Raw genomic sequence first — 102,203 nt, 5'->3', positions numbered from 1 at the left:
CGATGGAGCGCCTGTTCCGCAGTCTGAAGTCGGAGTGGGTCCCGTCAACGGGTTACCTGACGGCGCAGGAGGCCCAACGGGACATCAGTCATTACTTGATGCACCGCTACAACTGGATCAGGCCGCATCAATTCAACGACGGGTTACCACCTGCGGTGGCCGAAGAAAAACTCAACCCACTGTCCGGGATGGGTTGACCACTACACCGACAGGAGAAGGTCTACGGCATTCGCCGAGTCAGGAGCTGGCGCGAAGCCGCCACCCGCTACCTGATGGAGTACAAGGATATGCCGTCGATCGGCCTGGCCGCCATCTACTTCGAGCAGTTGGATCCCTACATCGGCGACCTACCGCTCACGCACGTCGATGACGAGTCGCTTACCCCGTACATCAAGGACAAGCTGAAGCCGAGCAGGACATCGACCGGCAAGGTGAAGCCTGGTGTAACCCCAAGGACGGTGAACATCGCCCTGGAGAAGGTCATCCGCATTCTCAACCAATGCGCCCGGAAATGGCGTGACGAAGAGAAACGGCCCTGGCTGGACACGGTACCGATGATCAGCAAGCTGGACGAGAAGCGATCGAGGCGAACGCCCTACCCGCTTTCGTGGGAAGAGCAATCGCTGCTGTTCTCGGAACTGCCGGACCACCTGCGCCGGATGGCGCTCTACAAGGGCAACTGCGGCTCCCGCGAGCAGTAGGTGGTCAAGCTGAGGTGGGACTGGGAGATCCCGGTTCCGGAGCTCGACACCAGCGTGTTCCTGATTCCTTCGGATTTTGGAGGCAGGGACAAAGGCTCGGGTGTGAAGAACGGAGAGGAACGGCTGGTCGTGCTAAACACCGTGGCCAAATCGGTCATCGAGGGGCAGCGCGGCCTGGATCCAGTCTGGGTATTCCCGTATGGGATGCCCGACAGGAACGGCAAGGCGACACCGGTTCATCGGATGAACGATAGCGCCTGGAAGAAGGCACGGCTCAGGGCGGCGAATAAGTACCAAGAACGCGCCCTGCGTCCGGCACCGAAGGGATTCGCCTCAATCCGCATCCACGACCTGAAGCACACCTTCGGGAGAAGGCTGCGGGCAGCTGGCGTCACCGAGGAAGACCGGCGGGCCTTACTGGGCGGCCACAAGAACGGCAGCATCACCAGTCACTACTCAGTTGCAGAGACGGGAAAACTGATCGATGAGGCCAACAAGATATCGGCGACGGACTCGCGAGGGCCGGCGCTGACAACACTGCGGAGAAGGCAGGATGAAAAGTCCCGCAAAAGACCCTGAAACGAAAAAGGCCAGCTCATCTCTGAACTAGCCTAAGTCGTGGAGTTATTTGGTCGGGACGGAGTGATTCGAACACTCGACCCCTTGCACCCCATGCAAGTGCGCTACCAGGCTGCGCTACGCCCCGACTGTACTTCCAAGCTCAGTGGCTGTGCTTCCGAAGTGAGCCGCACTATATACTAAGCTTCTGATAAGTGGAAGTTTTTTTTGCTTCCGTCACTTCTTCAGGACCAGTAGGACTTCTTCCAGCTCGGCGATCATCTGGCGGATGAGCTGCTTGTACTGGGTGACGTCGTCCTTGGCCTCGTCGCCGGAGAGGCGCTGGCGCGCCCCGCCGATGGTGAAGCCCTGGTCGTAGAGGAGCGCGCGGATCTGGCGGATCATCAGCACGTCCTGGCGCTGATAATAGCGGCGGTTTCCGCGGCGCTTCACCGGGTTGAGCTGCGGGAACTCCTGCTCCCAGTAGCGCAGCACGTGGGGCTTGACCGCGCACAAGTCGCTGACTTCGCCGATGGTGAAGTAGCGCTTGCCGGGAATCGGTGGCAGCTCGTCGTTATGACTTGGTTCCAGCATATGCCTCAACCCTGGCCTTCAGTTTCTGCCCTGGACGAAAGGTGACAACGCGGCGGGCCGTGATCGGGATTTCTTCGCCGGTCTTCGGGTTGCGTCCGGGGCGCTGGCGCTTGTCGCGCAGGTCGAAGTTGCCGAAACCGGACAGCTTGACCTGCTCGTTGTGCTCCAGCGCCTGGCGGATCTCTTCGAAGAACAACTCCACCAACTCCTTGGCTTCCCGTTTGTTCAGGCCCAGCTCTTCGTACAGACGTTCCGCAATTTCAGCTTTCGTCAGAGCCCCCATACGCTATTTCCTTAACGTGGCATTGAACCTTTCTTCCAACGACGTGACGATGTTCTGCGTCGTGCTATTGACTTCATCGTCATTAAGAGTGCGCGATGGATGCTGCCAGGTCAAGCCGACGGCAAGGCTTTTTCTATGCGGATCAATGCCTTTACCGTGATACACATCAAACAGCCTGAGGTCCGTCAGCCATTCGCCGGCCGCCGCACGGATTTGTGTCAGGATGTCTTGTGCCGGCACGTCCTGGTCCACCAGCAGCGCCAGGTCGCGGCGCACTTCGGGGAAGCGCGACAGCTCGCGGAACTTCGGCAGGTGACCGTCGACCACTTCGGCCAACAGCAGCTCGAAGAGGAACACCGGCTGCTCGAGGTCGAGTTTCTTCGCCAGTTCCGGATGCAGCGCGCCCAGGTAGCCGACCAGCCGCCCTTCCCGCTCGATGCGCGCGGTCTGCCCCGGGTGCAGCGCCGGGTGCTCACCGGGCACGAAGCTGAAGTCGCCGAGGGCGCCGGCACTGGCCAGCACTGCCTCGACATCGGCCTTGGCGTCGAAGAAGTCCACGCCGTCACGGCCGTTGGCCCAGCCTTCCGGCAGGCGCTTGCCGCAGATGGCGCCGGCGAGCATGGCTTCCTGCTTCAAGCCTTCCAGTTGACCGACGAAGCGCAGGCCGCTTTCGAACAGGCGGACCCGCGACTGCTGGCGGTTGAGGTTGTGCTGCAGCGCCTTGACCAGGCCCGGCCAGAGGCTGGAACGCATCGCCGCCATGTCGGCGGAGATCGGGTTGGCCAGGGTCAGCGGCTGGGTGCCCGGATCGAACAGTTCGAACAGGGCCGGATCGATGAAGCTGAAGGTGATCGCTTCCTGGTAGCCGCGGGCGACCAGCAGGCGCCGCAGCAGCGGCAGCGCGGCGCGCGCTTCCGGCTTGTTGTTCGGCGCCAGGCGCGCCTGCGGGTAGCGCACCGGCAGGCGATTGTATCCGTAGAGACGGGCCAGTTCCTCGATCAGGTCGACTTCCAGGGAAATGTCGAAGCGATGGCTCGGTACGCCGACCGACCACTGCCCTTCCCCGTCGGCTACCACCGTTAGTTCCAGGGCTTGCAGCAGGCGCACGATCTCGGCGGCGTCCAGCGGCATGCCGAGCATCTGGGTCACGCGCTCGGCGCGCAGGGTGATCGGCGCGACCTTCGGCAGGTGCGCTTCGCTGACCTGCTCGACGATCGGCCCCGGTTCACCGCCGACGATGTCGAGGATCAGGCGCGTCGCGCGCTCCATGGCCTTGCGCGCCAACTGGCTGTCGACGCCGCGCTCGAAGCGATGCGAGGAGTCGGTGTGCAGGCCATAGGAGCGGGCCTTGCCGGCCAGGGCGATGGTGTCGAAGAACGCGGCTTCGAGGAACAGGTCGCGGGTGCTGTCGCTGACGCCGCTGTGCTCGCCGCCCATCACCCCGGCGATGGCCAGGGCGCGCTGGTGGTCGGCGATCACCAGGGTGTCGGCGCGCAGGGTGATTTCCTGGCCGTCGAGCAGGACCAGCGTCTCGCCGTCCTCGGCCATGCGCACGCGCACGCCGCCGTTGATCTCGGCAAGGTCGAAGGCATGCATCGGCTGGCCCAGTTCGATCATCACGTAGTTGGTGACGTCGACCACCGGGTCGATGCTGCGGATGTCGGAACGGCGCAGGCGCTCGACCATCCACAACGGGGTCGGCCGGCTCAGGTCGACGTTGCGGAGCACCCGGCCGAGATAGCGCGGGCAGGCGGCCGGCGCGGCGAGTTCGACCGGACGGGTCTCGTCGTGCTGCGCGGCGACCGCATCCACCGCCACCGGCGCCAGCGGGACGTCGTAGATGGCGCTGACTTCACGGGCCAGGCCGGCGAGCGACAGGCAGTCGCCGCGGTTCGGGGTCAGGCCGACCTCGATGGTGTAGTCGTCCAGCTCCAGGTAGGTGCGGACGTCCTGGCCGACCGGCGCGTCGGCCGGCAGCTCGAGCAGACCGGCGTTCTCTTCGCTGATCTGCAATTCCTTGGCCGAGCAGAGCATGCCGAAGGACTCGACGCCACGCAGCTTGGCTTTCTTGATCTTGAAGTCGCCCGGCAGTTCGGCGCCGATCATGGCGAAGGGAATCTTCAGGCCCGCGCGCACGTTGGGCGCACCGCAGACGACCTGGAAGGTCTCGCTGCCGTTGCTGACCTGGCAGACGCGCAGCTTGTCGGCGTCCGGATGCTGTTCGGTCGAGAGCACCTCACCGACCACCACGCCGCTGAAGGCGCCGGCGACCGGCAGGTCGGCGTCGACCTCGAGGCCGACCATGGACAGGCGAGCGACCAGCTCGTCATGGGAAACCTGCGGATTTGCCCAGCTCCGCAGCCACTTTTCACTGAATTTCATCCTGTTCTCCTAAGGAATCCGGTTGCGTTCTGGCCTAGCGGAATTGTCCGAGGAAGCGCAGATCGTTATCGAAGAACAGACGCAGGTCGTTCACCCCGTAGCGCAGCATGGCCAGGCGCTCGGCGCCCATGCCGAAGGCGAAGCCCTGGAATTTCTCGGGATCGATGTTGGACATGCGCAGCACGTTCGGGTGCACCATGCCGCAACCCATGACTTCCAGCCAGCCGGTCTGCTTGCACACGCGGCAGCCGTTGCCGCTGCAGATCACGCACTGGATGTCCACTTCGGCCGAGGGCTCGGTGAAGGGGAAGAAGGACGGACGGAAGCGCACTTCGAGCTGCTTCTCGAAGAAGGCGCGGAGGAATTCCTCGATGGTGCCCTTGAGGTCGGCGAAGCTGACGCCCTCGTCCACCAGCAGGCCTTCCACCTGGTGGAACATCGGCGAGTGGGTCAGGTCGGAGTCGCAGCGGTAGACGCGCCCCGGGCAGACAATGCGGATCGGCGGCTGCTGGGACTCCATGGTCCGCACCTGCACCGGTGAGGTGTGGGTACGCAGCAGCATGTTCGCATTGAAATAGAAAGTATCGTGCATGGCACGCGCCGGGTGGTGGCCCGGAATATTGAGCGCTTCGAAGTTGTGGTAGTCGTCTTCGACTTCCGGGCCTTCGGCGACTTCGTAGCCGATGCGGCTGAAGCACTGCTCGATGCGCTCCAGCGTGCGGGTGACCGGATGCAGGCCGCCGCTCAGTTGGCCACGACCGGGCAGGGTGACATCGATGCGCTCCGCGGCCAGCCGGGCGGCCAGCGCGGCCCCTTCCAGCTCGGTCTTACGCGCGTTCAGCGCATCCTGGACCTTTTCCTTGGCCACGTTGATCAGCGCGCCGACCTTCGGCCGCTCTTCGGCCGGCAGGTCGCCCAGGGTCTTCATCACCTGGGTCAGTTCGCCTTTCTTGCCGAGGTAGTGAACCCGGATCTGCTCCAGGGCATTGACGTCTTCGGTGTGTCGCACAGCCTCCAATGCTTGAGAGACCAGCGCATCCAGGTTTTCCATGTATGGACTCCAGATACAAAATAGGGGAAGAGCGGTAAGGCTCTTCCCCTATCGGTGACGTTACGTCCGGACCGAGGTCCGGTGATTGTCGTAGGGCTTAAGCCAAGCTTGCCTTCGCTTTCTCGACAATCGCGGTAAACGCCGCTTTTTCGTTCACTGCCAGATCGGCCAGGACCTTACGGTCGATCTCGATGGCCGCCTTTTTCAGGCCGGCGATCAGGCGGCTGTAGGACAGACCGTTCTGACGAGCACCAGCGTTGATACGGGCGATCCACAGTGCGCGGAACTGACGCTTGCGCTGACGACGGTCACGGTAGGCGTATTGGCCAGCCTTGATCACCGCCTGCTTGGCAACGCGGAACACGCGCGAGCGTGCACCGTAGTAGCCCTTGGCGAGCTTCAGAATTTTCTTGTGACGACGACGGGCGATAACGCCACGCTTAACACGAGCCATGAATTAATCCTCTACCTTAATAATCAGCGCAGACGCAGGGAGCGTTCTACGCGCGCAACGTCAGACTTGTTCAGCATCGAGGTGCCGCGCAGTTGACGCTTACGCTTGGTGGTCATCTTGGTCAGGATGTGGCTCTTGAAGGCGTGCTTGTGCTTGAGGCCACCAGCAGTCTTCTTGAAGCGCTTGGCCGCGCCACTTTTGGTCTTCATCTTTGGCATGTTCGGATACTCCGCATTGAGTGATTACGCATAACCGCAAGGCCTGCCAGTGCCCTGGTGGTTACTTTTTCTTCTTGGGAGCGATGACCATCATCAGCTGGCGTCCTTCCAGCTTAGGATGCTGCTCGACGGTGCCGTACTCCACGAGGTCGGCTTCGACCCGCTTCAACAGCTCCATCCCCAGCTCCTGGTGAGCCATCTCACGGCCGCGGAATCGCAGGGATACCTTGGCCTTGTCCCCTTCACTAAGGAAACGTACCAGGTTGCGTAGTTTTACCTGGTAATCCCCTTCTTCCGTCCCTGGACGAAACTTGATTTCTTTGACCTGCGCCTGCTTCTGGTTCTTCTTGGCGACCGCAGCCTGCTTCTTCTTCTCGAACAGGTGCTTGCCGTAGTCCATGATGCGGCAGACAGGAGGCACCGCGTCGGCCGAAATCTCAACCAGGTCCAGCTTCGCCTCTTCGGCTAGGCGGATCGCCTCATCGATCGAAACAACACCAACCTGCTGGCCATCAGCTCCAATCAACCGTACCTCACGAGCCGAGATGTTCTCGTTGATCGGGGGTTTCGGTTGAGCTCGCTTATCCTGTCTCATTTCACGCTTAATAATGATTACTCCGAGTCTTGGCGACCACGCCGGGAAACCGCCTGTGCCAACAGCTCAGCGAACTGGGTGACGGGCATGGAGCCCAGGTCTTCCCCTTCGCGCGTACGCACCGCGACGGCCTTCGATTCAACTTCCCGATCTCCAATAACCAAGAGATAGGGAACCTTGAGCAAAGTATGCTCGCGGATTTTAAAGCCGATCTTCTCGTTTCTCAAGTCGGACTTGGCACGGAATCCGCTTTCCCCGAGGATCCGCACCACCTCGGCGGCGAAATCGGCCTGCTTGTCGGTGATGTTCATCACCACTGCCTGGGTCGGCGCCAGCCAGGCCGGGAAGGCTCCGGCGTAGTGCTCGATGAGCATGCCGATGAAGCGCTCGAAGGACCCGAGGATCGCGCGGTGCAGCATCACCGGGCGCTTGCGGTTGTTGTCCTCGGCGATGTAGCTGGCGTCCAGGCGCTCCGGCAGGTTCGGGTCGTACTGCAGGGTGCCGCACTGCCAGTTACGGCCGAGGCAGTCCTTCAGGGTGAACTCGATCTTCGGCCCGTAGAACGCGCCCTCGCCCGGCTGGTATTCCCAGGCCAGGCCGGATTCGTTCAGCGCATCGGCCAGCGCGCCTTCGGCGCGATCCCACAGCTCGTCGGAACCGACGCGCTTGGCCGGACGGGTCGACAGCTTCATGGCGATGTCGGTGAAACCGAAGTCGCGGTAGACCTGCAGGGTCAGCTTGATGAAATCGGCCGCTTCCTTCTTCACCTGCTCTTCGGTGCAGAAGATATGCGCGTCGTCCTGGGTGAAGCCGCGTACGCGCATGATCCCGTGCAGCGCGCCGGACGGCTCGTTGCGGTGGCAGGCGCCGAACTCGGCGAGGCGCAGCGGCAGGTCGCGGTAGGACTTCAGGCCCTGGTTGAAGATCTGCACGTGGCACGGGCAGTTCATCGGCTTGACCGCGTAGTCGCGGCTTTCCGAGGAGGTGGTGAACATGTTCTCGGCGTAGTTCGACCAGTGGCCCGAACGCTCCCAGAGGATGCGGTCGACCACCTGCGGGGTACGCACTTCGACGTAGCCATGGTCGCGCTGGACCTTGCGCATGTACTGCTCGAGCACCTGGTAGACGCTCCAGCCGTTCGGGTGCCAGAACACCATGCCCGGCGCCTCTTCCTGCAGGTGGAACAGGTCGAGCTGCTTGCCGATGCGGCGATGGTCGCGCTTCTCGGCCTCTTCGATGCGCTGGATGTAGGCCGCCAGTTGCTTCTTGTCGGCCCAGGCGGTGCCGTAGATACGTTGCAGTTGCTCGTTCTTCGAGTCGCCGCGCCAGTAGGCGCCGGAAATCTTGGTCAGTTGGAACGCCTTGAGGAAGCGGGTGTTCGGCACGTGCGGGCCGCGGCACATGTCCACGTACTCCTCATGGAAGTACAGGCCCATGGCCTTCTCGTCCGGCATGTCGTCGATCAGGCGCAGCTTGTAGTCTTCGCCACGGGACTTGAACAGCTCGATGACCTCGGCGCGCGGGGTCATCTTCTTGATCACGTCGTAGTCCTTGTCGATCAGCTCGCGCATGCGTTGCTGGATCGCCGCCATGTCCTCGGGGGTGAAGGGGCGCTCGAAGAAGATGTCGTAGTAGAAGCCTTCCTCGATCACCGGGCCGATGACCATCTTCGCGGTCGGATAGAGCTGCTTGACCGCATGGCCGACCAGGTGGGCGCAGGAGTGGCGGATGATCTCCAGTCCTTCCTCGTCCTTGGGCGTGATGATCTGCAGGGTCGCGTCGCGATCGATGGTGTCGCAGGCGTCGACCAGGCGGCCGTCGACCTTGCCGGCGAGGGTCGCCTTGGCCAGGCCCGCGCCGATGGATTGGGCCACCTCGGCCACGGAGACCGGGTGATCGAAGGAACGTTGACTGCCGTCGGGAAGAGTAATGATGGGCATGGCGCCTCCTCTCCTAGTGGTGACCCCTACCAAAGGCCACGTGGGTTGGGATGTGCCAGTAAGCGTCGCCCGCCGGGCCGGCCTGCCTCACAGTGGCAGGCGCCTTGCGGCACCCCTGCGCCGAAGCGCGCGGACGGAGATCACTGGGAATGGATACTGACGAAAAACGCCGGAGCTGATCCGGCGCGAAGCGCCCATGGTAAAGCATCCGCGGCGAGCTGACGAGCGGTCAGTTCGCCCGACCTCGCTTCAGGACGTTTCCACGTCCGGCGCAACGCCATCGACGCGCGCCAGGAACTCCAGTACCGACCGGTTGAAAGCCGCCGGACGGGTGGCATTGAGGCCATGGGACGCGCCCTGGATGCGTTGCAGCTCGGCGCGCGGCAGGGCCGCCGCCAGCGCCTCGGCGGTGGCCGGGAATGGCAGCGGGCTGCGTTCGCCATTGAGGATCAGGCTCGGCAGGTCGATCGAGCGCAGTTCCGACAGCGCCAGCGCCGGCGGCTGGTCGGCCACCTGCCCGACCAGGGTCATGGCGTTGTCCAGGGTCATTCGGCGGAACGTCGCCGACGAGCGTTTCCATACCCCGGCGCCGCTCACCGTATCGACGAACAGTTCCAGTCCCCGTTCCGCCTCGCCGCCACGGATCAATTCGAGCGCCTGGCGCCGGAACTGGTTGCGTTCCAATGGCTCCTCGGGCGCAGGCAGGCCGGCGTGAGCGTAGACCTCGGCGGCATAGTCACCGCCGGGATCGGCCAGGCTCAGCGAACGCAGGGCGTCCGGAGCGGCCAGCGCCAGGCGCAACGCCAGGTTGCCGCCACGGGAATGGCCGAGCAGGTGTACCGGCTCGCCGAGCCGCTCGACCAGCGCCAGCAGGTCGGCGACGTGGCGGGCGCTGGTGAAGTCCGCACCCTGCCCGTCCCAGCGCTCGGGGTAGTAGTGACGCAGGCTCGGCACGATCAGCCGGTGGCGCTCGCCGAGGCTGCGCAACTGCCATTGCCAGTAGCGGTAGTCGCAGAGCGAACCGTGGACCAGTAGCACCGGCGTGCCCTCGCCCAGGTCCTGATAGACCAGTTGATACCCATCCACCTCGAACGAGGCGAGTTCGCCACTCATGCACGCAACCCTTTCGGTTTCTTTTTCGACTCAGCGCGACGAACGGTGATCGGGCCCGCAGCCCGATGCACGGCATCGCCTGGAAAAGATGGATGTTAGCGGCCTGAGGTCACGCCCCGTAATGACAAATAGGTCTAGGGCCGTCTCGCCCGCTGGGCTAGGCTGGAAGTTCCCCTGCGGAGGTGACGCCGATGAATACGCCGATCTTCTACGAGCTATTCCGCAACCACCCGCTGCATGCCCCGTCCGCCCGGACCCTGGCGAGCATGCTGGCCCTCGGCCTGGCACTGGCCGGGGTATGGGCCCTGCTGCTGGGCTGGGGCATCGGCCTGGGCATCGACAACTTCGCCATGTACTTCGGCTGGACCGCCCTGCTCATGACCATCCTCCTGGTCGCGCTGTTCCTCGGCGCCACGCTGTTGCGCATGGAGGCCATCTGGCTGGCTTTCCTGCTCGCCCTGCCCCTGCTGACCAGCCTCACCGGCTGCCTGGCTCTGGTCGGCGCCGGCCCCGAGTGACCGCGTTTCAGACCATGGTCGAAGACCGATTGCAGTAATTCCCCTTCCCGCAGGGTCTATCCTTGGGTAAGAGGAGGACGAACCATGACTCCCGAATCCTTCGTCACATTGCTGATCGTCGCCTGGCTGGGCCTCGCCGGCGTCACCCTGTGGGCCTTCCTGCGCGTGCCGCGTCGGCGCGCGCGCCTGCAACGCAAGGCACGGCAAGCCGAAAACCGGCATCCCGCGCGACCGCCACAGCCTCTTCCACAACGCAGCTGAAGCCGCCACGCCGACCGGTCACGGCAGGAAGGCGTGCTGGGAAACCCCCAGCAACAGATAGGCCGCCAGCACGGTGAACGCGAGAAAACCCACGACGTAACGCAGCATCCCGACTCCTGTCAGTCATTTCATCCCTGATGCTGACCCGAACGACCTTGCATCGTTCTGCGCCAGCCTGCCGAAGCGCCGAACGGGCAGGCCAGCCCTGGCCTTCCCTTCCGACACGAGCGGGGCCGGTCGATCCTCGCCCAGCCCCTCGAAGCTTCACTCTAGCACTCTCGCCCGCCCTGCCGGAGGCCTCCGCCAGGATTCCGGACGAACCGTTCAGCCCGCCATGTAGCTCGGCAGGCCGCGCTCCTGCAAACGACGCAGGGTACCGACCACATCCACCGGCAGGCTCCCTGCCTCCAGGGCCAGGTCGCGGCGCACGGCGTTGATGAACCAGTACATGCGCTTCTCGTCGGCCAACTGGGCGGCGGACACCACGCGACGGGTCACGATCTCTTCGCCGTTGCGCAGGGTCAGCAGGGCGCCGCCGTCCGGACGCATCTGGGTGGATACGGCAAAGGTGGCCTGGAAGGCATCGAACAGCATCTTGATGGACTTTTCCATGATCGTTTATCCCCTCTTGCATGAAAACCGACCGCGAACTTCAGCGCAGCCGCAACACGGGGAAAGGTGGCAGCTTTCATGCCAGCCACATGGAAAATTAAAACCATTTAAAATCAATAGCTTGTGAAAATACTCAGCGAAGCGGTCCGTGCAAACTGCAAGATCATGCGAAATGCACCATGCGATTTGCCAGCAGGCTCAGTCGGAAAACAGCGGCCGGCCCCGCGCATCGAAGCCGCGCACCCGGTACAGCGCCGCTTCCGCCAGCGACAGCGCGGCCGCCGGACTCTCGCACGGCGGCTGGCCCGGCAGCACCAGCCATTCGGTGCGTCCGTCGTCGATGCTGGTTATCTCGATCTCGGCCAGATAGCCGCTGTCCTCGCGCAACCAGGTGGCGCGCAGTTCGAACTCGCCAAAACGCCTGCCGGACACCCGCCAGCCTCCCTTCGGAAAAGTCGTCGCAGTGTAACCAGGCCGGGCGTCGATCAGCCAGCCAGGTCGGCCAGCGCCTCGCGCTCCTCTTCGCGCAGGGTCAGGACCCGGCAACCCCGCTCGGTGACCAGCACGGTGTGCTCGTACTGGGCCGACAGGCGGCGGTCGCGGGTGGTCACGGTCCAGCCGTCCTTGTGCAGCTTCACCGCGTGGCCGCCCTGGTTGATCATCGGTTCGATGGTGAAGGTCATCCCGGCCTTCAGCCGCGCACCCGCGCCAGCGCGACCGAAGTGCAGGACCTGCGGCGCCTCGTGCATCTTGCGGCCGATGCCATGCCCGCAGTATTCGCGGACCACCGAATAACCGTTGGCTTCGGCGTGACTCTGGATGGCATGCCCGATATCGCCGAGGGTGGCGTCCGGGCGCACCACGCGGATCGCCCGGTACAGGCATTCGCGGGTGACGTCGAGCAGCTTCTGCGCCTGGCGGTCGATGGCGCCGACCCGGTACATCTTGCTGCTGTCGCCGAAATAGCCGTCCTTGATCACCGTGACGTCGACGTTGACGATATCGCCGTCGCGGAGGATCTGCTGCGCCGACGGCCAGCCATGACAGACCACCTCGTTGACCGAGGTGTTCACCGTGAACGGATAGCCGTACTGCCCCTTGCTGCCGGGAATCGCCGCGAGGGTGTCGACGATGTAGCGCTCGCAGAAGCGGTCGATCTCTGCCGTGCTGATGCCTGGCCGCACCACCTCGTCGAGGGCTTCGAGGACTTTCGCGGTGAGCGCGCCGGCCACGCTCATGCGCTGGATTTCCTCCGCGCTCTTGATCATCCCGAGATCCTCGCCGCGTCCTGCTCGCGGCGGTCGCTTTCGCGCGCTTCGTCCATCAATTGACGTAGCACCTGCGCATAGGTCAGGCCGGGATTGGCTTCGATCAGCATGCCGATGCGCATCCAGTGCTCGGCCTGGGCATTGATCGAGCGCGACATGGCCTTGCAGGCGATGCGCGCCTCTTCGTGCAATTGCTCGGAAATCTTCACCAGGCCCACACTACACCTCGACTACAAAACATATACGTAACGTATACTAACCATCTCATGGACGCGGCGCAAACGGGAAGGTCCGCCCCTCGCCTGGCCATGGACTGGCCACGATTGGCATCTCCTGCAAAATCAGTAACATGCGGATTTTTTTGGAAGTTGCCGCATGCTTTCCCGTTTGTTTGTAGGCCTTTTCGCCCTCCTCCTCGCCAGCGCCGGCCAGGCCAACGCCCCGCGCACGTTCTCCGAAGCGAAGAAAATCGGCTGGAAGCTCTACGCCCGGCAATCCGTGGAGTTCTACTGCGGCTGTCGCTACTCGGGAAATCGTGTCGACCTCGCCAGTTGCGGCTACAAGCCGAGGAAGAACGCCAACCGCGCGCGGCGCATCGAGTGGGAACACATCGTTCCGGCCTGGGTGATCGGTCACCAGCGACGCTGCTGGCAGAACGGCGGGCGGAGCAACTGCGCGAGGCACGACAGCACCTACCAGCGCGCCGAGGCCGACCTGCACAACCTGGTGCCGAGCATCGGCGAGGTCAACGGCGACCGCAGCAACTTCGGCTTCGGCTGGCTGCCGCAGAAACCCCAGCAATACGGCGCCTGCCCGATGGTGGTGGACTTCAAGGCGCGCAAGGCGATGCCACGCCCGCAGATTCGCGGGATGATCGCCCGCACCTACTTCTACATGAGCGACCGCTACGGTCTGCGCCTGTCGAAGCAGGATCGCCAGCTCTACAACGCCTGGCACAAGCAGTACCCGCCACAGACCTGGGAGCGCCAGCGCAACCACATGGTCGGCTGCGTGATGGGCTGGGGCAATCCCTATGTCGGCCCGGTGGACCTGGCAACCTGCAGCAACCTATCCTCGCGTCGACGCTGACCTCCGCCGGAGTAGCCCATGATCTTCCGCACCCTCGCCCTGTTGCCGCTCTGCGCCGCCCTGGCGTTCGCCGCCGACGCCGGGGAGCGCCGCTTCGACTGCACGGTGGTGGCGATACACGACGACGCCAGCCTGGGCTGCCGCCTGCCCGGCGCGAACAAGGCACTGCGCATCCAGCTCAACGCCGTCGAGCTACCGGCCGCCGAGCCCTGGCGTCGGCGCGCCCGGGAGGCCCTGGAAGACATGCTGCTCGGCAAATCGGCGACCATCCGCGAGCAAGGCCGCGACGCGCGCTTCCGCATCCTCGGCGCGGCCTGGGTCACCCCGGCCGACTGCCCCACCTGCGGACATACCCTGGATGCCGGGCTGGCCCTGCTGACCATTGGCCTGGCCAGTTGGCGCGACGCGCCGGACAGCGGCCAGACGGCCGAGGCGCGCGGCCAGTACCGGTTCGCCGAGGAAGAAGCGCGGGCGCGCAAGGCTGGCCAGTGGGGACCGCGCGACGCCGCTCCTAGAGATGGATCTCCGCGAACTTGATGCCCAGCCCGCGCAGCTCCTTGACCGCGTCGTCGAGCCGTCGGAACGACATCACCTCGTCGCTCTCGTCGACCAGGAAATAGCTGCGCCCGCCGTCCTTCTTGAAGAACACGATCCATTCCCTGGCCAGGGTGGGATTGGCGATGATGTGGGTCGCCGAGATCTTCCCTGCCGCCTGCCTGTCCCGAACCTTCTCGCGCTTCATTGCCTTCCCGTCAGCTGTGTGGAAAGGCGGAATTATCGCATCATCGGTTCCCGCGACGAAAAAACTCAGCGTGCCGCCATCGCCATTTCCATGCCCGGCACGGCCAGTTCCCGGCGGATGCTGCGGATCAGCCATTCGGTCTCCGGCGGCGCGCTGAGCTGCGGCGAGGGTATGGTGCGAGCCACGTAGCGGCCGTCGGCGGCCTGCAACTGCAACAACAGCGCGCCGTCGTGGCGGCTCTTGCTGGACAACTGGAACTCGGGAAAGGCAGCGGCGATTTTCTTCAGGTCGACAGACATGGTGCGCTCCATTTCTGAGAAGTTGGACGGAGGCCCGCCGCGCGGCGGGCAGGCGCAGTCTGGCTAACGGATGCGACCGAATGATGACGCCGGCGACGAACCAATTCGCCCGCCGTGGCGTCCCAGAAAGGACGCGACGAATTTCACCCAACGGAAAATGCCTGGCGGCAAGCGGCCATCGGTGGTCGATCGTCATCGGCACGCACACAGCAAGGAGATGGAATGTTCCGTACGGCTTATCGGGAAATAGGCCTGTTCGGCCTGGTCAAGCGCACCGTGAACGAGTTCCTTGAGGACGACATGCCGACCTACGCCTCGGCCCTCGCCTACCAGATGCTGTTCTCGCTGTTTCCGTTCCTGCTGGTGCTGATCACCCTCGTAGGCTACCTGCACCTGCCGGAGTTCTTCGCCTGGCTGCGCGAGCAGGCGGCGTTGCTGCTGCCGCCCGAGGCGATGGATCAGGTCAACCCGGTGATCGACCAGTTGCAGCAGCAGAAAGGCGGCCTGCTGTCGATCGGTATCGCGGTGGCGCTGTGGACCTCCTCGGCGGGCATCCGCTCGATGATGATCGCGCTCAACGCCGCCTACGACGTGAAGGAGAGCCGCCCGGTATGGAAGCGCTTCTCCCTGTCGATCCTCTACACCCTCGGCATCGCCCTGTTGTTGCTGGTGGCGGCCGGCCTGATGGTCACCGGGCCGCAGGTGATCGCCTGGATCGCCGGCCTGGTCGGTCTGGAACAGTACCTGGTGACGCTCTGGACCTGGCTGCGCTGGCCTCTTGCGGTGTTCCTGCTGATGCTCGCGGTGGCGCTGTTCTACTACCTGGTGCCGGATGTCGAGCAGCGTTTCCGCTTCATCACTCCAGGCTCGGTGCTCTCGGTGATCGCCTGGATCGCCGCGTCCCTCGCCTATGGCTTCTACGTGAAGAACTTCGCCAACTACAACGCCATGTACGGCAGCATCGGGGCGATCATCATCCTCCTGCTGTACTTCTACCTGTCGGCGGCAGTGGTGCTGTTCGGCGCCGAGCTGAACGCGGTGATCGAACACCATTCGGAAGACGGCAAGGACCCTGGCGAGCGCGAACTTCCGGACAACGACGACCCCGAACTCAAGGCTTGAGCAGGGCGTCGGCCTCGCTGACGCTGGCCTTGCCGGTGGCGCGCCGGTACAGACACAGCTCGCGGCCCTGGCGGCCCTGCATGTGCGGCTGCGGATAGCGGCCCTGCAGGAGCAGCGCCGAATAGCCCACCTCATCGTCGAAGGGCAGTACCTGCCCCACCGCGCGCACCTGGCGCAAGCCGCTGGCTTTCAGGCAGGCGGCACGCACCATGGCGTCGTGCGCCTGCCACGCCTCGGCCGTGGAAGCCCAGGCCGGCGCCGAACCGAGCAGCAGGCAGACCAGCGATCCCGCAACCACCCTCGACATTGCGCACCTCGCATCGCCGGAAACAGGCAAAAGAGAAGCCCCCGGGACCACAGCGGCAACTAAAGGCCCCGGGGGCGATGAGGCGGCAGTTACACCTCGCAGCAATGGACATTGCCCCGCGAAAAATAGTTCTACGCTCGCCGACGAAGCGCTCAGCCGGCCCAGCCCAGCACCAGCGCAGCCAGGGCCAGGTAGCGGAGCGTCTTGGCCAGGCCGACGATCAGCAGGAAACTCCAGCAGGGCTCACGCATGATGCCGGCCACCAGCGTCAGCGGATCGCCGATGACCGGCACCCAACTGAGCAGCAGGGTCCAGCGGCCGTAGCGGCGATAGTGTCGCTGCGCCCTGAGCAACTGCACCTCGCCCACGGGAAACCAGCGGCGACCGCGGAAATGCTCGAGGTAGCGACCCAGCCACCAGTTGACCCAGGAACCCAGCACATTGCCGACGATGGCCAGCGCCAGCAGCCACGCGACCGACTGGCCGCCGCGCAGCAGCAAGGCGGCCAGCACGGTTTCCGACTGCAACGGCAGCAGGGTCGCCGAACCGAACGCCGAGAGGAACAGCCCGGCGTACGCGGCCCAGTCAGTCAACACCCGAACGCTCCCAGCGCCATTCGCATCCCCACTCCAATCCGGAAAAAACTGACCTGGGACAGCCGTCCCGAGGCCGGCGAAGCATACCCTGGCAGGCAAGGGCATTTCCCCGGTTATCCGAAAAGGAGGCAGGCCATGTTCATTCCCGGCCATCTGCATCTCGCCTCGGCCAGCGAAGTCGACCGCCAGGCATTCGATATCCACCTGCGCTACCGGGTCCTGGAGGCCGAGGCCCGCCCGGTGGCCGTACACTTCGACATGGAGGGCCGGATCGACGGCCAGCCTTTCAGCGAAAGCTTCGAACTGCCGCGCGACGCCGCCGTGCATTTCGCCAGCCGTGCCAGTCGCCTGGCCCGGCGCCACGGCCTGCGCTTGCGGCAGGGACCGATCGTGCGCCAGCGCCGCGAGTACGACGCTATGTTCGACGACCTGCGCCGACGCCTGAAACTCAAGAGCGGCGAAGCGATCGACCTCGACCGCTACCTGCGCGGCGAGGCCGGGGCATCCTGAAACGGCTCTCCCGCATGCTACGGAAGCCCCCGACGCAGGCCATGCCGTGCAACTTTCAGCGAAGCGGGCGACTCCATACCTAGGTAACCATCCTCGTCAAGGAGACCGACATGACTCTGAAAACCCGCTCCGCTCGCGCCAAGCAGGCTATCCAGGACCAGGCCATGGCCGAACTGCAGGACCTGATCGCCGAGGTGGACCAGTTGATGAGCGGCACCGGCAGCCTGGCCGGCAAGGAGGGCGCGAACCTGCGTGAACAGATCAATTCCGTGCTGCATCGTGGTCGCGACGCCATCGAGCGCACCCGCCGCGGCGTGGTGCAACGCAGCCAGGCGGCCGCCGAAGCGACCGAGGAATACGTCGAGGACCATCCCTGGCAGACCATCGCCGTATCGGCCGGCGCCGGCTTCCTCCTCGGCCTGCTGGTGGGCCGCCGCTAGGGCGTTTCCGCAGGCAACAGAAAGCCCGCGCTCGGCGGGCTTTTCGGCAAGGCAAGGGCCTTGGCTCAGGCGGAGATCGCCGCCTCCAGCGGCCAACTCAGTTCCCAGGTTCCCTTCAAGGCTTCCGCCTCGTCACGGCTGGTGAAGGGGCCGGCCCACATGGCGCCGTCCACCATCAGGATCCAACAGGCCAGCAATCCCTTGCTGCGCAGCGATTCGGGAACGGACGTCCCCACCAGCACGGCGACTTCGATTCTGGACATAGGCTGACTCCGGTTATCATTAGCTTGCTAATAATAAGCGCCCGCCCCTTCGCCATGAAGCACGCCGCGCACAACAGTCTTTTTCATCTGCGACAAAATTACCCACCCCCGGCTCCCACGGCGGCCCTGCCGTCCCGCCGGCTATAGTGGAAAAACAGCGAATCCAGGAGGAACCGTCATGGACACCAGCCCGCACACCTTTTCCAACCTGTTCCGCCAGTTGGGGCTCCCCGCTGGGCGGGACGACATCGTCGCCTTTCTCGCCCGGCACCACCTCGAGGAGGGCACGGCGCTGCCCGATGCGCCATTCTGGAACCCTGCCCAGGCCAGCTTCCTGCGCGAGGCCCTGGCCGAGGACTCCGACTGGGCCGAACAGGTCGATGAACTGGCCTTGCAACTGACCCGCTGAAAAAAACGCAAACTGATGCGCTGACGGCTCTATCGTGCGGAACTTGCTATGAGTTGGCGGGGAATTTCAAGTCACCGGCATCGATAGCCACTATCAGCCCAAAGCATTTTTCCCCAGCGGAGCGGCGTGAGATCGTAGCGGCGTCGGGAGAACCCCAAGTCCCCGACGCTCCTTTGAAGACCATCGCCCTCCCCCCGCAGATGGTCTTTTTTTTGCCCGCGATTCGGCCGTGCCCCGACCGGCTGGCCCAGGACATGGAACATTCCGTTACGTCCCCCACTGAACTTTTCACCCGTGCCTCGGTGTCTTACCCTGCTCGCGTTACCACGTAAGGAGAACCTCAAGGACATGAAAGCACTACTGATCGCCGCCGGCGTTGCCGCTCTTTCCAGCACCGCCATGGCCGCCAAACTGGATGAAAAGGTTCCCTACCCGAAGGCAGATGCCGGCTTCACCCGCCAGGTCATCCACCTGCCGAAACAGGACGCGGAAGACGCATTCAAGGTCGAGATCATCGCCGGCAAGACCCTCGAGGCCGACTGCAACCAGCAGCGCCTGGGCGGCGAGCTGGAAGAACACACCCTGGAAGGCTGGGGCTACTCCTACTACCGCCTGGACAAGGTCAGCGGGCCGATGAGCACGATGATGGCCTGCCCCGGCCAGAAGAAGGAGCAGCGCTTCATCCCGGTGGTCGGCGAAGGCTTCCTGCTGCGCTACAACAGCAAGCTGCCGATCGTGGTCTATGCGCCGAAGGACGTGGAGGTCCGCTATCGGATCTGGTCGGCGTCCGAAAAGGTCGAGAAAGCGGTCAGCGAATAAACGCCGCGCATGAAAAAGCCGCCCACGGGCGGCTTTTTTCGTTGCGCCGGCGTCAGCCCGGCACCAGGCCGATGTTCAGGCCGGAGTCCACGGTGATCCGGTAATGCGTGGTCTGCCCGTTCTGCACATGCACCACCTGCTTGGGCGCCTCGCCGCGGCAGATCCCATCGCCCTGCACGGATACCACCCGCAGCCCCGCCGGAAGACGGAAACGCGCGCTCTCGCCGGCCTGGATCTCGGCGGCCAGGCGGCTATCGATGATCAAGCGGGTATTGCAGACGCTGCCGAGGAACTCGCGGTCCCGGGAAACCACCAGGAAGGCGTCGCCGTCGTCACGGAACTGGTAGTTGTACAAACGCTCCTTCGGTACCTGGTCCGTCTCGTCGAGCGAGGGCGTCGATGTCGAACAACCCGCCAGCAAGACGGCCCCCAGTAGCATCCCCAAAATCCGCATAGTGACCCCAATCCGTTCATCGAAATGCCGCACCCCATCCTCGCCGGGGCAGACCTTCATGGCTTGCGGTCGTACTTCCTCCCTGAACCGGCACCACAGCGCACGTCCGTCTAAGGTAGGCGATTTGCCCCGGCCAAGGCGAGCGCGAATGGCGCTGAAGAAAAAAAATCCTCAGACGGAGGCCGCCTCGCCGGCCGGCAACGCGGAAGTCGGGAGGCCGAACAGGCGATCGAAGGCCCAGTTGAAGAGGAAGGTGTAGCACGGGATCAGGACGATCAGCGCCAGGTCCAGCCAGAACGCCTCCAGCAGGGAAATCCCCATCCACCAGGCGATCAGCGGGATCAGGTAGACCACCAGGGTCAGCTGGAAGCCGATGGCGTGCGCCACCCGCCGCGCAACGCTGCGTCCGCGCACGGCCTGGCGCCGCTCCCAGAACTCGAACAGGCAGTTGTAGATGAAGTTCCAGGTCACCGCGACGGTGGTGATCACCACCGCCAGGGGGCCGGTGGTAGTGGGCGTGGAACCGGCGAGCAGGGCCAGGCCCAGGGTCGAGATACTCATCCCGATCAATTCGTAGGCGGTCACGTAGACCAGTTTGCGCTTGATGCCTTGCACGTGGACCTCTCGGGCGTGATAGCGGAAAGGCGGGCAAGGTTGGATCAATTTTCTTGACAGAAAAAGTCAGCAGCTTTCAGATCTGCTGATAGGAGAATTGCCATGAACTTTTCCAGCGATACCATCGAGCTGTTCCTCGCCGTCCTCGACCGCGGCTCCTTTTCCGGCGCCGCCCGTGCCTTGGGTCGAGTGCCTTCGGCGGTGAGCATGGGCATCGCCAACCTGGAGGCGGAGCTGGGTTTCGCCCTTTTCGAGCGAACCCACCGCGAAGCCCGTCCTACGGCGCTGGCCAGGGCCCTGGCACCGCAAGCGCGGATGATCGCCGAGCAGCTCGCCCAGTTGCAGGTGCATGCGCTGGAACTCTCCCAGGGATTGGAAAGCCGCCTGTCGCTCGGCGTGGTTGCGGACATCGACAGCGGGCGATTGTTCGGTGCCCTCCGCACCCTTTCCGAGCGCTACCCGCTGCTCGATGTCGAGGTGCTCAGCGCGGCGCAGGACGATGCCCTCGCCCTGCTCCATGGCGGCCGCATCAGCCTGTGCTTCGGATTCGCCGGCATCAGCGTGAACCCGCAGGAGCGCTTCCAGTATGTCGGCGCGGAATCGCTGGTCGCGACCATCTCGCCGCGCCATCCCGCCCTGCAGAAGCCGGGGCATGCGCTGTACCTGGAAGAGCTGGTGAACGTGCGGCAGATCCTGGTCGCCAGTTGCGACCTGCCGTTGGCCGACACCCGTCCGCTGATTGCCGGCGCCTGCTGGCGCACCGACAGCCTGGGCACGGCGCTGGAAATGGTCGAGGCGGGGATCGGCTGGGGCAATTTCCCGTTGTCCCGGGTCGCGCCGCTGCTGGCAACGGGAAGGCTGGTACGCCTGGACTTCAGGAATACCAAGAACGAGCTGAAACTGCCTGTCCACGCTATCTGGCTGAAAAACCAGCCATTGCGCAAGGCCGCCCAGGAACTGGTTGGCATGCTGGCCACCCGTCCCGATTGAAGCGTTATGCAATGCACTTCACAGAAAAAACGAGACCCGTCACGCGAATCGCCGCACACGCCGGCTCCCCGGCCTCCAGTACTTGATCTCGATCAAGCGCAGCGCCGGCCATAGGCAGATGATCGTTCTGCGGCCATCCTCCGTTTGCGGCCGTAGAGCTCCGGACACTTCATGCTAGGGGGGCCGGAGCTCTTCCCTCTTCCTCGCGGCTCAGGAACAGGTCCTGGCCGCATCGATGAAGGCCCCGCGGGTGACCCAGGGCTGCTGGTCATGGATTCGCACCAGGCTGCCACCCCTCGCCGGCTGCACCTCCAGCCACTGACCGGCGTCCGCCAGGCGATAGCCGCGGCCTTCCTCCACCAGCGCCACGCCCGGCGCCTGGCGTTGCCACTTGGGCAAGACGCACATCGCGTAATCGTAGGGAGCCTTGCTGGTGCTGGCGGCCAGCGCCGGGGCGTTCGAAGCGGGAGGCGAGGCACAGGCGGACAGGGCCAGGGCGGCGAATACAGCGATAAGAATCTTCATGTCACGTCCCTCTTTGTCGATCCGTTCACGATTCGACGGTATCACCGCCCAAAGCGAGAACTGCAGCGACTTCGCGGCATGGTACTTATCGATAAGGTTGATATTGCAGGCGCATGACGAAGCGATCCGGCAACGCCCGATTCAGAGCCTATGGAAGGGGCTTTCCTTGCACTTTGGTTATTAGCAAATGACTCGAAGCTTTCTTGGATCGAACAATGTTCTGGTATTGTTGCGCCGCCAACGGGAGAAACAAGAAACCAGAACCGCCACGCACGGTAAATGGGACAAATGACTCCCGTGCACTTCGAACCTTGCGCTTCCTTCAATTTCAGCGCACATCAAGCCAACAACCAGGAACAATAAGATGTTGAAGAAAAGGATTTGCCTGCTGGCACTGGGCATCGCGACTGCAAGCCAGGCGATGGCCAATGACCAAGAAGCAGCAAAGGGGTTTGTAGAGGACAGCCACCTCGATCTGTTCTTCCGCAATGCATATATCAAACGCGACAAGAAGTACGGTACAGAGGACCAAGCAGAGTGGGGCCAGGCTGCAACCGCGACCTTCACTTCCGGCTTCACCCAAGGAACCATCGGGATAGGTGTGGACGTGTTCGGTATGTACGCTGTTCGCTTGGACGGCGGGAAGGGTCGTAGCGGCGCCGCCGGTATCGACTTCTTCAAGCAGGGCGACAGCGGCTCCGCGGCGGACGATCTGTCCAAGGGCGGCGCGGCGGTGAAGTTCCGCATCTCCAACACCGTGCTCAAGTACGGCGACCAGATGCCCAGCCTGCCGGTGCTCAGCTACGACAACTCGCGCCTGCTCCCGGAAAGCTACAGCGGCACCCTGATCACCTCCAAGGAGATCGAGGGCCTGGAGCTGAACGCCGGTCGCTTCACCGCGGAATCCCGCAAGAGCGCCGAAGGGCGCGACAGCGGCGGCCTGAAGAGCATCAACGTGTTCGGCGGCAAGTACGCCTTCACCGATCACTTCAACGCCTCGCTGTACGCTTCCGACGTCGAGGACGTACTGAAGAAGCAGTACATCAACCTGAACTACACCATCCCGCTGCAGGCCGACCAGTCGCTGAACTTCGACTTCAACGGCTATCGCACCAAGCTGGACAGCGACTTCGCCGACCAGAACTTCAACGGTAACCGCGACAACAAGATCTGGAGCCTGGCGGCGTCCTACACCATCGACGCCCACACCTTCATGATCGCCCACCAGCGCAACACCGGCGACACCGGCTACAACTACGGCTGGTACCAGAACGCCGGCGGCATCGGCGACGGCGGCACCACCATCTGGCTGGCCAACTCCTACTGGTCGGACTTCAACGCCGAGGACGAGCGTTCCTGGCAGGTTAGCTACGCCCTGGACTTCGCCAAGTACGGCGTGCCCGGCCTGACCTACCGCGTAGCCTACGTGCGCGGCGACAACATCAAGACCGCCGAGACCAGCAACGGCAAGGAGCGCGAGATCTTCAACCAGGTCCAGTACGTGGTGCAGAGCGGTCCGGCCAAGGACCTCACCCTGCGCCTGCGTAGCTCGTTTGCCCGCGTTTCTGCTGATGCCCGCGATAGCTACTTCAGTGGCGGCAACGAAATCCGTGCCTTCGTCGAGTACCCGTTCAGCGTGTTCTGATCGAACCCACGAGCGCGACGAGAACCCCGGGCCAGTCCCGGGGTTTTCTTTTTTGCGTTTCGTGCGCCAGTTCAACCTTATCGGGTAGAGCCGTACAGCTTCGGAAAGCCAGTGATAGCATTCGCTCTCGCTTGCCATTGCTTATCGATATCGACAATGCCGTTCCGGAAACACCTTCTGCTCCCCCTCCTCGGTCTTGCCCTGCTGCTCGGCGGATGCGGCCCTAGCGTCAGCTACTCCTACATTCCGCCGACCAGCGATGCCGGCCTGCACTGCGTGAGCCAGTGCAATGCCGAGAAGCGCCAGTGCAAGACCCTCGCCAAGCTGCAGCAGCGCCAGGACGAGGCGCTCTACCAGGCGCAGAGCACGGCCTACAACTACTGCATGCAGAACAGCGACAAGAAGAAGCGCAAGTCCTGCCCCTACCCGCAGCGCAACTTCGATTTCGGCGACGACTGCCAGGACGAGTACCGCAGTTGCTACCAGTCCTGCGGCGGCACCATCCGCCGCATCGTCCACCAGGACTGAGGCGCGACGTCCGGCAGGCATCCCGGACGTGCGGCAATACCGTCAGGCGAAGACGAAGTACTTGCGCACCGTCTCCACTACCTCCCAGGTACCACGCAGGCCCGGCTCGATGACGAACACGTCGCCCGCCCTCAGGTGCACCGGTTGCTCGCCTTTCGGGGTGATGATGCAGTAGCCGTCGAGGAAGTGGCAGAACTCCCAGCGTTCGTAGTTCACCTCCCACTTGCCCGGCGTGCAGATCCAGGTGCCCATCAGCTTGCTGCCGTCCGCCGAGGCGTATGCGTTGAGGTTGACGGTATGCGGATCGCCGTCGATCCGCTTCCACTTGGTGGCGTCCAGCACGGGTACGGGACAGGTATCGCGCAGTACGGTGATGAAATCTGACATGGTCGCTCCAGGAAGGCAGTGGATGAATGCCTCACCATAGGGCCACGCGCGGGGCGCCGGTTGTCTGGGTTCGACATCGGCCTAGCTGAAAGCGCTAGGCAGCCCGGGCGCTCAGCGACGCCTGCCATTCAGCGCTGCCAGCAGGTCGCAGACCATGATCAGCAGCAGCATGGGTACGGCGAACGGAAAGAACGCCAGCGCCGCGTATTCGTAGGCCTGGCCCGTCCACCACAGGCAAAGGCTGGCGACCGCCACGAGCAGGAAGCTGGCGGCGACGATGAACTTGCACAAGCGCGAGGCGAACCTGAGCGTATCGTCCACGACGAATCTCCTTCGGCGACTCCCCCGCAGTCTGCCGAAACCGCTCTGTCCCGGCGGTGACGCAAGAATGACGATTCGGACAGAATTGTTACGCCTGCCGCAAAACTTCATTCCACTTTGTTAGCTGGCTAATCAAATTCCCCCTTGATATCGTCTTTTTCGCCAGATCCCCAAGGCCTGGCAAATGTCCCTTGTACAGGCCATTACCAACCCTCCCCCCGCTTGGTAATGGCCTTTTTTTCCCTCCTGCCGTAGTCCATGGAGATCGCATGCCACGCATTGCCCTGGTCCTGGGTGTGCTGCTGGTCAGCGCCTGCGCACAGCCTGTCACGCCGGACTCGATAGTCGAGGAATCGTTTTCCCGCAGCGCCAGCGAACGCCAGCTGGAAGAGCTGAACCGCCAGGGCCTTCCCTACGAGCAGTACCGGATGCGCCGCCAGCGCATTCTCGGCCGCTGATCCCGGCGCCGCGCCTAGCGCTTCTTCGGCACCACCGCCCGCACCGCCTCGCAGACGACCAGCCCGACCATCAGCGGGATCAGCAGCGGCAGAATCGACATCGAGAGGTTTTCCGCTCCCGAGCTGAGGAGAAACGGAAACTGGCTGAGGAAGGCGACCATCGCCAGGCTGAGCAGGATCAGCAGGCCGTAGAGGCATGACGCCAATTTCAGAGCTTTTTCCATGACCGGGTAGAAAGTGAAGGATTCGGAAGAAAATCTACCCGCCCCGCTCCCCCGGTATGGCGAGAAGCAAGATTTTTTCAGATTCGGGTGCCCCGAAAAGACGCGAACCCGACCGACCGATCACCCCTCCATGCCCGTCGCGACAACCCGATCGGTCGGGTCCGGACTTGCAACATACCGCCGTGCCGATATCACGTCGCCTACCGGAACAAGGAGTTGTTCTTTTCGACGAACGTCCTCGCCTCCCGCTATCGCCCGCCCATCGCGACCCCGTATGCTCGCCGGACGATGCCTCATGCCAGCAACCCTCACCCACAAGGGAGCAACACGATGAGCAACCTGCCTGCGATCATCCTGGTCCACGGCTTCTGGGGCGGCGCCGCCCACTGGAGCAAGGTCATTCTCGAACTGAAACGCCTCGGCCACGACAACCTGCATGCCGTCGAACTACCGTTGACCTCGCTGGCGGACGATGCCGAGCGGACGCGCAAGATGATCGCGCAGCAACAGGGGCCGGTCCTGCTGGTCGGACACTCCTATGGCGGCGCGGTGATCACCGAGGCCGGCAACCAGCCGAATGTGGTCGGGCTGGTCTATATCGCCGCCTTCGCCCCCGACAGCGGCGAAAGTCCCGGTGGCATCACCCAGGAGCACTTGCCCCTGGCCGCAGCGAACCTGGCGCCGGACAGCGATGGCTATCTCTGGGTGAAGGCGGACAGGTTCCACGAAAGCTTCTGCCAGGATCTCGCTGCGGACGAAGGGCTGGTCATGGGCATCACCCAGAAGGCTCCGCTGGCCAGCACTTTTGGCGATGCCATCGGCAGCCCGGCCTGGAAGAGCAAGCCCTCCTGGTACCAGATTTCCAGCGCCGATCGCATGATTGCGCCGGAGAACCAGGAGCGGATGGCCGCGCGGATCGCACCGAGGAAGATCGTCACCCTCGATGCCAGCCACGCGTCACTGGCCTCGCGAGCGAAGGAAGTAGCGGCGCTGATCGACGAGGCCGCCGTGGCCACCGCCCACTAGCGCCGCGCAGGACGCGGCAGCAGGCCTGGCCTGCTGCCACGGCGGGCTCAGAGGCCGAGGGCGGACAGGTCGAGGCGGCCGTCGGCCATGGGCGGACACCAGAAGTAGCTGCCGCTGATCGGCCGGGTGAAACGGAACAGGCCATCGAGCACCCCGTCTTCCACGCCGATCATCCGTAGCCACTGGACCTCGAAGGCCTCGAACGAGCGGCCGAAGGCGGCGAACAACAGCCCCGCGCGGTGCTCGTCGGACCAGGGCGCGCCGCGCCGCAGGAGGAACGCGGCGGGCTCGAAGCTTTCCTGCTCGGTGCGCTTGACGTGGGCGTAGGCCGGCGCGTCTTCCAGTTCTTCATCGTCGGACTTGCGGCGGCCGATGATGTTGTCCATCTCCTCGCCGGGGATCGCCTGCATCCGGTCGAAGTCATGCAGCCACTGCTGGATAGCAACGAAACTGCCGCCATCCAGGCCCGCACCGCGCCCGGAGACCAGCGCGGCTTCGAGCGCCGCATCGCCCTTGGGATTCTCGGTGCCGTCCTTGTAGCCGGACAGGTCGCGGTCCTCGCCGTAGAGGAACGCATCCACCGCGCCGGTCCGCTGGAAGGCCGGCGCCAGCGACCGTTCCAGCGCGTGCGAGCGCAGCGTCACCTCGCCGCGATCCTCGCCGCGCAGCCAGCACCACAGCGCGGAGGGCGTGGACGGCAGGTCGATGCCGGGCGCGGCGAGCACCGGATAGTCCTTCATGCCCTCGACGGTCTTGCCGAGGCTGAGCATCAGCGAATGGCCGATACCCACCACCAGCTGGTAACCATCGGTGGCCGCGGCCAGGCTGGCCAAGGTCGCGGCCACCTGCTCGGGTTGGGAAATACTGAAAAACAGGTAGCGACCCACCACCGGAATCGGGGTGAGAATGCCTGGCTGAGCCGCGCTCATGTTGCCTCCATCTATCATCAGGCCGTGCGCCGCTCGTGGCGATGCACCTTCGATCTCGTTCTGGTTCGAGCAATGCTCGGTCTCGGAGCGCAGCGGCGGGCGACGCCAAGCGAAGCGGCTCCGAAATACCCGCGCATCCTAAACCGGTGCAACGCCAGAGACCACTCGAAGACGAGGGAAAAGCGCGAAGCCGGACCTGCGTCGCTCAGAACTCCATCGGCATGAGACCGACCACCAGGCCGGCGACGGCAAGGGCGAACACCAGCAGGGCCTTGGCGAGTTCGAGATGATGGGCGTTCATGGGCTTACCTGTCGGAGGGAAAGCCTGACGCTAGACGCCGAACATTGCAGTTGTGCAATCAGTCCCGGTCCGCTTGCGGCGAAACCGCTCCGCTCGCCGAAAGCAGGACCAGCGCATGCTCCAGCGCCGCATCCAGGACCTTGTCACGCGCCACCTCGCTCGCCTGGGCACGCGCGAGAAGCACCGCGCCGACCGACAGGCAGGTGAGCACCCAGGCCCGGTTCTCGTCGCCCATCAGTTCGGCCAGCCGCCGTTGCCGCTGTTCCAGGGCGCGTTCGAAGGTTTCCCGCACCTCGGGCCCTGCCCGGCCCACCTCGGCGGCCAGCGCCGGGATCGGGCAGCCCATGTCGGCATGCTGCGCATGACCGCGACTGAGGTAGAGACGGGTGGCGCCGGCCAGTTGCTCCAGGCTGTCCAGCGGAAAGGCATCGTGCTGGGCGCTCAGCTCGCGCTGCAGGATCGCTTCGAGCAACTCCGCCTTGCTGGAGAATTGCGAGTAGAACGCCCCGGTGGTAAGACCAGCCGCCTTCATCAAGGTGTCCAGGCCGGTGCTGGCGAAGCCCTGGCGCTTCACCAGCGGAGCGGCCTTGCTCAACAGCAGGGCGCGGGTGGCCTGTTTCTGTTCCGGTTTGTAGCGCATGCAGACTATCCGTTGGTTGGGGAGACGATGGCGCGACATTGGATAATGATCGTTATATAACAATCGTTATCCAATGAGGAAGCCGCAATGACTCTAGCACCGCGACACCTGCGCATAGAACAACGAGGACGCGTCCTGCAGGTCCTGCTCGACAATCCCCCGGCGAACTTCCTCACCACGGCGGTGATGCAGGAACTGGCCGACCTGCTGGACGACCTGGAGCAGCGCCAGGACATCGGTGCCGTCATCCTTTCCGGAGCGGCGGATGGGGTCTTCCTGACCCACTTCGACGTCGACGAGATCGAGCGCGCCGTCGCCCCCATCACCTTCTCCATGCCGGCCTGGCTGACACGCCTGCTGCTGGAAAGCGAAAGCCTCCTGCGCCACCTGCCTGGAGCGAGGAAGCTGCTGCGGCGCACCCTGCTGGCCGGCGTCGCCGACATGAACCTGTTCCATGAGGTCACCGCGCACATGCGCCGCATGGACAAGGTGTTCATCGCCGCGATCAACGGCCTGGCCCTGGGCGGCGGCTGCGAGCTGGCGCTGGCCTGCGACCTGCGCCTGATGGCCGAGGACGACCAGGTGGAACGCTTCCTCGGCCAACCGGAAGTACTCATCGGCCTGATACCGGGAGGCGGCGGCACCCAGATGCTGGCGCGCAGCCTGGGCGTAGCCAGGGCCCTGGAGCTGTGCCTGGAAGGGCAACTGCTGGAGCCGCGCCAGGCCCTTGCGCTGGGCCTGGTCAACGGGCTGGCGCCAGCGGAGGAGCTACTGGAAGCCGCCGACGCGCTGGCGCAACGCCTGTCCCGGCGCTCGCCGCAGGCGGTGCACCTGATCAAGCGTTCGATCTACCAGGCGGCTTCCCGCGACTGGACGGAGGGCATGGCCAGCGAAAAGGCCGGCTTCCTCTCCGCCGCCTCCCAGGGCAATACCCGCCGCGCCATGCGCGAATACATCGAACGGGTGCGCACCATCACCCGGGAAGAGCGTCCTTTCCGCCGTGCGGATTTCGACGACCTGACCGAAGGCAACGCCATCGACATGGCCTACAGGTGATCTGCATGACTGCCTCCTCTTCCCCGGTTTCCGCCACGCCCTGGCTGACCCTGAGCATTCGCCTGATGGCCGGCGGCTTCCTGCTGTTCTTCGGCCTGGCCCTGGCCACGCTGCTCCTGCGGCTCGACCAGTCGCTGCTCGACTCCGACGCCGGGCGCCTGCTGCTCCGCCTGGTTCGCTGGGGCGACCAGCAAGGCGGCGGACAGCACTATGAGCTGATGATCTCGACGATCTACCTGGTCTGGGGCGCATTCCTCTGGCGCGCCGCCAGCCAGCCCTTCCGCCACCGGCTGTTCATCGACTTCACCGTGGCGGCCAATGCCGCGCACTTCGGCCTGATGTTCCTGCAGGGACTGTTGATGCCTGGCGAACACATCCACCTGGCCGGCGATGTCCTGCTGGGCTGGGCCTCGCTGCTGCCGCTGATGCTGTTCTGGATACCGCAACGCAAGCGGGCAGCCCCTTCGCTCGCCGTCGAGCGGAGATGACGACGGTGCAACGGCCTCAAAGGGGCCTAGCAGTTCGAACAGGCTCCTCTTGATGCCGTTGCGGACTGGCCTATGCTCACGGTGTGTGCGAACCCCAAGGGTATTTCCCGACCAGCTCCCCCGCGGTCGGGATTTTTTTTGCCTGTCGCTCAGCGCACCGGATCGAAGGGCGAATAGCCCCGCCGGCGCAGGCTCGCCAGGGGCGCGAACAGCGGCTCCGGCAGATCGGCCCAATCGAACCAGGCCCAGCCGTCGCACTTGCCCGGCTCCATGAGGCGCGCCTCGGCATCCTCCGCGCAACCGGCCAGGATGAACGCGGTGAGGTAGTGGCGCCCCTCGAAGACGTCATTGCTGAACGGGCCGTGGCGCAGTTCGCTCAGCGCCAGGCCGGTCTCTTCCAGGGCTTCGCGCAGGGCGCAGTCCTCCACCGCCTCGCCGAACTCGAGATGGCCGCCGGGCGCCGACCAGCAGCCAGCGCCGTGGCTGCCCTTGCGGCGCCCCAGCAACACCTTGCCGTCCCGCAAGATCAGGACGCCCACGCCTACCTGCGGTGCCGGCATCGTCGCACTCCTGCTTCGGGATCAGAGATGGAGCGTACCGCTCATGTACAACGCCGCCTTGCCGGAGATGACCACCCGCTCGCCGCGCACGTCGCATTCCAGGCGCCCCTTGCGCGCCCCGCCCTGCTCGGCGCTCAGCCGGGTCTTGCCCAGGCGCTGCGCCCAGTACGGCGCCAGGGAGGTATGCGCGGAACCGGTCACCGGGTCTTCGTTGACGCCGACGTTGGGCCCGAACCAGCGCGAGACGAAATCGAAGCGCTGGCTGCGCGCGGTCACCGCCACCCCGCGGCACGGCAAGCCCTTCAGCCGGGCGAAGTCAGGCGCCAGGGCAGCGATCGTCTTTTCGTCGTCGACCACCACGAGGTAATCGTCGGTCTTCAGCACTTCCGCCTCGACAATGCCCAGCGCCTCCAGCAGTCCGTCCGGTGTCGCGCAAGGTTCCGGACGCTTGGCCGGGAAGTCCATCGCCAGCGAGTCGCCCTCGCGCCGCACGCTCAGCTCGCCGCTGCGAGTGGCGAAACGCAGTACCGGGGAAGCGTCGTCGAGCTTGTGGATCAGCACCCAGGCCGTCGCCAGGGTCGCGTGGCCGCACAGGTCCACCTCGACCTGCGGCGTGAACCAGCGCAATCGATAGTCGCCGTCGCGGCCGACGACAAAGGCGGTTTCCGAAAGATTGTTCTCTTCCGCGATGGCCTGCAGGCGCTCGTCGTCCAGCCAGGCATCGAGGGGGCAGACCGCCGCCGGATTGCCCTGGAAGGGACTGTCGGCGAATGCGTCGACCTGGAAGATCGTCAGTTCCATGTTCCGGACTCCTGTGTCGATGGGCTGCGCACCTTAGCAGCCGGACCGAGACCAGGACAATGCCGCGCCCCGCGCAGGCGCCTCGCTCAGATCTGACGGATATCCAGCAGCGCCCAGACCTGGTAACCCTGGCGCTTGGCTTCCTTCTCCGCTTCCAGTTGCGCGGTGACCTTGCTGATGGAGCGCGAGCGATGTTCGAAACGCAGCGGCAATCCCGCCCCGTCCTTGCGCACGCTCAGTTCGACGATGGTGTAGCGGACCGGCTGGCTAGCCTCGGTCCGGGCCTTTTTCGGTCGTGTTTCGGCAAGGCCCAGCGCCTTGCGCATCTGTTCTTCAGAGTAGATTTCCTGCACGCATTCACCCAGATTGAATAAAACCCGCAAATCCTATTGGTTCGCGACCCCACTTGCCAGGATAGTCGGCGAAGCGGGTCACACATCGACGCGAAAATCGCGCCTACCAGATCCGGCAGCTTCATCGAAACCGCCGCCGACATAAGCTGTGGGCGCTGTACATCCCTGGATCCTTTCCCGGCCTGCTCCACGCGGCCGGGATTTTTTTGCCCTCTTCACCCTTGCGCCGACTGCGGACGCCAGGCTGGCCTTCAGCCTGTCCGGCAGCTATACCGAAAGTCTCCACCGTGATCAGGATCCAGTATGCTCGCCTGCCCCCTCCCTCCCGACGAAGCCCTGCGCCAGCAGGCCCTGGACGACATGGCGCTGGTCGACACCCCCGCCGAACACTACCTGGACGCCCTGGTGGAACTGGCGCGGGAAACCTTCGGGGTGAAGACCGTGCTGATCAGTCTGATCGACCACGACCGCCAATGGTTCAAGGCCCGTATCGGCCTGGATGCCGAACAGACGCCGCGCGACCTGTCCTTCTGCGGCCACGCCATCCTGGCCAGCGAACCGCTGATGGTGACGGACGCCTCCAGGGATCCGCGTTTTCACGACAATCCGCTGGTCACCGGGCCGCCCTTCATCCGCTTCTACGCCGGCGAGCCCCTGCACGCCAGCAATGGCCAGACCATCGGCACACTCTGCCTGATCGACCCGAGCCCGCGGCTGCTGGATCTCCGGGAAGGACGCCAGCTCAATCGACTGTCGATCCTGGCCGAAGGATATCTCCAGCTACGCAGCCTCACCGAGCACACCCGCTTCCTGCGCCAGGAGATCGACCGGGAGCAGCGCAAGTCACTGCTCGACCCCCTCACCCAATTGTGGAACCGGGCCGGCTTCCACGCGCTGCACCAGCATGAACTGGAGTTGGCGCGGGCCAGCGACCAGCGCATCGGCATCATCTACAGCGATATCGACCATTTCAAACGTATCAACGACACCCTGGGGCACCGGGCCGGCGACAGCGTCCTCCGCGAGGCGGCTTCGCGACTGCGCGCGGCGCTGCGGCCGGAAGATCTCCTGGCGCGTTTCGGCGGCGAGGAGTTCGTGGCGATGGTCCGGGTCCGCGAGACCACGGAACTGACCATGATCGCCAATCGCATCCGCGAACTGATGGAAGCGACCCCGATCGACTGTGCCGGCACGTCCGTGCCGGTGACCATCAGTGCCGGCTGTACCCTGGCCGGCAGCGGCGAAGAACCGGAACGGGCACTCGCCCGGGCGGATGCCGCGCTGTACGACGCCAAGCGTGCCGGACGCAACCGGGTGGTCAGCGTCTGACCAGGGCTAGTCCTCCAGCCCTGCGCAATCGGCGCAGATAGAGAAACCCTCGCTATCGACTGGCACCTGGACCGCGTCGCAATATTCGCAGGAACGTCGCCTGCCGGTTCCGCAGGTATCGGGCTCGTCGAGCGCGCCGAACGTATCTTCGTCACGCTCGTCCTCGAGGTAATCGTTATCCAGCAGGTGATCGTGTTCGGGTTCGTGAATATCGTCTTCGTCGCTCATCTTCGACTGCCTGCCGGCTGCGTGAGGCGGTCTTATAAAGGCAGCGACAGCGCCCGTCAACGGCTCAACCCAGGTACAGACGCAGTTGCAGCCGGATTCGCTCCGGCTCGCCGTCGATCGGCGCAGGGCGACTGTCGAATCGCTGGGCGCCCTGGACCATGTAGAACGCTTAGGCATGCAAATCGGCTCCTCCCCCTGCCTCATTGCACTAGAATCGCCCGGCGCAGCACCTGCGCCCTCAAGCCTCTTTCGTAGAAAACACCATGAGCAAACTGCAACATATCAGCCTGTTCCTGTTCGTTCTTCTTTCCGCCGGCCTGGCGCTCGGCTACCGAGTCGACTGCCCGGACGGCAGCCATGTCGAGACCTACCTGCTTCGCGGCCTGGGCGCGCGCCTCCTCGGCAACGATCTCTGCGAGCAGGCAGCGCCCTGACGCCGGGCGTTCGCGGATCCGACGGCGCCCGCCTATCGAGCCGGCAAGCCTCCGCCAACGCCAAGCCTTGCCGAAGCGATGGGCCACCAGCGCTAACCGGCCAGTTGCAACCAGAGCGAAAACACGCCCAGCGCACACCAGAAGCCGGCGAACAGGAACGGCACGCGTCGCGAGAACAGCAAGGTTTTCTCGAAGCTGCCGCGGTTGACCTCGCGTTCGCTGAACAATGGCGAATCATCGTAGGCCAGGCCGATCTCCGGATCGCTGTGCAACAGGCAGGACTGCTTGAACTGCCAGTGGCAGATGATCTCCGAGGATGCCTGGATGCCCGGCCAGGCATGCAGGGAATTGACGATCCCGAGCAGTGCCAGGAGTGCCGGCACCACCAGGGTGAACAGCTCGCCCCAGGCCGGGTTCAGGTTGGCCATCGACGAAGCATAGGCGATGACCAGGAACGACTGCGCCGTCAGGTAGGCGTTGGTCCGACTGGATAGCTGGCCCGTCTCGTAGTGGATTTCCCGCCGGTAGAAGTCCAGCCGCTCCTTGGCTGAACAGAAGATCCGGACATCGGATTCTTGCGACAACGGCCCTCCGGGCATGATCAACCTGGACACAAGCACGACACCTCGAACGAGTGGATGGGCTTGTTTGGAAAGAACCGATCCACGCCGGTTCGGAATCTCCGACGACCGTTCCCCGCGCCGGTAACGATTTCCGCCACCGCCCCGCTGGCCATGGAACTCAACGGAGCCCTGGCCGCCGCACGCCTGCGCAAGGTAAAAAGGGCGATCCTCCCGGATCGCCCTCCTGCATCAGAACAACGCCCCCAGGTAAGCCGCCGCGCCGCCGCCGAACTGTGCACCGACGTTGACCCCGGCCATCAACAGGGCGCCACGGGACGATTGCAGTAATTGCCGCGACATGCTGGCGCCCAGCGCGGCGGTCAATGGCGAGGCGCTCGCCAGCGCCACCGCCGCCAGCAGCTTGGGATCGAGGCCGAAGAGAATCGCCGTGCCCGAACCGCCGGCGATGACTCCCGCGCCGAGTTCGACGTACATGCAGGGCCCGGTGAAGTCGCCGCGGGACAGGTCGCGCCCCACCAGGCCGTCCGCGACCAAGACGGTTCCGGTGCTCGGCAACGCCTCCAGCGCACCGGCCCCGCCAACGCTCTTGCCCTTGACATTGAGGTTGACCTTGCCGAAGCGCGGCAGGCGCATACCCAGTCCGATCCCGCCGCCCACCCCGCCATAGCGGAAGGACACGTTCTCACCCTCCGGCGAGAGCAACGTGATGGAGCCGCCGCTACCCGCCAGGAAGGCCACGGTCATGCCTCCGCCACTGGCCGTCACGTAGCGCCAGCGACTCTCGTTGAGGGGCAAGGGAATGGGAAGTTGCGACATGACTTCAATGTCCTTTTGAGGTCGGTTGGGAAGAACGCAGGCCCAGCAATCCCCTGAACCCGACAATACCGAAGAGTGCGCCGAAGCCGCAGAGGAAAGCGCCGGTTCCCCAGAGCGCGCCGGCATCGTCGACTATCGCGCTGGCCGCCGGCCGCCCAGCCTCGTAGAGGACGCGAACCGGCTCGCCCACCTGGTAGCCGAAGATGAAGCCGCCCTGGGGATAGGAAATCCGCTCGCCGGAAACGCTGGTGAAATCGATCTGCGGATGCGAACCGCCGGCATTCAAGGCGCTGACCGTCCCCTGGGCTTCCTGCGCAGTACGCAGGAAATGGTACCGCTCGACGGTCTTGAAACCGCCGGCGAGCAGGAGACCGAGTCCGAGCAGGGAAAAAAGGGAAGCGTGAAGAAGTCCGCCGATACGCGAACCGGAAGAGGTCGTCATGAGCCTTGTCGCCTGAATCATCCGTGAGGCGCTAGGGTCGGAAAAGACCGCCCCCGCTGTCAATAGCGGCTATGCGATGAAGCGCGAGCCCAGGCGAGCACGGGCCGAGCGGCCTTTTTCGGGGCGCAAACGAAAAAAGGCGACCCTTTCGGATCGCCTTTCTTGTCCCGCCAGCAGTGCGGGATTTGTTTGGTAGGCACGATTGGATTCGAACCAACGACCCCCACCATGTCAAGGTGGTGCTCTAACCAACTGAGCTACGTGCCTGCTGATGGCGCGCATTCTACAGACCCCAAAAACACCGTCAAGCTTTTTTTTCGCTAACTCTCTGAAAAAGTGGAATTTTTATTTTCATGGGGTCCGTTGAAAATTTTGCACGGAGGCTAGCCGGCCGATTTCGACTCGGGTAGCATCCGGGCATCCGTAAAAAATAAAAAACAGAGGTGCAAGATGCCGCACACCCCCTACCCCTCCTCCTATTACGCCGCGTCGGCCAATCCCGCGCCGCCCCGCCCGGAACTCCAGGGCGAGGTCGAAACCGACGTCTGCGTGATCGGTGCCGGCTATACCGGCCTCTCCACCGCCCTGTTCCTGCTGGAGAATGGTTTCAAGGTCTCCGTACTGGAAGCCGCCAAGGTCGGCTTCGGCGCTTCCGGGCGCAACGGCGGCCAGATCGTCAACAGCTACAGCCGCGACATCGACGTGATCGAGCGCACCGTCGGCAAGCGCGAAGCGCAGTTGCTCGGCGAGATGGCCTTCGAAGGCGGGCGCATCATCCGCGAGCGCGTGGCCCGCTACGGTATCCAATGCGACCTGAAGGACGGCGGGGTGTTCGCCGCCTTCACCGAGAAGCAGATGGATCACCTGCGCGCGCAGAAACAGTTGTGGGAACGCTACGGCCACAACCAGTTGGAGATCATGGACGCCAAGCGCATCCGCGAGGTGGTGGCGACCGACAACTATATAGGTGGCATGCTCGACATGAGCGGCGGCCACATCCATCCGCTGAACCTCGCCCTCGGCGAAGCGGCGGCGGTGGAGTCGCTCGGCGGCAGAATCTACGAGCAGAGCCCGGCGACCCGCATCGAGCGCGGCGCCAGCCCGGTGGTGCATACCCCGCAAGGCAAAGTGAAGGCGAAGTTCATCGTGGTCGCCGGTAACGCCTACCTCAACGGTCTGGTCCCGGAACTGGCGGCCAAGTCGATGCCCTGCGGCACCCAGGTGATCACCACCGAGCCGCTGAACGAGGAACTGGCCCACAGCCTGCTGCCGCAGGACTACTGCGTGGAAGACTGCAATTACCTGCTCGACTACTATCGCCTCTCCGGCGACAAGCGCCTGATCTACGGTGGCGGCGTGATCTATGGCGCTCGCGATCCGGCGGACATCGAGGCGATCATCCGGCCGAAGATGCTCAAGACCTTCCCGCAACTGAAGGACGTGAAGATCGACTTCGCCTGGACCGGCAACTTCCTGCTGACCCTCTCGCGCCTGCCCCAGGTCGGCCGCATCGGCGACAACATCTACTATTCCCAGGGTTGCAGCGGCCACGGCGTGACCTACACCCACGTCGCCGGCAAGGTCCTGGCCGAAGCCCTGCGCGGCCAGGCCGAACGCTTCGACGCTTTCGCCGGCCTGCCGCACTACCCCTTCCCCGGCGGCAAGCTGTTCCGCGTACCGTTCACCGCCATCGGCGCCTGGTACTACAGCCTGCGCGACAAGCTCGGGGTCTAGTCCGCGTCGGTAGAACGGCACCCCGGGGTGCCGTTTTTTCCATCCGCGCCTCAACCTTCGCTACGGATCTGCGCATGACTGATCAGGGCGAAGATCAGGCTACCGCCGACGATGTTGCCGCCCAGGGTAGGCAGGGCGAACTTCAGCAGGAACTCGGTCCAGCCGATTTCCCCGGCGAACGCCAGGTAGCCTACCTCCGCCGAACCCACCACGATGTGGGTGAAGCTGCCCAGCGCCATCAGGTAGGTGACCATCGCGATGATCCAGACCTTCGCGCCCTCCGCCGCCGGGATCAGCCAGACCATGGTGGCGATCATCCAGCCGGAAACGATGCCCTTGGCGAACATCTGCGCCAGGTCGTTGTGCATCACCTCGCGGCCGATCTCGAGGAACGCCGCGTCGGCCGCTTCATTGAAGATCGGCAGATGCAGCACCGCCCAGGCGAACAGCAGCGTACCGACGATATTGCCGAACAGCACCACGCTCCAGAGACGCAACAGTTGCCAGGCCTTTTCCAGGGTCGGCTCGGTCATCACCGGCAACACGGCGGTCAGGGTGTTTTCGGTGAACAGTTGCTGGCGGGCGAGGATCACTGCCAGGAAGCCCATGGGATAGCCGAAGCTGCTGACGATGATCGCCCATTCCTGCTCGGGCAGGGCCGCGCGGAACAGGCCCATGCCCATCAACGAGAGGCCGATGGTCAGTCCCGCCGCCACCGCCGACCACCAGAGCGCCGCCACCGTGCGCTGCAGCTCGTGTTCGCCCTGGACGCGAATCACCTCGTGCAGGACAGCGGCGCGCGGTGGCTGCTTGTCGTCGATCTCCCGCCGCTCGTTGGCGGTCAGCGCCGTGGCCGAACGTCCGTCGGCCGGTTTCTCTTTCCGCTCCTCGCCGCGCGCACGCGGCTTGCGCGCGCCCTCCGCTGCACGCCCCTGGCGCTTGCCCGCCGCGCCGCCCTTGGCCGGTTGTCGGGGGCCGGGAGTCGAAGTCTGCTTGTCGTTGGCCATGCTCTGCACCTGAGTGGGGTCCACCCAGGTATAGAGCCGTCTCGCTGGAACGGGGTTCCGACAACCTTCGGCTGGGCCGCCTCAGCGGGGCGGTGCGCCAACGGGACAGGCCGGCAGCTCGGCGCACCGAGCCGCGGGTGCGACGGCCTGCGGCAAGGCCGCAGCGAAACGGGCTTCCCCAGGCTGCAATGCCCGCGCGCAGGCCTGCGCCTGGCGCGCCGGCGCCGCGCAACCGCGTTCCGCCAGCAACTGGGACAGGTTGAACCAACCCGCGGCGAAATCCGCGCGACGCTCGACGCTGGTGAGCATGGCCTGTTCGGCAGCGGCGGAATCGCCTGCGGCGTAGCGACTGTTGCCCAGGGCGAACCAGGCGAAGGCGTCCTCAGGCCAGCGTCGCACGGCTTCTTCGTAGGCGCGCCGGGCAACCTTGGGGTGGCCGGTTTCCTCGCTGTCACTGGCGGCCTTGAGCCACGGGACCGCCGCTGCCGTGGCCGGCAGGCGGTCACCCGGCAGGGTCAGCACCGCCCAGCGTCCCGAACGCTTCCAGGTCGATTCGAAGCTGGTGAAGTCGGTGACCCAGCGCCGGGTGATGCCCGAGCGCAGCACCAGTTCGCGGCGCTCCCGATCGAAGCCGACCACCACCGCGAAGTGCCAGCGCGGCCACCAGGAGAAAGCCTGGTTCTGTAGCACCAGCACCGGGTTGCCCGCCGCGACCTCCTCGAGCACGCTCTCCAGTCCGCCTTGCAGCGGATAGACCAGCATGCCGTGGCGGCGCGCCGCGGCGACCATCTCCAACTGCAAGCTGCCCTCGCGACCGGGAATGAACACCTCGTCCTTCAATTGTCCCGGCGTCAACGCCAGGCCGCGCTGGCCGAGCATCGTGGCCAGCGCGGCGGGACCGCACTGGTAGGCTTCTTGAGGGAAGAACGGCACGTCGCGCAGCTCCACCCGTGCGGGCAGCGCCGCGCTTTCCGGCGGCAGCCTCGGCGGCTGCGCGCAGCCGCCGAGCAATGCGGCGAGCAGCAGCGCCCCTGCCAGCCGCCTCACCGATTGATGCATTTGATGAAGCTGAAGATGTCCGTGGCGCAAAGCATGTCGGTGATGATGAAGATCACCAGGAACAGCACGATGATGCCGATGATGCCGCCCGCCGGTGCCTGGTCCAGTTGCTGGTTGAACTGTGCCAGCTCAGCGTTGGTCAGGCTGTTGATGCGGCTCGCCACCTGGTCGCGGGGCACGCCCATGGCCTCCAGTTTCTTCTGTACGCCCTGGTCGTCGAGCATCTTCAGCAGTTGCTGGCGATCGAGGTTGTGCTGCTGTTGCTGCATGACCTCGGCGGTGCCGATCATCGCCGCCTGGGCGAGCGGAACCTCGGCGAAGGTGAGCAGGTGCAGCGCTGCCAGGACGGCAGCGACACGGCGAATGCTTGTTGTTGTTCTCATGGGAATGACCTCTGCGTGAAACCCGACTATCAGCCCTGGGAGGCGAAGCTTGGTTCCGCGTCGCCGACCTCCCCTGAGTATCGTCCCGATCGCCGTTTTCCGCCGCCTCGGCGCCGATGCCCGCCCCAGGCGGCACGACGACCCGCCGCGCCCAGCCGACGAAGCGGCATTCGTCTTTATGCAATTCGCATATACTCCGGCTCGCCGCGAGAAAACCGGAGCATGCGCGATCTCGGCGACATCGACGCATATCCCCGCCGCAGCCTCGTACACGGCGTCGAAACCGCGCGCCGCCCCGGACGACAGAGCCTCCGGCACGGCGAAAACTAAGGATTCCTGAGCTTCCATCTTGTCCAGATTTGCCCAACCTTGAGCGAGCGGGCCAACGGGACGGGAGTTGTATGGATGCTAGGTACCCGGCTAAAAGCCGCAAGAATCAGAGCGGGATACTCGCAGAAGCAGTTGGGCATGTTGGTGGGAATGGACGAGTTTTCCGCCAGCGCACGGATGAACCAATACGAACGCGAACGGCACTCCCCCAACATGCGGACTTCCGAACAGCTGGCCATGGTCCTCCAGGTCCCCATGGCCTACCTCTATTGCCCCGAGGACGAGCTGGCCGAGCTCATCCTCAAGGTGTCCAGCCTGACACCCGAGTTCAAGAAAGAGCTGACGCGTTTCATCGAACAGTTGCTCGCGGCCCAGGGATCCACCAGCCGCCAGCCTGTACGCACAAGGAGTGAACTGTGAACAAAAGCTTGGATTCAGACTCGATAACCACCGCCATAATGGCCCTGCGTCGCCTGCGCGACACGCACCCGGAGCAGTACCGGGAGCTGCTGCCGTTGTGCGCCTCGGGGCTGGTGGAGACCCTGGTCGGACAGAGCGACGGGGACGACCGCAGGAAGGCCGAGACGCAGAGCGAGACCATCGCCCGCTGGACCTGGCTGCAGTTGCTCGGCTGGGCCCAGAACAACAGCCTCAGCCAGCAGCAGATCGAAAGCCTCTACAGCATCGTCGAAGGCATCCGCAGTTGCCGGCCGCTGATGCAGGAGCGCGCCCGTCTCCTGCAACTGGCGCGAGGCTGAGGCCCCAGCGCGGCTAGAGGCCGTACCGGGTTGCCTGGAGATGAGCGAACATGCCAGCGTCGGCCGGGATGTCGACACCCCATAGCCAGCGCGAGGCGTCAGCGAAGCCAGTTGGACGAACCAGGGCTTTGAGGTGGCATCGGCGAACTTCTTGAACTGCCAGGCCGGTCCGCCCATATAGGTGGGGCTGCCGAAGACGATGGCATCGGCTTCGACGAGCCGAGCAACTTCGTCCAGTTCTTCAAGCGCGAGGTCGGCCAGGTGCGCCGAAGCCTTCCGCCGCGAACAGCGTGGCGGCCGAACGCCAGCCTTGCCGCAGCGCACAGAGCGCACGTGACCTGGCGCCCGCAGCGCTCCGGCCTGATTCGCAGTTTCGTCACGCCGGCGCGCGGCCTGGCGCAAATGTGAACGGTTGCCGCCACGCCGGGAGAGGCTTCTTCCTAGACTCCGCGCCACGTTCACTCAGAGGAGAAACAACGTGGCCAAGACATGGATCTACGCAGCCTCGGCCGCCGCCATCGGCGGTGCGCTGATCGGCGGCTGGCTGCTCGACCCGGCTCCGCCCGAGGCACCGCCGCAGGCCCGCCAGTCCCCCGCCGCCCAGGCAGTCTCTGCCCCGGCAGCGGCGCTCGCGGCGCCGACGGCGGACACTACCCACATGCTCGCCCCGGCCCCCGTCGCAGCGCCCGCGCCACGCGAGCGGGTGACGCTCTGGCAAGGCGAACTGCGCAGCCGCGAAGGCGCCCAGGGCATTCCCGAATACCTGGCGCAGATCGAACCCGCCCTGCTCGACACGCTGGCGCTCGGCCAGGTGCTGGAAATGAGCCTGCCGGGTCGCGAGCGGCCCTTGCAGGCACGCCTCGCCAGCACCCATAACAGCGCCGGCCTGCCGGTCTGGCGCGGCGGCCTGGTGGACGGCGACGAGGCGGAAAGCCTGACCGTGGTGCGCGGCAGCCTGGAAACCCACATCAATGTCGCCACCCTCGACGGCAGCTACTCGATCATCGTCGACAACCGCAGCGGCAAGACCCGGGTGATCGACGAGAACGACATCGCCGCGCGTAGCGACCCGCATGGCGATCATGTCGACGCGCCGCTCGCCGAGCTGCCACCGATGCCGCCGCCCGCCCAGGGCTGAGCCCACCTTCCCAGCATGTTTCCCCAGCGGTGCCCTCGGGGCGCCATGGCTTCCTATTGTCCGAACACAGGCAACCCATGAAGAAATCCCTGCTCTGCTCCACCCTCGCCCTGGCGGTAGCCTCTGCCGCCCAGGCCGCGCCGAAGACCGTCGACATCATGGTGCTCTACACCCCCGCGGCGACCCAGACCGGAAACGGACGCGACATCGATGCGCGGATCGCCAGCTACATCGAGTTCGCCAACACCGCCTACGAGAAGAGCGGCGTCGACCTGCGCCTGCGCCTGGTGCACAAGCAGCGCCTGGACTGGGCCGACTACCCGACGGTGACCGGCACCAACCTCGATCGCTTCATGCGCGACCCGCAGGTGCAGCGCCTGCGCGAGCAGTACGGCGCCGACCTGGTCAGCCTGGTCAACCGCTCGCAGAACAGCGGCAACGGCTACATCACCTGCGGCATCGGCTACATGGGCTCGGGCGATAAGAACAGCGGGCGCTTCCACGGCAACGCCAAGGACATTGCCTACAACCTCACCGGGGTCGACTGCGGGCTCAACACCTTCGCCCATGAAGCCGGCCACAACATGGGCCTGCGCCACTCCTACGAGCAGGACCTGGAGTCCAGCTACTACGATCCGCGCTACGCCCACAGCGGCACCTACGAATGGAGCCGCGGCTACGGCGTGCAGGGGCGCTTCGCCACCGTGATGGCCTACCCGCATGCCTTCGGCACCAACAAGCAGGCACCGTTCTTCGCCAACCCGCGCCTGGTCAACGCCGAATGCGCCAACCAGCCCTGCGGTCGCGAAGAACACGCCGACGCCGTACGCGCGCTGAACAGCATGGCCACGCAGATCGCCGACTTTCGCCCGACCAAGGTACCCGGCACGCTCAACCCGGGCTCCGGCGGCGACACGCCGACCCCGCCGGACCTGCCATGGTGCACGAAAGCCAAGCTCGGCGGCCTGCTCGGCGATGGCGAGTTCGCCAGCATGGAAGGCTGGCGCGCATGGTCCGGCAACGCCCAGCTGAGCCTGGTGAACGTCGCCAAGGGCTGCCGCGACAATGCCTTGCTGGTCGACGTGCGTGGCTTCGATCTGCTGGTCCGCCCCATTGCCCCCCTGCGCGCCGGCAGCGGCTACCGGCTGAGCGGCAAGGTCATGCTCAAGGCCGCCAATACCCGTGAAACCGTGCGCATGGCGCTGCTCAGCGAACGCGCCGATGGCGCCCTGGCCTACAACCCGGCGCAGAGCGTCGAACTGTCGGTCAGCGGCAACGAGTTCAGTCGCCTGGAGAAGACCTTCGACTACCGTCCCGCCGCCGACCAGCGCAACCTCTACGTGGCGGTCTGGAGCGACAGCGGCGCCAGCCTGCTGGTCGACGAGATGAACCTGCAGGAAGCCCAGGCCGCGCCGCCGAGCGTACCGCCGGCGCCGAAACGCATCGCCTACGACTTCGAGAGCGGCATCGGCGGCTGGAGCGGCGTGCATGCCAGCACCCGCGCCACGCGCGTCGCCAGCGCCGGGCGGCTGGCCTTGGAAGCCTACCAGCGGCGCTACGCCGGCACCGGCGCGAGCACCAGCCTGCTGGGCAACCTGGAAGCAGGCCGGACCTACGCGTTCAGCGCGGACGTACGGGTCGGCGACGGTCGCGGCTCGCAGGCCATGACCTATGCCTACCTCTACCTGGAAAGCCAGGGTCGGCCCGGCGAATACCTGCCCCTGGGCTACAAGGTGGTCGAGAATGGCCGCTGGGCCAGCCTGCGCGGCCAGGTGCAATTGCCGAAGGGGCCGATCAAGCGTGCTGAACTGATGATCCTCAGCGGTAACCAGCAGGAGTCGATGTTCATCGACAACGTCCAGTTGCTGCAGAAGTAGGACGCTTCCCCTCCGTGCCCCCGGCAGGCACGGGGGGATTTTGCGGAGCGCTCCAGGCTGGATGCAGCGATCATAAAATTATCGTTTTACGATAATTTATTATTAAATTATGATCACTCCAATTTCCCTCGTTTCCGAGGGGCCTGCCCACCTTCCCAGGAGTACCCCCGATGACAAGCGACCGCCTGGCCGGCTACAGCCGCCTGATGGCTACCCTGACCCTGCTGTTGATCGCCGGCATGCTGCTGCTCAACGCCGCGTGCTGGATCTTCCCCGACCTCGCCAGCGAGCACGGCCTCGGCTTCGCCCTCACTGCCACCGGCGTCGCCGGCGACCTCGGCGTTGCGGCGCGAGACATGCCGCTCTGGCAGGCCCTCGGCGGCATCCTCCTGTCGAGCCTGCCGCTGCTGGTCCTGGCCAGCGGACTGCAAGCGCTGCGGCGGCTGTTCCAGCACTACGGGCGCGGCGAGTATTTCTGCGAAGAAGCCGCGGCGCTGCTCGGCAAGGTCGGCCTGTGCCTGGCTTGCTGGGTGCTGGCGAACTTCCTGCTGGAGCCGCTGCTGACGGTCTGGGTCACCTTCCTCCAACCCCAGGGGCAACGCATCGTCAGTCTCAGCTTCGGTTCGGCGGAACTGGTCAGCCTGTTCGCCGCCGCCTCGGTGATGGTGATCGCGCGCATCCAGCGCAAGGCCGCCCTGCTCGCCGAGGAAAACCGCCAGTTCGTCTGAGGTCCGCCATGCCCATCGAAATCAGGCTGGACGTCATGCTCGCCCTGCGCAAGGCCAGGTCCAAGGACCTGGCCCAGGCCATCGGCATCACCGAACAGAACCTGTCGCTGCTCAAGCAGGGCAAGGTAAAGGGCATTCGCCTCGCTACCCTGGAGGCCATCTGCGCCTACCTGGCGTGCCAGCCGGGAGACCTGCTGGAGTACCTGCCCGGCCCGACCGAGGGGTGACAGCCGGGCGCTTATGCGCTCGAGCGAGGGGGAGCGCAACAAAGGGTATTTAGGCCAAGCCCCCTTTCGCCGCTACAGTCGCGGTTCATCCACCAGACATGGGCGAGGTCGGGCATGGCGAAATCCTCCGAACGATTCGAATCCCTGCGCCGGGATATCGACGCACTGGCCCGCCGGCTCGACGTGCCGTCGGTGCTGATCATGCGTTCCCTGCCCCGGCACATGCGCGTCGAGGCCTCCGCCGGACGCCTGGAGGACACCTACCCGATCGGCGCCGAAGGCCGCAAGAGCGTCCATGAAGACGGCGCCCAACCCCTCTACTGCGAACGCGTGGTCGACCGCGACGCCCCGTTGCACGTGCGCGACTCGCGCCAGGAGACGGAATGGGCCGGCAACGAGGATGAAGTCGAGTTCGGCCTGAGCAACTACCTTGGCTATCCGGTTCATACGCCCGACGGCACCCCGTACGGCACCGTCTGCGTACTCGACAGCCGACCGCGCGACTATTCGGCCGAGGAACGGGCCCTGCTGGAAGAATTGCGGCGCAAGGTCGAGGCGCTGCTGGCGGAAACCGTCTCATGACCTAAGGTCAATCGGATACCGCGGCGCACAACCGCGCCGCCTCCGCCCACCAGACGAGGACCTTCCGTGCACGCCCGCCGCCTGCCCCACCTCTTGCCGCTCGCCCTCGCCTTCCTGCTTTCGCCCGCCGCCTTCGCTGCCGACACGCCAGCCACCGAGCTGCTGCGCCAGGCCGAAGCCGAACGCCCGGCTTACCTCGACACGCTCCGGCAACTGGTCGCGGTGGACAGCGGTACCGGCCAGGCCGAAGGCCTCGGCCAGTTGTCCGCGCTGCTCGCCGAACGCCTGCAGGCGCTCGGCGCGCAAGTCCGCAGCGCACCGGCGACGCCCTCGGCCGGCGACAACCTGGTGGCCACCCTCGATGGCACCGGCAGCAAGCGCTTCCTGCTGATGATTCACTACGACACCGTGTTCGCCGCCGGCAGCGCGGCGAAGCGTCCGTTCCGCGAGGACGCGGAGCGCGCCTACGGACCCGGCGTGGCCGACGCCAAGGGCGGCGTGGCGATGGTGCTGCATGCCCTGGCGCTGCTCAGGCAGCAAGGCTTCAGGGACTACGGACGGATCACCGTGCTGTTCAATCCCGACGAAGAAACCGGCTCCGCCGGCTCGAAGCAACTGATCGCCGAGCTGGCCCGGCAGCAGGACTACGTCTTCTCCTACGAGCCGCCGGACCGGGACGCAGTGACGGTAGCCACCAATGGCATCGACGGCCTGCTGCTCGAGGTGAAGGGTCGCTCGTCCCATGCCGGCTCGGCACCCGAGCAAGGCCGCAACGCCATTCTCGAACTGTCGCACCAGTTGCTGCGTCTCAAGGACCTCGGCGATCCGGCGAAAGGCACCACGCTGAACTGGACCCTCGCCAGGGGCGGCGAGAAGCGCAACATCATTCCCGCCGAGGCTTCGGCGGAAGCCGACATGCGCTACTCGGACCCGGCCGAGAGCGAGCGGGTACTGGCCGACGCCCGGAAGCTGACCGGCGAACGCCTGATCGCCGATACCGAAGTCAGTCTGCGTCTCGACAAGGGTCGTCCGCCCCTGGTGAAGAACCCCGCCTCGCAGCGCCTGGCGGAAACCGCGCAGACGCTCTACGGTCGAATCGGCAAGCGCATCGAGCCGATCGCCATGCGCTTCGGCACGGACGCCGGCTACGCCTACGTGCCCGGCAGCGACAAGCCGGCGGTGCTGGAAACCCTCGGCGTAGTCGGCGCCGGCCTGCACAGCGAGGCGGAATACCTCGAACTGTCGAGCATCGCCCCGCGCCTGTACCTGACGGTGGCGCTGATCCGCGAGCTGTCCGCCGACTAGCGCCGACGCCCGCAGCCAGCCTCAGGTGCGGAAGCGACCGAGCACCACGCGCAAGCCAGCCATGTGCTCCTTGACCCTCTGGTTGGCCGAAAGCACTGCGGCGGTCCCTTCGTGGGCCTGCTCGGAGAGTCCGGAGACGTTGGTGATGTTGCGGTCGATGTCCTGGGCCACCTGGCTCTGTTCCTCGGCGGCGGTCGCGATCTGCTGGTTGAGGCCGTCCAGCTCTTCCACCGTGGCGACGATGCGCCCCAGCGCCTGGGCCGCGCTGTCTGCCTCGGCGAGGTTGCTCTGGGCATGGCTGGCGCTACCGCGCATGGCGGCTACCGCATCGTTGGCGCCGTCCTGCAACTGCTCGATCAGCCCCTGGATCTCCTGGGTCGACTGCTGGGTACGGTTGGCCAGCGAACGCACCTCGTCCGCCACCACGGCGAAGCCGCGCCCGGCCTCCCCGGCCCGCGCCGCCTCGATGGCGGCATTGAGCGCCAGCAGGTTGGTCTGCTCGGCGATGCTGCTGATCACCGTAAGCACCTGGCCGACGCTGCCGGCGTGCTGGTGCAGGGTGTTCAGCGCCAGGGCGGTCTGTTCCAGTTCCTCCGCCAAGGCACCGGTCTGGCTACTGGCGTGCTCCACCAGACGGCGTCCCTCGTGGGCCAGGGCCGCGGCGTCGCGGGTGGAATGCGCCGCATGGTTGGCGTGGCGGGCGACCTCGGCCACGGTGGCGCTCATCTCGTTCATCGCGGTGGCCACCTGGTCCAGGTCCTGGTGCTGGCGCGCCACCTGGTCGCCGGCACCGAGCGCCTGCTCCAGGGCCTCGGCCACGTCCTTGTCGGTCTCTGCCGCGCTGCGCTTGACGTTCGCCAGCAGACCGCTGACGTCCTGGCGCATCCGCTCGTAGCCGGCGACGATGCGGCCGATCTCGTTGTCCGCATGGCCCGCCGCCAGGGCATGGGTGAAGTTAGCCGCACCGACCTCGGTCAGCGCCACCTCCAACCCGCGCAACTGCCGCATCAGCGGCGCCAGGCCGAACTGCCGGCCGAGCACCACCAGCACCAGGATCGCCAACAGGCAACCGAAGGCGATCCACATCTGGGTGTGCTGGACACTGTCGGCGCGCGCGCTCATCAGCGAGACCAGTTTGTTCAGCTCGCCCAACAGCTCGGTGGAATACTGCGAGAAGCCGCGCAGGTCGACCTGGCTGGCAGGCTGTGCCACCTGGTCGAGCATGGCCCGATAGCGGCCCCAGATCTGCGCCACCTTCTGCCGCTGGGCGGCGATCTCCGGCGCGCCCATCCGGCTCACGTTGCGCTCGGCATTGCCCGCATCCAGGTCGGCGGCCGAGCGCTCGTACTGGGCGATGGTCGCGGCCAGGGCCTTTGGGTCTCCGGCGCCGAGTCGCAATTGCAGCGCCTCGCGGGCCATCTTCTGGCTGAGCATGCGCTGCGCACCGGCCACGTTGATGGTTTCCGGCGAGATCGACATGCTCAGGTACAACGCCACCGAGGCGCAGGCGGCCAGGCCGAACATCAGTGCATAGGACAGTAGGAACTGGGCGTTCAGGGTCTTCAACCCGAGCCCCCGCAGAATCCGATCGAACACCCTGGCGACGCTTTCGTTCATTGGCTTTTCCCCACTGGACTGCAGAAACCGATAACCACCCCATCGGCCCGTCGCGCCTGGGCTTGAATCGTCACTTCGCCGATTCCGTCCCCGAGCGCCTCCCTCTCCAGAGCGTGGCCCCCGGCGGGCAAGGCCTGAAGACAGTTTGCCGCTGCGGCATCGGGACGCGCCCTGTAAACTCTGGCAGGTACCCGGCACGCCGCGCCGGAGACGTCATGGAACCCAGCCCGCAAGGACGCCCGCGTGATCCCCGTCGCCCCTCTTCCCCTGATCGTCCCGCTTATCTACCTGTCGTCGTTCGTCGCCGGCATCTGGCTGCTGGTCTGGCTATCGCTCCTGGCCTTCAGCCCGCGCGCGCGCCAGCGCTTGCGCCGTCGCTGGCCGAGCCGCGGCCTGCTGATGCTGCTCCTGCTGATCCCGTTGGGACTGCGCGCCTGGCTGGAGATCGGTCTCTGGCAGTACGAGCGCGAACGCGCGCGCGAGGAAGCCGCGCACAGCGCCGTGCTCGAGCGCCCCTCGCGCCTCGGAGGCATCGAGATGCCTGCCGGCACCCGGCTGAAGCTGGAACTCAAGCACCAGCCAGAAAGCTTCCGCGAAGCCGAATTCCCCACCCCGGTGACGATCCGCGGCGTCGCCACCCGCCACCTGCAACGCTGGCTGCAGAGCGAGCAGGACGACCCGCAGGACCCATGGAAAACCACCGGCGTCCATCCCACTTCGCTGCGCCTGCGTGGCGAGGGCGTCGCCGAGATCGAAGGCTGGCGTTGCGACGCCAGCCAGGAAATCGCCTTCGCCAGCGAGCGCGACGGGCGTCCCGCCGCCTTCGAAGGCTGTAGCCTGGCGACCGGCAACCGCGCCGACGAGATCGACTTCCCCGCCGGTGCGCGATTGTTCGCCAGCGACGGCATGGCCTACACCGACGGCTACCGCGACGCCGAGCGCTGGCGGGTAATGCCGGAAACCGGGCAACAGGTGTCGGTGCGCGGCATCGCGCTGAGCGGCGGCGCCCTGGCCTTCGACCGCGACCGCCGCCTGTACGGCCTCGGCGGCACGGTCCTCGCCGAGGCCTTGCAACTGGGCGCCTGGCACTACCCGGCGGGTACCGAGGTCAGCCTTTCGCCCCGCGCCGCCTGGCGCGCGCAACATCCGCACGCCTGGCTGTTCAGTCCTACCCGCGAAGCCGCTTCGCATGCCTCCGGCGAGCGCCTGGAACACGGCACCTCGCTGTTGCAGACGCTGGACGGCCAGGAACTCGAGCGCCTCGACAACCGCGCGGCAGGAGTCATCGACTTCATCGAACTGGAGATCGGCGACGACCGCTGAACCCGCGCCTCGCGGTTATCTGAGGCTCAGCCGGCAGCGCGGCGGGAAGGGCAATCAGGAAATGGACGAGGCGCATGGACCCTCCGTGGCCATCACTGCGGTATGGCTAGGCATTTTCCCGATCCCGCGGGAAAAGCGATGCCGCTTCGCTTGCCGCACAGCGAAACAGGGCTAGTCTTATCAAGGTGACTTTCTCCTATGGTGGTCACCAAAGCCCCGGGGGCCGCTCATCCCCCCGGGGCTTTCCCTCTCACCTGCTGCCTCTCCCCTCCTTGATACAGCAGCCCATCGCAGTTCAACGAGGAAACCCGATGAAACTCAGCATTGTCGCCCTGGGCCTGTTGTCCATGGCAGGGGTGCTCATCTGCACCTATCTGATCCTGAAATCGCTCAGTGCCATCTGATATCGCTCATCTACGAAGCTGTGGATGCCCATGGGCAGATCGAGCAGTCCGCGCGTAGGATGGGCAGGCACGCTTCCTGCCCATTTTCCGCCAGGAAAAGAAAGGAATTCCTTTCCGAGATTTCCACAGAGGTCATGGATGAAAAAAAGCCCCCTGCTGATACTGAGCGTACTCCTCGCCGCCTGCGGCCCCGACAAGCTGATTTCCGACCTGCCGTCGCCGAACGGGCAATACCACGTCGAGGTTCGGAAATGCCCGGAGAAAGGTTCGATCACCTGGGGCGAAGAAATACAGGTCTCCCTCCTCGAAACCGGGAAATCGGAAAAGTGCCATTCAGTCGTGCAGTCGCTGGCGCAATTCGACCTGCGCGCATCCGCGGACGAATTGCAACTGGAGTGGCTGTCCGATACGGAACTCAGGGCCTGGCACCCTAGCTTCGAGCCCGGAAACCAAGCGGACGGCTCGCGCCTGAAGCACGATGCGCCGGTGAAGATGGTCTTTGCGCCGAAGCGCTGAGCCGCTCGAAAAGCTGTCCTGGCATACCGACCATACGCCATGACAGTCGGAGGCAAGCCAAATAAAAGGTTTACGCGTCATTTCAGGACCCAGGTGCTTCCATTGCTCCATAGCTCGGCATACTGCCCATTGATCAAGGTCAGGCTGCTTCCTGTGTTGGTGTAGCTACCGTAGGTACTGCCCGTGATTCCTCCAGCCAGTGCCGTGACGTTGATGCTGCCGCTCGAACCATTCCTGATCCTGAAGACACAGCCCGAGGCAAGAGCGGCCTCCGGCAGTACGAATCCTCCGCTCCCCGTCAACTCGACCATTTGTCCGACATAATCCGTTCCTGCGATTGCTGAGGACGAGGACAAGGACACCATCGGCAGCTCGCTCCACCCTACGCCTCCTTGTACTTTCGTACGTAACGGCAAAACAGCAGGATAGCCATGTCGGTTGACGTAGACATTCCTCACCTTGGCGATTGTAGGAGCCGCCACTATTCCCATGGTCCACACGGGTCGAATGAGCTGTTGGTTATCGTCGAAGACGGTCAGCCCATCCACTTCGAAATTGCCCTTTGGTTCAATCACTTCCATGGAGTCAGAAGAGTCCTGCCAGACTCCGCATCGATTTATGTTTCCCGTGGCCACGCCGAAGTTCACATTTCTTATCGTGACATCCCTGATGAGTACCGGCGCGTTTCTGGCACTCCAGTTGCGGAAACGCATAGCGCTGCCAAAAGGCTCGTCGACAACGATGCCAACCAGTTGGATCAGACCCGACATAGTGTTTTTCGGAGAGACGCCCCCTCCATATATGAAACCCACTCCGCCATTCTTCGCCCCGTATTGAGTAGCCGAACCGTCTCGTCGGGACTGGAATCCGGAGACCCTGACGGAGACAGGGGAGTCCGTATTCGGGATGGTGAACTGGAGTCCGTTCCCAGCATTGCCCTCGCTCGAACAACCGATCAGGTTGATATCTTCGATGAAGTAACCGCTTCCTTCATTGGGCTCTATGTCGAAGGCCGCCCAGGGTCCATTGGCTGATGCACCAAGTCCATTGGTATTCGTGTTAGTCGCTCGGCAATTCAGCAGCGTCGCGCGCCTGGCATTGATGACCGAAAAGCCATTGCGTCCATTGAAGTTGCAAAGGACTCGGTCGATGCGTACATCTTCGCTTGGTCGCCCCGCATCGCCGGTAACGGCCAATCCATCACCGGAGAACGCGTTGATTGTCAGGTCCTGGACCAGGACTTTTTTCGAGCCATAGATGAAAAGTCCATATCGACCTTCGCCGCTGCGTGCCTCGTTCTTCTGTCCATTGATCTGCATTCCATTGCCGAAGATGAACACATTGCTCTGTCCGGCCATGCTGATGAACGGCTGGACATCCATCGTCACCGTACCGGGCTCCTGGAGAATGACAGTCCGGCTGGTTCCGGCGATGATCTGGTCCGAACCGATAACTAATGGACCGGAGCGAACGGTCGCCGGGGGAAACATGGCCGTGTAACCGATGTGGGCCGCAGAGCCTTCGTTCGAACGGGTTTGTTGCAGAAGCTTTTGCGCTGGCGCGGTGGCGAGTTCCCCTGGCAGCCAGCCGAACCATTCGAGGCGAATGCCATGGCCTTCGATTTTGCGGACAAAGCAGCCAAAGGCGGACGGCTCAGTTTCCCCCGAGCCATCCAGATAGCCAGCCAACCCCGTCTGGGCAGTGTACGCAGGAACAGTGGGGCTGATGATAGTCCCGCCGTTGTGGCGATTCCGCGCAACCGCCCCATCCCAGTAGAACCTGCCACCACCAGTGGTAATACCGGGTCTGTGGCCTTGAACGATGTACTCATGGGTGTAGCTTTGCGGAACATCTGGAAGATCGGCCAGGCTGGCTAAAACCATTGCCGATCTGCCTATAAGTGATGCGCCCTTTACGAGGTCGGTTTCGTCAATCAACGCATTCCATCGCTCATCGCTAGGGTCTCCTACTGTGGCCCCCACCATGGAACCGGTCGTGTCGTAGCTCATGCTTCCTCCTGAAAAATCCGTTTCGCACTTCACCAGGAAAAGGGCAGCCGCAATCGCCATGCTCCCTTGTCAGCAGCCCATGATATGACCGGGATCGTGACAAAGCCCCACCGCCCCAAGTCCTCTGAGCCCCATCGCACCGTGACATCAACTTCCGTCCCAAGCTCGGCATCATTCCTGCGAAAACGAAGCTACGCTACACGGTCTACTGGCGGGGCCGGCTGAACGTCCACCCATTGAAATGGACAACACACTCATTGCCCCCAGGAAAATGATGAAACGGCCCTCATGGCTTGTCGCTCTGCGGGTTGAGAGGAAGTACATCGGGCTAGACGCTGGCAAGGACATAACAAAGCGGCGCCATCCACAGCACCAGGTTGATCGCCCATTGCAGCGCTCTTTCGCGAGCGCTCCCCAGCTTTCGCTGCTGGAGCACGAATGCCAACGCAGTGGAATGCAGCAACAGGGCGCAGGCAGGAAAGACCAGCAGGTAGGCGAACAGCCCAGGCGCATTCATATTGGGATAGCCATGGCTGTCGAGCGATCGCCAGTACGCCACCAGGAAAGCGCTCGCGACCGCGAGGCTGAGCCCCAGGCTGATGCGGCTATACCACTTCATCGATACCCTCCCGACGCGCCTTCCGGACCTACGCCGATCGTCCCGGAAAACGGCCCGATCCGCCTCGCTTCACCCTGCTTCAGTCAGAGCGGCTCAGGGCTTCCGGGGCTCGTTGCCGAGCAGACGATCGAGTTCGCCCATGACGCGATCGCTCTTGGCCTCTTCGAGCTTGCGCCGGGCCTCGGCGAGATTGGCCTGGGCGCGCTCCATCTCGACCATGCCGACGGCGGTGATCACCGCCTGCAATGGCACGCCCCTGCCGGTGGAGCGCATGCCGTTGCGTTCGCGTTGCTGCGGCGCGCAGATGAACTGGAGGACAGCCTCATGGCTTTCGTTGGGCAGCGGGGTCCAGCCCTTGGCGAAGGTGAACTGGAGGTCCGTGGGTTGCCCGTTGTTGGAGAAGGTCTTGGCGTTGACCACCTTCACCTCTCGCGTATCGCAGCGGTACTGATGCGCGCTGAGCAGATGGAAAGAGTCGAACAGCATGGCGATCTGCACCTGCCAGGCGTTTTCGATACCCGGCACCGGTGCCAGCGAATCGGCATCGGCCAGGAACACGTCAAGCTCGGCAGGGTCGTCGCCCTTGTGTACCACCCACCAGTCTTCGGCCCAGGCATGGCCGGATGCGGCCAGCAGCGCGGCGCACAGCCAAGTCACGGCACTGCGGGAAACCTTGCGATAGACGTTCATGTCACCTTCCTTGTGGGGAAATGCTTCCGTGGATAGGGGCGACACCCGGCGCCCCTGAGCGAACACCCGCTATTTCAATGACAGCGGCACGCCCCAGACCGGGTCTTCCATGCCCTGCTTGCGCAGCGGTGTGATCTGCAGGGGCTGCAGCCTGGACAGCAGTTGCCGGTGCTTGTCGCTCAGAGCCCGCTGGGCGATCAGGGACTGGCTGAAGTCCATCGGCGCCGGCCAGGTGTAGACGGTCAGGTTTTCCAATGGGCATTCGATCTTCTTCGGATCGATCGCCCGGCACTTCGACTGCTGGTACTTGTAGCCGGGGGTCTTGAGGTGCATGCGCGGGGCCAGCAGCAATTGCCCGCCCTGCACGCTGAAGCTGGCCAGCGCCTTGTCGACCGGCAAGCGTGCCTGGATCTTGATCGAAGGTACGTCGCGGGAGTCGGTCTGCTGGTAATAGCCGGCCTGGGAGCCCTGGGTCGTTTGCGTGTATTGCTGCTCGCCCCAGCTCACGCAGGCGCCCGAGGCCACATGCACGGCGGTGCAGACCTTCTCGGTCTTGATCTCGCTGCCATAGGTGGCATCTTTCCAGACTTCTTCCCGGTAGTACTCGCGATACAGCTCGGGGGACAGGTACGCGGTGCCGTTGGCGCCATGGCCCGAACCGGGCGGACCGCCGCGGGCGCCAACCTGGTCGAGCAAGCCATGGATCTGGTAGTCGTCGCCGCCGGTCAGCAGGTACTTGCCGGGCGGCAGGATATGCACCTCGAAGGCCTTGAACAGATAGGTCTCGTCGGGCTTCCGCTGCAGCGCGTTGGTCTGGAACTTGCGGCCGAAGGTCACCTTCGGGTCCTTCTCGTACTCCCAGATCGCCGTTGGCGTCCACTGGGTCATGGTCAGCGCATCGCTCAGGGACTTGTGCGGCATCACGTCGGCCACCAGTACCACGGCCATGTTCCCTTTCAGCGCCTGGTCCACCAGGTCCAGCATCTGCGCGTTGCGCGGATCGTCCATGCTGCCATAGGCGCCCGAATCGAGTTCAGACACGCAACCGGAAAGGCAAAGCAGCAAGGCGGCGGAAAGGGCAAAACGCGGGCGGGGCAGTCTCATGCATCGATCCTTGATAGAGGCTGGTGCGGGTCGTCGGACGGCCCATCTTACTGGCCCCAGCCTGGATCGCAATATTTCAAATGGACTAGGTCGGCAGGGGCACACCGGCAGGGCCAGGAGCTGCCACGGCTCTCGTTGGTTCTACGCCTACGCAAACCTCCAGGCATTGGGAGCGGCGTTGTCTGGCAGGCCAGGCTCGGGAAACGTGCAGAAGAGTGGTAATCCCGCGCGCATTGAGGCCACACCAGTCTCTTCGGAAAGTTTCCAGATGTACCAGGCGTCAGCACTATATTACGGAGGTTTTGTCAGTGACTGAAAAACGGTCGCAGCCTACCCTTACCGCTGCAGTTTTTAATGGGCCGAGCAAGCTAGACCTCCTGCCCGTCCGGTAGATGCGATTCAGCAATCGCTCCGCTTGATTTCTAGTCAGTGGGCAGCTAAATCCATGCTCTGACCCGATAATACCCGGTAGCGAATCGAGTCGTGGCACTATTGTCGATTCCTCCGAAATATCCCGTGCCCCATACTGCCGCTCCAGTTCCAAGCCGAATATTCAAGCTACCCACTTCAACCTGAGCCCCACTGCCTTTATGCCCTCCATCATTGAAATAACTGGGCATGACAATGTTCCATGTTGATGGACTCGATGACCTTGCAAACTCAACGACCACCCGACGCGGCGACCTCTGGAGTCCATGACTCAGGGTATACAAATTATTTGAAGAAACAGAAAACCAGTCTGACTCAAAATCCGGGACTCCTCCCAGATACACTTCAAACTGATAAGCTCCCGAAGTCGTAGAAGACGTCTCCCTGAATAGATTACCCAGTATTCTCCGACCTCCCAAAACGACTTGACTAGTATAACCGGAGGCGGCTGGCGCACTATACACAGGAACACGCTCCGTCCAGCCGGAGGAGCCTGCTACGGCTTTCGCCAGCAGGATTGTTCTGTAATAACAAAAATGAGTCGTTCTGTTCGTGTACAAGAGAACTACATGTGGTGTACCTCCCTCAGAATAAACATAGGAGAGAGAAGGGGCTACGAGAATATCGGTAGAGTCACCATTTTGTGCAGTCACATTACCCTGATCAGTCCATGTGCCGCCGTCGTCCAGACTTATAAACTGACGTAACGCTCCTCCGGCACCAGATCCTACTCTGGCTACAGCCAGAATTACGCCATCTCCCACAGGAAGGTAAGAAGTCTCATTGTATGGTGTGTTCCCGCTGTAGATCGTGCTTCCTTCGCCCCACGCTTCTCCGCCATCAGAAGACTCTAGCCATTTCAGTTCATAATTGACTCCCGTCGCCGCGTAAAGAGGAATCACATAGCGCGCCCCTACTTGAAAACTTTTTCCATGAGCAAAATTATAATCCGTCCCACCTCTAGCCAATGTGAATTTATGTACCCATGTCACACCTGAATCATCAGATACATAGACCTTCACCTCTCCTGTTTCATAAACCGTCGAGGCCGCGACGATCCTTCCGCTAGGCATCGTCCCACCAGCTACATCTCGAAAATCCTGTCCTCCCGCTTGGGCAACTATTGTAGGCGCACTCCAAATACCACCTTCCAGTTTACTGAAAACAACACGCCCATCACTACCACCTACATGCTCTGTTGCCCGCCTATATATTAGGTACAAACTTCCATCTGACAATATATCCATTTGGCCAAAATGATCATAATATGATTCATACAGAGCCTTTCCCACTAACCGATGCGGAATATCAAAATAAGTATTCATCCCTCACTCCTTCGGTCAAATTAGGCCAACACACTCGCCACCACTCAACAGCTCTACCCTACAAACCTTGACTACCCGGCCAACTATAAAATTCTTCAAAAATAAATATTGAAAAAAATTTCTGATGAAAAACTCTTGAATGAATACAGGTGCCGGACCGACGGCAGACTTATAATCATCTCGGCATCCCACCAGCCTCGGCTCTTGCACGCATTCACACTAGCACGCTCATCCCGCCCCTCCTCCACCTCCATACCTGATAAAATCCCTCGCCCTGCTCCGCTCTCCCTGCCGAAGTCCCGATGCGCCCAGAACCGACTACCACCCCCGCCACCCTCTCACGCCGCTTTTCCGTTGCGCCGATGATGGACTGGACCGATCGCCACTGCCGCTTCTTCCTGCGCCAGTTGTCCCGTCACACCTTGCTCTACACCGAGATGGTCACGACCGGCGCGTTGCTGCACGGCGATCGCCAGCGCTTCCTCCGCTACGACGAATGCGAGCACCCGCTGGCGCTGCAGTTGGGCGGCAGCGTGCCGGCGGAATTGGCGGCCTGCGCGCGGCTGGCGGAAGAGGCCGGCTACGACGAGGTCAACCTCAACGTCGGTTGCCCCAGCGACCGGGTCCAGCACAACATGATCGGCGCCTGCCTGATGGGGCATCCGGCGCTGGTGGCGGACTGCGTGAAGGCGATGCTGGATGCGGTGGAGATAGCGGTGACGGTGAAGCACCGCATCGGTATCAACGGGCGCGACAGCTATGCCGAACTCTGCGATTTCGTCGGCCAGGTGCGCGAGGCCGGCTGCCGGAGCTTCACCGTGCATGCGCGGATCGCCATCCTCGAAGGGCTCTCGCCCAAGGAAAACCGCGAGGTGCCGCCGCTGCGCTACGAGGTCGCGGCGCAATTGAAGAAGGACTTCCCGGACCTGGAGATCGTCCTCAACGGCGGCATCAAGACCCTCGAGGCCTGCCGCGAGCACCTGCAGACCTTCGACGGCGTGATGCTCGGTCGCGAGGCCTACCACAACCCCTACCTGCTGGCCGCGGTGGACAGCCAGTTGTTCGGCAGCGAAGCGCCGCCGCTCAGTCGCAGCGAGGCCTTGCTCCGTCTGCGTCCGTACATCGAGCGACACCAGGCCGAAGGCGGCGCGATGCATCACGTGACCCGCCATATCCTCGGCCTGGCCCAGGGCTTCCCCGGCTCCCGGCGATTCCGCCAGTTGCTCTCGGTGGACGTGCACAAGGCCGCCGATCCGCTGCGGGTTTTCGACCAGGCGCTGGAACTTCTGGCGGGGCGATAGCTCCCATTGAGCCGCGCCTGCGGCTCGGGTAAGGTCGGGGGATTCTTCTTCCCAAGAACCCACCTGACAAGACCTCGCCATGACTTCGAAGCTGGAACAACTCAAGCAATACACCACGGTGGTCGCCGACACCGGCGACTTCGATGCCATTGCCCGCCTGAAGCCGGTGGACGCCACCACCAACCCGTCGCTGCTGCTCAAGGCTGCTGCCCTGCCGCGCTACGCCGAGCACCTTCGACAGGCTACCGCGGATAGCGGCGGTGACGCCGGACTGGCTTGCGACCGCTTCGCCGTGGCAGTCGGCAAGGACATCCTCGGAGTCATTCCCGGACGTATTTCCACCGAAGTCGACGCGCGCCTGTCGTTCGACAGCGAGGCCACCCTCGCCCGCGCCCACCGCCTGATCGAGCTGTACGACGAACAGGGCATCGACCGCGAGCGGGTGCTGATCAAGATCGCCTCCACCTGGGAAGGAATCCGCGCCGCCGAGATTCTGGAACGCGAAGGCATCCAGACCAACCTGACCCTGCTGTTCTCCTTCGCCCAGGCGGTGGCCTGCGCCGACGCCGGGGTGTTCCTCATCTCGCCGTTCGTCGGGCGCATCTACGACTGGTACAAGAAGAGCGAGAACCGCGACTACGCCGGCGCCGAGGATCCCGGCGTGCAGTCGGTCTCGCGCATCTATCGCTACTACAAGGCCAACGGCTACAAGACGGTGGTGATGGGCGCCAGCTTCCGCAATCTCGGCCAGATCGAGCAACTGGCCGGCTGCGACCGCCTGACCATCAGTCCCGACCTGCTGCAACAACTGGCTGACGCCCAGGGCGAGCTGCCGCGCCTGCTGCTGCCGGGTGAAGGCGAGCCGCGCCAGGTGCTCGACGAGAGCGCTTTCCGTTGGCAGATGAACGAGGACGCCATGGCCACCGAAAAGCTGGCCGAAGGCATCCGCCTGTTCGCACGCGACCAGGAAAAGCTCGAATACCAGTTGGCGACCCGCCACTGATCGCCGCTGCCGGCGGGACGCGCATGCAGGGCGTCCCGTTCCGGCACAGCGGAATTCAGCAGGAGTTCGGGAAGGGATCGACCGGTTAATGGCGCTCCAGGGCGCTGACCAGGTCGTGGAAGGCTTCGCGGTTGGATTCGTTGAGGCCCATCAGGATGCGGTGCGCCTCCAGGACCTTGTCGCGCACCACATCTTCCGACTGGTCCTGCGGCGGCAGGTCGGACAGGCACTCCGGACACGGAATCGGACGATCGACGATATTGAATACCTGATCGAAACCCATCGACTGCAACAGACGGGTAATGTCCGGATTGGTGGTCACCAGCGTGGGCAACAGGCCGATTTTCTGCCGCGACAGGATGGACAGCTTGGCCAGCAGGCCGAGCGTGGTGCTATCGATGCTCTGGGTTTCCGTAAGATCGATGATGATCGCCGAGAAATTCAGCGCAGCGAAGATCTTTTCGATGGTGGAATCCAGGGCCGAGCACAGGGTGAGGCGGACCTCACCGACGAATTTCAGAACGAAGGAGCCGTTCTGTTCGGCAAACTGGATTTTACCGGTACTCATGCAAGGTTCCTGCTCAACACCAGCAAGGCGATATCATCCGGCATCTCCGCCAGGTTGGCCAGCCCGAAGACCTGGCGCAGCCCGTCGAGGGTGCCTCCGGCGGCTGCCACCTGCTCCGGTAGCGAAGCCTCTTTCTCCTTCAGCGTAGCTCCTGGCAGCACATCGAGGATGCCATCGGAAAACAGCGACAGGCTGAAGGAAGGGGGCAACTCCATGACCCGGTCGTCATAGCTCGCATCGTCGAACAGGCCCACCGGCAGGCCACGGCCTTCCAGGTAGCTCGCCTGCCCGTCGACGAACAGTACCGGGAGCGGCAGGTGGCCGCCGATGCTGTAGGTCAGGCAGTTCTTCTCCAGGTCGATGACCCCGCCGAGCATGGTCACGTGCTTGCCCAGCTTGGTATTGATCAGGCCGCGGTTGATGTGCGCCAGCACCTCGGACGGCTTGAACTCCGGGAGCGTGCCGTTGCGCCGTGACTCGTAGAGCAGACGCGTGGTCATGAACTTCAGCAGCACCGTGACGAAGGCCGAGGAAGCGCCATGGCCGGAAACGTCGGCCAGGTAGAACGCCACGCGTCGCTCGTCGACCCGGAAGTAGTCGACGAAGTCGCCAGAGAGATACAGCGACGGAATGATCCGGTGGGAAAACTCCAGCCCCTCGATGCTCCACGGCGTCACCGGAAGCATGTTCATCTGCACCTGGCGTCCGGCGTTCTGGTCTTCCTGGAGCAGGTTCAGGCTGGCCTGCAATTCGCGGTTGGCGGCTTCCAGCTTGTCGCGGTAGCGCTGGTTCTCGACCCGCAGGTAGGCGCGATCCAGGGCCCGGCGCACCGAATGCTCGAGCACCGCGAGGTCTTCCAGGGGCTTGATCAGGTAGTCGGCGGCGCCCAGGCGCAAGGCTTCCACCGCATCGCTCATCACGCCGGCTCCGGAAAGCACGATGATCGGCGTTTCCGAAGCGGTCTGGCGGATGCGGCGGATCAGTTCGAGGCCGTCGATCTGCGGCATGCGCAAATCGCAAATGACCAGGTCCGGCTGTTCGCTTTCGAAGATCTGCAGGCCCTGCAGACCGTTGAGGGCCTGCAACACCTTGAAGTTGCTGTCTTCCAAGTAGGCAGCGAGGCTTTCGCGCACCACCTCGTCGTCATCGATGATCAGCAGCGTGGCACTGACTTTATGCATGGGTCATCCAGGCAAACGGCGCCGGAAACAGTGGGTCCTAGGCGCTTATTGTAAGTGACAACAGCGCGGCTACGGGGTTCGACAAGGCGCAGACGGTACTCCCATCCGTTGAGCAGTTCAAGCCGTTGACCTTTGCCGGAAAATCCGCCTTTGTCCGTCCGATCCCGTCCGCACGGTATAAACTTTGACGATAATCGCCAGGATTGCCAGTCGCCCCCCCATCGCCCCGACCATGAGGATCAGCCCATGCAGCCCATCGAGCACAACTACAGCGAGAAGCGCGACTTCATCCGCATGAAGCTCGACACCCCGGTCACCATCCGCTGCGAAGGCCGCGAGTCGGTGGCCCTGTGCCGGGACCTGTCCGCCAGCGGGCTGCTGCTGGAAGCGCAAAGCGAGCTGGCTCCGGGCGACCACCTGCGGGTGAGCATCCCGTCCACCCACGAGACCCTCACCGGCCTGGAACTGGAAGCCCGCGTGGTGCGCTGCGAACGGCTCGGCCCGGGGCGGCATAGCCTGGGGCTGAGCATCGTCGCGATCCACTGAAACGACGAAAGGCGACCCAAGGGCCGCCTTTCCAGGTGTCGCACGAAGCGGGTCGACTTAGAAGTCGTCCTCCACCTCGCCGTCCTTGACCTTGAATTCGCGGTTCTGCAGGTAGGCGTTGCGGATGAAGATGTACTTGTCGCCGCTGATCAGTTTTTCCGACTTCAGCAGGTTGGCACGGGTGTCGACGGTGTTGATGCCGAACATCACGTTGCGCGCGCGTACGTCGTCCATGTAGTGGTAGGGACCGACATAGATGTCCGGGATCTTCGCCGGGGCATCGCGCAGCGTGCTCGGGCCGAGGAACGGCAGCATCACGTACGGGCCGCTGCCGACGCCCCAGTAGCCCAGGGTCTGGCCGAAGTCCTCGTCGTTGCGCTGCAGGCCCATCGGGGTCGCCACGTCGATCAAGCCGGCCAGACCGAAGGTGCTGTTGAACAGCAGGCGGCTGGTGTCCACGCCGGCATTGTGGAACTTGGCCTGCAACAGGTTGTTGGCCAGGTTCTTCACGTCGCCGAGGTTGTTGAAGAAGTTGTGCACGCCGTCCTGAACGAAGTTCGGGGTGACCTTCTGGTAACCCTGGGCCAGCGGTTTCAGCGCATAGGTGTCCAGGGTGTCGTTGAAGGTGAAGATGGGACGGTTGATGCTTTCCCAAGGGTCTTCTTCACTGGCCGCCAGGGACAGCGTGGGTGCCAATGCGAGGCTGGCGCAAGCCAGGATTCGGGCACTACGTTCGATCCAGTTCACGCCGCGGGCGCGCATTGCTGTATCTCCTTTGCATGACTAGTCTTGGCCGCCAGCGCGGCTTCAGCGTGCGCGCAGTATATAGGCTCGCATTGATTTTGAGACTAGAAGAGTTACGAGATGGCTGACAGACAATTGCTACACACGGCCCATATCCCGGTGCGCTGGGGCGACATGGACAGCTACGGGCACGTCAACAACACCCTTTATTTCCAGTACCTGGAAGAAGCCCGGGTGGCCTGGTTCGAAACCCTTGGCATCGACCTGGAAGGCGCTGCCGAGGGGCCGGTGGTGCTGCAAAGCCTGCACACCTACCTGAAGCCGGTGGTGCATCCGGCCACCGTGGTGGTGGAACTGTACGCCGGCAAGCTGGGCACCAGCAGCCTGGTACTGGAACATCGCCTGAGCACCCTGGAAGATCCGCAAGGCACCTATGGCGAAGGCCACTGCAAGCTGGTCTGGGTGCGCCACGCGGAAAACCGTTCGACGCCCGTGCCGGACAGCATACGCGCCGCGATCGCCTGACTCAGGCGCCCGGATAGGCCGCGTCGAGCACGATCTCCAGGGCGTCCGGGCGCCAGAACTCCTGGTCGAACTCGACCACCCTCTGCCCCTCCGCGTAACTCAGTCGCTCCAGGTACAGCGCCGGCGAACCCGGCGCCAGTTGCAGCGGCTCGGCCTGGGCCGCGTTCAGCGCGGTCGGGTGCATCGCCAGTTGGCAGCGCGTCGGCTGCAGGCCGAAACGCTCGCGCAGCAGGCTCATCAGCGAAGTATCGAGGTCGTGGTCCAGCAGGCCTGGGCACCACCCGGCATCCAGGGCGATCAGTTCGATCAGCACCGGACGCTCGTCCACCCAGCGGCGCCGTTGCAGGAAATACACCGGCGCGCTGTCCTCCAGCCCCATCCGCTTGGCCAGCCAGGCGCCGGCTGCTCGCCGCTCGGCGTGCAGCGTCTCGGTACGCGGCTGGCGTCCCTGGGCGCTGACGTATTCCATGAAGCCGGTGGTACGGGTCGGGTTGTAGCGAATCCGCGGCGGCGCGACGAACCAGCCGCGGCGGTTCTCGCGATAGACCAGGCCTTCGGTTTCCAGTTGCTGCAGGGCTTCGCGAAGGGTGATGCGGGTACACAGGAAGCGCTCGGCCAACTCCCGCTCGGAGGGAAGTTTCACCTGCAGCACGCCCTGGGCGATATCCGCGGCGAGCTGGTCGCGGATGCGCAGGTACTGACGAGATTGATCGACCGGCATGACGGCCTCGCTGATTCAGACCGGCCGATTATAACGGCAGCCCGTCGGCCTATCGCCACTGCCACGAAAACGTCACGGCAGCGTCACAAAACCCCTCTAGGCTGGCCTAGACCATTTGCCAGACGCCTTTCGCATGCCCAGCTCCGACCAACTCCCGCGCTTCACCGCCCTGCTCTTCGGACTCTCCGGCGGCCTGGTGGATTTCGGCGCCCGGACCCTGTCCCTGGCGCTGCTGCGCAGCCATCCGCATAGCCCTGCCGAACACCTCCGCGACGCCAGTCTGCTGCCCTTCGCCGAGGCACAAAGCTTCCTGTTGCGGCGCAAGCCGAACAAGAGCGAGCGCCAGCGCCTGGAGCAAGCCCTCGACGAAGCCGCCGGGGAACAGGCCGAAGCCATCGCCGGTGCCGTGGCCCTGTTGAAGAGCCTGGACGAACAACGGATTCCCTACGCCTGGCAGGACGAGCTACCGGAATCGGTCTGCCAGCGCCTTGCCGCGCCGCTCGGCCGAGCGGACGCCCTGATCCCCCTCGCCGGCGCGCGCCCCTGGCCGGCCCCCGATGGCTGCTGGCAGGCCCTCGCCCGGCTGGGCATCGAGCGCCTCGACGGCTGCGTGCTGGTCAGCGCCCAACCGCGTCAACTCCAGGCCGGACTCAATGCCGGGCTATGGACCATCGGCCTGGCCGCCAGCGGGCCGTCGTGCGGCCTCTCGCCAGCCGACTGGGACGCTCTCGGACATACCGAGCGCGACCGCTTGCGTGCCGACGCCACCCTGGAACTGTACCGCCTGGGCGTGCATTCCGTGATCGATCACCTGGGCGAGCTGCAACCCTGCCTGCACGACCTCGCCGTCCGCCGCCTGAAAGGAGAAAAACCATGAGCCGCGCCCGTCACCGCTTTCTCGACGAACTGGCCGAACGCTTCGCCAGCCATGGCGCCGAGCCCTATGGCGAGGCAGTCAGCCAGGCCGAGCACGCGCTGCAGTGTGCGACCCTGGCCGAGCGCGCCGGCTGCTCGGACAGCCTTGTAGTCGCCGCCCTGCTGCACGATATCGGCCACCTCTATGAAGACCCGGCGCAGATCGACGAGGAGGACCTGCGCCACGAGGAATTCGGCGCACGCCTGCTACGCGAGCTGTTCCCCGAGTCGGTCTGGCAGCCGGTGCGCCTGCACGTATCGGCCAAGCGCTTCCTCTGCGCGGTGGACCCGAGCTACCACGCCAGCCTGTCGCCGGCCTCCCGGCACAGCCTGGTGCTGCAAGGCGGGCCGTTCGACGAGCGTGCCGCCGCGGCCTATATCAAGGCGCCCTATGCCCAGGACGGCCTGACCCTGCGCCGCCTCGACGACCTGGCCAAGGACCCGGCCATGCGCACCCCCGAACTGACGCACTTCTTCCCGCTGCTGGAACGCCTGCTGCGGATTGATCCGGATCGCGCACATCTGCGCCCGACAGGTTAATCTGTTCGGCATGGACGGACCTTTCGGCGCCCGCCGGAGGTCCACCGAAGACTTGTACGTCGAGGGAAATACCATGCCGAAAGAGAGTCTGCTGCGCGAACTGTCCGCCCTGCGCGAGCAACTGGAGCAACAACCGCCGCTGAACGAAGAGCAGCGCGCCGAACTGGAACTCCTGATCAGGGACATCGAACTGAAACTGGCCAACGAGGACGCCCTCAACGAAGGCAGCCTGGTCGATGGGGTCAACCTCGCCGTCGAGCGCTTCGAGGTCAGCCACCCGACCCTCGCCGGCACGCTCCGCTCCATCGTGCAGAGCCTGGCCAACATGGGTATCTGAACGACTTGCCGAAATGAAAAGCCCCGGCATGGCCGGGGCTTTTTCGTATCCGCGTGTTGCGAGGCGTTACTGGCGCACCAGGCGTCGGTTGTCCGGTGCGACCTCCGCCAGGCTGCGGTAGGGATTGATATCCAGGCCGCCACGGCGTACGTAGCGCGCGTAGACGCTGAGCGCCTGCGGCTGCAACAGGCGCTGCAGGTCGAGGAAGATGCGTTCGACGCACTGTTCGTGGAAGTCCTGGTGCTGGCGGAAGGAAACCAGGTAGGCCAGCAGGCTGGCCGGGTCCAGCGCCGGGCCCCGGTAGTCGACCACCAGGGTGCCCCAGTCGGGCTGGCCGGTGACCGGGCAGTTGGACTTGAGCAGGTGGCTGTAGAGCTGCTCCTCGACGATCCGCCCGGCGTCGCAGCGCAGCAGTTCCGGGCGCGGCTGCTCGTAGCCGTCGACGGCGATGTCCAGCTCGTCGATGCAGCGCCCCGGCAGACGCCCGATGCCCTCCTCGGCAACCTCGTCGAGGCTGCGCAGGCGCACGCCCACGGGCGCCCCGGCAGCGGCCGAGAGGTCTTTCTGCAATACCGCGCGAAGCGCCTCGCGACTATCGAAGGCGGACTGGTTGAGGGAATTGAGGTAAAGCTTGAACGACTTCGACTCGATGATGTTCGGCGAGTCCGCCGGGATCGAGAACTCGCCGATCGCCACCACCGGCTTGCCGGCCGGGGTCAGCCAGGACAGCTCGTAGCAGTTCCAGATATCCACGCCGCGATAAGGCAGGGTCTCGGCGCTCAGGCCAAGCTCGGCCCATTTCGCCGTGCGTGAAATGGGAAACAGCAGCGACGGCGTGTAGCTGGAGACGTATTCGCTGGTCTTGCCCAGCGGCGAATGTTCGGCGGGATGCTGCATGAGGGAAACCTGCTGGATGAATCGCGCAGGGCCCTTCCCCGCGCGCCGCGCCGCACTGGCGGGCGGCGGCAAGTGTATACGGATCGGCCGGCATCTTCACGCCGGCCGTCCGCCGGCTCAGGGCTGCACGGTCAGTTGACCGACCATCCCGGCCTGGTAGTGGCCGGGGATGTTGCAGGCGAACTCCAGCCGGGTGGCTTTGGCGAAGGTCCAGGTCAGCTCGGCGCTTTTGCCCGGCTCGACCAGCACGCTGTTGGGGTCGTCGTGCTTCATCATCCGGCCATGGTCCATGCCGGCCATGCCGTGGCCCATCTGACTATGGTCCATCGACGCCATGCCGGTCGGGGTGAGCATCCCGGACTGCTGCATCTCCAGCATCTCCTTCTGGTGCTCGGCATGCATCGCCGCGTCTCCCAGGTTGAACTCGTGCAACAGCTTGCCTTCGTTCTTCAGCACGAAGCGGACCGTCTCGCCGGCCTTGACCTCGATCGCCCGCGGCTTGAAGTACATGTCGCCGAGCACCACCTCGATGCTGCGGCTGGCCTGCGCGGCCTGGGCCAGCTTGCCGAAGGCCTGGCCGTGGGCCGGCGAAGCCTGGGCGCTGGCACCGAAAAGCACGCCGAGGACGATCAGGGAAGCGGGAAGCAGGCGGCGCGGAAACATACGGGGAATCTCCATCGGGTTGATGTCGCCTATCCTGTGTCGCTGCGCCTGCCGGCTGGCTGTCGGGAGCATTACATCTTTGTCAGCTTGCCGCCGTTGCGGACCGCGAAGGCTAAGATCGCCCAGCGCCACCGACGGGCATAAAAAACCCGCCGACCGGAAACCAGGGAACCGGTGGCGGGTGAAGACGGGATCGGAGCCCTCCGTCATCCCGTGTGGAGCCGGGGGTGGAAGAACTGGCGATCAGCAGTTTTCCTTGTCCTTCTTCGTCGCTTCGGCCTGCTTCGCGAGTTTTTCCTGGTGCGCGGCACGAGCCTTGGCGGCCTGGGCCTGCATGCGCTCGAAGACGATGTCGCCGCCGCTGTCGGCCATGGCCGGAACGGTCGGGGCGAGGACCAGCAGGAAAGCGAGGGTGGAGGCAGTGAAGGTACGCATGGGAAGTCTCCTCGAATGAGTTCCCCTGTAGTCTGCGCGGGGGCCACTGTCGCCCCCGTTACCCACTGATTACGATGCTGTCAGAAACAGGTCGGCATGGCCGGCAAATGTAACGAGGGATGAACATGAAACTGCTGATCGTCGAAGACGAACCGCGCATCGGCCAGTACCTGCGCCAGGGGCTCGCCGAGGCAGGCTTCGCCGTCGACCTGAGCGACGATGGCAACGAGGGCGAGCAACTGGCCCTGGGCGGCGACTACGACCTGCTGATCCTCGACGTCATGCTGCCCGGCCGTGACGGCTGGCAGATCCTGCGCAGCGTGCGCGACGCCGGGATGACCGTACCGGTGCTGTTCCTGACCGCCCGCGATGCCGTCGAGGACCGCGTGCGCGGCCTCGAACAAGGCGCCGACGATTACCTGGTGAAACCGTTCGCCTTCGTCGAACTGCTCGCCCGGGTGCGCACCCTGCTGCGCCGGGGCAGCCAGCAGTTGCAGGAGACCACCCTGCAACTGGCCGACCTCGAACTCGATTTGCTGCGCCGCCGGGTGCAACGCCAGGGCAAGCGGATCGACCTCACCGCCAAGGAGTTCGCCCTGCTCGAACTGCTGCTGCGGCGTAGCGGCGAGGTGCTGCCCAAGTCGCTGATCGCCTCGCAGGTCTGGGACATGAACTTCGACAGCGATACCAACGTCATCGAGGTGGCCATCCGCCGCCTGCGCGCCAAGGTCGACGACGACTACCCGCAGCGCCTGATCCATACCGTGCGCGGCATGGGCTACGTTCTCGAAGAGCGCGACGAATGAGCGGCGGTTTCGGCTCGCGGATGTCCCTCGGCGTCCGCCTGAGCCTGCTGTTCGCCGCCTGCACGGCGGCGGTCTCGCTGATCGCCGGGTTGATCTTCAGCAGGGCCATCGACGAGCATTTCGTCGAACTCGACCACCTGGCGATGTCCGCCAAGCTCGCGGTGTTTCGCGACGAACTGCGCGGCCTCGGCTCGGAACAGCAGATGCGCCGCCGCGAAGCGGAACTGCTGCGCGAACTGGCACGCCACCCCGACCTCGGCCTGCGCCTGAACGGCCCGGATGGCAACCTCTGGTTCGAGCGCCTGCCGCAGCCTGCGCATCCCGGCCTGCCCGCCAACCGCGAACTCGGCGCCCCGCTGGAGCCCGGCAACGACGCTTCGCCGCGACTTACCGTGATCCTCGACATCAGTCATCACCAGCACTTCCTGCAACGCATGCGCCAGTTGATCTGGCTGACCATGAGCCTGTCGGCGCTGGCCACGGCGCTGCTCGGCGCCTGGGCCACCGGCGCCAGCCTGGCGCCGCTGCGACGGATGCGCGAAGTCGCCGCGCGGGTTTCCGCCAACTCCCTCACCACCCGCCTCGACGCCAGCCGGATGCCAGAGGAGCTGCGCGGACTGGCCGGCGAGCTGAACGCCATGCTGGCGCGCCTGGAAGAAGCCTTCCAGCGCCTCTCGGCGTTCTCCGCCGACATCGCCCACGAGTTGCGCACCCCGCTCACCAGTCTGCTGACCCAGACCCAGGTGGTATTGTCCCGCCCACGCTCGCTGGAGGATTATCGCGAGGCCCTGCACGGCAACCTCGAGGAGCTGGAACGGCTCACCGCGATGGTCAACGACATGCTGTTGCTGGCCAAGGCCGACCACGGCCTGCTGGCGCCCAGCCGCCAGGCCCTGGACCTGGGCGCGGAAGTCGACTCGCTGCTGGAGTTCTACCAGCCGCTGGCGGAAGACCGCGACATCCGCCTGCTGCGCGAAGGCAGCCTGAGCCTGCCCGGCGACCGCGGCATGCTGCGGCGGGTGCTGGCCAACCTGCTGGACAACGCCCTGCGCTTCACCGCCGATGGCGGCGAGATACGTATCCGTCTCGGCGACCGACGCCTGAGCGTGGAGAACCAGGGTCCGGCGATTCCTCCCGAGCGCTTGCCGCGCCTGTTCGACCGGTTCTATCGTGCCGATCCGGCGCGCCGCGAAGGCCAGGGCGAACACGCCGGGCTCGGCCTGGCGATCTGCCGCTCCATCGTCCAGGCCCACGGCGGCGAGATCCGCTGCGAGTCTGCCGACGGCTGGACCCGTTTCGTCATCGATTTCGCTCGCCCGCGCCGATGAAACGCGAAGCCCCCATGACGGGGGCTTCTGTTTCATGCCTTCGAGCGTTTCATTGGCGCATGCCGCGCCCGCTCACCAGCAGCCTTACGCAGCCGAGATAGAGCACCGCGGTGGCCAGCAGCATGAAGCCGATGGCCACGCCGATGCGAATGTCGGAGACGCCGAGGATGCCGTAGCGGAAGGCGTTGACCATGTGCAGGATCGGGTTGGCCAGCGACACGGTCTGCCAGAACGGCGGCAGCAGGTTGATCGAGTAGAACACCCCGCCCAGGTAGGTCAGCGGCGTCAGCACGAAGGTCGGGATGATCGAGATGTCGTCGAAGTTGCGCGCGAACACCGCGTTGATGAAACCGCCCAGGGAGAAAATGGTCGCGGTAAGCACCACCACCAGTACCGTGATGCCCAGGTGGTGCACCTGCAGCTTGGTGAAGAACAGCGACAGCAGGGTCACGATCACCCCCACCGCCAGGCCGCGCAGCACGCCGCCGATGGTGTAGCCGAGGAGGATGGTGTGCGGCGACACCGGCGACACCAGCAGTTCCTCCACCGAGCGCTGGAACTTGCTGCCGAAGAAGCTCGACACCACGTTGCCGTAGGCGTTGGTGATCACCGACATCATGATCAGGCCGGGCACGATGTATTCCATGTAGGTGAAGCCGCCCATGTCGCCGATCTGCCGGCCGATCAAATTGCCGAAGATCACGAAGTACAGGACCATGGTGATCGCCGGCGGCAGCAGGGTCTGCGGCCAGATCCGGGTGAAGCGGCGCACCTCGCGGTAGACGATGGTGTTCAGGGCGACCAGGTTGGCGCTCAGCTCGCTGCTCATCGGGCGATCCTCGTCAGGTTCTTCTCCACCAGCGACACGAACAGCTCCTCCAGGCGATTGGTCTTGTTGCGCAGGCTCAGTACCTCGATGCCTTGTGCGCCCAACTGGGCGAACAGATCGTTGATGCCCTGGCTTTTCTCCACCTGCACTTCGAGGGTGTGATCGTCCACCAGCCGCGTCGGGTAGCCGTCGAGAGTCGGCGGCAGGGCCTGGACGTTCTTCAGGTCGAGCAGGAAGGTTTCCGAATGCAGGGTCATCAGCAGGTCGCGCATGCTGGTGTTCTGCACGATCTCGCCGTGGTCGATGATGGCGATGTTGCGGCAGAGCTGCTCCGCCTCTTCCAGGTAGTGGGTGGTGAGGATGATGCTGATGCCTTCCTGGTTGAGTTCGGTGAGGAAGCTCCACATCGAACGGCGCAGCTCGATGTCGACCCCGGCGGTGGGCTCGTCGAGGATCAGCAGGCGCGGCTGGTGGACCAGTGCGCGGGCGATCATCAGGCGCCGCTTCATGCCGCCGGAGAGCATCCGCGAGGCTTCGTTGCGCTTGTCCCACAGGCCCAGTTGGGTCAGGTAGCGCTCGGCGCGCTCCTTGGCGATCTTCGCCGGGATGCCGTAGTAGCCGGCCTGGGTCACGACGATGTCGAAGACCTTCTCGAACTGGTTGAAGTTGAACTCCTGCGGCACCACGCCAAGGCAACGCTTGAGGCCGGCCGGGTCCTTGTCGAGGTCGTGGCCGAACACCGAGACCGAACCGCTGGTCTTGTTCACCAGGGTCGAGAGAATCCCGATGGTGGTGGACTTGCCCGCGCCGTTGGGGCCGAGCAAGGCGAAGAAATCACCTTCGGCGACGTCCAGGTCGATGCCCTTGAGGGCCTGGAAACCGTTGCCGTAGGTTTTCGTCAATTGACGGATGGACAGGGCGGAACTCATTAGGCTTCCCGTGTCGGAAGGTGAAGAGGAAGAGCTAGATAAGGCTACGGGTAACAAAATGCAACAGTAGCCGGCTCAGGTCAGTTCGGTCATTACCGCGGTGCGGAACGCCGGGCGCTCGCGCAAGCGCAGGTACCAGGCCTCGAGGTGGGGCAGCGGCGGGCGCTCGATGGGCATCTCGAACCAGGCGTAGATGAAACAGCCCAGGGGAATGTCACCCATGCCGAAGCGTTCGCCGGACAGCCAGGGTTGGCCGGCCAGGGTCTGGTCCGGCACCCGCAGCAACTCGCCGCAGGCCTGCAGCGCCTTTGCGATCAGGGCCTCGTCGCGTTGCTCCGGCGGCGTACGCAGCGTTCCCCAGAACAGGTCGCGGAACGGCCCGGCGAGAGTCGAGGTGGTCCAGTCCATCCACTTGTCGGCGTCGGCGCGGCGCACCGGGTCCTGCGGATAGAGGTCGCCCGGCGCATAGCGGGCGGCCAGGTAGCGGACGATGGCGTTGGACTCCCAGAGGACGAAGCCGTCGTCCTCGATCACCGGCACCCGACCGTTCGGGTTCATCGCGCGGAACGCCGGCTCATCCACCAGGCCGAACGCCCCGCCGGCATCCACCGTCCGGTACTCCAGGCCAGCCTCCTCGGCGCACCACAGCGCCTTGCGCACATTGCTCGAGTTCTTCCGGCCCCAGATGGTCAACATACTCTGCGTTCCCTCTTCGGTTGATGCGGCGGATGGGTCGCCGGAGCGCCCGGACGACATGCCGCACCCTACCGAGGATGGACCGAAGAAGGAAGACGCGCCGGCTGATGGTGACTATCGACGCCCTTCATCTTGTCCGGCCTCGGCCTGGAAATCGCCGCCCAGGGCCAGCGGGCGGCCGGAGAACAGGTGCGGATAGTGCTGCTGCAGGTGAGAGAAGAACAGTTCCTCCGGCAGGTCGGCGAACTGGCCGTGATCGGCCAGGTATTCCATGTAGCGCTCGCCCTGGCGGTTGAACGGATGGAAGACGCTGTCGGCGACGCCGTCGAACTCCAGCGGAGCGACGTCGAAGGCGCGGCACAAGGCACGGTTGAACGCCGGGGTGGCCTTCACCCAGCGGCCCTCGAGGTACAGCTCGGTATAGCCGTGCATGGCGAACACCTCGCTGCGCAGCGCTTCCAGCAGGCGCGGCGTGGCCAGGTGGTTGCGCACGTCGGCCAGGCCGATCCGCGCCGGAATCCGGCAATGCCGGGCGCAGGCGGCGAGCAGGATGGCCTTGGGCACGCAATAGGACTCGCCCTGCTGCAGCGCGTGGCTGGCCTTCAGGGTCTGCGGATCGCGGCTGAACACGTAGGGGTTGTAGCGCACCCCGTCGCGTACCGCGTAGTACAGCGCGACCGCCTGGTCACGCGGTTTCGCCGAATTCCCCCGGGATTTTTCCGCGAACTCCACCACCACGGGGTGGTCACTATCCACGAAGCGGCCGGATTGTAGGTAGGACTGCATGGCGGGCTCCCGGCGGGCAATTTGTCCCAGTCTAAACGGGAAGTTTTCGCCTATAACGTGACAAACCGGCCAAGCTGACCGGCCCTGCCGCCAAACGGCGGCAAACGGGCTAAGCTCGAGACGCCGCCTGGCGTCTTCATGGAGGATTCCGCATGTTGTTGCTCTGGTTAGTCGTACTGGTACTCGGTGTCGCTTACCTCGCCCATCGGCGTACCCCACCCGCTCCCGCGCTCGGCATCAGCGCCGCCTACCTGATCCTGATGGGCGTGTTCAGCCACGCGCCCGGCTGGCTGCTGCTGGTCTTCTGGCTGCTCTGGCTGGCGGTGGCGCTTCCCCTCGCCCTGCCCGACCTGCGCCGGCGCGTGCTCAGCGGTCCGCTGTTCGCCTGGTTCCAGAAAGTCCTGCCGCCGATGTCCGACACCGAGCGCGAGGCCATCGAGGCGGGCACCGTGTGGTGGGATGGCGAATTGTTCAGCGGCCGCCCGGACTGGCAGAAACTGCTCGACTACCCCAAGGCGCAACTCACCGAAGAAGAGCAGGCCTTCGTCGACGGCCCGACCGAAGAACTCTGCGCCATGGTCAGCGACTGGGACATCGGCCAGCGCATGGACCTGCCGGAAGAAGCCTGGGCCTTCATCAAGCAGCACGGCTTCTTCGGCCTGATCATTCCCAAGGAGTACGGCGGCAAGGGCTTCTCCGCCTTCGCCCACTCGCAGGTAGTGATGAAGCTCGCCACCCGTAGCGGCGACCTGGCCTCGACGGTGATGGTGCCGAACTCCCTCGGCCCGGCCGAGCTGCTGCTCCACTACGGCACCGACGAGCAGCGCCAGCGCTACCTGCCGAGCCTGGCCAAGGGCGACGACATCCCCTGCTTCGCCCTCACCGGCCCCTACGCGGGCTCCGATGCCGGCGGCATGACCGACGTCGGCATCGTCTGCAAGGGCGAATGGGAAGGTCGCGAGGTGCTCGGCCTGCGCCTGACCTGGGAAAAGCGCTACATCACCCTCGGCCCGGTGGCCACCCTCCTCGGCCTGGCCTTCAAGTGCCACGACCCGGACCATTTGCTGGGCGACGAGGAGGACCTGGGCATCACCCTGGCGCTGATTCCCACCGACACCCCCGGGGTCGAGATCGGCCGCCGCCACGTGCCGCTGGGCGCCGCCTTCATGAACGGTCCGAACTCCGGCAAGGACGTGTTCGTGCCGCTGGAGTACATCATCGGCGGGCAGGAAATGATCGGCAAAGGCTGGATGATGCTAATGAACTGCCTGTCGGTCGGACGCTCCATCTCGCTGCCGGCGGTGGGCACCAGCGCTGGCAAGGCCAGCAGCTACGTCAGCGGTCGCTACGCTCAGGTCCGCGAGCAGTTCAACGTGCCGATCGCCGCCTTCGAAGGCATCCAGGAGGCGCTCGCCCGCATCGGCGGCAACGCCTGGCTAATGGACAGCGCGCGAATCCTCACCGCCAACGCGGTGGACCTCGGCGAGAAGCCCTCGGTGCTTTCGGCGATCCTCAAGTACCACCTCACCGAGCGCGGCCGCGAGTGCATCGCCCATGCCATGGACATCCATGGCGGCAAGGGCATCATCATGGGCCCGAACAACTACCTGGGTCGTTCCTGGCAGGGCGCGCCGATCTTCATCACGGTGGAAGGCGCGAACATCCTCTCGCGCAACCTGATGATCTTCGGCCAGGGCGCGATCCGTTGCCATCCGTACGTACTCAAGGAAATGGAACTGGCCCAGCGCGAGGACAAGGACCAGGCCGCCCGCGAGTTCGACGCGCTGCTGGTGAAGCACATCGGCTTCGCCGTCGGCAACGCCGCCAGCAGCTTCCTCCTCAGTCTCAGCTGCGGCCACCTCGGCAACGCGCCCGGCGACCGCATCAGCCGTCCCTACTTCCGCGCGCTGAACCGCCTGGCGGCGTCCTTCGCCCTGCTCGCCGACTTCAGCATGATGCTGCTGGGCGGCGAACTGAAGCGCAAGGAACGCCTCTCCGCGCGTCTCGGCGATGTCCTCAGCTATCTCTACCTGGGCTCGGCGGCGCTCAAGCGCTACCACGACCTGGGCAACCCGGACTACCTGCATCCGCTGCTGCGCTGGGCCATGGAGGAAAACCTCGGCAAGGCCGAGGCGGCGTTGGAGGACCTGCTGAACAACTTCCCCAGCCGCTTCTTCGGCTGCGCGCTGAAGGTCCTGGTACTGCCGTTCGGCCGCCGGCACAAAGGGCCGGGCGACGAACTGGACGCCGAGATCGCGGAAATCCTCGGCCGTCCGGACGACGACCCGGCGTTGCAGGCGATCCTCGCTGGCGCGTTCCTGCCGAAGGACCCGCAGGACCCGGTCGGTGCCCTCGCCCACGCCTTCGACGCGGTACGCGAAAGCGCCGCGCTGGAGAAAACCCTGCACAAGGCGATCAAGGAAGGCAGGGTCCAGCCGCAAGCGGGGCAGAACCCGATCGATGCCGGCGCCGCCGCCGGCGTGCTGAGCGCCGAGCAGGCGCAAGCCCTGCACCAGGCCGAAGCGGCACGGCGCAAGGTGATCGACGTCGACGACTTCGCCAAGGAGGAACTGCAACTGGCCGACGGCAGGATCCGCTGACACTCCGCGGCAAAGCGACGGTCGCAACCGACAAAGGCGCCTTCCGGCGCCTTTGTCGTCTTCACCCACCCAAACCCGGGCGATTGGCTAGAATCGACGGGCACATCCCTGACGTACGGGAGGCCATCATGCTCAAGCTATTTGCCACCGGCCTGGCAGCCTCGTTTCTCCTCCTGCCCCCGGCGCAGGCTGCACCGCCTGCGCCCTATGGCGTGCAGCCGCACCAGCAGGCGGTGCAGCGCGCTGGCGAACAGCGCCAACGCCAGCTCCAGGAACAGCGCCAGCGCTTCGACGAACAACGCCTGCAACTGCAGCAGGATCAACTGCAACGCCAGCAGCAGAACCTGCAGCGGCAACGGCAGCAGCGACAGATGCAGGACAACCTGATCCGCCAGCAGCAACTGGACCAGCAGCGCTGGCGCCTGGAGCAGGACCAGCGGCGCCTCGACAGCGAACGCCGGCAACTGGAAAACCGCCGGCGCCAGAGCCAGTCCCCGGCGATCCGCTGAAACTGGCCGGCGCCGCGAAACCCTTTATACTGCCCAGCTTTTTTCCAGAGGACCCGTCATGGCCAACTCCTACCTCGAGCACCACCTCGCCCTGCTCCAGCACCTGCGCAACATCCTCGGCGCCCTGGGCGAGGCCGAGCAGGTGCCGGAAGAAAACCACGGGCTGTTCCTCGAGCGTTTCGACGAACTGATGGACGAACTGCCGCGCGACCCGGAAGGCGCCCAATACCTCGGCCAGGACCTGATCTCCCAGGTCTTCCACCGCTATCCGCAGATCGCCCACCTGGTACCGCGCGACCTGCTGTGGTTCTTCGGCGGCGATTGCCTGCACTTCATGCCGGACGAAGAGATCGACCTGTTCCAGCGCCTCGACGAGCGCCGCTACGAAGCCGAAGAGCGCGGCGAAACGTTCGACTGGAACCGCGAAAAGCAGTTGCTCGCGCTGCCCGAGGACAGCCCGCGGCACTGAGCCCGCCACGGCCACCGGCCGTCCCGCCCCGACCGCCATCCGTGCGCTCGGGGCCGCCTCCCGCCAGCCCAAACCTCGCTACCCTTTCCGAATAAAAAACGGACCGCCCGCCCGATTGCCGGAGCGCGCCGAGTCCGTACCTAGCAGTTCTGCCGGGTAGCCGGAGCTTCACACCCCTTCGCCGCACACGTCCCCACTGATTGCTCTGCAGCGAGCATGTCGTACCTCGCCGGAGCTGCCGATCAATCTGGCGAAGGCGCAGGCATGCACTCGAACGAGTCAACGGAAGACCGCTGTTCACGCCACTACACCCTGCTGCAACGGTGCCCGCTGCTGCACGGGCTGCCCGATCTGCTGCGGCACGTGGCGACCCATGCGTCGGAGCGCCGGTTGCGCGACAAGGACGTCCTGTTCCTCAAGCACGACCCTGAAGACTTCATCGGCCTGGTCCTCGGCGGACACCTCTATACCGTGCTCTACGGGCCGGACGGGCGGGAGCTGATCGTCAATGATATCCGTCCTGGCGAAGTGATCGGGGAAACCGCGCTGATCCAGCCGAACCGCCGCGAGACCTCTGCCTACGCCTCCGGCGCGGCGTCGGTGCTGATCCTCCACCGACGTCACTTCGCCCCGTTGATCGCCGACACGGAATTCCTCAACCGCGCGCTGGCCCTCCTCTGTTCGCGCCTGCGCGAAGCCTCCGGTTTCGTCGAGAGGGTCTGCCTGCATCGCCTGGAGTCGCGCCTGGCGCGCCATCTCCTGGCCAGCCTGGCGAGCGAACAACCCGAGGGAGCCTGCGCGACGCTACCGACCAACCAGAGCATCCTAGCAGCGATGCTCAACGCCAGCCGGCCGAAGCTCAACGCGCAACTGCAAATATGGAAACGCGAAGGGCTGATCAGCTGCCGCAACGACCGGATCCTGATCAACGACCTCGGTCGCCTGCGACGCAAGGCCGAACTACCAGCCGCGCCCCTGTCACCCAGGTAACAGCCTCGCCCACCGCCCGCCTCACAGACTGCTCGCCGACACGAGCAACCAGGGAGGTAGCGGTTATGGATCGTCCGAATCAGCCAGGCGGCAACGAAACCGGTTCCGATCGCCTGTTCGAGGAAAGCTGGCGTGCCGCGCAGGCTGGCCTGCGCAAACGCGCACAACGCCTTGCGCGCGGCAACAGCCATCGGGCCGAAGAATGGCTGTCGAGCACCGCGGTCAAGGCGCTGCTGTTCCTGCGCCAGTCACCGGAGCGGGTACGCGACCCCCAGGGCTTCCTGTTCCTGGTCCTGGAACACGTCTACCTGGACAGCGCGCGCCACCAGATCCGCGAGGACCGCCTCATCGACCGCGGCATCGACCTGCACGATGGCCAGTTGGAGCGCTTCGCCGCCGTCGGCTCGCCGCTGGAACGCCTGGAGCAGCTGGAACGTCTCGACCAGGTGGACAAGGCCCTGGCCTCGCTGTCGCGCCAACAGCAGCAGCTCTTCGAACTGCGCTTCATCGAGGAACTGCCCTATGCCGACATCGCCAGCCAGCTCGGCATAGCCCCGCCGCTGGTGCGCAAGCGCGTGCAGTTGCTGCGCTCGCGGCTGAGCGCCGACTTTTTCGCCGGCGACGTTTCACAAGACAGACGCAGCCGCGTTCATTCCTGACAAGCGAGTCGAGGCCCGTGCGACCGGCCCCCTGCCCGACGAGCACCTGCCCATTCAAGGAGAGTCCCATGGCTGACCCCACGGCTGTGAATGCCCAGATCACCGATGCCGTCACCCAGACCAACGTCAAGGTGGTCGCCGAAGCCCCGGCCCAGGCCATCGCCGCGCTCTACCAGATCGCCAGCCATTCCGCCGGCCTGTCCCTGCAGAACGCAGTCTACAGCCAGCAGGCCCTGAACCAGATCTCCACCGCGGTGGTTTCCAAGGCGGTGTCGATGATCATGGCGATAGAAGACAAGAAAGGTATCTGACCCGCCCCTTGATCCCAGGAGTGCCCAGACATGTTCGGCTTCGGCAAGAAATCCGCGCCCGCGCCCGCGCCATCCGGCGACAGCGAGCAAGCCGCCGCCCCCGGCGAGGCCGGCCGGCAGACGCCAGCCAGCGGCGGCAGGGCGTCCGCCAACGGCGACGTGAAGCTACCGTCGCGCCCTTCGCCGCTGGCCGGCATGAGCGAGCGCCTGCTCAAGCAGACCGAGGCGCCGCCGCCGGACACCAGCGCCCTGAACAGTCAAGTCGTGCAGGCGGTGCAGATGAGCAACAGCGAAACCGCCGGCTATGCGCCGTCGCAGATCGCCATCGCGCCGAACATGATGATCAGCCAGGCCTCCGGGCTGGTGGCGCAATCCGCCGCCAGCTACTTCGACGGAGTCAGCAAGATCGCCCTGGCCAGCCAGGCGATCCTGCTCCGGCAGATGACCCAGAACATCGCCGAAAACAAGCTGGCCCAGGCTGCCGAGGACGCGCTCGGCGCCCTTGCCACCGACCTGCTGATGGGCGCTGCCGCCGCGGTAGCCGCGGCGGCCGGGGCGATCGAGGCGGAATCGGCCAGCTTCGCCATCGACAAGATCGACCAGAGCATCGCCAAGTACAGCGAGACCCTCGCCAGTCGCGGCGGCAAGGACACCCAATCGTAGCCACCACCGGCGGGGCCGGCGGCGTCCGGCCCTGGCACAGGAGAGCCGTCATGGCCTATTTCAAGCTGGAAGAACCGGTCAGGTTCCATCGCTATCCCTTCGACTTCCATAGTCACTTCGCCGGCATCCTGCCGGTGGAAAGCAACAGCCGCTGGACGCGCGACCGCCGGGTCTTCCGCGTCGGCGAGCGGCAGGTGAGCCTGGAGAAAGGCCAGGAGCTTTCCCTGATCGGGCTGCTGATGAGTGCCCGCGGCGTCGCCCCGGACGTCGACGGCAAGGCGCTGGAGGAGGCTCGCCAGGCCGCGCACTATGAGCTGTTCGAACTGGCTCTGCAGCGGATGGTCAGGCGCAATCCGTTCGCCGCGACCGACCGTCAGGGCTACCTGCGCGGCGAATGCGCGGCGGAGAACATCTATCTCGCCTGCCTCATCCTGGCGCAACGTTTTGGCCGGAGCTCGCCGCCAGCGGCCATCGACCAGCCAGCGATCTACCTCGGCACCCTGGAACTGCTCGGTGCGAGCGCGGTTCGCGACAGCGAGACGGACCAGTTCGTCCGCTACTTCAACCGCAAGATCTGGAGCGGCAACAAGTACACGCCGTTCGACGACGCCTACTGGGCCCGCGGCGCCATCCGCGATCGCCATCCGGGCGAATTCGCCTGCCTGACGCTGGGGTTCCTCCTCCACGAAGGAATCAGCCATACCCAGACGGCGACGGGGGAAGACGAGGTGGCCGTCCTCGATTCCCTGTTCGAACAATTCAACGCCTCCGAGAAGACCGCCTACCGCCTGCTCGCCCACACCGCGCATGGCTATGCCAGCGAAGCCGCCTTCGATGCCGAGCTGCACAGGATCCTCCGTCATTTCGAAATACAGCAGGGGCAGCCACCGCAGGCCCGGCTGGTCGGCATCGACCTGCTCGGCATGGAGACCGCTACCGGCCTGTACCGACAGTTCTTCGACTTCCTCCTCGGACAGGCCGCGGTGTTTCGCCGCTACCTGGACGGCAAGCCGGAAACCCGCAAGGTGGTCCTGCACATCCATTGTGGAGAGGGGACCGGGGTGTCCGACGACAACCGGTCGCTGTGCGGTTACTTCCTGCGCAACGCCAACGCGCTGGACGATTTCTACGCAGCGCTCTCCGCCTATGCCTGGAAGTGCTATGGCAACACCATCCGCCAGGGCAAGGCGCGGCTACGCGAACGGGAGAACCTGCAGGACCGTGACAAGGCGCCCAGCGCCCTCGCCGGCCTTTTCGACGAACTGTTTTTCGGCAACAGCCTGACCGCCTCTGGCCTGCGGCTACGCCGCTTCGACATCACCAGCGGGACTACCCAGGCCCTGGTCGCCTACTACGCCCGCACCAACGTCGTGAACCTCTGCCAGGCGCTGGCCAGCCGCGACGCCGACGGCAACAGCTACTACCGCCGCCTGCTGGAGAGCGATCTGTTCAGCCTGCGCATCGGCCATGCCTACTACTACCGCAACTATCTGGCCAGCAAGTTCCCCGAGCTGTGCTTCGACACCAACCTGGGAAGCAATTTCATTACCGGCGCCTCCGGCCTCTTCGACTCGCTGCAGGAATACCGCCTGAACCGTGGCCTGCGCCATCTCGATGGATACGTCGGCACCGACCAGCTCAAGGAACTCAGTCTGGCCATCGCCTACCAGGGCGAACAGCGCCTGGACCCACAACAGATGCAGTACGTCCATGCCCTGGCGGAAAGCCAGAGCGGCTTCGACGAACTGGGCGAACACCTCCCGGGTACACCCGGCTGGGCGAAACCCGCGCTGGAACAGTTCTTCGCAAGTCAGTGCGCGCTCTACCGCTCCGAGGAGGATCGCTACTTCCAGTTCGAAGCCTACCGGCGCCTCTTCGCCCAGGTCCTCAACTGGCGCTCCTATCTGCTGGGCGCCGACGGCCAGGGTGTCGAGCACTCCAACGTACAGGACGAAGCGATCCGCATGGCGCTCTTGCTCAACTATGCCGCCGCGGACCGCCACGGCCGGGTTCCGGCCGCTTCGCTGGAGAATGCCCAACGCCTGCTGGTGCAACTGGGCAGCGCCTACTGGGAGGAAACCATCGGCGCCGTCGACTTGGCCGGCGCGCCCCATCGGGACCGAGAGCTGCAGCGCTTCGAAGGATTCGCCGCCCCCTCCTCGGTCGTGCGCATCTCCACCCGCAGCAGTTGAGGAGCGACCGATGAGCGCCTACGCACGCTACATCAGACGCCGCGCGCTCGCCGCCGCGGACCGCCCGGCGCAGCGTTCGCCGGACGCCAGCGAGGAGGCACGGGACCAACCGCACCCCAGCAGGCCGGCGAGCGGAAAGCGCCTGCTGGAAATATCGGACAGCGATGCGGCCAAGCTCTTGGCCGTGCTGAAACTGCTCGGATGAGCACCCACCCCAGGAGAAGCGTCATGAAGGAAGAACTCGAAACCCTCGTCACCCAGGTCAAGGCACTCCTCACCGAATGCCTGCAAGGCTGGCTCCAGGCCCTGTCCCAGGGAGACAGCGTGGACGACCCGGCCAGCCTTGGACAGTTGGCGGTGCAGTTAAGCACCGCCTACAGCACCCTGCAGGCCGCTGCCGCCGCCTACCCCGGCGATACCGGCGGCAGCGCGCAGGCCCCCTCGGCGGACGGCACGCAGCAGTACTGAAGCCTCGCCACGACACCCCGCGCACCGCGCGTCTATCGCAGAGGAGTCCGCGCATGTCGATCTCGGAAGAATTGGGAAGGAATCTGGTCCAGCTGGCGCAACGCTGGCTGAAACGCCCCCTCACCAGCGAAGAACACGAGCAGTTGAGACAGTTCCAGCTCGGCCTCGGCAACGACGCCAGCAGCGATCCGGCCGTGCACGCGCGACAGCAGGCCGAACAGGTGATCGAGAACGGCCGGCAGCGTTCCGAAGGCTCCATCCGCCAGATCCTGCAGAACGTCCAGCAGGCCTCGACCCAGGCCCTCCGCGCCCAGGACAGCGGCGAGCAGGCGATTCTCGAGGCGGTCAATGCCGCCGGCAGCCTGGCCGAACTGCGTCCCGGCCACCTGCAGAGCGGCCAGGCAAGCGCCAACCAGTTGGTGATGTCGCAGATTGCCGACCGCCTGGCCAACCTAGTGAAGAGCGAGGTACGCCTGTGCTTCGAGCAGAACTTCGGCTCGCTCAAGCAGCAACTGGAGAACGCTATCGCCATCTTCAACCAGAGCAACCACAACACGTCCGCACCGCCGCCGGACAAGCCCGACCCGCCCGCCGCATGAGACCGCACCGACAAGCGCCCCGCCTCGCGGGGCGCTTGCATTTTCGCCGCCCGCCAGGCCTGGCGCCGACGGATTCACAACTCCCTGGCTGGAGCGTTCATCAAGACAGCACGACATGAGCCGTGCCGTTCACTCACAGGGAGTCACATCATGAGTTTTCCGACCGCAGTCAACGACCAGATCACCGATGCCGTCACCCAGTCCAACGTCAAGGTCGTCGGTGAGGCGCCAGCCATGGCGCTGGGCACCATCTACCAGACCATGGCCCACTCCACCGGGATTCTCTTCGAGAACGCGGTGAGCGCCCAGCAACAGCAGAACGCCCTGGCCCTGGCCGCCTCCAACATGGGCGTGATGCAGATCTACAGCCTCGACACCGCCGCCGATGCCGGAGCCACCGAGAAAGTCGGCCAGTTGGGCGTGGCCGACAACCTCACCAGCCTGCTGACCGTACTGAAATCCTTCACCTGAGCCTGACCCGCCGGGTCCAAGCAATCGCCGTACATCCTTCGCAATGATTCAGGAGAATCACCATGAGCTTCCCAACCGCAGTAAACAACCAGATCACCGATGCCGTCACCCAGTCCAACGTCAAGGTGATCGGTGAAGCCCCGGCCATGGCGCTGGGCTCGATCTTCCAGACCATGGCCCACTCCACCGGCATCCTGTTCGAGAATTCGGTAGCTGCCCAGCAACAGCAGAACGCCCTGGCCCTGGCCGCTTCCAACATGGGCGTGATGCAGATCTACAGTCTGGATACCAGCGCCGCCGGCGGCGCCACCGAGAAGATCGGCCAGCTGGGCGTGGCCGACAACCTCACCAGCCTGCTGACGGTGCTCAAAGCGCTGCCCTGATCGCCGCCGTCGCTACACCAGAGAAGGCCACTCCACGAGTGGCCTTTTTCGTCTCGACGATCGAGCGAGCAGATGCGGCGGGACAGCGGCCTGCCGAGGGGAACATGGGGGGAATCGGGAAAAGCACCAGGGCGGTGCGGATCGCAGAAACGAAAAAAGGGCCCGAAGGCCCTTTTCTCTTCGACCCAGGCCGAAACCTGGATCATGTTTGGAGCGGGAAACGAGTCATGCACTAGAGCGCTAAGTCTCTGTTTCCCAATCACTTTCTCCACTGTGGTGATCAGCGAAGAACTCAATTATAGCCTTGTTTTTCGCCCTCGGCAACAAAGTTCATCCAACCACTTCCACCAGCGTCCAAGGATGATCCATCCACCCGTCGTTACGCCTGATGCGTCCAGCTGCTGAGCGGGTTCGCTATCGAACTCCAACTTGCGACGATCATGACTTGCGCTCGCTCCGCAGGCAGCGCGGGGTGGTGTCGCGTGGACTACCTGGCACCTGGACGGCTGTAGGACACAACCGCCGGCATCGGAACACCGCAAGTACTCATCTTTACATCGCTGCGGCTAACTTCGCCGGAGCGCAACGCGGCGCCAGTGTAGTGGCAGCCAGCCTCAACGAAGGCGTGCAGCAATCCGGTTCATCTGCTCGATCTCCGCGCGCTGGCCATCGGAAATCGCTTGGCATAGGTTGACGAGTTCCGGATCTGAGAGCTGCGCCTCGCGGCACATGAGGATCGCTCCCGAATGGTGCGGGACCATAGACGCGATGAACTGTCGATCGCCGATTCCGGTTTGAGCACGGGTAGCGGCAAAAGAACCGAGTGTGAGAACGGCAAACAAGCCGTACAGCACGAGATTGAGCCGCCGGTTTGGAAACATGCCGGGCATTGTCGCTAGCATGAAGATGCCCATTGGCGCCCACATAGTGACCGCCATGTAGAGCATGTTGAGATTGTTTCTGAAGTCCCTGGCGCCGTCGATCATGCTGAACATTACGAAGTACATGACGACGAGGCCCAACACCATGTTCACCCAGAACTTGGCGTATGGTCGGCCGTGCTTACCCATCTGACCGGATGTGTGATGTTGATGTTCATGGGAATGTTCAGCCATCTCCGTCTCCTATGTGCTGGGGCAACCTGGCAGGGTCACTGGTACTGCGGCAGATACTTTGTCGATATATCAGCATGTGGAGCGATGCATCACTAACCGCTGATTTCCAGTCCCCAACTGGACGTAGGGGCGTCGAACGCTTCAACTCGCTGGTCTTGAACCGTCTGGATATCAGACCATACCAAATCGGTCTTGATGGGCTTTGCGCCACCTATGACGCTGGTACCGTGAGCGCCAATATCGAGCTTGCGTCCTCATCGCTCGATGGGCCGGCAACTCATCGATTCTTGCATATCAAGCAAGACAAGGCCACCTGCGGCGGACGCCAATGGCCTCCTCCGCCTTCGCTTAGGGCATCGCCTCAAGCGTCCGTCGCAGGCCATAACGACACAACAGCCCTTGGGCAAGAAAGGAGCCGGTGATGTAGCGCACCCGAAAGGAGACGAAGACATGCACAAGGACATTTCAACATCAAAGGTGTTCTATCGTCCCATCGAGGCGGCCATCCGATGGGCTGGGTTGCTGCGGTATCTCCCGATGATCCTGGCCACGATCGCGTCACCGCGTGTCCTGCCTCGGTCGCTGAACTGCCCTCGATGGAATGAGTGCCGGCTGCACTCGGAACGTATCTATGACGGCATCCTCAACGGAGAGCTGCCCTACGGCAAGAACGGGATCACGCTCAATGATCCGAACCTGCTCAATTCTCTGGATCTGACTGTTCGCCATGTCGATCTAAAACGCTGGATGCGCACCCACTATCCCGAGCACCGGCCAGGATTTCTGTTCAGCCGTGGCGAACGCATGGCGCATCCTTTCATCACCATGGAAACAGGACAGGCGATCCTCGTGGAGCGGCTGGCCCTTCAGGCCGCGCTTGAACAAGCCCGACGTGAGATGCGAGAACTGCAGGAGCAGCACGACACGCTACTCAAGCAATCCTCGGTGCTGTTGGCATCCAAGCAATGCGAGATCAGCGAACGGGCGGAAACGACCTATCTCAACATCATTGGAGGGATGTTGACGCTGATGCTGAGCCAGTCGCCTTCAGGCGTGCCCTATTCCAGCTTCAAAACGCAGGAGGCCCTTGTCTCTGCATTGGTCGCCCACTACGGCGGCACCATGGGCATCACTGAGCGCACCTTAAACGGAAAGTTCGCCAACGCTAAGAGGTACGTTCGTAGCGCAAGCGCATGAGGTTATCCAGCTTGTATGTGCAATCGCGGAGATTGCATTTGCAATGTCTTTCCGCAGCCAGGTCTATTGAATAGAGGTCACGCCAACAAACGCCACCGAGCGTTCAGGAGTGACCGCCATGTCGCAGACCCCTGTACTCCCGCCGAACGAGCGCCGCATCCTGCGGCTCGATGAAGTCGAAGCGAAGTCCGGCTTCAAACGCGCCCACATCTACAACCTGATGAAGAAGCGCCAGTTCCCTCAGGCGCTGCGCCTGGGCGTGCGCGCTGTCGGCTGGGATTCGATCGAAATCGACCAGTGGATCGCCGAGCGCCTCAACCACCGGACCTGACCCGCTCTCCCGCGGACTTCCCATTCCCAGCCGGAGAGCGCCATGCAGGTCGTGTCCATCATTTCAACGAAGGGCGGCGTCGGCAAGACCACGACGGCCGCCAACCTGGGCGGGCTCGCCGCGGACGCGGGCCTGCGCGTGCTGCTGCTCGATCTCGACGTGCAGCCCACCTTGTCCTCCTACTACGAACTGACCCAGCGCGCGCCGGGCGGCATCTATGAGCTGTTGGCCTTCAACGAGCGCGACCTTGGCCAGCTCGTGTCCCGCACGATCATCGCGGGCCTGGACCTGGTGCTGTCCGACGACCACCGGGGCGAGCTGAACACGTTGTTGCTGCATGCGCCGGATGGCCGCCTGCGGTTGCGGCATCTGCTGCCAGCACTTGCTCCCCTCTACGACCTGGTGCTGATCGACACCCAGGGCGCGCGTTCCGTGCTGCTGGAGATGGCGGTGCTCGCCTCCGATCTCGCGCTGTCGCCCGTCACGCCGGAGATCCTCGCGGCACGCGAGCTGCGGCGCGGCACCATGCAGTTGCTCGAAGACATTGCGCCGTACCGGCACCTGGGCATCGAACCGCCGCCGCTGCACTTGCTCATCAACCGCGTCCACCCGGTGTCCGCCAACGCACGGCTGATCCAGCAGGCCTTGCGCGACCTGTTCCAGGACAGCGCCGGCATCCGCGTGCTCGCCACCGACGTGCCGGCCATAGAAGCGTATCCACGTGCCGCAACGCGCGGCCTGCCGGTGCATCGGGTCGAGCACCGCCAGCCGCCCGGCAGAGTCGCCCCTGCCGCGCTCGACACGATGCGCGCGCTCGCCAGCGAGTTGTTCCCGCAATGGCAGGACCGACTGGCTCAAGTATCCGGCCGCCCGCAGCGACCTCTTGATCCTGGGAGGCCCCATGGCGAACGCACATGAGCTGGCCCGCGGCCACAAGCGGCTGCGCGCCCTGATCGAGTTCGCGGTCGGTGAGGGCTGGCACGTCAAGCGCACGCCGGGCGGGCACCTCAAGTTCACCAAGGCCGGCTGCGCGGCGATCTACACGAGTTCGACAGCGAGTGACCACCGGGCCGAATTGAACGCCCGTGCGCAGATCCGCCGCGCCGAGCGAGAGGCCCGCATGGCGCCGGCCGGCGGTCGTGGGGACTGCGAGGGGTGCGGCCATGGCTGACATGACCTCGCAGGACATGGCAGGCAAGCTGCTCGCGGCCGGCTTCGAGCGCAGCGGCCCAGCGGCTACGGCCTTGAGCGACCCGATCGCGGACACGCCCATGGTCGTGACGCTGGACCAGTTGCGGCCCTACGACCATGACCCGCGCATGAAGCGCAACCCGGCTTACGAGGAAATCAAGGCATCCATCCGCGAGCGCGGCCTGGACGCGGCGCCGGCCATCACGCGCAGGCCCGGCGAGGACCACTACATCATCCGCAACGGCGGCAACACGCGACTGGCGATCCTGCGCGAACTCTGGTCGGAGACCAAGGAAGAACGCTTCTTCCGCATATCGTGCCTGTTCCGACCATGGCCGGAGCGCGGTGAAATCGTCGCGCTGACCGGGCATCTTGCCGAGAACGAACTGCGCGGCGGCCTCACGTTCATCGAGCGCGCGCTCGGCGTCGAGAAAGCACGGGAGTTCTACGAGCAGGAGAGCGGCGCCGCCCTGAGCCAGTCGGAACTGGCCCGCCGCCTGGCGGCCGATGGCTTCCCCGTCCAGCGGTCGCACATCACCCGCATGGCCGACGCGGTGCGCTACCTGCTGCCCGCCATTCCCACTGTGCTCTATGGCGGCCTGGGGCGCCACCAGGTCGAGCGGCTGTCGGTCATGCGCACGGCCTGCAAACGCACCTGGGAGCACTACGCCAAGGACCGTTCGCTGCCGCTGGACTTCGACAGTTTCTTTCAGGAGGTGCTGGCGCAGTTCGACACGCAGGGCGACGAGTTCGCGCCGCAGCGCGTGCAAGACGAGCTGATCGGCCAGATGTCCGAGCTGCTGGGCATCGGCTACGACGTGCTGGCGCTGGACCTGACCGAATCGGAAAGCCGCCACCGGGCGCTGGTCAGTGACCCGACGCCACCTGCGGCGCAGCCGGCGTTGCCTTCGCCCACCGCCGGCACGCCGACTCCGCCGGGCGCAGCATCGTCCATCGCCACGCCTGCAGCGGCGGCCGGTCCTCCACCCGCCAGCCCTCCGGCGTCCGAGCCCACCTTGCGCCACGACGACACGGCGGTTGGCGAAGCGGCCACGGGAAGCCAGCCGGCCGCACCGGGCGATCTGCTTCGCGAGCACATCGTCTCGCCAGCACCGACGACAGAACGGCTCCAATCGATCCAGCGCATGGTCGCCGACCAGTTGGGCGATGCGCTGCCGCCCGACTTCTCGGCGAGCGTGCTGCAGTCCATCCCGGTGCAAGCCGGCGGACTCTATCCGATCTCCGACGTCTGGTACATCGACGCCGGCCTGGACACGCCCGATCGGCTGCGCATCCACATCGCGCAGTTCGCGCGCGAGATCGCCGGGGAGGCAGGCCTGGACGAGTGCATCGAGGATCGCGCCGATGGCATCGGGTTTGCGTGCCGCGCCCGCGGCCAAGCCCCGTCGCCGCTCGGCCGCGCGGTGCTGACGCTGCTCACTTCCCTGACGGGTCAGCCCGTCGCCGAAGCGGGCCTGGACGGCGCGCAGCTCGCCGCCGACCTGCCGACCCTGTTGCACGGCCAGAGCCAAGGCCATGGCAGCGGCGCAAGGCGCTTGAGCGACACGGCGTTGGTCAAGCTCTTTCGGCTGCTGCGCCTCGCCCGGCGTCTGCTGGACCTGGAAGCCGGCACCACGGCGCCCGGGACGTGAGCGAGGGAGGCCGCATGTCCACATCGCATCCGCTCAACCAGGCCGTGATTGCCCAGGCGCTGTATGACCTTCGCAACGGCCAACTGCGCCGCTGCAAGGCCATGGGCCCGGCGAGGCCGAGCTGGATGCGCTCAAGCACCCCGCGCTGATCAGCGTGCTGGCCAACGCCAGCGTCTCGTGGTGCTCGGTCACGGTCAACCGCGAAGTGCTGCAGCGCCTGCTCAACCAGGCACAGGACGTGGAGAAGGAAATCGCCACGGTCGATCGCATGCTGCGGCTGGGGGCCAGCACGGAGATGGTCAGCCGCTTCTATGGCCTGACCCATCAGGAAGTCGCCCTGCGGCGGGAGATCCTCGGCCTGCCCAAGCGCAAGGGGCGCCACCCCGTCCTGGACGAGACCCAGGACACCGAACTGTGGCGGCAATGGAAAGCCGTGACCAGCAGCAGGAACGTCGATCTGGAGGACGAGACCTCGATTCTCGATGCGGCCATGGACCTGGCCGAGGGCATGTCGCTGCCGCTCTCGGTGGTCTGGGCCGCGATCAGGAACTGGGTCGATCAGGGATTGGGCTAGGCCATGGCCGTGGACGACACCGCCCCACGAGCCCAGCGCCCTGGCCCCATCGCACTCGCCGACCTGTTCGACGCTGCGCTGAAGGACCTCGCGCCCAAGTCCAGCTCTGGCGCTCCCGCGTCCCTGCCTGCTTCAACGCCCACGCCTCCTACGTCCGGCGACGCCTTCCTGTTCAGTGGCAATCGGCACGGGAGCGTGCCGCGGCGGCTGTTCCTCGACCGCCGCCTGACACCGCTGGAGCGCAACGCCTGGCAGGTGTTCCGATTGATGCTCAACGACGATGGCGTCACGGCATTTCCCACCTATGAGCAGTTGCGCCCCTGGCTGGCGTCGATGCCCTGCGCAGGCCAGGCCTCCCATGAGACCGTGGCGCGGGCGCTGACGCTGCTGCGCCTGACGCGCTGGCTGAGCCTCGTGCGACGACGGCGCGACCCCAAGACCGGTCGCATCCTCGGCAACCTCTACGTCCTGCACGACGAACCGCTGACGCCGTTCGAGGCGATGCAACTCGACGCCGACTACCTGGCCCTGGTCAGCCAGTCGCTGGGGCATTCGGCCAAGGCCGTCCAGGTGGTGGGACTCAACACCCTCCAGGAGATCGCGGACGACCCGATGCTGTCCGGACGCACCTTGCCGTCGCGGCTGCAAGTGCTCGCCGAGCGCCTGGCCGACCAGGGCATCACCGCCTCCGAAAGTTATCCACAGGAGGATGCGGTCCACGATTCCGAAGAAGGGCCCGCGAGCCTTCTTCGGAATGGCGATCGCCCATCTTCGGAATCCGAAGCAGGGCCGAAACCCGCGCCAGACGGCGCTCTTCGGAATTCGAAGCAGGACCGTACAGTACGTAGTAGTCGTATTGATGAAGTACGTACTACCGCGCAGGCGCGTGCGCTGGGCGACCTGCAATGGCCCAAGCGCTTCGCGGAACTGAAGGCGGAACAGCAGGCCGGAGCCAAGATGGCGTTGCAGCAGGTGGACGCTGCCCTGCGGCAGGCCGTGCTGGACGAATGGGCCGCACGGTGCGGCAAGCATGGCATCCGCAACCCCGCCGGTTATCTGTTCGGCATCATCCAGCGCGCCATGCGCGGCGAGTTCAATGCCTGGGCCAAGCAGACCGGCCCGGCACCGCCAACACCATCGGCGGCGCGAGCGCCACCAACCGAGCCGCCGCGCAACGTCGTGCCGCCCGAGGTGGCCCGGCAGCACATCGAGCGCCTGCGCGATCTGCTGCGCAAATCCTGAGCACAGGGCTTGTCAAAGCCGTGAAGTAGATCTCCATGGCGGTCGGCAGAAACGGTCCCCTGGGGACGGCTGTGCGGTGAAGCGCCGGGCGACGGCGCGACATGCTGCGCAAAACCTGAGTAGAGCGCATGCAAGACCATGAAGCAGACCTCCATGGCGCTCAACGGAACGGTCCCCTGGGGACGGCTGCGCGGCGAAGGATCGTGTCGAACGGCAGCGCGACGTGCGGTGCAGCACGCATACCGTCAACAACCGAGGACGGGAACGCCGATGTGAGTGCCCATCTGCGGAGCGGTCCCCAGGGGACCGTTGCGCGCTGCGCCGCCAGCGCGCACAGAACCGGGGGTCGGCTCATTTCGGTTTGTTGACTGACTGCCTTCCGCTGCATGCGGATGCTGGCGGCTCCCTGTCCACCAGCGAGCGATCACCATGGCAACCAGCAACGAACCATTGCAACTCAACCTCGGCTCCCTGCGCAGCGCGATGTCGCTGACGCTGCACACCCACCACGCCTCGCGCATCTGGCATGGCCGCGCCGCCGCCGAGGGGCGACCGGGCATCGTCGGCCTGAACGGCTACATCGCCGTCATGAACAAGATGAAGCGCGGCTCGGAGCAGGACGACCCATACAGCGACTGGTGGATGCTTCGCATCGAAGACAAGCTCGACCAGACCAGGACCACGCTGCAGACGCTGCGCGACCAGGTGGACCAGGCCCTGGCCGGCGTGCCCGCCGCGTTGACCCTGGGCGAGAACCTCAACGTGCAGCCCGTCAAGCTTCCGCTGTTCGTCAATGCGCAGTTGGGCTTTGCCGCCGTCTATCTCCTGGCCGACTACGACGACATCGCGCGCAAGCTGATCCTCGCCCACCACACCGCGCTGATCGATCGCTCGACGTTGGAGCGCTGGCTCAACGAAGGTGCCCACGCGCTGCGCAGCCTGTTCAGCCTGGCCCAGCAATACCGCTACTCGGGCTGCACCCGCGACGACTTCGCGGCCAAGAACGCCGCAGCTCGGGCAGCATTGGAGAAGTTCGGCGAACTGCCGCAGGACGTGCTCGAAGGCATGCGCCGCTCGAAGTTTGCGCCGCCCGTCGTGCGCCGTGGTCTGCAACAGCGTGGTGATAGCGCTGCCGCAGCCGCATCTCCCACCGACGAAGGCGCTGCCGCCGATTCGGCCGAGGCCAAGTCCACAGCCGCCGGCGAGGACGAACCGGCATGAGCGACCCGAACCGCGAACCGCGCTACTTCCGTCGTCTGGAACAGCCAGCCTTCATGCGGCTGGAACACGCGGCCTCTCTAAAAGGCCTTTTAAAGCCTTTTAAAGGTAAAGGGGACTTCGAGGCCTGGGCCAGCCAGTGCTTCGCCATGCGCGACGAGTTGATTGCCCTGGCGCAGCGACAGGTGCTGCCACAGGCGTGCGGGCATCCCTTCCACCTGCTTCCCGTCGAGCTGGCCCAGCAGACCACTGGCGCAGGCACGACCTTTCTTCGCTGGCGCAAGCACGATCGATCGGCCATGGGCGTGGCGTTGTGGCAGGAGCTGATGGCGAGCCCCAGCACGCCGGTCAACCTGCTGCACGACCTGCACGAGATCGAACTGCAGCGCGTCATGCTGAACATGCAGATCAGCCTGCTGCACACCCTGGGCAGGCAAGCACAGGAATGCGCCAGCAAGGCCGCGCAGGCGGACAACACCTACCTGCGCCGGCTCGCGTCCGTTCCTGCCGCAGTGCGCGATCGGTGATTGCGCCTGCCATCCGAGCACGCGCCCGAGCCCAACGAGGCACGGGTATTTCAACCACCACGGAGATTCCAACATGAGCACACAATTCATCGGCGAGGGCAACATCGGATCGCCTCCCGAGTACCGCGAATTCCCCAATGGCAACGACGATCCTCGCCGGTTGCTCCGGCTGAACGTGTACTTCGACAACCCCGTCCCCACCAAGGGCGGCGAGTTCGAGGACCGCGGCGGCTTCTGGGCGCCGGTGGAACTCTGGCACCACGACGCCGACCGCTGGCAGCAGCTCTACCAGAAGGGCATGCGGGTGCTGGTCGTCGGCCGCATGGAGCGCGACCCCTGGACGGACAACGAAGATCAGCCGCGTGAGACTTGGCAGGTCAACGCGCGCAGTGTCGGCATCCTGCCGTACCGCATCGAGTCTGTGGCCCTCAGCCCGAAGCCACAGGAGGCAGAGCCGAAGCCCCAGGCCACCCAGGAATCGACGGCGCCGAAAGAGACCAAGCGCAGGAAGTGATCGGGCATGGAGGGCGGCTGCCGCAGTGCTTCGCCGCCCTCCATGCGCTGCGAATTATCCCCAGGGGATAGCTCCACCAACGTCCACCGAGTTCCACGCGCGCTCCCGGAAATCGCGGCTCTCGGCCCGCACACTTCCGGCCACGCACCTTCCCCGCACTCGCCATTTCATCGGCGTGAAAGCGGTCGCTGCCGCATGCGGCTTGTTTGCTGCTGCCAGGGGCTGCGCTCGGCATCCTCGATCCCAGCAACTCCATGAACAACAGGAATCGGGATGGACGGATATGCGGCTGTTCTTGTGCGAGAAGCCCTCCCAGGGCAAAGACATTGGCCGGATTCTCGGCGCCACGCAGCGCGGTGAAGGCTGCCTCAACGGTTCCGGCGTCACGGTCACCTGGTGCATCGGCCATCTCGTGGAGGCGGCGCCGCCCGAGGCCTACGACGAGCAGCTCAAACGATGGTCCGTTGAGCAGTTGCCCATCATTCCCCAGCACTGGCGGGTCGAGGTCAAACCGAAGACCGCCACGCAATTCAAGGTCGTCAAGGCGCTCTTGGCGAAGGCGACTCACCTGGTTATCGCCACCGATGCCGACCGCGAGGGCGAATTGATCGCCCGCGAGATCGTGGAGCTTTGCGGCTACCGCGGCCCCATCGAACGCCTGTGGCTGTCGGCGCTCAACGATGCGTCCATTCGGGCGGCACTGGGCAAGCTGCGGCCTTCGGCCGAGACGCTTTCGATGTACCACTCGGCGCTGGCGCGCTCCCGTGCGGATTGGCTCGTGGGCATGAACCTGAGCCGGCTGTTCACGGTGCTGGGGCGACAGGCGGGTTACGACGGCGTGCTGTCGGTCGGCCGCGTACAGACCCCGACGCTCAAGCTCGTTGTGGACCGCGACCGCGAGATCGCGCGCTTCGTGTCCGTACCATACTGGGCCATCGCCGTGTCCCTGTTCGCAGGCGGTTCGACTTTCGCCGCGCAATGGGTTCCACCCGATGCGTGCACCGACGACGCAGGCCGCTGCCTGCGGCAGCCGGTCGCACAGCAGACCATGCAGCAGATCCGCGCTGCGGGCAGTGCCCACGTCGTGTCGGTGGAGACTGAGCGTGTCCGCGAAGGCCCGCCGCTGCCGTTCGACCTGGGCACCTTGCAGGAAGTGTGTTCCAAGCAGCTTGGGCTGGACGTGCAGGAAACCTTGGAGATTGCCCAAGCCCTGTACGAGACGCACAAGGCCACGACGTACCCCCGCTCGGACTCCGGCTACCTGCCCGAGAGCATGTTTGCCGAAGTGCCCACCGTTCTCGACAGCCTGCTCAAGACCGATCCCTCGCTGCGCTCGATCATGGGCCAGCTCGACCGCTCGCAGCGCTCGCGCGCCTGGAACGATGGCAAGGTCACGGCGCACCACGGCATCATCCCGACGCTCGAACCGGCGAAGCTCTCCGCCATGAGCGAGAAGGAACTGGCCGTGTACAGGCTCATCCGGTCGCATTACCTGGCGCAGTTCCTCCCTCACCACGAGTTCGACCGCACTGTGGCCAAGTTTTCGTGCGGGGGGCAGAACCTGGCGGCCACGGGCAAGCAGGTTGTCATCCCGGGTTGGCGCCAGGTGCTCGCCGAGCCGCAGGCCGAAGACGGTGATGGCGAGGGCGATACTGCGGTCCGCGCCCAGGTGCTGCCCGCGCTGCCGAAACTGTATGAGGGCCTGGCATGCCAGGTGGCCGACGTCGATCTCAAGGCACTCAAGACGCTGCCGCCCAAACCGTACACGCAAGGCGAGTTGGTCAAGTCCATGAAAGGCGTCGCCAAGCTGGTGTCCGATCCCCGCCTGAAGCAGAAGCTCAAGGATACGGTTGGCATCGGCACCGAAGCGACGCGGGCCAACATCATCGGCGGCCTGATCGCTCGCGGCTACCTCGTGAAGAAGGGGCGCGCCATCCGCGCCTCGGATGCGGCTTTCACTTTGATCGATGCCGTGCCTGCGGCGATTGCCGACCCTGGCACCACCGCCGTCTGGGAACAGGCGCTCGACATGATCGAGGCCGGACAGCTCACCCTGGACGTGTTCATCGGCAAGCAGGCCGCGTGGATTTCGCAGTTGATTGCGCAGTACGGCAGCGCCTCCCTGTCCATCAAGGTTCCCCAAGGGCCGGCATGCCCGCAGTGCGGCGCACCCACGCGCCAGCGCAGCGGCAAGAGCGGCCCGTTCTGGTCGTGCAGCCGCTACCCGGACTGCAAAGGCACGCTGCCAGTCGAATCCGGCAGCTCCAAGCGCGGCGCCTCGCGCCCGCGCCGTAGCGGCCGCAAAGGCTCCTGACCGCCCCCGTTCCCCGTGAGCCGTGCCCGCCTTCGGCGGCGTGGCCCCTGTCCCGCACTCCGCCGCATGCCCTGCGGGACGCCCAGCGCGCAACGCCTTCTTGATCCGTGTGCGCGTCCCGCCCAGCCGTCCCCGGCCGCGGGACCTGAAGGTAGCTTCTCTGCGAGCCGCACCACGCGCGTTCTGTTGATCTGCGTTTCTTCCGCCCTCTGCGAAGGGTCTCCCGGTGGCTTGCCAGGCTGCACGAGCCACCGGGAGACCCTTCGTGGTCAGCGGTAATCGGTGCCGGTGCCCGCCGGTGCAAAAACGGGCTCCCTTTGTGCGCGGATGTGCGCCAGACGATGCCGGCCCCAGCCACGACATGGGCCGGGTGTGATTGCTTGATGAGCAGACGGTTCTAGCGACGACCGGGCCTGCCAATCAGCCCACGGGTGGTTCCTCTTTTCTCCCGAGCCGAAGGCCGTTGGGCCTTCGGCGCCATTCTCCTGCCCATCAACGTCCCGGCCCGGCCATTGGCCTGGGCCACACGAACAGGAGAGACGACATGCACCCTCAACCTTGCGCACCGCTGCTGTACGGCAGACGGAGGTCGAGAACGGCATGCCCGCCTATCGCGCGGCCATCGCCAATGGTACGCTCGGCTGCAGCCGAGGCCGTAGCCCAAAGGCTGGACTACCTCTTTTGCAGAGGTAAACCTCGGGATGAACTGGGCGAAAACATGCCTTATGTGCCCGCCTTACGGCGAGCTGTTTCCGATGCTTCGCGCAGGATTTCCCGCCCCCCATTCGCTGCGATTGCGGCCACGATGACGCCCAGCACCAGATCCGGGATGTTCGACCCGAACCCCATCACCAGCACCCCGGACAGCACAATCGCACCATTGACGATGGAGTCGTTGCTGGTAAAGATCGCTGACGCCTTGAAGTTCACATCTTCCCCGCGATGGCGGCGCAGTAGTCTGAGGCACACTAGGTTCAAAGCCGCGTTCAGCGCGGCCATGGCCATCATGGCTGGGCCGACAGGCTCTTCCCCTCCAGCGAAGCGGCGTAGGACTTCCAACAGCAGCAGCGCGGCCAGGCCGATTAGCAAGAAACCCGACAAGCGGGCCGCGCCCACCTTGACCGTTGCCGCACGACCGACGGCATACAGGCTAACCGCATAGACCGACGCATCGGCGAGGTTGTCCAACCCGGCGCCCATCAGCGCCGTAGAGCCAGCCCAGATGCCAAGGGCAATGCCGGCGGCGGACTGCGTCAGGTTGATCAGCAACACAGTCAGAAGAATCTTTCGGTCCTTCGCATCGCTCGCATCTAGGCGGCCCAACTCGTCGTTTTCGTGATTTCTGTGGTTTTCAGCCATGCATTGTTCCTTCCAAATCGATGGATGCTGAAGCCTGTAGCGGCTGGAGAGTCAAGGCGCAGATGCAACGAACTTGCCACAGGGTCTTCCCGGACGCCCTTGACTCTACCGTAGCTAGAAGGTTTTCCAATCCAGTCAGAGCTTTAGGACAGAACAGATGAGCACCAATGCGCCCCCTTCATTGCGACTGTCATCCGGTATGGCTGCTATCCACTGATCCGTGGCGCCACTGCGGTTGTGCTCTTCGGCGAGCTCGCGACCGGCCGGCCGTCTTTTCCGACGGAGCTACTCACAGTGATCGTCGCGCTCGCTTGTGCCGCCTTGCTAGAGGGCGGGCGGCCTTTCCACTCCCCGTTGAGCCAGTAGCGGCGTTCCAAGCTGTGGTTGGCCGTCGGCGCATGGCTCGACTTCTTGGTCGTGCATCTGGCCTTCCAGCACTCCAATCTGGGATACCGGGTCGGGCCGTTGGGATTGTTGATCGGGGTGGCTGAAGCCCATCGCTGGCATCACAAGCGTGAGCACGAAGACGCCCAAGTCAACTACGGCGATTTCTGGATGCCCGGGGGCCACTTGTTCAGCGCTTTCCGGTCGCAAAAGCACACGCTGGGCGCCAAAGAGTGACACTCAAGAAAGATGGACTTTCCAATGGACTACGGCCCGCAGCTTGTCTATCCCTTCCGGAGCCGGCCAGCAGCGGCAAACGCTTGCGCTGCTGGCTATACGATCTTGCCCACGTCGCATTCTTGCGCGAGTCGGGCCTTGCGGCTTCTTGCGAAGCGATCGCGAGTTGCGTGGCGTGCCCATGAGTCGGGCCGCGTCGTGGCGCACTGCTACCTTGGCCTGCACCTGCGCAGCCACGCCGCGATGCTCGGTCTGGCCTGGAGAACCCGTAAGGTGGCGGAGATTGCGGCGCGCAGGTCGTCCGGCTCGCGCTGGCTCCTGTGGGCCACGCCCTCGGTCGCACGCCGTCTCAAAACGTCAGAACCGCGCGCTTTCGCATGATGGAGCGCGGCACGTGGCTCTCAGAACTGGACCCGATCACTTCCAGCACCGATGACACGCTCGAGCTTCAGGCGGGCTCGGCCAAGCTGTTGAGAATGCCGCACTCGCGCGAGGTTCGGGCGCTATCGCAGGAGCGTCGCAGATCCATTAACTCGCGCTCCAAGGCGCGCAATTCCTTCATCTTGGTCCGCACTTGCGCGATATGAGCGTCGACCAGCGCGTTCACCTCGCCGCAGCCCAACTCTGGCCGATCCCGTAAGTTCAGCAGTTGACGGATCTCATCCAGCGTCATGTCCTTCGCCCGGCAGCGGCGGATGAACAGCAAGCGCTGCAAATGGACTTCGTCATAGAGCCTGAAGTTGCCCTCGCTACGTGCAGGCTCGGGCAGCAAGCCTTCTGACTCGTAAAAGCGCACGGTCTGCACCAAGCAATCTGCCTTCTTGCCCAGTTCACCGATCCGCATCATGGTTGCTTCCTATAAAAAACTTGACTCTATATCTACTAGAGGTTTTCTAATGATGGCATCCGGGGAAAACCTTGTCAATGAAGAGCGATCTATGAACAAAGAACCTTCCAGCCCATGCGCCTGCTCCGGCGGCAATGGCCAACAGACGGCGTGCGCCAGTGAGCAGGCCAGCACTGAAACCACCGTTTTCCACGTGAGCAACATGGATTGCCGCAATGAGGAAGCACTGGTGCGGCGAACGCTGGAGGGCATGCCCGGTGTCGAGCGGCTCCTGTTCGATCTTCCGCAGCGTTTGTTGACCATTTCGCACCGCGAAGTCTCGGCCGATGCCTTGGAGCAAGCGCTGAATTCGGTGGGCATGAAGGCTCAGGCTGTCCGAGACGCCGCCGTGTCGACCACCTACCGCATCGAGAACATGGACTGCCCGAGCGAGGAGAAACTCATCCGCTCGCACCTCGGGGCAGTCGAGGGAATTCAGGACCTCGACTTCGACCTCGCTGAGCGCACCCTGTCGGTGAAACACCTCGCTCAGGCACGCGCGCAGATGGAGCAGGTCCTGGCCTCGATCGGCATGCGCGCCAAGGAGCAGACCTTCGGCCACACGGGGCCGATCGAAGCCGCGGCTGTGATCCCATCCTCGGCCCTGCAGCAGCAACCAACCGCTGCCGTTTCCGCGCCGCCGATCGGCGAGCGGGTGACGTACCGGATCGAGAACATGGATTGCCCGACGGAAGAAGCGCTGATCCGCGACCGGCTGGGCAAGCTGCCGGGTGTGACCGCGCTCGACTTCAATCTGATGCAGCGTGTGCTGGGAGTCCAGCACACGCTGGCGACCTCAGCGCCGATCGAGAAGGCGCTTGCTTCCATTGGAATGCAGGCTGCGCGGCAGGACATGCAGACAGCCACCACGGTACTTCGCATCGCGAAGATGGACTGTCCGACCGAGGAAAGTCTGATCCGCGGCAAGCTGCAAGGCATGTCGGGCGTGCAGGGAATGGATTTCAACCTGATGCAGCGCACGCTCACGGTTCGGCACACACCCGACGCGATCAAGCCGGCAGTCGAAGCCATCGAATCGCTGGGCATGGAAGCCGAGGTCCAGAGGACTGATGAGCCGCGCGATGCCCCGGTGGCCGCGCACAAGACCAATTGGTGGCCGATGGCGGTTTCGGGCGTTGCGGCGGTGGCCGCCGAAGGCGTGTACTGGGTCAACGACGGCAATCATTGGGCCGTGATCGTGCTGGCACTGGTTTCGATCTTCACCGGCGGCCTCAGCACCTACAAGAAGGGCTGGATCGCGCTGAAGAACCTCAACCTGAACATGAACGCCCTGATGGCCATCGCGGTCACCGGCGGCATGGCGATCGGCCACTGGCCGGAGGCCGCCATGGTCATGTTCCTGTTCGCGTTGGCGGAAGTGATCGAGGCGAAGTCGCTGGACCGCGCCCGCAACGCCATTCGGGGGCTGATGGACTTGGCGCCCGAGACCGCGACCGTGCGGCAGGCCGATGGCTCATGGACAGAGCTGCCGGCCAAGGAGGTCGCAAAGGGCGCGGTGGTCCGCGTGCGTCCTGGCGAGCGCATCGCACTGGACGGCCTGATCACCTCGGGTCGATCGGCCATCAACCAGGCGCCCATCACCGGCGAGAGCCTGCCCGTCGAGAAGGCCGAAGGTGACCAGGTCTTCGCCGGAACCATCAATGAGACCGGCTCTTTCGAATACAAGGTGACCGCAGGCGCCAGCGACTCGACGCTCGCGCGCATCATCCATGCCGTGGAGTCCGCGCAGGGCAGCCGTGCGCCCACGCAGCGCTTCGTCGACCAGTTCGCCCGCGTCTACACGCCGGCGGTGTTCGCGGTGTCCGTGCTGGTTGCCGTCGTGCCGCCGCTCGCCTTCGGCGGCGCATGGTTTGACTGGGTCTACAAGGCCCTGGTACTGCTGGTGATCGCCTGCCCCTGCGCTCTGGTCATCTCCACGCCGGTCACCATCGTCAGTGGCTTGGCCGCTGCCGCCCGACGCGGCATCCTGATCAAGGGTGGCGTCTACCTGGAGGGCGGGCGCAAGCTCAAGGCGTTGGCCCTGGACAAGACCGGCACACTCACACATGGCAAGCCCGAGCAGACCGACTTCGTGCCGCTGATCGGCGAGGCGCAGGAAGTTGCCGCCTGGGCCGCAAGCCTCGCGGCACGCTCGGACCATCCTGTGTCTCAGGCCATCGCCCGCAAGGCGAACCGTGACGGCATCGCGCTGCACGAGGTCGACGACTTCGCGGCGCTGCCTGGCCGCGGCGTGCGCGGCCGCGTCGCCGGGCGCATGTTGCACATGGGCAACCACAGGCTCGCCCAGGAGCTGGGCCTGAGCGAAGCGACGCTCCAGGCTCGGCTGGAGACCCTGGAGCGCCAAGGCAAGACAGCGATCCTGCTGATGGACGATGCGACCGTGCTCGGCATTTTTGCAGTGGCCGACACCGTGAAGGAAACCAGCCGTGAGGCGGTGGCCGACCTGCAGGCGCTGGGTGTGCGCACGCTGATGCTGACGGGGGACAACCAGCACACGGCCGCGGCCATCGCTGCCCAGGTCGGAATCTCTGAAGCCCGTGGTGACCAACTGCCCGAAGACAAGCTCAAGACCATCGAAAGCCTGGTCGGCGGCGAGGGCCAGGTGGGCATGGTGGGCGACGGCATCAACGATTCGCCCGCGCTCGCCCGTGCCGACATCGGCTTCGCCATGGGCGCGGCCGGCACCGACACCGCGATCGAAACAGCCGACGTCGCCCTGATGGACGACGACCTGCGCAAGATCCCCGCCTTCATCCGGCTGTCGCGTAGCACTGCGGCGATCCTCACGCAGAACATCGTTCTGGCCCTTGGCATCAAGGCGGTGTTCCTTGCGTTGACGTTCACAGGGCATGCCACCATGTGGATGGCTGTGTTCGCTGACATGGGGGCAAGTCTTTTGGTTGTCGTCAATGGGCTGCGCCTCCTGAAGTTCAAGGCGGCATGAACAATGGATGAACCATCTCTTCGCAAGACGCAGTGGTACTCACTCGCGATCGTTATATTCGCCGGCGATCAGGCAGCTAAGAGCTACATTGACGCGACAACTCCCTTGGGTTGGTCGCACGAGGTGGCGTCATTCTTCAACCTAGTTCACGCTCTCAATCCCGGCGCGGCGTTCAGCTTCCTTGCTGGCGCGGGCGGCTGGCAGCGGTGGTTTTTTCTGGCGATCGCGTTCGCAATATCGGCATGGCTCGCATGGCTGCTCTCCCGGCCGCTGCGCAAAACGGAAGGCCTTTCGTACAGCCTCATTCTGGGCGGCGCATTGGGCAACGCGTTCGACCGCGCCACGCGCGGGCACGTTATCGACTACATCGACTTTCACCTGCACGGCTGGCACTGGCCCGCCTTCAACATCGCTGACATGGCCATCGTGGGCGGGGCGATCGCGCTGGTGGCCCAGTCGTTCATGAGCGTGGAGAACCCGGCCGCCACAAAGGAGTCCCAGTGACATTGGGACGATCCGGAAATTCGCAATGCACACGGTGCAGGACACCAATCTGAAGAGAACGGCCCCCAGCATGAGCGGCCGCGGCTTGGCCCTCATGCTAGCGCCCACCGCCGCTTTTGCTGCAACGCCCTGTTGCGATGGCGGCGATTGCTGCAACGACGTCGCAATGCCTTGCTGTGAATAAACAGCACGCAAGCCAGTTGACCTGGCAATTATGAAAGTCCATCACGGCGATGCTGGCCTTTTTCGTTCCAATGAGCCGTCACGGAGAGGTGATGATGAAGCTATGCCGGGATCCTGCAAGCTTTAGGACGGTCTTCTTTACCGCATAGCGATATGCTGATGTCACCCGTTCGCCTCGCCTGGCAAGTACAAGTAGTTCGTCGCGGTTTTCTGGCCGTGTCCGCCCGCTTCGCTGGCCCTTTTGCCCCAAACAAGCGCAATCATGCCTGCGTTACCACCAAAGTTCGCCCCCGCCAGTTGCTGTTCCTAAAGGGCATCAAGCTCAACGCCATCGCCGACCGGCCAGCGTATTTCGCATCGCTGCGTGCCCGTCGGGGCCAGCCCATCGTCATCCTCGCAGAGCTGGGACCGGACGAGGCATTCGCCCTGTGGAAGCAGCATGTACTGGGCGACAGGCCTCGCTGACCCAGTTTCGCCTCATCCTCCTGAGCCCCGCACTTATTGCGGGGCTTTCTTTTTTCCGCGTTCGCCAATCGGGGCTGTTGCAAATGCCGATTTCCGGCTGACGCGGCTCGCCTCGCGCATGAAGCTGCCCGCATGTGTCGCTGATTCGTCAGCACCATGCCAGCAGCCAGAGTTTCCAGGCTGCCGCGGATTCTTTCCGCGCTACCCGCCAGTCCGCCATCGCATCGAGTCTGCGGACGCGCGTCACCCGTGACGCCGATGCTTTTTTCTCAACCGCGTGCGGGAGCTGCCATCCCGTGAGGGACGAGGCCCCGCTTTTTCCAAGGAGCCCGTCCACGTCCCAGCAAGCCTCTTTCGGCCAGTTGGCCTTGATCCATTGCGGCAAGTTCCTGCCGCTCGAAATCCTGCATAGCGCCGCCGGCCACTACATCGGCACGCGCGATACAGAAGGTCCCGTTTCGCGGGAATCCTGCCAGTACTTCCGCAGCTATGCCGCGGCTCAACGTGCCCTCGAAAGAGGCGGCGGGTCCCAGCTCGCCACACCCTGATCCAACTGGAGGAACCACGTCATGAACCAGCTTTTGCCCCAGGAAGTCGTCGATCAGATCATGCGGGAAGAGCAGCATTTCGCCGCCGCGCCCCAAGCCTTCTTCGAGGTCTGGAAGCGCGGCGTCGAGATCGCAGGCCCGCAATGGTTTGGCGACGGCACGCGCGAAGGCCTGAACCAGGCAAAGAGCAAGTGGGATCTGCGTCCCGACATGCTGCGTGCCAACGACGCACTCGGCGTCCTGAGCAGCGGGGAACGCATGTTCCTGTCCGCCATGTTCAGCTTCTACAAC

Annotated in this window: 124 protein-coding genes, 2 tRNA genes and 3 pseudogenes (1 of these 129 only partly in view); 70 read left to right on the top strand and 59 right to left on the bottom strand. The window is 64.6% G+C overall.

The window, feature by feature from the left end; all coding sequences use genetic code 11:
* Positions 1-197, top strand: a pseudogene (locus HMPREF2914_RS32070) (IS3 family transposase); the annotation flags it as partial.
* A 9-nt stretch (positions 198-206) separates the two neighbouring features.
* A pseudogene (locus tag HMPREF2914_RS26605) lies at positions 207-1,280 on the top strand (site-specific integrase); the annotation flags it as partial.
* A gap of 50 nt (positions 1,281-1,330) precedes the next feature.
* Here HMPREF2914_RS26605 and HMPREF2914_RS26600 read toward each other — a convergent pair.
* The 10 genes from HMPREF2914_RS26600 to HMPREF2914_RS26555 form a co-directional block, all read right to left on the bottom strand.
* Positions 1,331-1,407 (bottom strand) — tRNA-Pro (locus tag HMPREF2914_RS26600).
* Positions 1,408-1,496: 89 nt separating this feature from the next.
* Entirely contained in the window at positions 1,497-1,853 is a 357-nt protein-coding gene (locus HMPREF2914_RS26595; RefSeq protein ID WP_003090655.1) for a MerR family transcriptional regulator, read from the bottom strand.
* Complete coding sequence (gene ihfA, locus HMPREF2914_RS26590) at positions 1,834-2,136, bottom strand: integration host factor subunit alpha (RefSeq protein ID WP_003090661.1); 303 nt, start codon at positions 2,134-2,136, stop codon at positions 1,834-1,836. The genes HMPREF2914_RS26595 and ihfA overlap by 20 nt, the downstream gene beginning before the upstream one ends.
* Positions 2,137-2,139: 3 nt before the next feature.
* Positions 2,140-4,518 (bottom strand): phenylalanine--tRNA ligase subunit beta, encoded by a 2,379-nt coding sequence (pheT, locus tag HMPREF2914_RS26585; protein WP_023091632.1) that lies wholly within the window; start codon positions 4,516-4,518, stop codon positions 2,140-2,142.
* 34 nt (positions 4,519-4,552) lie between these two features.
* The gene (gene pheS, locus HMPREF2914_RS26580; protein WP_003090666.1) at positions 4,553-5,569 is read right to left on the bottom strand and encodes a phenylalanine--tRNA ligase subunit alpha; all 1,017 of its coding nucleotides are present in this window, start codon (positions 5,567-5,569) and stop codon (positions 4,553-4,555) included.
* A gap of 97 nt (positions 5,570-5,666) precedes the next feature.
* Positions 5,667-6,023: a 50S ribosomal protein L20 gene (gene rplT / locus HMPREF2914_RS26575; RefSeq protein WP_003099086.1), complete on the bottom strand. Its 357-nt coding sequence runs from the start codon at positions 6,021-6,023 to the stop codon at positions 5,667-5,669.
* A 23-nt stretch (positions 6,024-6,046) separates the two neighbouring features.
* A complete protein-coding gene (gene rpmI, locus HMPREF2914_RS26570; protein ID WP_003090673.1) occupies positions 6,047-6,241 on the bottom strand; it encodes a 50S ribosomal protein L35 in 195 nt (64 codons plus the stop codon).
* 61 nt (positions 6,242-6,302) lie between these two features.
* Complete coding sequence (gene infC / locus HMPREF2914_RS26565; RefSeq protein ID WP_003119938.1) at positions 6,303-6,854, bottom strand: translation initiation factor IF-3; 552 nt, start codon at positions 6,852-6,854, stop codon at positions 6,303-6,305.
* Entirely contained in the window at positions 6,854-8,776 is a 1,923-nt protein-coding gene (gene thrS / locus HMPREF2914_RS26560) for a threonine--tRNA ligase (RefSeq protein ID WP_003090677.1), read from the bottom strand. The genes infC and thrS overlap by 1 nt, the downstream gene beginning before the upstream one ends.
* A gap of 249 nt (positions 8,777-9,025) precedes the next feature.
* A complete protein-coding gene (locus HMPREF2914_RS26555) occupies positions 9,026-9,889 on the bottom strand; it encodes an alpha/beta fold hydrolase (RefSeq protein ID WP_003114410.1) in 864 nt (287 codons plus the stop codon).
* A 191-nt stretch (positions 9,890-10,080) separates the two neighbouring features.
* On the opposite strand from HMPREF2914_RS26555, the gene HMPREF2914_RS26550 reads away from it, so the two are divergent.
* Complete coding sequence (locus HMPREF2914_RS26550; RefSeq protein ID WP_003090681.1) at positions 10,081-10,407, top strand: hypothetical protein; 327 nt, start codon at positions 10,081-10,083, stop codon at positions 10,405-10,407.
* Between the two features lie 84 nt (positions 10,408-10,491).
* A complete protein-coding gene (locus tag HMPREF2914_RS26545; protein WP_003099098.1) occupies positions 10,492-10,668 on the top strand; it encodes a hypothetical protein in 177 nt (58 codons plus the stop codon).
* A gap of 324 nt (positions 10,669-10,992) precedes the next feature.
* On the opposite strand, the gene HMPREF2914_RS26540 is transcribed toward HMPREF2914_RS26545, so the two are convergent.
* The 4 genes from HMPREF2914_RS26540 to HMPREF2914_RS26525 form a co-directional block, all read right to left on the bottom strand.
* Positions 10,993-11,280: a DUF3509 domain-containing protein gene (locus tag HMPREF2914_RS26540; RefSeq protein ID WP_003090684.1), complete on the bottom strand. Its 288-nt coding sequence runs from the start codon at positions 11,278-11,280 to the stop codon at positions 10,993-10,995.
* 198 nt (positions 11,281-11,478) lie between these two features.
* Positions 11,479-11,712 carry a hypothetical protein gene (locus HMPREF2914_RS26535; protein WP_003090686.1) on the bottom strand — a complete coding sequence of 78 codons (234 nt, stop codon included), beginning with the start codon at positions 11,710-11,712 and terminating at the stop codon, positions 11,479-11,481.
* A gap of 53 nt (positions 11,713-11,765) precedes the next feature.
* Positions 11,766-12,548: a type I methionyl aminopeptidase gene (gene map, locus HMPREF2914_RS26530; protein WP_003090687.1), complete on the bottom strand. Its 783-nt coding sequence runs from the start codon at positions 12,546-12,548 to the stop codon at positions 11,766-11,768.
* Positions 12,545-12,766 carry a ParD-like family protein gene (locus HMPREF2914_RS26525; protein ID WP_003090688.1) on the bottom strand — a complete coding sequence of 74 codons (222 nt, stop codon included), beginning with the start codon at positions 12,764-12,766 and terminating at the stop codon, positions 12,545-12,547. Before HMPREF2914_RS26525 ends, map begins: the two co-directional genes overlap by 4 nt.
* A gap of 157 nt (positions 12,767-12,923) precedes the next feature.
* Between HMPREF2914_RS26525 and HMPREF2914_RS26520 the strand changes: the two genes are divergently transcribed.
* Both HMPREF2914_RS26520 and HMPREF2914_RS26515 read left to right on the top strand, forming a co-directional pair.
* On the top strand, positions 12,924-13,637 hold the full coding sequence (locus HMPREF2914_RS26520; RefSeq protein ID WP_003099106.1) for an endonuclease: 714 nt from the start codon (positions 12,924-12,926) through the stop codon (positions 13,635-13,637).
* Between the two features lie 18 nt (positions 13,638-13,655).
* Positions 13,656-14,174: a thermonuclease family protein gene (locus HMPREF2914_RS26515; RefSeq protein WP_016263379.1), complete on the top strand. Its 519-nt coding sequence runs from the start codon at positions 13,656-13,658 to the stop codon at positions 14,172-14,174.
* Here HMPREF2914_RS26515 and HMPREF2914_RS26510 read toward each other — a convergent pair.
* Positions 14,149-14,379 (bottom strand): hypothetical protein, encoded by a 231-nt coding sequence (locus tag HMPREF2914_RS26510; RefSeq protein WP_003090795.1) that lies wholly within the window; start codon positions 14,377-14,379, stop codon positions 14,149-14,151. The two genes, HMPREF2914_RS26515 and HMPREF2914_RS26510, sit on opposite strands and share 26 nt — an antisense overlap.
* Positions 14,380-14,444: 65 nt before the next feature.
* Positions 14,445-14,678 (bottom strand): DUF3509 domain-containing protein, encoded by a 234-nt coding sequence (locus HMPREF2914_RS26505; RefSeq protein ID WP_003090796.1) that lies wholly within the window; start codon positions 14,676-14,678, stop codon positions 14,445-14,447.
* Positions 14,679-14,900: 222 nt separating this feature from the next.
* Between HMPREF2914_RS26505 and HMPREF2914_RS26500 the strand changes: the two genes are divergently transcribed.
* Positions 14,901-15,800 carry a YihY/virulence factor BrkB family protein gene (locus tag HMPREF2914_RS26500; RefSeq protein WP_003090797.1) on the top strand — a complete coding sequence of 300 codons (900 nt, stop codon included), beginning with the start codon at positions 14,901-14,903 and terminating at the stop codon, positions 15,798-15,800.
* Here the strand turns inward: HMPREF2914_RS26500 and HMPREF2914_RS26495 are convergent.
* Together HMPREF2914_RS26495 and HMPREF2914_RS26490 are read right to left on the bottom strand one after the other, a co-directional pair.
* The gene (locus HMPREF2914_RS26495) at positions 15,790-16,107 is read right to left on the bottom strand and encodes a hypothetical protein (protein ID WP_003108875.1); all 318 of its coding nucleotides are present in this window, start codon (positions 16,105-16,107) and stop codon (positions 15,790-15,792) included. The two genes, HMPREF2914_RS26500 and HMPREF2914_RS26495, sit on opposite strands and share 11 nt — an antisense overlap.
* Positions 16,108-16,259: 152 nt before the next feature.
* Positions 16,260-16,703, bottom strand: a complete 444-nt coding sequence (locus tag HMPREF2914_RS26490) for a YqaA family protein (protein WP_003099113.1) — start codon at positions 16,701-16,703, stop codon at positions 16,260-16,262.
* A 135-nt stretch (positions 16,704-16,838) separates the two neighbouring features.
* On the opposite strand from HMPREF2914_RS26490, the gene HMPREF2914_RS26485 reads away from it, so the two are divergent.
* Positions 16,839-17,213, top strand: a complete 375-nt coding sequence (locus HMPREF2914_RS26485; protein WP_003090800.1) for a DUF5064 family protein — start codon at positions 16,839-16,841, stop codon at positions 17,211-17,213.
* 110 nt (positions 17,214-17,323) lie between these two features.
* Complete coding sequence (locus tag HMPREF2914_RS26480; RefSeq protein WP_003090802.1) at positions 17,324-17,653, top strand: ElaB/YgaM/YqjD family protein; 330 nt, start codon at positions 17,324-17,326, stop codon at positions 17,651-17,653.
* Between the two features lie 65 nt (positions 17,654-17,718).
* Here the strand turns inward: HMPREF2914_RS26480 and HMPREF2914_RS26475 are convergent, their stop codons facing one another.
* A complete protein-coding gene (locus tag HMPREF2914_RS26475) occupies positions 17,719-17,916 on the bottom strand; it encodes a hypothetical protein (protein ID WP_003090804.1) in 198 nt (65 codons plus the stop codon).
* 178 nt (positions 17,917-18,094) lie between these two features.
* Here HMPREF2914_RS26475 and HMPREF2914_RS26470 point away from each other — a divergent pair, with 178 nt between their 5' ends.
* Positions 18,095-18,325, top strand: coding sequence for a DUF2789 domain-containing protein (locus HMPREF2914_RS26470; protein ID WP_003090806.1), 231 nt, complete (start codon positions 18,095-18,097; stop codon positions 18,323-18,325).
* Positions 18,326-18,673: 348 nt separating this feature from the next.
* The gene (eco, locus tag HMPREF2914_RS26465; RefSeq protein WP_003090808.1) at positions 18,674-19,144 is read left to right on the top strand and encodes a serine protease inhibitor ecotin; all 471 of its coding nucleotides are present in this window, start codon (positions 18,674-18,676) and stop codon (positions 19,142-19,144) included.
* A 52-nt stretch (positions 19,145-19,196) separates the two neighbouring features.
* Here the strand turns inward: eco and HMPREF2914_RS26460 are convergent, their stop codons facing one another.
* Both HMPREF2914_RS26460 and HMPREF2914_RS26455 read right to left on the bottom strand, forming a co-directional pair.
* Entirely contained in the window at positions 19,197-19,583 is a 387-nt protein-coding gene (locus HMPREF2914_RS26460) for a hypothetical protein (protein ID WP_003160516.1), read from the bottom strand.
* Between the two features lie 186 nt (positions 19,584-19,769).
* Positions 19,770-20,213: a PACE efflux transporter gene (locus tag HMPREF2914_RS26455; protein WP_019726448.1), complete on the bottom strand. Its 444-nt coding sequence runs from the start codon at positions 20,211-20,213 to the stop codon at positions 19,770-19,772.
* Positions 20,214-20,315: 102 nt separating this feature from the next.
* Here HMPREF2914_RS26455 and HMPREF2914_RS26450 point away from each other — a divergent pair, with 102 nt between their 5' ends.
* Positions 20,316-21,203 carry a LysR family transcriptional regulator gene (locus HMPREF2914_RS26450; protein ID WP_023091631.1) on the top strand — a complete coding sequence of 296 codons (888 nt, stop codon included), beginning with the start codon at positions 20,316-20,318 and terminating at the stop codon, positions 21,201-21,203.
* 210 nt (positions 21,204-21,413) lie between these two features.
* Here HMPREF2914_RS26450 and HMPREF2914_RS26445 read toward each other — a convergent pair whose 3' ends face one another.
* Entirely contained in the window at positions 21,414-21,728 is a 315-nt protein-coding gene (locus tag HMPREF2914_RS26445) for a hypothetical protein (RefSeq protein ID WP_003090814.1), read from the bottom strand.
* Between the two features lie 364 nt (positions 21,729-22,092).
* Here HMPREF2914_RS26445 and HMPREF2914_RS26440 point away from each other — a divergent pair, with 364 nt between their 5' ends.
* Both HMPREF2914_RS26440 and HMPREF2914_RS26435 read left to right on the top strand, forming a co-directional pair.
* A complete protein-coding gene (locus HMPREF2914_RS26440) occupies positions 22,093-23,373 on the top strand; it encodes an OprD family porin (RefSeq protein WP_003090815.1) in 1,281 nt (426 codons plus the stop codon).
* Positions 23,374-23,529: 156 nt separating this feature from the next.
* On the top strand, positions 23,530-23,901 hold the full coding sequence (locus HMPREF2914_RS26435; RefSeq protein WP_003160518.1) for a hypothetical protein: 372 nt from the start codon (positions 23,530-23,532) through the stop codon (positions 23,899-23,901).
* Between the two features lie 42 nt (positions 23,902-23,943).
* Here the strand turns inward: HMPREF2914_RS26435 and HMPREF2914_RS26430 are convergent, their stop codons facing one another.
* Both HMPREF2914_RS26430 and HMPREF2914_RS26425 read right to left on the bottom strand, forming a co-directional pair.
* Positions 23,944-24,288, bottom strand: coding sequence for a cupin domain-containing protein (locus HMPREF2914_RS26430; protein ID WP_023091630.1), 345 nt, complete (start codon positions 24,286-24,288; stop codon positions 23,944-23,946).
* A gap of 111 nt (positions 24,289-24,399) precedes the next feature.
* Positions 24,400-24,609 (bottom strand): hypothetical protein, encoded by a 210-nt coding sequence (locus HMPREF2914_RS26425; RefSeq protein WP_003090820.1) that lies wholly within the window; start codon positions 24,607-24,609, stop codon positions 24,400-24,402.
* A gap of 269 nt (positions 24,610-24,878) precedes the next feature.
* Between HMPREF2914_RS26425 and HMPREF2914_RS26420 the strand changes: the two genes are divergently transcribed.
* Entirely contained in the window at positions 24,879-25,067 is a 189-nt protein-coding gene (locus HMPREF2914_RS26420) for a hypothetical protein (RefSeq protein WP_009313943.1), read from the top strand.
* 14 nt (positions 25,068-25,081) lie between these two features.
* Here HMPREF2914_RS26420 and HMPREF2914_RS26415 read toward each other — a convergent pair whose 3' ends face one another.
* On the bottom strand, positions 25,082-25,273 hold the full coding sequence (locus HMPREF2914_RS26415) for a hypothetical protein (protein WP_003099127.1): 192 nt from the start codon (positions 25,271-25,273) through the stop codon (positions 25,082-25,084).
* Between the two features lie 348 nt (positions 25,274-25,621).
* Here HMPREF2914_RS26415 and HMPREF2914_RS26410 point away from each other — a divergent pair, with 348 nt between their 5' ends.
* Positions 25,622-26,317 (top strand): alpha/beta hydrolase, encoded by a 696-nt coding sequence (locus HMPREF2914_RS26410; RefSeq protein ID WP_003090823.1) that lies wholly within the window; start codon positions 25,622-25,624, stop codon positions 26,315-26,317.
* A 47-nt stretch (positions 26,318-26,364) separates the two neighbouring features.
* Here HMPREF2914_RS26410 and HMPREF2914_RS26405 read toward each other — a convergent pair whose 3' ends face one another.
* The gene (locus HMPREF2914_RS26405; RefSeq protein ID WP_073668266.1) at positions 26,365-27,264 is read right to left on the bottom strand and encodes a Dyp-type peroxidase; all 900 of its coding nucleotides are present in this window, start codon (positions 27,262-27,264) and stop codon (positions 26,365-26,367) included.
* Between the two features lie 341 nt (positions 27,265-27,605).
* The gene (locus tag HMPREF2914_RS26400; protein WP_017002104.1) at positions 27,606-28,187 is read right to left on the bottom strand and encodes a TetR/AcrR family transcriptional regulator; all 582 of its coding nucleotides are present in this window, start codon (positions 28,185-28,187) and stop codon (positions 27,606-27,608) included.
* A gap of 87 nt (positions 28,188-28,274) precedes the next feature.
* On the opposite strand from HMPREF2914_RS26400, the gene HMPREF2914_RS26395 reads away from it, so the two are divergent.
* Positions 28,275-29,243, top strand: a complete 969-nt coding sequence (locus HMPREF2914_RS26395) for an enoyl-CoA hydratase/isomerase family protein (RefSeq protein ID WP_015502739.1) — start codon at positions 28,275-28,277, stop codon at positions 29,241-29,243.
* A gap of 5 nt (positions 29,244-29,248) precedes the next feature.
* A complete protein-coding gene (locus HMPREF2914_RS26390; protein ID WP_012613943.1) occupies positions 29,249-29,731 on the top strand; it encodes a DUF6632 domain-containing protein in 483 nt (160 codons plus the stop codon).
* Positions 29,732-29,880: 149 nt separating this feature from the next.
* Here the strand turns inward: HMPREF2914_RS26390 and HMPREF2914_RS26385 are convergent, their stop codons facing one another.
* The 3 genes from HMPREF2914_RS26385 to HMPREF2914_RS26375 all read right to left on the bottom strand — a co-directional run bounded on the left by HMPREF2914_RS26385 (position 29,881) and on the right by HMPREF2914_RS26375 (position 31,418).
* The gene (locus HMPREF2914_RS26385; RefSeq protein ID WP_003138822.1) at positions 29,881-30,291 is read right to left on the bottom strand and encodes a nucleotide triphosphate diphosphatase NUDT15; all 411 of its coding nucleotides are present in this window, start codon (positions 30,289-30,291) and stop codon (positions 29,881-29,883) included.
* Positions 30,292-30,312: 21 nt separating this feature from the next.
* A complete protein-coding gene (locus tag HMPREF2914_RS26380; protein ID WP_003108892.1) occupies positions 30,313-31,092 on the bottom strand; it encodes a PhzF family phenazine biosynthesis protein in 780 nt (259 codons plus the stop codon).
* An 86-nt stretch (positions 31,093-31,178) separates the two neighbouring features.
* Positions 31,179-31,418, bottom strand: coding sequence for a hypothetical protein (locus tag HMPREF2914_RS26375; RefSeq protein ID WP_003099145.1), 240 nt, complete (start codon positions 31,416-31,418; stop codon positions 31,179-31,181).
* A gap of 330 nt (positions 31,419-31,748) precedes the next feature.
* On the opposite strand from HMPREF2914_RS26375, the gene HMPREF2914_RS26370 reads away from it, so the two are divergent.
* A complete protein-coding gene (locus tag HMPREF2914_RS26370; protein ID WP_023091628.1) occupies positions 31,749-32,774 on the top strand; it encodes a diguanylate cyclase in 1,026 nt (341 codons plus the stop codon).
* Between the two features lie 6 nt (positions 32,775-32,780).
* Here HMPREF2914_RS26370 and HMPREF2914_RS32800 read toward each other — a convergent pair whose 3' ends face one another.
* Entirely contained in the window at positions 32,781-33,002 is a 222-nt protein-coding gene (locus HMPREF2914_RS32800; RefSeq protein WP_009876699.1) for a hypothetical protein, read from the bottom strand.
* A gap of 263 nt (positions 33,003-33,265) precedes the next feature.
* Here HMPREF2914_RS32800 and HMPREF2914_RS26355 point away from each other — a divergent pair, with 263 nt between their 5' ends.
* Positions 33,266-33,436 (top strand): hypothetical protein, encoded by a 171-nt coding sequence (locus tag HMPREF2914_RS26355; protein ID WP_009876700.1) that lies wholly within the window; start codon positions 33,266-33,268, stop codon positions 33,434-33,436.
* Positions 33,437-33,528: 92 nt separating this feature from the next.
* Here the strand turns inward: HMPREF2914_RS26355 and HMPREF2914_RS26350 are convergent, their stop codons facing one another.
* From HMPREF2914_RS26350 to HMPREF2914_RS26335, 4 genes are all read right to left on the bottom strand, one after another.
* Complete coding sequence (locus HMPREF2914_RS26350; RefSeq protein WP_003119901.1) at positions 33,529-34,050, bottom strand: hypothetical protein; 522 nt, start codon at positions 34,048-34,050, stop codon at positions 33,529-33,531.
* Positions 34,051-34,248: 198 nt separating this feature from the next.
* Complete coding sequence (gene tse4, locus HMPREF2914_RS26345) at positions 34,249-34,836, bottom strand: type IV secretion system toxin Tse4 (RefSeq protein ID WP_003099160.1); 588 nt, start codon at positions 34,834-34,836, stop codon at positions 34,249-34,251.
* A gap of 4 nt (positions 34,837-34,840) precedes the next feature.
* Positions 34,841-35,278 carry a type VI secretion system immunity protein Tsi4 gene (gene tsi4 / locus HMPREF2914_RS26340; RefSeq protein ID WP_003114429.1) on the bottom strand — a complete coding sequence of 146 codons (438 nt, stop codon included), beginning with the start codon at positions 35,276-35,278 and terminating at the stop codon, positions 34,841-34,843.
* 190 nt (positions 35,279-35,468) lie between these two features.
* Positions 35,469-35,545 (bottom strand) — tRNA-Val (locus HMPREF2914_RS26335).
* 183 nt (positions 35,546-35,728) lie between these two features.
* Here HMPREF2914_RS26335 and HMPREF2914_RS26330 point away from each other — a divergent pair.
* Positions 35,729-37,012, top strand: a complete 1,284-nt coding sequence (locus tag HMPREF2914_RS26330; protein WP_003090841.1) for an NAD(P)/FAD-dependent oxidoreductase — start codon at positions 35,729-35,731, stop codon at positions 37,010-37,012.
* 50 nt (positions 37,013-37,062) lie between these two features.
* Here the strand turns inward: HMPREF2914_RS26330 and HMPREF2914_RS26325 are convergent, their stop codons facing one another.
* The 3 genes from HMPREF2914_RS26325 to HMPREF2914_RS26315 all read right to left on the bottom strand — a co-directional run bounded on the left by HMPREF2914_RS26325 (position 37,063) and on the right by HMPREF2914_RS26315 (position 39,461).
* Positions 37,063-38,019 carry a formate/nitrite transporter family protein gene (locus tag HMPREF2914_RS26325; protein WP_023091627.1) on the bottom strand — a complete coding sequence of 319 codons (957 nt, stop codon included), beginning with the start codon at positions 38,017-38,019 and terminating at the stop codon, positions 37,063-37,065.
* A gap of 81 nt (positions 38,020-38,100) precedes the next feature.
* Complete coding sequence (locus tag HMPREF2914_RS26320) at positions 38,101-39,078, bottom strand: PA2778 family cysteine peptidase (protein ID WP_009313934.1); 978 nt, start codon at positions 39,076-39,078, stop codon at positions 38,101-38,103.
* On the bottom strand, positions 39,063-39,461 hold the full coding sequence (locus HMPREF2914_RS26315) for a PA2779 family protein (protein ID WP_003090843.1): 399 nt from the start codon (positions 39,459-39,461) through the stop codon (positions 39,063-39,065). Before HMPREF2914_RS26315 ends, HMPREF2914_RS26320 begins: the two co-directional genes overlap by 16 nt.
* 405 nt (positions 39,462-39,866) lie before the next feature.
* On the opposite strand from HMPREF2914_RS26315, the gene HMPREF2914_RS26310 reads away from it, so the two are divergent.
* Positions 39,867-40,211, top strand: a complete 345-nt coding sequence (locus tag HMPREF2914_RS26310) for a helix-turn-helix domain-containing protein (RefSeq protein WP_003115217.1) — start codon at positions 39,867-39,869, stop codon at positions 40,209-40,211.
* Positions 40,212-40,225: 14 nt separating this feature from the next.
* Here the strand turns inward: HMPREF2914_RS26310 and HMPREF2914_RS32540 are convergent, their stop codons facing one another.
* Positions 40,226-40,873 carry a flavodoxin family protein gene (locus HMPREF2914_RS32540; protein WP_071534319.1) on the bottom strand — a complete coding sequence of 216 codons (648 nt, stop codon included), beginning with the start codon at positions 40,871-40,873 and terminating at the stop codon, positions 40,226-40,228.
* A 154-nt stretch (positions 40,874-41,027) separates the two neighbouring features.
* Here HMPREF2914_RS32540 and bamI point away from each other — a divergent pair, with 154 nt between their 5' ends.
* From bamI to HMPREF2914_RS26275, 6 genes are all read left to right on the top strand, one after another.
* Positions 41,028-41,687, top strand: a complete 660-nt coding sequence (gene bamI, locus HMPREF2914_RS26300) for a biofilm-associated metzincin protease inhibitor BamI (RefSeq protein WP_003130923.1) — start codon at positions 41,028-41,030, stop codon at positions 41,685-41,687.
* 77 nt (positions 41,688-41,764) lie between these two features.
* Positions 41,765-43,564, top strand: coding sequence for a metalloendopeptidase Mep72 (gene mep72 / locus HMPREF2914_RS26295; protein ID WP_023091626.1), 1,800 nt, complete (start codon positions 41,765-41,767; stop codon positions 43,562-43,564).
* Positions 43,565-43,734: 170 nt separating this feature from the next.
* Positions 43,735-44,292 (top strand): DUF2975 domain-containing protein, encoded by a 558-nt coding sequence (locus tag HMPREF2914_RS26290; RefSeq protein WP_023091625.1) that lies wholly within the window; start codon positions 43,735-43,737, stop codon positions 44,290-44,292.
* An 8-nt stretch (positions 44,293-44,300) separates the two neighbouring features.
* Positions 44,301-44,519 carry a helix-turn-helix domain-containing protein gene (locus tag HMPREF2914_RS26285; RefSeq protein WP_003090850.1) on the top strand — a complete coding sequence of 73 codons (219 nt, stop codon included), beginning with the start codon at positions 44,301-44,303 and terminating at the stop codon, positions 44,517-44,519.
* Between the two features lie 114 nt (positions 44,520-44,633).
* Positions 44,634-45,101 carry a GAF domain-containing protein gene (locus HMPREF2914_RS26280; protein ID WP_003130919.1) on the top strand — a complete coding sequence of 156 codons (468 nt, stop codon included), beginning with the start codon at positions 44,634-44,636 and terminating at the stop codon, positions 45,099-45,101.
* Positions 45,102-45,167: 66 nt separating this feature from the next.
* Positions 45,168-46,406 carry a M20/M25/M40 family metallo-hydrolase gene (locus HMPREF2914_RS26275; RefSeq protein ID WP_003090852.1) on the top strand — a complete coding sequence of 413 codons (1,239 nt, stop codon included), beginning with the start codon at positions 45,168-45,170 and terminating at the stop codon, positions 46,404-46,406.
* Between the two features lie 21 nt (positions 46,407-46,427).
* On the opposite strand, the gene mcpN is transcribed toward HMPREF2914_RS26275, so the two are convergent.
* Positions 46,428-48,023, bottom strand: coding sequence for a nitrate chemoreceptor McpN (mcpN, locus tag HMPREF2914_RS26270; protein ID WP_003090853.1), 1,596 nt, complete (start codon positions 48,021-48,023; stop codon positions 46,428-46,430).
* A gap of 243 nt (positions 48,024-48,266) precedes the next feature.
* Here mcpN and HMPREF2914_RS26265 point away from each other — a divergent pair, with 243 nt between their 5' ends.
* Positions 48,267-49,346 (top strand): hypothetical protein, encoded by a 1,080-nt coding sequence (locus HMPREF2914_RS26265; RefSeq protein ID WP_015502729.1) that lies wholly within the window; start codon positions 48,267-48,269, stop codon positions 49,344-49,346.
* Between the two features lie 434 nt (positions 49,347-49,780).
* Positions 49,781-50,266 carry a hypothetical protein gene (locus tag HMPREF2914_RS26260; protein ID WP_003138785.1) on the top strand — a complete coding sequence of 162 codons (486 nt, stop codon included), beginning with the start codon at positions 49,781-49,783 and terminating at the stop codon, positions 50,264-50,266.
* A gap of 77 nt (positions 50,267-50,343) precedes the next feature.
* On the opposite strand, the gene HMPREF2914_RS26255 is transcribed toward HMPREF2914_RS26260, so the two are convergent.
* The 5 genes from HMPREF2914_RS26255 to HMPREF2914_RS26235 all read right to left on the bottom strand — a co-directional run bounded on the left by HMPREF2914_RS26255 (position 50,344) and on the right by HMPREF2914_RS26235 (position 56,442).
* The gene (locus HMPREF2914_RS26255; RefSeq protein WP_019486205.1) at positions 50,344-52,275 is read right to left on the bottom strand and encodes a right-handed parallel beta-helix repeat-containing protein; all 1,932 of its coding nucleotides are present in this window, start codon (positions 52,273-52,275) and stop codon (positions 50,344-50,346) included.
* A gap of 328 nt (positions 52,276-52,603) precedes the next feature.
* On the bottom strand, positions 52,604-52,894 hold the full coding sequence (locus HMPREF2914_RS26250) for a hypothetical protein (RefSeq protein ID WP_019486206.1): 291 nt from the start codon (positions 52,892-52,894) through the stop codon (positions 52,604-52,606).
* A gap of 93 nt (positions 52,895-52,987) precedes the next feature.
* On the bottom strand, positions 52,988-53,584 hold the full coding sequence (locus tag HMPREF2914_RS26245; protein ID WP_019486207.1) for a hypothetical protein: 597 nt from the start codon (positions 53,582-53,584) through the stop codon (positions 52,988-52,990).
* 69 nt (positions 53,585-53,653) lie between these two features.
* Positions 53,654-54,688, bottom strand: coding sequence for a hypothetical protein (locus HMPREF2914_RS26240; protein WP_003130910.1), 1,035 nt, complete (start codon positions 54,686-54,688; stop codon positions 53,654-53,656).
* Between the two features lie 437 nt (positions 54,689-55,125).
* Positions 55,126-56,442, bottom strand: coding sequence for a sialidase family protein (locus HMPREF2914_RS26235; protein ID WP_023091624.1), 1,317 nt, complete (start codon positions 56,440-56,442; stop codon positions 55,126-55,128).
* A gap of 302 nt (positions 56,443-56,744) precedes the next feature.
* Between HMPREF2914_RS26235 and dusA the strand changes: the two genes are divergently transcribed.
* Both dusA and tal read left to right on the top strand, forming a co-directional pair.
* Complete coding sequence (gene dusA, locus HMPREF2914_RS26230) at positions 56,745-57,743, top strand: tRNA dihydrouridine(20/20a) synthase DusA (RefSeq protein WP_003138780.1); 999 nt, start codon at positions 56,745-56,747, stop codon at positions 57,741-57,743.
* 79 nt (positions 57,744-57,822) lie between these two features.
* Positions 57,823-58,746 carry a transaldolase gene (tal, locus tag HMPREF2914_RS26225; protein WP_023091623.1) on the top strand — a complete coding sequence of 308 codons (924 nt, stop codon included), beginning with the start codon at positions 57,823-57,825 and terminating at the stop codon, positions 58,744-58,746.
* Positions 58,747-58,831: 85 nt separating this feature from the next.
* On the opposite strand, the gene rssC is transcribed toward tal, so the two are convergent.
* Together rssC and rssB are read right to left on the bottom strand one after the other, a co-directional pair.
* A complete protein-coding gene (gene rssC, locus HMPREF2914_RS26220; protein ID WP_003104052.1) occupies positions 58,832-59,314 on the bottom strand; it encodes an anti-sigma factor antagonist RssC in 483 nt (160 codons plus the stop codon).
* A complete protein-coding gene (gene rssB / locus HMPREF2914_RS26215; protein ID WP_003138778.1) occupies positions 59,311-60,495 on the bottom strand; it encodes a two-component system response regulator RssB in 1,185 nt (394 codons plus the stop codon). The genes rssC and rssB overlap by 4 nt, the downstream gene beginning before the upstream one ends.
* Positions 60,496-60,741: 246 nt before the next feature.
* Here rssB and pilZ point away from each other — a divergent pair, with 246 nt between their 5' ends.
* Entirely contained in the window at positions 60,742-61,041 is a 300-nt protein-coding gene (gene pilZ / locus HMPREF2914_RS26210) for a cyclic di-GMP-binding protein PilZ (RefSeq protein ID WP_003104055.1), read from the top strand.
* Positions 61,042-61,098: 57 nt separating this feature from the next.
* Here the strand turns inward: pilZ and HMPREF2914_RS26205 are convergent, their stop codons facing one another.
* Positions 61,099-61,803: an MlaA family lipoprotein gene (locus HMPREF2914_RS26205; RefSeq protein WP_003090872.1), complete on the bottom strand. Its 705-nt coding sequence runs from the start codon at positions 61,801-61,803 to the stop codon at positions 61,099-61,101.
* Between the two features lie 102 nt (positions 61,804-61,905).
* Between HMPREF2914_RS26205 and HMPREF2914_RS26200 the strand changes: the two genes are divergently transcribed.
* Positions 61,906-62,310 carry an acyl-CoA thioesterase gene (locus HMPREF2914_RS26200; RefSeq protein ID WP_003108942.1) on the top strand — a complete coding sequence of 135 codons (405 nt, stop codon included), beginning with the start codon at positions 61,906-61,908 and terminating at the stop codon, positions 62,308-62,310.
* A 1-nt stretch (position 62,311) separates the two neighbouring features.
* On the opposite strand, the gene HMPREF2914_RS26195 is transcribed toward HMPREF2914_RS26200, so the two are convergent.
* On the bottom strand, positions 62,312-63,031 hold the full coding sequence (locus tag HMPREF2914_RS26195; RefSeq protein WP_003104061.1) for a UTRA domain-containing protein: 720 nt from the start codon (positions 63,029-63,031) through the stop codon (positions 62,312-62,314).
* Between the two features lie 133 nt (positions 63,032-63,164).
* On the opposite strand from HMPREF2914_RS26195, the gene HMPREF2914_RS26190 reads away from it, so the two are divergent.
* The 3 genes from HMPREF2914_RS26190 (at position 63,165) to HMPREF2914_RS26180 (ending at position 64,823) form a co-directional block, all read left to right on the top strand.
* On the top strand, positions 63,165-63,908 hold the full coding sequence (locus HMPREF2914_RS26190) for an HAD superfamily inactivated hydrolase PcrP (RefSeq protein ID WP_023091622.1): 744 nt from the start codon (positions 63,165-63,167) through the stop codon (positions 63,906-63,908).
* Positions 63,905-64,486, top strand: a complete 582-nt coding sequence (locus HMPREF2914_RS26185) for a phosphonate degradation HD-domain oxygenase (protein WP_003090877.1) — start codon at positions 63,905-63,907, stop codon at positions 64,484-64,486. The genes HMPREF2914_RS26190 and HMPREF2914_RS26185 overlap by 4 nt, the downstream gene beginning before the upstream one ends.
* 73 nt (positions 64,487-64,559) lie before the next feature.
* Complete coding sequence (locus HMPREF2914_RS26180) at positions 64,560-64,823, top strand: DUF4404 family protein (RefSeq protein WP_003090878.1); 264 nt, start codon at positions 64,560-64,562, stop codon at positions 64,821-64,823.
* Positions 64,824-64,889: 66 nt separating this feature from the next.
* Here the strand turns inward: HMPREF2914_RS26180 and queF are convergent, their stop codons facing one another.
* From queF to ptrA, 3 genes are all read right to left on the bottom strand, one after another.
* Complete coding sequence (gene queF / locus HMPREF2914_RS26175) at positions 64,890-65,720, bottom strand: NADPH-dependent 7-cyano-7-deazaguanine reductase QueF (protein WP_003098780.1); 831 nt, start codon at positions 65,718-65,720, stop codon at positions 64,890-64,892.
* Positions 65,721-65,837: 117 nt separating this feature from the next.
* The gene (locus tag HMPREF2914_RS26170) at positions 65,838-66,455 is read right to left on the bottom strand and encodes a copper-resistant cuproprotein CopI (RefSeq protein WP_024946927.1); all 618 of its coding nucleotides are present in this window, start codon (positions 66,453-66,455) and stop codon (positions 65,838-65,840) included.
* 171 nt (positions 66,456-66,626) lie between these two features.
* Positions 66,627-66,818 carry a T3SS anti-activator PtrA gene (gene ptrA, locus HMPREF2914_RS26165; protein ID WP_003090881.1) on the bottom strand — a complete coding sequence of 64 codons (192 nt, stop codon included), beginning with the start codon at positions 66,816-66,818 and terminating at the stop codon, positions 66,627-66,629.
* Between the two features lie 125 nt (positions 66,819-66,943).
* Between ptrA and HMPREF2914_RS26160 the strand changes: the two genes are divergently transcribed.
* The gene (locus HMPREF2914_RS26160) at positions 66,944-67,624 is read left to right on the top strand and encodes a heavy metal response regulator transcription factor (protein WP_003098784.1); all 681 of its coding nucleotides are present in this window, start codon (positions 66,944-66,946) and stop codon (positions 67,622-67,624) included.
* Positions 67,621-68,952: a sensor histidine kinase gene (locus HMPREF2914_RS26155; RefSeq protein WP_023091620.1), complete on the top strand. Its 1,332-nt coding sequence runs from the start codon at positions 67,621-67,623 to the stop codon at positions 68,950-68,952. The genes HMPREF2914_RS26160 and HMPREF2914_RS26155 overlap by 4 nt, the downstream gene beginning before the upstream one ends.
* A 49-nt stretch (positions 68,953-69,001) precedes the next feature.
* On the opposite strand, the gene HMPREF2914_RS26150 is transcribed toward HMPREF2914_RS26155, so the two are convergent.
* The 4 genes from HMPREF2914_RS26150 to HMPREF2914_RS26135 all read right to left on the bottom strand — a co-directional run bounded on the left by HMPREF2914_RS26150 (position 69,002) and on the right by HMPREF2914_RS26135 (position 72,192).
* Positions 69,002-69,781: an ABC transporter permease gene (locus HMPREF2914_RS26150; protein WP_003119886.1), complete on the bottom strand. Its 780-nt coding sequence runs from the start codon at positions 69,779-69,781 to the stop codon at positions 69,002-69,004.
* Positions 69,778-70,710, bottom strand: coding sequence for an ABC transporter ATP-binding protein (locus HMPREF2914_RS26145; protein WP_003090885.1), 933 nt, complete (start codon positions 70,708-70,710; stop codon positions 69,778-69,780). Before HMPREF2914_RS26145 ends, HMPREF2914_RS26150 begins: the two co-directional genes overlap by 4 nt.
* Positions 70,711-70,785: 75 nt before the next feature.
* Positions 70,786-71,406, bottom strand: a complete 621-nt coding sequence (locus tag HMPREF2914_RS26140; RefSeq protein WP_023091619.1) for a glutathione S-transferase family protein — start codon at positions 71,404-71,406, stop codon at positions 70,786-70,788.
* A gap of 114 nt (positions 71,407-71,520) precedes the next feature.
* A complete protein-coding gene (locus tag HMPREF2914_RS26135; protein ID WP_003119884.1) occupies positions 71,521-72,192 on the bottom strand; it encodes a transglutaminase-like domain-containing protein in 672 nt (223 codons plus the stop codon).
* Between the two features lie 152 nt (positions 72,193-72,344).
* Between HMPREF2914_RS26135 and HMPREF2914_RS26130 the strand changes: the two genes are divergently transcribed.
* The 13 genes from HMPREF2914_RS26130 (at position 72,345) to HMPREF2914_RS26070 (ending at position 82,506) form a co-directional block, all read left to right on the top strand.
* Complete coding sequence (locus HMPREF2914_RS26130; protein WP_003108955.1) at positions 72,345-74,792, top strand: acyl-CoA dehydrogenase; 2,448 nt, start codon at positions 72,345-72,347, stop codon at positions 74,790-74,792.
* Between the two features lie 128 nt (positions 74,793-74,920).
* Positions 74,921-75,301: a PA2816 family glutamine-rich protein gene (locus HMPREF2914_RS26125; RefSeq protein WP_003090889.1), complete on the top strand. Its 381-nt coding sequence runs from the start codon at positions 74,921-74,923 to the stop codon at positions 75,299-75,301.
* Between the two features lie 58 nt (positions 75,302-75,359).
* Positions 75,360-75,770 (top strand): PA2817 family protein, encoded by a 411-nt coding sequence (locus tag HMPREF2914_RS26120; protein WP_003090890.1) that lies wholly within the window; start codon positions 75,360-75,362, stop codon positions 75,768-75,770.
* Positions 75,771-76,034: 264 nt separating this feature from the next.
* Complete coding sequence (locus tag HMPREF2914_RS26115; protein WP_003108957.1) at positions 76,035-76,760, top strand: Crp/Fnr family transcriptional regulator; 726 nt, start codon at positions 76,035-76,037, stop codon at positions 76,758-76,760.
* Between the two features lie 65 nt (positions 76,761-76,825).
* Positions 76,826-77,419, top strand: coding sequence for an RNA polymerase sigma factor (locus HMPREF2914_RS26110; protein WP_003090892.1), 594 nt, complete (start codon positions 76,826-76,828; stop codon positions 77,417-77,419).
* A 68-nt stretch (positions 77,420-77,487) separates the two neighbouring features.
* Positions 77,488-77,730 (top strand): RebB family R body protein, encoded by a 243-nt coding sequence (locus HMPREF2914_RS26105; RefSeq protein WP_003090893.1) that lies wholly within the window; start codon positions 77,488-77,490, stop codon positions 77,728-77,730.
* Between the two features lie 30 nt (positions 77,731-77,760).
* Entirely contained in the window at positions 77,761-78,393 is a 633-nt protein-coding gene (locus tag HMPREF2914_RS26100; RefSeq protein ID WP_003108962.1) for a hypothetical protein, read from the top strand.
* Between the two features lie 50 nt (positions 78,394-78,443).
* Positions 78,444-80,585: a hypothetical protein gene (locus HMPREF2914_RS26095; protein WP_023091618.1), complete on the top strand. Its 2,142-nt coding sequence runs from the start codon at positions 78,444-78,446 to the stop codon at positions 80,583-80,585.
* Positions 80,586-80,595: 10 nt separating this feature from the next.
* A complete protein-coding gene (locus HMPREF2914_RS26090) occupies positions 80,596-80,790 on the top strand; it encodes a hypothetical protein (protein ID WP_021264258.1) in 195 nt (64 codons plus the stop codon).
* Positions 80,791-80,813: 23 nt separating this feature from the next.
* Positions 80,814-81,053 (top strand): hypothetical protein, encoded by a 240-nt coding sequence (locus HMPREF2914_RS26085; protein ID WP_003116567.1) that lies wholly within the window; start codon positions 80,814-80,816, stop codon positions 81,051-81,053.
* A gap of 53 nt (positions 81,054-81,106) precedes the next feature.
* Positions 81,107-81,652, top strand: a complete 546-nt coding sequence (locus HMPREF2914_RS26080; RefSeq protein ID WP_003090901.1) for a hypothetical protein — start codon at positions 81,107-81,109, stop codon at positions 81,650-81,652.
* Between the two features lie 150 nt (positions 81,653-81,802).
* On the top strand, positions 81,803-82,123 hold the full coding sequence (locus HMPREF2914_RS26075; protein WP_003108980.1) for a RebB family R body protein: 321 nt from the start codon (positions 81,803-81,805) through the stop codon (positions 82,121-82,123).
* A gap of 62 nt (positions 82,124-82,185) precedes the next feature.
* Complete coding sequence (locus HMPREF2914_RS26070) at positions 82,186-82,506, top strand: RebB family R body protein (RefSeq protein ID WP_003108983.1); 321 nt, start codon at positions 82,186-82,188, stop codon at positions 82,504-82,506.
* Between the two features lie 614 nt (positions 82,507-83,120).
* On the opposite strand, the gene HMPREF2914_RS26065 is transcribed toward HMPREF2914_RS26070, so the two are convergent.
* Positions 83,121-83,621, bottom strand: a complete 501-nt coding sequence (locus HMPREF2914_RS26065) for a DUF305 domain-containing protein (RefSeq protein ID WP_003098996.1) — start codon at positions 83,619-83,621, stop codon at positions 83,121-83,123.
* Positions 83,622-84,071: 450 nt separating this feature from the next.
* Between HMPREF2914_RS26065 and HMPREF2914_RS26060 the strand changes: the two genes are divergently transcribed.
* The 11 genes and pseudogenes from HMPREF2914_RS26060 (at position 84,072) to HMPREF2914_RS26010 (ending at position 94,381) form a co-directional block, all read left to right on the top strand.
* Positions 84,072-84,818, top strand: a complete 747-nt coding sequence (locus tag HMPREF2914_RS26060) for a hypothetical protein (RefSeq protein ID WP_003098991.1) — start codon at positions 84,072-84,074, stop codon at positions 84,816-84,818.
* 118 nt (positions 84,819-84,936) lie between these two features.
* Complete coding sequence (locus HMPREF2914_RS26055) at positions 84,937-85,149, top strand: AlpA family transcriptional regulator (protein WP_003090093.1); 213 nt, start codon at positions 84,937-84,939, stop codon at positions 85,147-85,149.
* Between the two features lie 42 nt (positions 85,150-85,191).
* Entirely contained in the window at positions 85,192-86,067 is an 876-nt protein-coding gene (locus tag HMPREF2914_RS26050; protein ID WP_003098988.1) for a ParA family protein, read from the top strand.
* Positions 86,051-86,320 carry a hypothetical protein gene (locus HMPREF2914_RS26045; RefSeq protein WP_003050422.1) on the top strand — a complete coding sequence of 90 codons (270 nt, stop codon included), beginning with the start codon at positions 86,051-86,053 and terminating at the stop codon, positions 86,318-86,320. Before HMPREF2914_RS26050 ends, HMPREF2914_RS26045 begins: the two co-directional genes overlap by 17 nt.
* Positions 86,313-87,992: a ParB family protein gene (locus HMPREF2914_RS26040; protein WP_004350508.1), complete on the top strand. Its 1,680-nt coding sequence runs from the start codon at positions 86,313-86,315 to the stop codon at positions 87,990-87,992. Before HMPREF2914_RS26045 ends, HMPREF2914_RS26040 begins: the two co-directional genes overlap by 8 nt.
* Before the next feature lie 14 nt (positions 87,993-88,006).
* A pseudogene (locus HMPREF2914_RS26035) lies at positions 88,007-88,566 on the top strand (DUF2857 domain-containing protein).
* A 3-nt stretch (positions 88,567-88,569) separates the two neighbouring features.
* The gene (locus tag HMPREF2914_RS26030; protein ID WP_023980183.1) at positions 88,570-89,808 is read left to right on the top strand and encodes an STY4528 family pathogenicity island replication protein; all 1,239 of its coding nucleotides are present in this window, start codon (positions 88,570-88,572) and stop codon (positions 89,806-89,808) included.
* 429 nt (positions 89,809-90,237) lie between these two features.
* Positions 90,238-91,029, top strand: a complete 792-nt coding sequence (locus HMPREF2914_RS26025; protein ID WP_003098981.1) for a PFL_4669 family integrating conjugative element protein — start codon at positions 90,238-90,240, stop codon at positions 91,027-91,029.
* Positions 91,026-91,553, top strand: a complete 528-nt coding sequence (locus HMPREF2914_RS26020) for a DUF3158 family protein (RefSeq protein ID WP_003098978.1) — start codon at positions 91,026-91,028, stop codon at positions 91,551-91,553. The genes HMPREF2914_RS26025 and HMPREF2914_RS26020 overlap by 4 nt, the downstream gene beginning before the upstream one ends.
* A gap of 73 nt (positions 91,554-91,626) precedes the next feature.
* Positions 91,627-92,067, top strand: a complete 441-nt coding sequence (locus HMPREF2914_RS26015) for a single-stranded DNA-binding protein (RefSeq protein WP_003098976.1) — start codon at positions 91,627-91,629, stop codon at positions 92,065-92,067.
* 283 nt (positions 92,068-92,350) lie between these two features.
* On the top strand, positions 92,351-94,381 hold the full coding sequence (locus HMPREF2914_RS26010; protein WP_003116834.1) for a DNA topoisomerase III: 2,031 nt from the start codon (positions 92,351-92,353) through the stop codon (positions 94,379-94,381).
* Between the two features lie 723 nt (positions 94,382-95,104).
* Here the strand turns inward: HMPREF2914_RS26010 and HMPREF2914_RS26005 are convergent.
* Positions 95,105-95,740 (bottom strand): cation efflux transmembrane domain-containing protein, encoded by a 636-nt coding sequence (locus tag HMPREF2914_RS26005; RefSeq protein WP_003098972.1) that lies wholly within the window; start codon positions 95,738-95,740, stop codon positions 95,105-95,107.
* A 417-nt stretch (positions 95,741-96,157) separates the two neighbouring features.
* Between HMPREF2914_RS26005 and HMPREF2914_RS32855 the strand changes: the two genes are divergently transcribed.
* The gene (locus HMPREF2914_RS32855; protein ID WP_023657334.1) at positions 96,158-96,361 is read left to right on the top strand and encodes a sterol desaturase family protein; all 204 of its coding nucleotides are present in this window, start codon (positions 96,158-96,160) and stop codon (positions 96,359-96,361) included.
* 12 nt (positions 96,362-96,373) lie between these two features.
* Positions 96,374-96,742, top strand: a complete 369-nt coding sequence (locus tag HMPREF2914_RS33215) for a DUF3703 domain-containing protein (protein WP_071537898.1) — start codon at positions 96,374-96,376, stop codon at positions 96,740-96,742.
* A 67-nt stretch (positions 96,743-96,809) separates the two neighbouring features.
* Here HMPREF2914_RS33215 and cadR read toward each other — a convergent pair whose 3' ends face one another.
* Positions 96,810-97,208, bottom strand: coding sequence for a Cd(II)/Pb(II)-responsive transcriptional regulator (gene cadR, locus HMPREF2914_RS25995; RefSeq protein WP_003098965.1), 399 nt, complete (start codon positions 97,206-97,208; stop codon positions 96,810-96,812).
* A gap of 91 nt (positions 97,209-97,299) precedes the next feature.
* Between cadR and HMPREF2914_RS25990 the strand changes: the two genes are divergently transcribed.
* From HMPREF2914_RS25990 to HMPREF2914_RS25970, 5 genes are all read left to right on the top strand, one after another.
* The gene (locus tag HMPREF2914_RS25990) at positions 97,300-100,212 is read left to right on the top strand and encodes a heavy metal translocating P-type ATPase (protein WP_023980182.1); all 2,913 of its coding nucleotides are present in this window, start codon (positions 97,300-97,302) and stop codon (positions 100,210-100,212) included.
* Positions 100,213-100,215: 3 nt separating this feature from the next.
* Positions 100,216-100,716: a signal peptidase II gene (gene lspA, locus HMPREF2914_RS25985; RefSeq protein WP_003098955.1), complete on the top strand. Its 501-nt coding sequence runs from the start codon at positions 100,216-100,218 to the stop codon at positions 100,714-100,716.
* A gap of 336 nt (positions 100,717-101,052) precedes the next feature.
* On the top strand, positions 101,053-101,364 hold the full coding sequence (locus HMPREF2914_RS25980) for a hypothetical protein (protein ID WP_003108988.1): 312 nt from the start codon (positions 101,053-101,055) through the stop codon (positions 101,362-101,364).
* A 296-nt stretch (positions 101,365-101,660) separates the two neighbouring features.
* Positions 101,661-101,912, top strand: coding sequence for a hypothetical protein (locus HMPREF2914_RS25975; RefSeq protein WP_005408894.1), 252 nt, complete (start codon positions 101,661-101,663; stop codon positions 101,910-101,912).
* Between the two features lie 21 nt (positions 101,913-101,933).
* Positions 101,934-102,203, top strand: partial view of a hypothetical protein gene (locus HMPREF2914_RS25970; RefSeq protein WP_003098949.1) — the 5' portion only. The gene runs 123 nt beyond the window's last position; the window shows 270 of its 393 coding nt (coding positions 1-270); it begins with the start codon at positions 101,934-101,936; the stop codon falls past the right edge of the window.

This window comes from Pseudomonas sp. HMSC067G02, assembly GCF_001813485.1.
GTDB classification, from domain to species: Bacteria; Pseudomonadota; Gammaproteobacteria; order Pseudomonadales; family Pseudomonadaceae; genus Pseudomonas; species Pseudomonas aeruginosa.
Note: the sequence above shows the minus strand (reverse complement) of the source record. Positions and strands in the feature narration are given on the sequence as shown.

Excerpts from the sequence above, each read along its gene's own strand:
- HMPREF2914_RS26595 (WP_003090655.1), bottom strand. The coding sequence starts at position 1,853 with ATGCTGGAACCAAGTCATAACGACGAGCTGCCACCGATTCCCGGCAAG.
- tse4 (WP_003099160.1), bottom strand. The coding sequence starts at position 34,836 with ATGTCGCAACTTCCCATTCCCTTGCCCCTCAACGAGAGTCGCTGGCGC.
- HMPREF2914_RS26355 (WP_009876700.1), top strand. The coding sequence starts at position 33,266 with ATGAGCAAACTGCAACATATCAGCCTGTTCCTGTTCGTTCTTCTTTCC.
- HMPREF2914_RS26095 (WP_023091618.1), top strand. The coding sequence starts at position 78,444 with ATGGCCTATTTCAAGCTGGAAGAACCGGTCAGGTTCCATCGCTATCCC.
- HMPREF2914_RS26060 (WP_003098991.1), top strand. The coding sequence starts at position 84,072 with ATGCACAAGGACATTTCAACATCAAAGGTGTTCTATCGTCCCATCGAG.
- HMPREF2914_RS26435 (WP_003160518.1), top strand. The coding sequence starts at position 23,530 with ATGCCGTTCCGGAAACACCTTCTGCTCCCCCTCCTCGGTCTTGCCCTG.
- HMPREF2914_RS26050 (WP_003098988.1), top strand. The coding sequence starts at position 85,192 with ATGCAGGTCGTGTCCATCATTTCAACGAAGGGCGGCGTCGGCAAGACC.
- HMPREF2914_RS26475 (WP_003090804.1), bottom strand. The coding sequence starts at position 17,916 with ATGTCCAGAATCGAAGTCGCCGTGCTGGTGGGGACGTCCGTTCCCGAA.
- HMPREF2914_RS26430 (WP_023091630.1), bottom strand. The coding sequence starts at position 24,288 with ATGTCAGATTTCATCACCGTACTGCGCGATACCTGTCCCGTACCCGTG.
- HMPREF2914_RS26385 (WP_003138822.1), bottom strand. The coding sequence starts at position 30,291 with ATGCCGGCACCGCAGGTAGGCGTGGGCGTCCTGATCTTGCGGGACGGC.
- HMPREF2914_RS26115 (WP_003108957.1), top strand. The coding sequence starts at position 76,035 with ATGCACTCGAACGAGTCAACGGAAGACCGCTGTTCACGCCACTACACC.
- HMPREF2914_RS26110 (WP_003090892.1), top strand. The coding sequence starts at position 76,826 with ATGGATCGTCCGAATCAGCCAGGCGGCAACGAAACCGGTTCCGATCGC.
- HMPREF2914_RS26255 (WP_019486205.1), bottom strand. The coding sequence starts at position 52,275 with ATGAGCTACGACACGACCGGTTCCATGGTGGGGGCCACAGTAGGAGAC.
- HMPREF2914_RS26460 (WP_003160516.1), bottom strand. The coding sequence starts at position 19,583 with ATGCTACTGGGGGCCGTCTTGCTGGCGGGTTGTTCGACATCGACGCCC.
- HMPREF2914_RS26555 (WP_003114410.1), bottom strand. The coding sequence starts at position 9,889 with ATGAGTGGCGAACTCGCCTCGTTCGAGGTGGATGGGTATCAACTGGTC.
- HMPREF2914_RS26440 (WP_003090815.1), top strand. The coding sequence starts at position 22,093 with ATGTTGAAGAAAAGGATTTGCCTGCTGGCACTGGGCATCGCGACTGCA.
- lspA (WP_003098955.1), top strand. The coding sequence starts at position 100,216 with ATGGATGAACCATCTCTTCGCAAGACGCAGTGGTACTCACTCGCGATC.
- HMPREF2914_RS26540 (WP_003090684.1), bottom strand. The coding sequence starts at position 11,280 with ATGGAAAAGTCCATCAAGATGCTGTTCGATGCCTTCCAGGCCACCTTT.
- HMPREF2914_RS26155 (WP_023091620.1), top strand. The coding sequence starts at position 67,621 with ATGAGCGGCGGTTTCGGCTCGCGGATGTCCCTCGGCGTCCGCCTGAGC.
- HMPREF2914_RS26140 (WP_023091619.1), bottom strand. The coding sequence starts at position 71,406 with ATGTTGACCATCTGGGGCCGGAAGAACTCGAGCAATGTGCGCAAGGCG.
- cadR (WP_003098965.1), bottom strand. The coding sequence starts at position 97,208 with ATGATGCGGATCGGTGAACTGGGCAAGAAGGCAGATTGCTTGGTGCAG.
- HMPREF2914_RS26160 (WP_003098784.1), top strand. The coding sequence starts at position 66,944 with ATGAAACTGCTGATCGTCGAAGACGAACCGCGCATCGGCCAGTACCTG.
- HMPREF2914_RS26240 (WP_003130910.1), bottom strand. The coding sequence starts at position 54,688 with ATGAGACTGCCCCGCCCGCGTTTTGCCCTTTCCGCCGCCTTGCTGCTT.
- HMPREF2914_RS26145 (WP_003090885.1), bottom strand. The coding sequence starts at position 70,710 with ATGAGTTCCGCCCTGTCCATCCGTCAATTGACGAAAACCTACGGCAAC.
- HMPREF2914_RS26290 (WP_023091625.1), top strand. The coding sequence starts at position 43,735 with ATGACAAGCGACCGCCTGGCCGGCTACAGCCGCCTGATGGCTACCCTG.
- eco (WP_003090808.1), top strand. The coding sequence starts at position 18,674 with ATGAAAGCACTACTGATCGCCGCCGGCGTTGCCGCTCTTTCCAGCACC.
- HMPREF2914_RS26080 (WP_003090901.1), top strand. The coding sequence starts at position 81,107 with ATGTCGATCTCGGAAGAATTGGGAAGGAATCTGGTCCAGCTGGCGCAA.
- HMPREF2914_RS26130 (WP_003108955.1), top strand. The coding sequence starts at position 72,345 with ATGTTGTTGCTCTGGTTAGTCGTACTGGTACTCGGTGTCGCTTACCTC.
- HMPREF2914_RS26495 (WP_003108875.1), bottom strand. The coding sequence starts at position 16,107 with ATGTCGAGGGTGGTTGCGGGATCGCTGGTCTGCCTGCTGCTCGGTTCG.
- HMPREF2914_RS26205 (WP_003090872.1), bottom strand. The coding sequence starts at position 61,803 with ATGCGCGCCCGCGGCGTGAACTGGATCGAACGTAGTGCCCGAATCCTG.
- pheT (WP_023091632.1), bottom strand. The coding sequence starts at position 4,518 with ATGAAATTCAGTGAAAAGTGGCTGCGGAGCTGGGCAAATCCGCAGGTT.
- rplT (WP_003099086.1), bottom strand. The coding sequence starts at position 6,023 with ATGGCTCGTGTTAAGCGTGGCGTTATCGCCCGTCGTCGTCACAAGAAA.
- HMPREF2914_RS26370 (WP_023091628.1), top strand. The coding sequence starts at position 31,749 with ATGCTCGCCTGCCCCCTCCCTCCCGACGAAGCCCTGCGCCAGCAGGCC.
- HMPREF2914_RS26195 (WP_003104061.1), bottom strand. The coding sequence starts at position 63,031 with ATGCCGGTCGATCAATCTCGTCAGTACCTGCGCATCCGCGACCAGCTC.
- HMPREF2914_RS26015 (WP_003098976.1), top strand. The coding sequence starts at position 91,627 with ATGAGCACACAATTCATCGGCGAGGGCAACATCGGATCGCCTCCCGAG.
- tsi4 (WP_003114429.1), bottom strand. The coding sequence starts at position 35,278 with ATGACGACCTCTTCCGGTTCGCGTATCGGCGGACTTCTTCACGCTTCC.
- HMPREF2914_RS26075 (WP_003108980.1), top strand. The coding sequence starts at position 81,803 with ATGAGTTTTCCGACCGCAGTCAACGACCAGATCACCGATGCCGTCACC.
- HMPREF2914_RS26120 (WP_003090890.1), top strand. The coding sequence starts at position 75,360 with ATGGCCAACTCCTACCTCGAGCACCACCTCGCCCTGCTCCAGCACCTG.
- HMPREF2914_RS26330 (WP_003090841.1), top strand. The coding sequence starts at position 35,729 with ATGCCGCACACCCCCTACCCCTCCTCCTATTACGCCGCGTCGGCCAAT.
- HMPREF2914_RS26450 (WP_023091631.1), top strand. The coding sequence starts at position 20,316 with ATGAACTTTTCCAGCGATACCATCGAGCTGTTCCTCGCCGTCCTCGAC.
- HMPREF2914_RS25990 (WP_023980182.1), top strand. The coding sequence starts at position 97,300 with ATGAACAAAGAACCTTCCAGCCCATGCGCCTGCTCCGGCGGCAATGGC.
- HMPREF2914_RS26325 (WP_023091627.1), bottom strand. The coding sequence starts at position 38,019 with ATGGCCAACGACAAGCAGACTTCGACTCCCGGCCCCCGACAACCGGCC.
- HMPREF2914_RS26150 (WP_003119886.1), bottom strand. The coding sequence starts at position 69,781 with ATGAGCAGCGAGCTGAGCGCCAACCTGGTCGCCCTGAACACCATCGTC.
- HMPREF2914_RS26550 (WP_003090681.1), top strand. The coding sequence starts at position 10,081 with ATGAATACGCCGATCTTCTACGAGCTATTCCGCAACCACCCGCTGCAT.
- rpmI (WP_003090673.1), bottom strand. The coding sequence starts at position 6,241 with ATGCCAAAGATGAAGACCAAAAGTGGCGCGGCCAAGCGCTTCAAGAAG.
- HMPREF2914_RS26390 (WP_012613943.1), top strand. The coding sequence starts at position 29,249 with ATGACTGCCTCCTCTTCCCCGGTTTCCGCCACGCCCTGGCTGACCCTG.
- HMPREF2914_RS26065 (WP_003098996.1), bottom strand. The coding sequence starts at position 83,621 with ATGGCTGAACATTCCCATGAACATCAACATCACACATCCGGTCAGATG.
- HMPREF2914_RS26485 (WP_003090800.1), top strand. The coding sequence starts at position 16,839 with ATGTTCATTCCCGGCCATCTGCATCTCGCCTCGGCCAGCGAAGTCGAC.
- map (WP_003090687.1), bottom strand. The coding sequence starts at position 12,548 with ATGATCAAGAGCGCGGAGGAAATCCAGCGCATGAGCGTGGCCGGCGCG.
- HMPREF2914_RS26380 (WP_003108892.1), bottom strand. The coding sequence starts at position 31,092 with ATGGAACTGACGATCTTCCAGGTCGACGCATTCGCCGACAGTCCCTTC.
- HMPREF2914_RS26245 (WP_019486207.1), bottom strand. The coding sequence starts at position 53,584 with ATGAACGTCTATCGCAAGGTTTCCCGCAGTGCCGTGACTTGGCTGTGC.
- HMPREF2914_RS26445 (WP_003090814.1), bottom strand. The coding sequence starts at position 21,728 with ATGAAGATTCTTATCGCTGTATTCGCCGCCCTGGCCCTGTCCGCCTGT.
- rssC (WP_003104052.1), bottom strand. The coding sequence starts at position 59,314 with ATGAGTACCGGTAAAATCCAGTTTGCCGAACAGAACGGCTCCTTCGTT.
- ihfA (WP_003090661.1), bottom strand. The coding sequence starts at position 2,136 with ATGGGGGCTCTGACGAAAGCTGAAATTGCGGAACGTCTGTACGAAGAG.
- HMPREF2914_RS26185 (WP_003090877.1), top strand. The coding sequence starts at position 63,905 with ATGAGCCGCGCCCGTCACCGCTTTCTCGACGAACTGGCCGAACGCTTC.
- HMPREF2914_RS32800 (WP_009876699.1), bottom strand. The coding sequence starts at position 33,002 with ATGAGCGACGAAGACGATATTCACGAACCCGAACACGATCACCTGCTG.
- HMPREF2914_RS26310 (WP_003115217.1), top strand. The coding sequence starts at position 39,867 with ATGCTAGGTACCCGGCTAAAAGCCGCAAGAATCAGAGCGGGATACTCG.
- dusA (WP_003138780.1), top strand. The coding sequence starts at position 56,745 with ATGCGCCCAGAACCGACTACCACCCCCGCCACCCTCTCACGCCGCTTT.
- HMPREF2914_RS26260 (WP_003138785.1), top strand. The coding sequence starts at position 49,781 with ATGGGCAGATCGAGCAGTCCGCGCGTAGGATGGGCAGGCACGCTTCCT.
- HMPREF2914_RS26100 (WP_003108962.1), top strand. The coding sequence starts at position 77,761 with ATGTTCGGCTTCGGCAAGAAATCCGCGCCCGCGCCCGCGCCATCCGGC.
- HMPREF2914_RS26040 (WP_004350508.1), top strand. The coding sequence starts at position 86,313 with ATGGCTGACATGACCTCGCAGGACATGGCAGGCAAGCTGCTCGCGGCC.
- HMPREF2914_RS26070 (WP_003108983.1), top strand. The coding sequence starts at position 82,186 with ATGAGCTTCCCAACCGCAGTAAACAACCAGATCACCGATGCCGTCACC.
- HMPREF2914_RS26045 (WP_003050422.1), top strand. The coding sequence starts at position 86,051 with ATGGCGAACGCACATGAGCTGGCCCGCGGCCACAAGCGGCTGCGCGCC.
- pheS (WP_003090666.1), bottom strand. The coding sequence starts at position 5,569 with ATGGAAAACCTGGATGCGCTGGTCTCTCAAGCATTGGAGGCTGTGCGA.
- HMPREF2914_RS26410 (WP_003090823.1), top strand. The coding sequence starts at position 25,622 with ATGAGCAACCTGCCTGCGATCATCCTGGTCCACGGCTTCTGGGGCGGC.
- HMPREF2914_RS26285 (WP_003090850.1), top strand. The coding sequence starts at position 44,301 with ATGCCCATCGAAATCAGGCTGGACGTCATGCTCGCCCTGCGCAAGGCC.
- HMPREF2914_RS26510 (WP_003090795.1), bottom strand. The coding sequence starts at position 14,379 with ATGAAGCGCGAGAAGGTTCGGGACAGGCAGGCGGCAGGGAAGATCTCG.
- HMPREF2914_RS26420 (WP_009313943.1), top strand. The coding sequence starts at position 24,879 with ATGCCACGCATTGCCCTGGTCCTGGGTGTGCTGCTGGTCAGCGCCTGC.
- HMPREF2914_RS26010 (WP_003116834.1), top strand. The coding sequence starts at position 92,351 with ATGCGGCTGTTCTTGTGCGAGAAGCCCTCCCAGGGCAAAGACATTGGC.
- HMPREF2914_RS26235 (WP_023091624.1), bottom strand. The coding sequence starts at position 56,442 with ATGAATACTTATTTTGATATTCCGCATCGGTTAGTGGGAAAGGCTCTG.
- HMPREF2914_RS26395 (WP_015502739.1), top strand. The coding sequence starts at position 28,275 with ATGACTCTAGCACCGCGACACCTGCGCATAGAACAACGAGGACGCGTC.
- HMPREF2914_RS26280 (WP_003130919.1), top strand. The coding sequence starts at position 44,634 with ATGGCGAAATCCTCCGAACGATTCGAATCCCTGCGCCGGGATATCGAC.
- HMPREF2914_RS26090 (WP_021264258.1), top strand. The coding sequence starts at position 80,596 with ATGAGCGCCTACGCACGCTACATCAGACGCCGCGCGCTCGCCGCCGCG.
- HMPREF2914_RS26375 (WP_003099145.1), bottom strand. The coding sequence starts at position 31,418 with ATGCGCAAGGCGCTGGGCCTTGCCGAAACACGACCGAAAAAGGCCCGG.
- pilZ (WP_003104055.1), top strand. The coding sequence starts at position 60,742 with ATGCAGCCCATCGAGCACAACTACAGCGAGAAGCGCGACTTCATCCGC.
- HMPREF2914_RS26480 (WP_003090802.1), top strand. The coding sequence starts at position 17,324 with ATGACTCTGAAAACCCGCTCCGCTCGCGCCAAGCAGGCTATCCAGGAC.
- HMPREF2914_RS26515 (WP_016263379.1), top strand. The coding sequence starts at position 13,656 with ATGATCTTCCGCACCCTCGCCCTGTTGCCGCTCTGCGCCGCCCTGGCG.
- HMPREF2914_RS26190 (WP_023091622.1), top strand. The coding sequence starts at position 63,165 with ATGCCCAGCTCCGACCAACTCCCGCGCTTCACCGCCCTGCTCTTCGGA.
- HMPREF2914_RS26500 (WP_003090797.1), top strand. The coding sequence starts at position 14,901 with ATGTTCCGTACGGCTTATCGGGAAATAGGCCTGTTCGGCCTGGTCAAG.
- HMPREF2914_RS26470 (WP_003090806.1), top strand. The coding sequence starts at position 18,095 with ATGGACACCAGCCCGCACACCTTTTCCAACCTGTTCCGCCAGTTGGGG.
- HMPREF2914_RS26200 (WP_003108942.1), top strand. The coding sequence starts at position 61,906 with ATGGCTGACAGACAATTGCTACACACGGCCCATATCCCGGTGCGCTGG.
- HMPREF2914_RS26545 (WP_003099098.1), top strand. The coding sequence starts at position 10,492 with ATGACTCCCGAATCCTTCGTCACATTGCTGATCGTCGCCTGGCTGGGC.
- HMPREF2914_RS26320 (WP_009313934.1), bottom strand. The coding sequence starts at position 39,078 with ATGCATCAATCGGTGAGGCGGCTGGCAGGGGCGCTGCTGCTCGCCGCA.
- HMPREF2914_RS26405 (WP_073668266.1), bottom strand. The coding sequence starts at position 27,264 with ATGATAGATGGAGGCAACATGAGCGCGGCTCAGCCAGGCATTCTCACC.
- HMPREF2914_RS26520 (WP_003099106.1), top strand. The coding sequence starts at position 12,924 with ATGCTTTCCCGTTTGTTTGTAGGCCTTTTCGCCCTCCTCCTCGCCAGC.
- HMPREF2914_RS26170 (WP_024946927.1), bottom strand. The coding sequence starts at position 66,455 with ATGCTCCCGACAGCCAGCCGGCAGGCGCAGCGACACAGGATAGGCGAC.
- HMPREF2914_RS26315 (WP_003090843.1), bottom strand. The coding sequence starts at position 39,461 with ATGAGAACAACAACAAGCATTCGCCGTGTCGCTGCCGTCCTGGCAGCG.
- HMPREF2914_RS26020 (WP_003098978.1), top strand. The coding sequence starts at position 91,026 with ATGAGCGACCCGAACCGCGAACCGCGCTACTTCCGTCGTCTGGAACAG.
- HMPREF2914_RS26025 (WP_003098981.1), top strand. The coding sequence starts at position 90,238 with ATGGCAACCAGCAACGAACCATTGCAACTCAACCTCGGCTCCCTGCGC.
- HMPREF2914_RS25980 (WP_003108988.1), top strand. The coding sequence starts at position 101,053 with ATGCTGATGTCACCCGTTCGCCTCGCCTGGCAAGTACAAGTAGTTCGT.
- tal (WP_023091623.1), top strand. The coding sequence starts at position 57,823 with ATGACTTCGAAGCTGGAACAACTCAAGCAATACACCACGGTGGTCGCC.
- HMPREF2914_RS26030 (WP_023980183.1), top strand. The coding sequence starts at position 88,570 with ATGGCCGTGGACGACACCGCCCCACGAGCCCAGCGCCCTGGCCCCATC.
- queF (WP_003098780.1), bottom strand. The coding sequence starts at position 65,720 with ATGCAGCATCCCGCCGAACATTCGCCGCTGGGCAAGACCAGCGAATAC.
- HMPREF2914_RS26250 (WP_019486206.1), bottom strand. The coding sequence starts at position 52,894 with ATGAAGTGGTATAGCCGCATCAGCCTGGGGCTCAGCCTCGCGGTCGCG.
- ptrA (WP_003090881.1), bottom strand. The coding sequence starts at position 66,818 with ATGCGTACCTTCACTGCCTCCACCCTCGCTTTCCTGCTGGTCCTCGCC.
- HMPREF2914_RS26135 (WP_003119884.1), bottom strand. The coding sequence starts at position 72,192 with ATGCAGTCCTACCTACAATCCGGCCGCTTCGTGGATAGTGACCACCCC.
- rssB (WP_003138778.1), bottom strand. The coding sequence starts at position 60,495 with ATGCATAAAGTCAGTGCCACGCTGCTGATCATCGATGACGACGAGGTG.
- HMPREF2914_RS26085 (WP_003116567.1), top strand. The coding sequence starts at position 80,814 with ATGAAGGAAGAACTCGAAACCCTCGTCACCCAGGTCAAGGCACTCCTC.
- HMPREF2914_RS33215 (WP_071537898.1), top strand. The coding sequence starts at position 96,374 with ATGGACTTTCCAATGGACTACGGCCCGCAGCTTGTCTATCCCTTCCGG.
- HMPREF2914_RS26400 (WP_017002104.1), bottom strand. The coding sequence starts at position 28,187 with ATGCGCTACAAACCGGAACAGAAACAGGCCACCCGCGCCCTGCTGTTG.
- mcpN (WP_003090853.1), bottom strand. The coding sequence starts at position 48,023 with ATGAACGAAAGCGTCGCCAGGGTGTTCGATCGGATTCTGCGGGGGCTC.
- HMPREF2914_RS26125 (WP_003090889.1), top strand. The coding sequence starts at position 74,921 with ATGCTCAAGCTATTTGCCACCGGCCTGGCAGCCTCGTTTCTCCTCCTG.
- mep72 (WP_023091626.1), top strand. The coding sequence starts at position 41,765 with ATGAAGAAATCCCTGCTCTGCTCCACCCTCGCCCTGGCGGTAGCCTCT.
- HMPREF2914_RS26180 (WP_003090878.1), top strand. The coding sequence starts at position 64,560 with ATGCCGAAAGAGAGTCTGCTGCGCGAACTGTCCGCCCTGCGCGAGCAA.
- HMPREF2914_RS26505 (WP_003090796.1), bottom strand. The coding sequence starts at position 14,678 with ATGTCTGTCGACCTGAAGAAAATCGCCGCTGCCTTTCCCGAGTTCCAG.
- thrS (WP_003090677.1), bottom strand. The coding sequence starts at position 8,776 with ATGCCCATCATTACTCTTCCCGACGGCAGTCAACGTTCCTTCGATCAC.
- HMPREF2914_RS26105 (WP_003090893.1), top strand. The coding sequence starts at position 77,488 with ATGGCTGACCCCACGGCTGTGAATGCCCAGATCACCGATGCCGTCACC.
- HMPREF2914_RS26005 (WP_003098972.1), bottom strand. The coding sequence starts at position 95,740 with ATGGCTGAAAACCACAGAAATCACGAAAACGACGAGTTGGGCCGCCTA.
- HMPREF2914_RS26055 (WP_003090093.1), top strand. The coding sequence starts at position 84,937 with ATGTCGCAGACCCCTGTACTCCCGCCGAACGAGCGCCGCATCCTGCGG.